This window comes from Planktotalea sp., from assembly GCF_050633725.1.
Taxonomy (GTDB): Bacteria; Pseudomonadota; Alphaproteobacteria; order Rhodobacterales; family Rhodobacteraceae; genus Planktotalea.
In genome coordinates this window covers 1-115,343 of the sequence record NZ_JBOEHB010000003.1, presented here as the reverse complement: position 1 = coordinate 115,343, position 115,343 = coordinate 1, and the positions used below count along the sequence as shown (strand labels likewise).

The following is a 115,343-nucleotide window of genomic DNA, read 5'->3' as shown; positions in this document are numbered from 1 at the left end:
GATAAACCGAAAACCCGAGCATGCCCCCCCTCTGTGTTAAGGCGCGCAAGACCTCATCAGATTTGTTGCGCAGCGCAGGGTGCCACCAATGTGGATTGGCATGGGTGATAGCAATTGGCCTCGAAGAGTGGTCAATCGCTTCCAAGGTTGAACGATCCGCAGAATGGGACATATCCACGACCAATCCCACGCGGTTCATTTCCGCCACGACTTGCTTGCCCATCCGGGTTAGGCCAGTGTCATCTTCTTCATAGCACCCCGTCGCGAGAAGGGACTGGTTGTTATACGTAAGCTGCATGAAACGAATGCCCAGTTGATGACAAATTTCAACAAGGCCAATATCATCCTCGATCGGACTCGGGTTTTGGAACCCAAAAAAGATTGCTGTGCGTCCTGTTTCTTGGGCTAAGCGCACATCTGCGGCGGTTGTGCCTTTGAAAATCAATTCAGGGAAACGTTCAAACCATCGGTTGAAAGCCTCCAGGTTCAAAACCATTTCACGAAAGCTTTCATGATAAGCAATGGTCACATGAACAGCGTCAACGCCCCCCTCTCGCATCTGGCGAAAGATGGCTTCGGACCAATTGGCGTACTGCAGGTTGTCTATCAATGGTGTTCTCATGCGCGTCACGCTGACCTGAAATCAAAACGCAGGCAAGATAGTAAATTCTTCTGCGAAGAATTTGCCGAGGAGATTTTTCGCAGAAAAATCTTCATCCCCACGCGCGCTTGAAAGACCGTAGGTATTTGGCAGCAGAGCGATAATGAGAGGGGCCCGCAGCTTCGGCCCATCGACCCGTTGTCCATTTGTTGTTCGCGCCTCTCATCGGCCCGCCATAAAGCGCTTCGTCGGAGTGAACATCGATGAAGCTCAGGAGTGCGTTATGGGCTTTCGCAATCATCTCGCATGCCTCTTGCCAATCCACGTCCTTTTGTTCAGCGCGCAGCGCCGCATTGTAAGATGGTAGATCATTCCATTTATACCCTTTGGCCGGAAAATAGACCTGCTTGCCAGCTTGCCCGTCCCTATGCCAGCCAAGAAATAAGCCTACCCAATGGGCGCGGTGTGCGATGACATCTTTGATCGAAATGTCTTCTTCTTTGTGCATCGCTAATTCGGGTGAAACAGAGTCCATTAATGCTTCAAGCTTTGCAAATTCCTTTTGCGTGACCTTAAGAAGATCAGCTTTGTTGGTTGCTGCCGGCATATGCTTTCCTCCTGCTGTAGCTTACCTAACACCCAGAAGAGCCGCTTTGAGCGGGATCAAATCTTCGCAGAAGATTTGACTAGGCTCGTTTTTCTTCGAAAAACGACGTTAACAGCGCTGCTGCTTCTTGCGCACCAATTCCATCGTAGACTTCGGGGGCATGATGGCTTTGAGTGCGTTCAAACACCCGAGCACCCACACTAACCCCGCCAGATTTCGCATCCCTTGCCCCGTAATACAGCCGTGCAATCCGCGCATGGGCAATAGCGCCTGCGCACATCGCACAGGGTTCTAGCGTTACATACAAATCGCAACCGACAAGCCGATCTACGCCAAGCGCCGCGCAGGCGTCTCGGATCGCTAAGATTTCCGCATGCGCAGAAGGATCACACCCTGCCCGCGTCCCATTGCGCCCGCGCCCAATGATCTGCCCATCTTTGACCACGACCGCCCCCACAGGCACTTCGCCTGCATCTGCCGCCAGCCGAGCCTCGGCCAAAGCGTCCTCCATAAAGGATATGAATTGCATAAACCCTGACCATCCGCCTTTCGCTGCGCGCCTCTATAGCCTAAAGCATCCATATGAACACAGAAACACCCAAAGGCGATCGTATCGCAAAAGTCTTGGCCCGTGCTGGCGTTGCCTCGCGCCGCGAAGCCGAACGTATGATCGAAGCCGGGCGCATCACTGTTGATGGCGTCAAGATCGACAGCCCCGCGCTGAATGTCGGACCGCGCGCGCGCATAACTGTGGACGGCAAGCCGATGACCCCACCAGAGCCGCCGCGCGTGTGGCTTTATCACAAGCCGCTTGGCCTTGTTACGACAGACAGTGATGAGAAGGGCCGCAAGACCATCTATGATGATCTGCCCGAAAACATGCCGCGCGTGATGAGCGTGGGTCGCCTCGATTTGAATTCGGAAGGCTTGATCCTGCTCACCAATGACGGCGCGCTCAAACGCAAACTGGAATTACCTGCGACTGGCTGGATGCGCAAATATCGTGTTCGCGTGAATGGTCGCCCACAAGAAGAAACCTTTGAGCCTTTGCGCCGCGGCCTCAACCTGCAAGGCGAATTGTTCCAACCGATGCTGATCACCATTGATCGCCAGCAAGGTGCAAATGCGTGGCTGACCGTCGGAATTCGCGAAGGGAAGAACCGTGAGATTCGCCGCGCAATGGAGGCAATTGGTTTAAGCGTTAACCGCTTGATCCGCACAAGTTACGGCCCCTTCCAACTTGGTAATCTTAAAGTCGGCGCAGTAGAAGAACTCAGGCGCCGCGCGCTCAAAGATCAGTTGGGACTAAGCGACGAAGAGCTTGAAGCCCCCGGCGCTCCAGCCAAGCGTAAAACAGACACTCGCGGCAAAACCTCTGTTACACGGGGCAAGCGCCCGCCCTTGCCAAAAGGCGCGCTGCGCAAAACGGAAGATGACTGGGCAACCGGGCGACGCGAGCCTAAACCGCGCGGCAAAACCCTTGCCAGCAAAAGCAACAAAGCGCCCTTAAAACCCCGCGGCAAACCTGCCCCCAAGCGCTAGTCAGGCGTTAAAGGTCAGGAATTCCCCCTTTCCCATTTTCCGCCCTCTTCGATATAGGGGGCGGAAATAGATCAACTCGGGGGAAACAAACGTGGCTGACCTACTTACACTGGAAAATCTAGGAAACCTGCTGATGCTCTGCTTTTTGCAGGCTGTGCTTGGTTTCGACAACCTTCTCTATATCTCAATCGAAAGCCAACGCGCGCCTGTCGCGCAGCAAAAATCGGTGCGCTATTGGGGCATTATCATTGCCGTTGCGCTGCGCGTTGTATTGCTGTTCGCGATGATCCGATTGATAGACGCGATGGCTGCGCCCTTCTTTATTCTCGACTGGGAAGGTGTGATCACGGGCGGCGTGAACTTTGCCACGCTTGTCTTCATCTTAGGCGGTGTCTTCATCATGTACACAGCGGTGAAAGAAATCGGCCACATGCTGTCGATCGAACATCTTGATACCGACCTTCAGGGCAAAAAGGGCAAATCAGCGGTGCAGGTCATTGCGATGATCGTCACGATGAACCTGATCTTCTCGTTCGATTCCGTACTCTCGGCCCTCGCGATCACAGATGTCTTCCCGATCCTTGCCTTTGCGATCATCCTGTCGGGCCTTGCCATGCTCTTTCTAGCCGATGGTGTGACGCGTTTCCTGGAAGCCAACCGCATGTACGAAGTGCTTGGCCTTTTCATCTTGCTGATCGTTGGCGTTGTGCTCTTGGGCGAAGCGGGTCAGGCGGCCGCGCACGCAATGCATGACGAGTCTTTGGCACTAAAAGTCTTTGGCTACGAAGTGATCCCAATGTCCAAAACAACCTTCTACTTCTCGGTTCTCGTTCTGGTCGCAGTTGAGATCATTCAATCCGGCTATAGCCGCAAATTGAATGCCGAGCGCCGCACAGCTTCGCGTCACTAAAGCGGAAAATCGCGAAAAGGGGGAAATGCGGTTGTATTTCCCCCGCTTCACACTGGTTTTTCTGCGCAAGCGAGCACATAGTTAACTAAAGACAAGCCGCATCGGGGGATGCCATGACCGGAACAGGTCTTCAAAAATTCGCGTATATCGCTTTGATCGTGCTGCTCTTCGGGGTCAGCTCTGGCTGGCTTGGGGGGCTTTAAGCATGGCTCAGAAGTTTGGTGGCAAATATAGCCCGGATGGCACCGTTGACACATCTCATGACGCACCGGCGCGCAATTCCTTTGATGGCGCAAATCCCGATGCGGCAGGCGCGCGGTCCAACGTTTTGTTCACGCCTGCAATTGTGTTGGTTGCGACAACCTTTTCCGATGGCGCGATCCCGCTTGCTTTGGGGCTTGTAGGCGCTGGCGCAATGCTGCTTGCGGCTTGGCTTTTGCGCGCGGGACTGCGCGCCGAAGCCGAATATAACGCACGCAAAGTTGCCCGCCGACCCGCACTGCCGCGCAAAACAATCTCGTCCGTGCTCACCGGAATAGGCGCGGCCCTCGCCGTCATCGCGCATGCAGACAGCTTTCAAATCTTGTCCCCAGTGATTTTCGGCCTTGCAGGCGCGGGCCTGCATCTGGCGGCCTTTGGGATCGACCCGCTCAAAAACAAAGGTATGGAAGGCATCGACACGTTCCAACAGGATCGCGTCAGCCGCGTTGTGGATGAAGGCGAAAACCACCTCACCGCGATGTCCGATGCGATTATGCGTGCAGGTGATCGCGGTATGGAAAAGCGGGTAGAGCAGTTCCAACGCACCGCCCGCGAGCTTTTCCGCACAGTCGAAGAAGATCCCCGCGATCTGACCGCTGCGCGCAAATACATGGGCGTTTATCTGCGCGGCGCTAAGGATGCGACTGTGAAGTTTGCAGATATTTACGCCCGTACAGGCGATGCGCAAGCGCGCAACGACTACGCCGCGCTGCTGGATGATCTGGAGCAAGGCTTTTCCGCCCGTACTCGCAAAATGCTGCTGGATGATCGCAGCGATCTAAATGTTGAAATTGAAGTGCTGCGCGATCGTTTGCAGCGCGAGGGCGTCAAGCTGTCTTGACCTGCCCGTTCTAACCTCGGAGTTAACGAATATGTCCTCTACAATCCAAGCCAAAGCGCAAGAAACGCTCTCCCTTGTGGAAGAAGTCAACGCAGTTGTTCTTGCAGAACCGACCGACGCAAACGCGGTTGTGCCACTGGCCGAAGCCGATGCCCCCGTCAGCGCGGAAATCACCAAGCGCATGGGCGAAATCAACATGGATGATACCAATTCCATCGTTTCTTTCGGCTCAGGCGCGCAAGCCGAGTTGCAGGTGATTAGCCAAGCAATGCTGGCAGATGTGCGCAACAAAGACGTCGGCCCTGCTGGCGATTCCCTGCGCAATATCGTCACCACAATTCGCGGCTTTTCTGTTTCCGAGCTTGATGTGCGCCGCAAGCGCAGCTGGTGGGAAAAGCTGATCGGTCGCGCAGCGCCTTTCGCAAAGTTCACCGCCAAGTTCGAAACCGTCCAAGGCCAGATCGACAAGGTGACAGAAGACCTGCTTGGCCACGAGCATACGCTTTTGAAAGATATCAAATCGCTCGATATTCTCTACGACAAAACTTTGGCGTTCTATGATGAACTTGCCCTCTACATCGCGGCGGGTGAAGAGAAAATCCGCTTGCTGGACGCAGAGGATATTCCCGCGAAAGAAGCCGAAGTGCAAGCCGCGCCTGAGGGTGATCAAGTGATGAAAGCGCAAGAATTGCGCGATCTTCGCGCCGCGCGCGATGATCTTGAGCGCCGCGTTCATGATCTCAAACTCACACGCCAAGTAACGATGCAATCGCTCCCATCAATCCGTCTCGTCCAGGAGAACGACAAATCGCTGGTTACAAAGATCAACTCGACCTTGGTCAACACCGTGCCGCTTTGGGAAACCCAGCTGGCCCAAGCCGTCACTATTCAGCGCTCCGCCGAAGCGGCGGTTGCTGTGCGCGCTGCGAATGATCTAACGAACGAGTTGCTGACTTCCAACGCAGCCAACCTACGCGAGAGCAACAAAATGATCCGCACCGAAATGGAGCGCGGCGTGTTTGATATCGAAGCCGTCAAACAGGCGAATGCGGATCTGATCGGCACAATCGAGGAAAGCCTCGCTATCGCAGACGAAGGCAAAGCCATGCGCGCCGCAGCTGAAGAAGAGCTGAAAAAGATGGAAAGCGATCTGCGTGATACCCTGTCTGCGGCAAAAGCCAAGGCAACCGGCACAGGCGACAACATCGCAACGGCAGCTGGTTAAGTGAGAGCATTGCGGCGCATAAATCACATCTCGGCTTTGCTCGGCGCTGTCGCGCTCGCAGGCTGTGTGAGTGCGCCGCCCCCCCCGAGTGGGCCTGTGGCTTCGCCGCGTCCGATAGCCAAACCGGTGATGCAAGCTGCGCCAGCGAAACCTCAGTCCGAGGCCAGCTTAGCACTCGCAACCTATTATCGCCGCGTGCAGGCTGATCTTCTGGTCCAAGGTTTGCTGCGCACCGATGGTGGCGGCCCCGACACGCCCTACACGGACACGATGCTTGCTCGCAACTTCGAGCGGATTGCCTTTTTCGACGAATACTCTGGCAGCGATCTGAGCGCCGGAAATGGACGCGCTGGACGGCTCAAACGCTGGAACGGGCCTGTGCGGTTTAATGTCGAATTCGGCTCCAACATCAGCAGCGCGCAACAACAACGACTGCGCGCCAATGTGGCAAGCTATGCAGCGCGCTTGTCTCGCTCAACCGCTCATCCGATCGGTGTTAGCCCATCGAGCGCAAATTTCCACGTTCTGTTCATGGGCGAAGATGATCGCGACTTGGTGCAGAGCCGCGTTCGCGCACTGGTGCCACGTATTGATCCCTCTGCGCTGCGCATTTTTGCAAACTTACCGCGCTCGATACATTGTCTTGTCGTCGCGTTTTCTGGCGGCAGCAACGCTTATGGCTACTCCCAAGCTGTTGCGCTTATCCGTTCAGAACATCCTGATCTGATGATGCGATCATGCATCCACGAAGAACTCGCGCAGGGCCTTGGCCTTGCCAATGATAGCCCCGCCGCGCGCCCGTCGATCTTTAATGATGACGATGAATTCGCGCTGCTCACCACGCACGACGCGCATTTGCTCGGCATGCTCTACGATCCACGCTTGCAGACAGGCATGTCCCTCGAAGCGGCCCGCCCGATCATCCGCCAGATCGCGGCAGAGCGCTTGGGCGCGGGCTCATGAACACCACACGACACACATATCTAATGAAGGACTAATCCCATGGGTATTTTCGATTTTCTAACCGGCGAATTTATCGACGTCATTCATTGGACGGACGATACACGCGATACGATGGTTTGGCGGTTCGAGCGCGAAGATCACGAGATCAAGTATGGTGCCAAGCTTACCGTGCGCGAAGGTCAAGCGGCTGTTTTCATTCACGAAGGTCAGCTCGCGGATGTCTTCACCCCCGGTCTTTACATGCTTGAGACCAACAATATGCCCATCATGACGACCCTGAACCACTGGGATCACGGGTTTCAAAGCCCGTTCAAATCCGAGATTTATTTCGTCAACACCACGCGCTTTAGCGATCTAAAATGGGGCACCAAAAACCCGATCATCGCGCGCGATCCTGAATTTGGCCCTGTTCGCCTGCGCGCCTTTGGCACGTACAGCGTCAAAGTCTCTGACCCTGCGCGGTTCTTGACCGAGATTGTCGGCACAGATGGCGAATTCACCATGGATGAAATCAGCTATCAAATCCGTAATATCATCGTGCAGGAGTTTTCGCGCACGGTATCGCGCTCTGGCATTCCTGTGCTTGATATGGCGGCGAACACACGCGACCTCGGACAACTCGTTGCGAAAGAGATCGAAGCGCAGCTTGCTGAATATGGTCTTTCACTGCCTGAGCTATACATCGAGAACATCTCGCTGCCAGCTGCGGTTGAAAAGGTATTGGATAAACGCTCCAGCATGGGCGTGATTGGCGATCTCAACGAATACATGCAATTCCAAGCCGCCGAAGCCTTGGGGCGCGATGGTGGCGGCGCGGCCGCAATCCAGGCGGGTATGGGCGCAGGTTTGGGCATGCAAATCGCGCAAGGCATGGCCGCTCAAGCAGGTCCTTGGGGCGCGCGCCCTGCTGCCGTATCGCCAGCGCCCGTGGCGGCAACGCCTCCCCCACCTCCTGTCGAGCACGTTTGGCACATTGCCAAGAACGGCGAAACCACTGGTCCGTTTTCTAAGGCAAAGATGGGCCGAATGGCGCGCTCAGGCGATTTGACCCGCGACAGTCTTGTCTGGACCGCAGGGCAAGATGGCTGGAAACCTGCCAATGAGGTTATGGAACTGGCGCAGCTCTTCACAATCTTGCCCCCGCCCCCGCCACCTGCGGGCTAACCGCCTCCTTCCTCTCTCCTAAAATATCCCCGCCGGAGGCTCCTACACATGCCAGAAGCGCACGTGGCTGAATTTCAAGAACATCGCTTTCCTTGCGATCAATGCGGCGCGGACTATCGCTTTGATCCTTTGCAAACTCAGCTAGTCTGCGATCATTGTGGGCACTCTGCGGCGATTGAAGGCGCGGGTCGTCGCGCGCAATCGATCCGTGAACTGGATTTTGAGAAAGCCCTCAATGCACAACTGCCGGAAGCAGAGATCGAAGAAACACGGGTTCTGTCTTGCCCAAACTGCGCCGCTCAGATCGAAATGGGTAGCGCAGATCACGCAGCAGAATGCCCCTTCTGCGCTACGCCCGTGGTCACTGGAACAGGAACCCACCGCCATATCAAACCCAAAGCGGTTCTGCCGTTCGCGCTAGATGAACGCACCGCGCGCCGCGCTATGGGGGACTGGCTCGGACGGCTGTGGTTTGCGCCCTCTGGTTTGCAGGACTACGCCCGCAAAGGGCGCAAGATGCAGGGCATCTATGTTCCTTATTGGACCTTCGATGCAGATACGAAATCGCGATATTCGGGTGAGCGCGGGACAATCTATCACGAAACGCGAACTGTCATGCGTGATGGCAAACGTCAGAAAATCACGGTCTCCAAAGTTCGCTGGCGCGCGGCTTCAGGCCGTGTTGCGCGCTTCTTTGACGATGTATTGGTGCTTGCCTCGACGTCGCTGCCCAAGCGTTACACTGACGCGCTTGAACCATGGGATTTGTCAGGGCTCGAACCCTACAGCCCGGAATTTCTCGCAGGGATGAGAGCGGAAGGTTACACAATTGAGCTACAGGGCGGTTTTGCCGAAGCGCGCCACTATATGGATCGCGTCATTGAACGGGACGTCAAATTTGACATTGGCGGGGATCGCCAGCGGGTTCACCAAGTCGCAACAGATATCAATGATGTGACGTTCAAACACATCCTTTTGCCCGTATGGCTCGCGGCCTATAAATATCGCGGCAAAAGCTATCGGTTCGTTGTTAACGGCTCAACAGGGCGCGTTCAGGGCGAGCGGCCCTACTCTGCATGGAAAATCACCTTGGCTATCATATGCGGCCTGCTTCTTGCGGCGGCCGTAGGATACAGCGTGGCGATGTCCCAATGACGCAGTTTGAAACACTTAACTCACTTCTGAAAAACCGCCATTCATGCCGTGCCTTTCACGACGCGCCCGTGCCGCGTGAACAGATCGAGCAAATCATCTCAACTGCTGGCCGCGTTCCGTCGTGGTGCAATGCACAGCCTTGGCAGGTCGTTGTCACCGATAAAGCCCAAACCAAGGTATTTCATGAGGCTCTCGCCCTGCATATGCAGACCGAAAGTCCCGCCCCGGACATACCCTTTCCAAGCAGCTACTCGGGCGCGCATCAAGCGCGACGCCGCGAATGCGGTTTTCAGCTTTATGACGCTGTGGGGATTGAAAAGGGCGATCGCGTGGCCTCTGGCAAGCAAATGATGGAGAATTTCAACTTCTTCGGTGCGCCTCATGTTGCGCTTGTTACCTCGGGCGCGGAACTTGGCCCTTATGGAGCGATGGATTGCGGCGGCTTCATAACGGCATTCACCCTTGCCGCAGAGGCGCTCGGCATTGCCAGTATCCCGCAGGCTGCGATTGCGTCCTACGCGCCTTTGGTGCGCAGTCATTTTGGCATTGGCGAGGATCGCATTCTTCTTTGCGCTTTATCGTTTGGCTATGCAAATACAGACCATCCCGCAAACAGCTTTCGCACAAACCGTGCAGAGCTAAGTGAAATCTTCGAGTGGCGAGGCGAGCAATGAAGGCGGTCGTGCAAAGGGTCTCACATGCGCGTGTAACGGTAGATTCTGAAATCATTGGTCAGATCGATCAAGGCGTCCTGATCCTCGTCTGCGCCATGGATGGAGATAGCGAAGCGCAAGCTGACCAGCTTGCCAGCAAAATTTCCAAACTTCGCATCTTCAAGGATGCGGATGGCAAGATGAACCATTCTTTAAAGGACACTTCGGGTTCTGCTCTGGTGGTTAGCCAATTCACCCTTGCGGGTGATACCTCTCGGGGCAACAGACCCGGCTTTTCCCGCGCCGCGGCTCCGGATCAAGGAGAGGCGCTTTATAAGCATTTTGTTAACGCGTTAAAAGCGCTCGACGTTCCTGTCCAAACCGGGCGATTTGGCGCGGATATGGCTGTAGAGTTGCTCAACGACGGGCCTGTCACGATCCTCTACGATATCTAAAGGGGGCTTTCTTGCGAGGCTCTGCCTCGCGCTCCGAGATATTTAGAGACCAAAGAAGAAATCGCTTAGCTTTTCTTAACGAACTCGGTCAGGATCACAATGCGTTGACCCTCGACCCGCCCTTCAATTTGGCCTGCGTTGTCATGGACCAAGGAAATGTTGGGCGATTGTATATTTGACAAACCCAACTGAGTTTCGTATATTCTTCTCATAGAGTTAGAGGAAGCGAAATGTCCGTTCTGTCCAAAGCACATATGTACGATGAAGCCGCAGCGTTTAAGCACGTTGAAGGTATGCTTTGGGCAGACGGTCCAGTTTGCCCACACTGTGGCAACTGCGATAAAATCTATGAACTCAAAGGCGTTCGCTCCAAGCCTTCTAAGAAGAACCCCGAAGGCGTTGAGCGTCACGGCCTCAAGAAGTGTGCGGAATGCCGCAAGCAATTCACTGTTCGCATCGGCACAATCTTTGAGGAAAGCCACATTCCGCTGCACAAGTGGCTTCAAGCCATTCACCTGATGGTGTCCAGCAAGAAAGGCGTAAGCAGCCACCAGCTACACCGCGTTCTGGAAATCACCTATAAAAGCGCATGGTTCATGTCTCACCGTATTCGTGAGGCGATGCGTTCGGATGGTGGCCCTATGTTCGGTTCTGGTGGCGGAGTTGTCGAAGTTGACGAAACATTCATCGGTAACAAGCACAAGAAAGCAGAAGGCGCGCGTGGATACGCTCACAAGAACGCCATGCTGTCCCTTGTGGATCGCACGACAGGTCAATCCAAGTCTTTCGTGGTCAAGGACGTGACAAAAGCAACTCTGGTGCCGATCCTAAAGGCGAACATTGCGAAAGAAGCGACTGTCTACACAGACGAAGCCAAGCAATACACGGGCATCGGCAAGCACTTCGCAGATCACGATTTTACGACACACAGCAAGGGCGAATATGGCCGTGGCGTTGTACACACAAACACGATTGAGGGCTACTTCAGTATCTTCAAGCGCGGCATGAAGGGCGTTTATCAGCATTGCGGTAAACAACATCTTCATCGTTATGCGGCAGAGTTTGAATTTCGTTACAACAACCGCATCGCCAACGGCGTGGACGATTTAGGCCGTGCAAATGTCGCATTGATGGGCATTGTAGGTAAACGGATACTGTACAGGGACTCATTGGAAGCCTAGAATCTGGAGCGGAGGCACAAGATTTGGCAAAGCCGATCAAAATTGTTGTGAAGGGAACTGAAACTGCTGGAGATGACTCTCCAACGGTAGAAGACCTTTTGTCTCAAGTTCAAGACCAAGTTGACATCTTGAAGGAGGTTGAGGGTGCCATAGCTGGCGATACAGGATCTGAATTGGTCTGGCGTGTCACCAACGTCACAAAGAACTCTCCTATCAGCTTTGAAATTACGCCCTTCCCTAAGACGCATGGCATGAATATTGACAATCGGGCAGTAGAGGTTGTTGCGGCTACCGCAGGAGGCCTTGCAAGTATTGCTAGTGGTGGTGGCCGTCCGCTGCACTTCACAGATAAGGTATTGAAAAAAATAAATGGCTTTAGCAAGCGCGTTACAAACGGTTTGAGTGGAACAGAAATTGACTTTTCTGGCTATGACGATGCAAGGAATTTTGAAATAACCCCGCGCACTGCGAGCCAAACCATTGCCGAAATTGAAAAGATCGTAAGGCCTGCTACTAAGCCGTATCGCGAAATCGGCAGCATCGAGGGTTATGTTAAAGCCGTTGGTCGTGACGGTTTCGGCAGGCCTGTTGTTACGATAACAACACGGCTTGATAGGCAAGATGTTAAGTGCATCTCTAGTGATGCAGGATTAGACAAGATTGGCCACCTAGAGGTTGGTAAGGTTATCAAAGGCTTGAGGATAAAATTGCATGGGCTATTGCTTTACAAGGCTCCTTCGGTCCTCGACCATATAGAAGTTGAAAGAACTGAAATATTCCCAGACGAAGATAAGCTACCGAGCATTTTGGATTTAATTGATCCTGAATTTACAGGTGGAAAACTCTCTGTTGATTACATCCGTGAGGGCAGAGATTATGGCTAAACGGATTAGAATATATTGGGATGCTTGCACTTGGCTGGCAATCGTAAACGAAGAGCGCGCGGTTCCTCAAGGCGGGGGCAAGCCGCCAGAAAATCGTTTTTCAATGTGTCAAAACATCATCGAAAGAGCGGAAAATGATGAGTTTGAAATTGTCGTATCCGCGTTTACACTCGCGGAAGTTTGCAAAAGTAAAACTGCGACAACAGAAAACCCCTCTAAACTTCCAGCATTCTTAGACCATGACTACATTCTGGTCGTTCCCGTTGACAAGGATGTAGCCCTGAAGGCTCAAACCCTTCAGACCTCTGGCCTGTTTGGCCTCAAGCCCGCCGACGCAGTGCACATAGCGTCAGCGCAAAGAGCAAACGTGACCGAAATTCATAGCTTCGATGGTGACTTTTTGAGCTTGGACGGTCAAATTGCAGCCAACAATGGCAATGCAATAAAGATTTGTAAGCCCGGTGAAGGCACTCAGCTTGGGGGGCTTTTTGAAAGTGGTGATAATGACTGACAAAACCCAACGCGAACGCTTTGAAGAAGCCGCGCGCGAACTTGAGTGCGACGACGACGACACGCGCTTTGACGCTGCACTCAAGAAGATCGCAAAGGCTGGCAAGAAGCCCGACGACGACAAAAAAGACGACTGATCGGGCTATGCTCGGAGGTCAGATAAACCAGTTGTCATTGCTGGGTTTGTCAAATATACAATCGCCAAATGTTGCGCACCGCAGTGCCGCGCTTGGCGGTAAAGCCAGCGCCTTTGACCGGCAAATCCTTTATGAGAACAACCGTATCCCCAGCGGCTAAGACAGCGCCGTTGCTATCGAGATGGACAAGGTCTGGCTCTGGGACGTTACGAGCAGCACTGAGAAGATCAGGCTCCAGATAAGCAATATCCATCAGATCACGCGCCCAAGGCGCATGGTTAAGATGTGCAAGCACTCGGTAAGCCGCTACCTGCGTTGCGCCGTCTGGGCTCCAGATCGCCTCATGCAGACATTGCCAATGGGGCGCATCCTCTACAGGTGGGAGCAAGCCAGCCTCGCAGGTGTCGCATAAAGGCGCTAAGAGCGATGCACCTTCCAAGGCAACTTCGCTCACCTTGGACGGGGTTGAGCACAGCGCGCAATTCATCGCTCGCGCAGTGCTTCTTTTGATTTGTAGAGCGGCTTGAGCAAATACTGGAGCACTGTCTTCTGACCTGTATGCAGCTCGACGCTGGCTTGCATGCCAGGGCGAATTTCGATGTCTACCTGACGATCCGTTAGGCTATTCATATCCACCTTTAGCGACACCTTATAGTGCGGATCCCCATCCGCAGCGCGGGCGCGTTCGTCTTTGAAAGTGTCAGCGGAAATGAAATCCACGCGCGCTTTGAGCGTGCCATAGATCGTATAGTCATAGGCGCTCAGCTTGATCGTCGCTTCTTGGCCGCGGCGAATATTGGCGATGTTTTCCGGCTTCACACGCGCTTCAACAAAGAGTTCTTCATCAAGCGGGATGATCTGCAAAATCTCTTCACCGGGGCGCACAACACCGCCAATCGTTGTCACGGACAAATTGTTCACGACGCCGCGCATCGGGCTGACAAGGATCGTGCGCTGCAACTGGTCCGTGCTGGCTTTCATGTTTTGCTTCAGCGTCGCGAGTTCTTTGAGAACATCGGAAAACTCCTGCGCGCGCTCTAGCTCGGTATGGGTGACGACCTCATCGAACTTGATCTGCGCATCCGCTTGAGCTTTGCGCGCGCGTGTGACCTCAATCAACGAGACGATCTCGCGCTTGAGCATCTTTTCCATCAAGCCCAGCTCTTTGTTCGCTTGGTTTAACACGCGCTGCGCACCATCACGGCGCGACACAAAGTCAGACTGACGTGCGCGCAACAGCGCTTTTTCAGAGGCAACCATGCCCGGCGCGCGCGAGGCCAAATTTGCAGGAATGTTGAAATCAAACTGCCCGGCAAGTTCCGCTTCAAGGCGCAAGCGGCGCACTTCAAAACCTGTGATCTGCTCGGCCAGATCGTCTACAGACGATTGAAACTGAGTGCCATGAAGGCGTGCAAGCACATCGCCTTTCATCACTTCATCACCCTCTTTCACCTGCAATTCCGCGAGAATGCCACCTTCGAGGTTCTGAATGATTTGCGGACGCGAGGAAGAAATGAACGAGCCATCGGCGCGCACGATTTCATCAATCCAGGCAAAAGCAGCCCAAACGATAAACAGCCAAACGCTGCCAGCGCAGAGCCAAATCATCAGGCTCGGCCCCTTCATCCGCTCATTCATCTGGGCTGTTAGATTGGTCATATTTGCAGCGCTCATACCCTAGCCCCCATTCGTGCCGTTGGCGCGATTGCTGTCGCTTTTGCTGTTGAGATGCGCAAGCACCTGATCACGTGGACCATCAACCGCCATGCGGCCGTTTTGTAGGATCAAAGTGCGCTCGGTCAGTTTCAGGATCGGAACGCGGTGCGTTGCGATAACTGCGGTGCGCCCTTGCAGCCATGCTTCAAGGCGGCTGACCAAAGTGGTCTCCAGCGTTTGATCAAGCGCAGCAGTCGGTTCATCCAGCAGACAAATCGCAGGGTCTTGCAACCAAAGGCGCGCCCAACCAATAGATTGTCGCTGACCGATCGACAGACCAGCGCCGCCATCCATGATTTGAAGATCAAGCCCGCGCGGATGGGTTTTGATGAATTGCCCAAGACCCGCGAAATCAAGCGCTTGCATCAGACGGTCATCGTCGCGCTCAAGCATGTTGAGATTAAGATTGTCGCGCAGTGAGCCAGAAAATAGACGCACGTCTTGGCCCAGATACCCAATGAGACGACGCAAATCGCGCGGCTCGATCTGGTTCATATCCGTGCCATCAATCAGCACGCGGCCAGAGGTCGGCGCGTAAAGGCCAGAGAGGATTTTCAACAGCGTCGACTTGCCTGATCCATTCGCGCCAAGCACGGCAACTGATTGTCCTGCATTGAGCGCAATGCCAGACACATCCAAGGTCGGCGCGCCGTCTTCGTCATAGCGGAACATCACATCGCGCAGCTCAAAACGCCCCTCGAGGCGTTCACGGCGCAAATATGTCCGACCCTCTTCTGCGTCTTGCGGTGCATCGGCAATCCCATCAAGCCCATCAAGCGCGGTTTTGACGTTGCCCCAACGGGCCATAGTGCCTGCAAGCTGCGTTAGCGGCGCAAGCGTGCGGGAGGTCAAAATACCCGTGGCAATGATAGAGCCAACGGTGAATTCACCCGCGAACACGAGATAAGCACCAGCAACCACTGCGCTCACATAGGTCGCTTGCTGAACGCCTTGTGACCAGAACGTCAGATTGGATGACAAACGGCGCTGCTCAGATGATTTCATCGCTGAAAGTGTTGTGAGTTCCTGCCACATCCGGCGCACACGATCTTCGGCGCGCTGGGTTTTAACCGTGTCCAGTTCAAACAAGGCTTCCTGCAACAAACGCGAAGCTTTGGCAGAGGCACCTTGCGTTTCTTCGGTGATGCGCATCATCTTTTTTTGCAAAAAGTAGCTCGGCAGCACCATCAAGATACCGCCAATGACCAAAACCCAAACCACGTTCCCTGCGATAGAGGCGACAAGGAACAGGAACACAAAGATGAAGGGAATATCTGTAAGCGTACCAACGGTCGAGGCGGTGAAAAACTCCCGAACCGACCCGAATTCCCGCATGGATGAAAAGAGCTGGCTCGGTGAGCGCCCTTTCAGGTCAGAGCGCATACCAAGAATGCGGTCCATAAGCGTGGTCAGAACTTCTAGCTCAATCGCGCGCCCTGCCCCATCCAACAAACGCGCACGCGCGATTTTCAGGAAAGCTTCCATGATCAGCGCAATCGCCGCACCGCCCGCAAGCACCCAAAGCGTGGCTTCGGATTGATGTGGGATAACGCGGTCATAGACCTGTAAAGAAAACAGCGCGACAGCGACTGCCAAGAGGTTGGCCACAAAGGAGCCAAGGATCACCTCGCCAAAGTGACGCGAGAACTTGGGGAAATGGCTCCAGAACCAGTGTTCCTTCAGCTTGGCTGTTTTATGCGCGTCGCTGATTTGCTCAAGCGGCGCTTCGGCTTTGATAATCGTGCCAGAAAAATAGGGGCTGAATTCTTCGTAAGGCACCTGCGCGCGGCTATCGCTGCACGTGGGGTCATAAAGGATCAGATCGCCGCGGCTTTGGCTTAGGACGAGCAAATACTGACCGTTGGTCATCTGCGCGATCGCAGGCCACAGATCAGGCGTCATTTCAGTGACTCGACCTGTTTCAACCGTCAGACCAGTTGCGCCGAGCGCTTTCGCGTAGCCCTCTGCATCCAAAACATCGCCGCTGTTTGTGCAGGCGGCGACGGTTTCAAGCAGATCGGACGAGACCGCCTGCGTTCCCAAAAGGGACGCATAAAGCTTGATCAGATCCGCGCGCGATTTCGTCTTTTCGCTATACCGCGGCGGGTCTTTCTTTTGCGGTTCTGCCGCAACTCCAGAGATCGCACCGAGAACCGCCTTGCCACCTTGTATGATCGTTGGGATCGGTGAGCTTTTGGTCAAATCTCTGCTCCGCTGGCAAGAAGGCCCATCTCATTCGCGATCTCAAGCTTGATCCGCGCGGCTTTGAACCGAAGGTCCGCAGCGCTTTGCTGTTGACGCGCATAGGTCTCATAGACGCCGACCACATCCATAACCTGACGCGTTCCTGCTTTATATTGCGCTTGGAACAGATCGAGGTTTTTCTTGGACTGGCTGGTAAGGTTGCGTGCTTCGACCTTTTGACGCTCAGCGCCCTTTAGCTTGGCCTCAAGTGCGCGCAAACGGCGATTGCTGTCTTCGCGTGCCTGCGCCACGAGACGCTGCGCGCCCTCTTTTGTTGCTTCGATCGCTTTGAGCGACGCGCCCGTCCCGAGGTTCAACAGCGAGTCTGTGGTCACGTTCAAACCAAGCGAGTTTCCTGACGTGCCTGTCGAACCCGTTGCTTTTAGACCCGGAAGATGGCCCGCACGATCCATCGTTGCTTCAGCAACGGCGCGCTCTTTTTCCGCCTCTGCTAACAAAATTGGCAAAGGCTTGGAGCCAAGACCATTCACATTGAAATCCGGCAAGCCGCGCACATCTTGCAACGGACGCACGGACATCGCGTTCAGCTCTGCCATTGCGGCATTACGCGCTTCGTTGTTGCTGGCCATTTCACTTCGGATTTCCGCCAGCTTTTGGCGCAGCACCACAAGGTCAGAACGATCAGACACACCGCCGCGCACACGCTCGGACATGATGTATTCGAAATGGCTCATATCATTGAACGCTTTGGTGCTGAGATCAGATTTCTCCGCAGCCTTTTGTGCGTTTAGGTAAAGATCGAGCGCCGTGAACACGCGCTGGTTTGTATCAATCGACAGATTAACAGCCGCGACTTCGACATCCGCCTTTGCGTAGGCGCGCTCGGCTTTTTTGCGACCATTGTCAAAGAGCACCTGCTCAACAATCAGGTTTGCCACCAGATCACCAAGAGAGGACAGCGAGATTGATGGACCGATAGAAGGAAGCCAGTTTTTGGAAGCCGCTACGGCGCGCAAACGCGCTGCACGCAGCTCTGATTCTGCGGCGCGCGAATTGGCGGCAAGCACGCTGTCGGCGACTTGATCATATGCGCTGCTGTTTGGCAGGATTGAGCGGCGAGATTGCAGCCCAGAGATAATGACGCTTTCGGCACTTTCTTTCGTGCGAGCCTCATATTCCTTTTGCGCGGCGCGTTCTTCCTTGCTCAGCGCAGCATCGGCCGTTTTAGGTTTGAACAACGCTGCAAACTTTGCACCGCCCGCGTTTTGCGTTGTGCTCTCGTCAGCGTCCGCGTCTTTGTTTTTGAACAAGCCCTTAAAAGGATTGCTTGCGGTCTGCTCTTCGCCTGCGACTTCGCTATCGGCGGTATTTGCCTTCTTAAACAGCGAAAATCCCTGCCCCTCCTCTTTGGGTTGGGCAAGGTTGGCTTCATCACTTTTGAAGCGCGAAACAAACGGTATGTCTTCTTCAATCGAACTCATGCAGCCGGAGAGCGCAAAAGAAAGCCCCGCGATCAACAGTCCCGATTGTATGTTAGTGCCCTTCATCAACCCCAAACCTCACCTGCAAACATTTCACCTTTTTTGCTGAGAGCGCGGCCACGAAAGGCCGCGCTCTCAGATCGTCACGTTAGGTATGTGACCTTGGTGATTTCGTCTTCGATGTGGATCGTTGCATCGCCTAGCTCGTAAACATTGTAGTCTACACCACCCTCGGTGATCGTGCCGGTCTTTGACGCACCGGTGATATCAACCACATCGTCACCACCACCGCGAATAGCAACAGTATTCGTGTTGCCCGACAGCGCCATGATGTCGGCCTCTGTCAGCGTTAGCTCGGTGTTGTCCATGATGCTAAGCTCGATGGTTTCGATGTTGTAGTCACCCAAGTTGTCATTGCTCACGTCGCGCTCAGGTGAGCCATCGTTCAGAACAATATAGGTGCCAGCGCTGTTTCCTGCATCATCCGTTTCGGTGATGATCAGGCTTTGGCCATCAGACAATTCGTTGTCGACCTGATAGACAGTCTCAGTTGGGTCAAACGGATTGACCGCCGAGTCAAAACCAGCGCCTTCAGTCAAATCTACGACAGAGCCGTCTGCATTAACTTGCGTGAGACCAACAGTTTCAGGAGATGTTTCCATCTCGAAGCGGCTATAGCTCTGAGTTCCAGAACCATCCACGCTCGCAGAATACCCTGTAATGTCAGAAGTCTCAGGTACACGCGTGTCAATGTCGATGCTACGCTGGATAGATTGCTCGTTACCAACCGAGTCCGTCCCCGTCACCGTGTAGATGAGTGAATCGTCATAGTCGGTCGGGATACCGCTTTCTGGAATATACGCACTCCAGTCGCCTGTTGCCGGGTCGACCGTCGCGAAGTAGTTCCGACCGTTGAAGTTGACCACAACTTCGGGTGTCCCATTAACATCCGACCAGTCACTCTCCATTGTGCCTGTTAGCGTCACACCACCGTCTGCATCATCAAGACCCAGATGTTGGTCTACACCTAGCGCAGGACGGTTAGACACAGTCAGATCAGTCACTTCGGTATCGACACGCACATCCATAAATGCGCGATCTTCATTGCCCGCTGCGTCTTTGGAAACCGCAGATACGTTATAGGTGTGAGTGCCCATTTCGTATGTGTTTGGTTCGAAAGAAACCGACCAATCGCCAGTCTGCGGATCAACCGTAGCGTAGCGAGTGAAGTTGTTCATGGTAACGGCAACTTCAGTCGTACCTGGCTCGGAGGTTCCAGTCAGTACAAGATCGTTGGTGCCGCCCTGTGCTTCAATGCCGCTCAGGACATGATCGTTGCCGACGGAAATTTCTTCGCCTGAAACAACCCCGTTTATGTCGACTTCGGCAAGGGTATCGACTTCGATCGTGTCATGGACAACAACCGAAGGGTTTCCGAAATCGTCGATCGACGTAAAGGTCACGGGTACAGAATATCCATCAACCCCGCTTAGACCACCGATTTCCGCTTGGGTGAATTGAACCGCCCAAAGACCGTCCGCGCCGATGATACCTTCACGGAACGCGCCATTTCCAAGCTCGACCCGATAGCTTGCGCCAGCCTCACCCCTTCCGCTTACATCAACCATCCCATCGGACGTCATGTCTGCGTTGTTGACAACATAGCCAACCGAACCAGTGCCTACAGTCGGCGTAATCTCTGGGGCGATTGTGTCGATCGCCATAATCTCGTTACGCGTATAGCTATTGCCGAAACCATCGGTCGTGACAATTTCAACATCCGCATTGCGATCGCCTGCGATGATTTCGGTACTTTCAAAATTAACCGACCAATTTCCGTTTTCATCCACAACAGTCGAATGAGTAGTCCCGTCGATTGTCACATCAATGAACGCGCCTGCTTCGCCTGTGCCCGCGACTTCGATCGTACCCGTCGCATAAAGTGCAGCGTTAACTGAATCGCCCGCAGACAAGGTGCCCTCGTTCGCGTCGACATCAGGGGGTGTCGTGTCGATAACAACGGTTTGACCAACAAGGTTCGTCGTTGTGCCATCTTCTTCAACGACAGTCACCATGGTATCGTAAGAGCCATCGACCGGGAAATCATCCCCGTCAAATGTTCCACTCCACGTTCCATCCTCGCCAGCAATTACGGTCACGACCTCTTCACCGATGGTGATGGTCACTTCGGACCCCGGCTCCGCGGTTCCTGTCACAGTGATGGACTTGTCGTCTTCTTCCAGATCGTCGCCGCCATAGCTGTCGCTGCGGCCTGTGCCGTCGACGGTAGGTGGATTGCGCGGATCAACTGGGTCGACAGGATCAGTCGGATCTTCTGGATCGGTTGGAGGTTCTGGATCGCTTGGCTCTTCCGGATCGGTTGGCTCAACAGGATCCGGCGTTGGCGTTTCCGCCTCCTCTGACCCTTCCGCGCCGCCACCAGACGCCAATAGAGCAGCTGCACCTGCACCAGCCGCAAGAGCACCCGCTCCGATACCGCCGCCGCCAAGCAGGCCAGCGCCGCCCAACAAGCCGGCACCAAGCATGGATACGTCTTGATCGCCATCAACGCCATTTGCCGCGATGAGGTTCGGATCGTCCACAAAGATCAGATCGTCGTCAGGGCTCCACTTGCCCCACTCGGCCGTGGTTCCGTATTGAGCAAACAGTGCGCCATCTGCGCCCTCGATAAAGCTCACTTCGTTCAGCGTGCCGCCAGAGCTTATAAACAGCCGGTTCGGATTTTGCCCGCTTACAAAGTATCCATCAAGAACGATGACCCGCCCATCGGCGAGTACGATCTCTAGGTTATTTCCTTGTCTGCTATAAGACTGCATATCGCCAGGCTGAAGGTTCAAAGAGAACTCTACACCTGATCCCATGTTGACAACTGTTTCAGCGGCATCCGCTGCTACGGTTCCACGTTCAACAGTACCCATACCTCGACGGGCAACGAAATCTATCGCTTTCATGACCTTTACCGCTCTTTACCTCGGGCCACCTCTTCTGGGTGTGCCTTTTTTCAATATGCCCAATTGCTAACAATATTCCGCCTCATTTCATAGGGGAAATCTGAGTTGATTCGCTCAAGAGCCAAGTGAGTCAAGCATTTGTTGCTACTTTCGCACTGGATTTAGGCCTAATAATCAAGCAAATCCGCTAAGTTGGCGCATCAGAGCCACTAGATATGGTGGCGTGGCGGAATTACATCAAATTGTGAGTTTCAAACCCCAAAAGCCGCCAAACGCACAAAATCGAATGCCAAGCGAGCCTCGAAGCAATCCCCAAGTCGGTGCATATTGCCACCCCCAGAGCCACCGGCAGCGCGCACGCAAACCACCTCATTGCAACTTATAAATGCAACAAGCCCTTGAAATTGATGCCATAGACAGGAAACGCACAAGCGACGCCATAGTAATAATCCGTGCCGTACAGGTGTTCTGAAATCCCGAAGCCAATGAGAGCACACAACAGCAAGAGTGAGCCTCACATCAACGCGGGGCCAGCGCTGCGTTCGGACACGCAGGCAGTAAAACAGCCGAAACCGAGAAGAGCTTTAACTTGCCATCCACTCCAACTCCGAACCGTTGCCCACAGCCCCAGCCTTGCCCCTTCTCAACGCTGACTACCTTTCATGCCAAGGGGCGATTTATGTAAAGCAACAGCCACCCCAATAAGGCACCGACAACTCGATGCGTCGCTTCGCTACTTATGGTGAAAGCCAACCCCATCCGATCGATGCTTAAAATACTGACTATCGGAATAAGTAGGTTTACCGCGCCCTTACTTCCATCAACCCCACGTACTTGATCGAAACAATCACTCGAGCAATACAAAAGTTAAATTCAACTTGAAAATCAAAATATTACCAACGCATCTTAAAGTTATACATTAACTTTAATCGCATATCCAAGCTGCGTCTTTTGGTTCGAGTCCTATCAAGAAACAACGCTAAGTCAAAGCGACGCAGAGCAAACGCGCCACAGAGAAATGCACCCCTCAAAGTCACATGAACATTAAGCAGTAATCTATTGCTACGACTATACTATTTAACTCAACCGCTGCATGACATGATCCAAGAAAGCACGATTGCCAGAAAAACATGCCTTCACGCTCAAAAGGTAAATTAGTCCTACATGATAGGTTAAAGCGACCCTGCGCCTCTTCGGTCCACGCACAAGAACAGAGGTGGAAACACGGCACCTCGCATTGGTTTTCATCAGTCGCTTTCACATCACACCCAACAGCGATCTCTCGCCCAAATTGACGAACGCTGCGCAGAATGAAGTGGACGAATCGCCCGCCATCATTGCATGGCTTCTCGAGCAATAAAAATGATCTAACTTGTTTAAGGAACAGACTCTCTTGATCGTATCGTCGAGCCCTTTGACGCAATCAGAACTGCGCCCCGCCTATGAACTTGGGCGCAGGGCCATTCTGTCACGCGCAACTGCGACGCCCCTCAAACAAAATAGAATTGCGTTTTCATATGAGTGATAGTTTTGAACCCAACGAGAGCAACCAGCGCGCGCTTCGCGATGCGTTAGGGCAGTTTGGAACGGGGATCACCGTCATTACCTGTGATAGCGCATTTGGCCCTTTGGGGATCACTGCGAATAGCTTTGCGTCTGTCTCGCTCGATCCCGCTTTGGTGCTTTGGTCGCCTGCAAAGGTGTCGCGCCGTTATGAAGCCTTTGCTCAGGCACAGAATTTTGCGGTTCATATCCTGTCGCAAAAACAGAGTGATATTTGCCAAGGCTTCTCAAAAGATGCCGAAGCGTTTGAGGGCTTTGACTGGCGCGCAAACGAACATCGCGTGCCGTTGATTTCGGGGTCTCTAGCGTGTTTCGAATGCACGCAAGAAGCCGTTCACGACGCTGGAGATCATTCAATCGTCATTGGGCGCGTAGCGCGCGTGACAACTCAAGCCGGAAAACCACTAATGTTCCATTCTGGAAAGTACGGGCGCTTTGTGGCCGATTGATCGGCAATTTTTGACCGAAAAATACAAGCGCCACATCAAGAGATTTCAGAAATAGGTACGTCAGGCAGCGCCACTTTTGAACGTGGACTAGCTATTTGAGCGCGCAGGCCGCTTAGCGAAGGCGCATCTCGCTGAGTGCATCAAAGACATATGCGCGCGTATGCGCAAAGCTCACGCCAACCACGTCCCCAGCACGTGATCGCTCATCGCCGCGCTCTTCGACGACCAAACGCTCGCCAGTGTGTGCTTGCAAATAGGCGTAGGACACGCCGCCGAGGCTTTCTGTCATATCGACCTTGAAGGACGTGCCGTTGGGATCAATTGTTAGATGCTCAGGCCGGATACCAAAACTCACCTTGGTTCCCGCGTTGCCGCCCACACCTGTTGATATATCTTCTTGGAGTGCCGGCACATTGACTGAGCCCCCTTCCCCCAAGGTGCCCTCCAAAAAGTTCATGGCAGGCGATCCGATGAAACCGGCAACAAATTTGTTATCAGGATCGCGATATAGCTCCATGGGGCTACCCACTTGCTCGATCTTGCCCAAGCGCAGCACGACGATCTTGTCCGCAAGCGTCATCGCTTCGACCTGATCATGCGTTACATAGATCATCGTCGCGCCGATTTCCTTGTGAAGGCGGGCGATCTCGACGCGCATCTCAACGCGCAGTTCAGCATCTAGGTTCGACAGGGGTTCGTCGAACAAGAACACCTCTGGCCCGCGCACAATCGCGCGGCCAATGGAAACACGTTGACGCTGCCCCCCGGACAAAGCGGCGGGTTTGCGGTCCAAATACTCTTCCAACTTCAGAATGCGCGTTGCTTCAGCGACCTTTTCTTTGATCTCGGCCTTGGGATGGCCGTTCATCTTGAGGCCAAATCCCATGTTATCGCGCACTGTCATATGTGGATAAAGCGCGTAGGTCTGAAACACCATTGCCACGCCGCGCTGGGATGGATCTTCGCGCGTCACATCGCGCGCACCGATGTTGATCTGGCCTTCCGTCGTTTCCTCAAGACCTGCAACCATGCGCAACAAGGTAGATTTGCCACAGCCAGAAGGGCCAACGAAAACGCAAAATTCACCATCCTTGATCTCCAGATCAATCCCATGGATGACCTGTACCTCACCATATTTCTTGATGACCTTGTTCAGCGTCACTTCAGACATAAGTCCTACCCCTTTGGCGTCTCGTCAGGTTGCATGTTTAGTTGATCTGGAAAATGCCAACTCTGCGCGTCGTGGGCGATGGCACGTGCCGCTTGTTGGATACCAGGCACCAGTGCCTCAAGCGCATCCAAGTTGGTTCGCTGCGTCGAGCTGGTCACGGAAAGAGCCCCGAGCACCCGCCCTCGTGCAGACAAGATCGGCAGCGCAACGCAAATAATGCTTGGCTCATGTTCTTCGCGATCAAAGCCGTATCCTTTTGCTCGGATGTCGCTCAATTCCGCGCGCAGGTCTTCTTCGTTCGCAAGGGTATGTTCCGTGAACACATGGAAGCTTTGCTGCGCGATGACGCCCGCAAGGTGATCTTCCTCCAGATAGGCCATCATCGCCTTTCCGACACCTGTGCAATAGGCGGGCCCCACTTTGCCCGACCGGGAAAACATCTCAATCGGTTTATCGGGGACAATTTTGTCGACATAGAGGACTTGCGCATGATCGAGCTGCGCAAGGTGGACGGTTTCCCCCACATTGCGTGCCAAGGCATCAATATGCGGGCGCGCGATTGGAGCCAAAGAAGACTGCTGCCAAGCGGAATGAGCAAGGCGCACCAATCGTATGCCAGGTGCATAGGTTTGGCGATCAGGGTCGTAACTCAGCATCCCTTGCGACGTGAGCGTTTGCACAAAACGGTAAACTGTTGCTTTGGGAAACTCTGCCCGCTCTAGCACATCGGAAAAACGAACGGGCCGTCCAAAAGACGCGACAAGATCAAGAATATCCAGCGCCTTACCAACCGTTCCATCGCTTTTCCCACGATCCAGAGCCATTGCATCAAACCTCCCAGAAAATGCAATTTTGCGCGCTTTCTTCGCTGCGCCGCCGCATGTCTTGCGTATTGACAAGCCTAACTGAGTCGCGATTTAGTATCAATATCCAAAACCAAGTTTCAAATAATGGAACTTACATCTGGAACTACGAAGAATGGGGCAGCACGGAAACCTGCGCCCTGTTTGACATAGGAAAGCATCTAGGGAGGAAACCATGCGTTCCATTATTAAGGCGTCCGTTGCGACGCTTGCTGCCTCAACTGCATTGGCGGGCACTGCATTCGCAGCTGATCTGACCGGCGAGTTGAACATCACATCTGACATGTCCAACCCTGCGCCGCGCGCGGTGATGGAAGGTCTGGCTGCAAAATTCGACGAAATGCACCCGAACCTGACGGTGAACCTCACGGTTGTTGACCGCGAAGCGTGGAAAACACAGATCCGCAACTCGCTCAGCGCCAATGCGCCTGACGTTGTGAACTGGTATGCGGCAAACCGCATGGGCCCATATGTCTCTGCTGGCCTGTTCGAAGATGTCTCTGACGTTTGGGCCGATCCTGCGCTTGCAAGCCTCGCCTCCACCAAAGGCGCGATGACCATCGACGGCAAACAGTGGGGCGTTCCATACACGTATTACCAGTGGGGCATCTACTACCGCGAAGACATCTTCAAAGAGCTGGGCCTTTCAGAGCCAGCGACGTTCGATGAAGAAATGGCGAACTGCGCGAAGATCATCGACTCTGGTCGCAAGTGCTACACAATCGGTTCCAAGTATCTTTGGACCGCTGGCGGCTGGTTCGACTACATGAACATGCGCACCAACGGCTTTGACTTTCACATGGAGCTGGCGCAAGGCAACGTTGCTTGGACAGATGACCGCGTTCGCGAGACATTCGCAAACTGGCGCAAGCTGATCGACATGGGCGCGTTTGTGGACGATCACCAGACGTATTCATGGCAGGAAGCTCTGCCCTTCATGGCCAAAGGCGAAGCAACGGCGTACCTGATGGGTAACTTTGCAGTTGCGCCTCTGCGTGAAGCGGGCCTGACAGACGATCAACTGGGCTTCTATCAGTTCCCACTGATCGCGGACGTACCACAGGGTGAGGACGCGCCAACAGACACGTTCCACATCCCATCCGGCGCGAGCAACAAAGAAGCCGCGCGCGAATTCCTGAAATTCGTGACATCTGCGGACGTTCAGTCTGAGATCAACGGCGGCGACAAGCTTGGCCAGCTTCCTGTGAACTCCGGTTCAACAGTGGCGGACGACAAGTTCATCGGCAAAGGCTTCAACATGCTGTCCAACAACGCAAAGGGCGGCGTCGCGCAGTTCTTTGACCGTGATTTCCCTGCGGAAATGGCGTCGGCTGGCATGGAAGGTCTGCAAGAATTCATGGTGTTCCCAGACAATCTGGACGACATCCTTGCACGTCTCGAAGATGTACGCGCACGCGTTTATAAATAAGCCCTAGCGCTTATCTTTGGCCCTTCGCTTTCATGGGGAGGGCCATCCCCAACCGCCTATCCGCAAGCCCTTGACCCAAGCGCTTTCGAATACGCGCCCCGCAGGAGATGCCTGATATGTCTGCCCCCGCTTCGTCCAATCGCAGTTGGTACAAACGTAATGAGATCAGTGTGACCCCGTGGCTTTTTCTGATCCCCGGCATCCTGTTCTTTGCGGTCTATGTGATCATCCCGATTTTCCAGAGTTTCTGGATCAGCTTCCATGAATGGGATGGTCTAGGCGAAAAGACTTATGTGGGCACAGCGCATTACGAACGCCTGCTCGGGCTTGGCGATCAGAAGATGGATCGCAAGTTTGAAGTCTCTTTCTGGAACAACCTCAAATGGCTCGCGCTTTACTTGCTGGCCATCCCTATGGGGTTATTCATCGCGCTGTTCCTCAATCAAACCGTGCGCGGCATTCGCATCTATAAGTCCTTGTTCTTCTTCCCTTTCGTGATCTCACAAGTGGTCGTCGGTCTTGTTTTCTCTTGGTTCTACCTGCCCCGCGAAGGGCTGCTGAATGCCGTTTTAGGCTTCTTCAATCTTGGCACGGTGAACATCCTTGGCGATCCTGACCTTGCCACCTATGGCATCATCGCTGCGGGTCTTTGGCCGCAAACGGCCTATTGCATGATCCTTTATCTGACGGGGCTCAACGCGGTTGACCCTGAACAGGTCGAAGCCGCGCGTCTTGATGGGGCGAAGGGTTGGAAAATGCTCTGGTACGTGATCCTGCCGCAACTCAAGCCTGCGACCTTCATCGCCTTTGTTGTGACAATCATCGGTGCGCTGCGCTCCTTCGATCTGATTTCGATCATGACCAACGGTGGACCCTTCGGCTCAACCCGCGTTCTTAGCTTTTACATGTTCGAAGAAAGCCTCTCTGAATTTGGCTTCCGCATGGGCTATGGCTCGGCGATTGCAACGGTGCTCTTCTTCATCATGCTCGGCTTTATCGTTTACTTCCTCTACTCCATGTGGCGCGACGAGAAGGAGGCACGCTGATGTTTCCCACACCTATTGAAAAACAATCGCGCTCTTGGCAGCTGACCTATCAAGGCTTGCTTCCTGTTGCGCTGGTCATGTGGCTCTTGCCACTTATCGCGGTCGCGGTCTTCTCGATCCGGCCCGATTCAGACTTCACCAATGGCAACTATTGGGGCGTGCCGAGTTCGTTCGATTTCTTCGAAAACTACGGCAAAGTCTTCTTTGAGAGCGACATGCCACGCTATCTGCTGAACTCGGTTATGATCACGATCCCGACCGTGCTTGGCACCATCGCGCTCTCTGCGATGACGGGTTTCGCCCTGGGCATTTACAAATTCAAAGGCAATCTGCTGATCTTCTTCATGTTCATTGCAGGTAACTTTGTGCCATTCCAAATCCTCATGGTTCCCGTGCGTGACCTGACGGTAAACATGAACCTTTATGACACAAAAACCGGTCTGATCCTGTTCCACATCGCTTTTCAAACAGGCTTCTGCACCCTCTTCATGCGCAACTTCATCCGCGCGCTGCCTTTCCCGCTGATCGAAGCGGCCCGCGTTGAAGGCGTGCGCGAATGGCAGATTTTCCTCTATGTGGTCCTGCCGCTGATGAAGCCTGCCCTTGCAGCGCTCGCGGTGCTGATCTTCACCTTTATCTGGAACGATTATTTCTGGGCGGTTGTCTTGACCCAAGGCCCTGATGCGCAGCCTGTGACCGCTGGCATCACTGCCTTTAACTCTCAATATCGCGCGGCGTATCATTTGATGAGCGCTGGCTCTATCGTCGCGGCTCTTCCCCCTGTTTTGATGTTCTTCTTGATGCAGAAGCACTTCATCGCGGGCCTAACCTTGGGCGCTGTTAAGTAAGATGCAACATTGGAGATTAGATTGCAGCCGCCAGACTTTGGTTCTGGCAGCGACGGGCGCGCGACTGCCGCAAGTGGTCTATTGGCGCGCGCCTTTGCCGCTGGGCGAGGATCTGGAAACGATCCGCGCCGCCCATGCGATTGATGTGACGGGCGGCATGCTGGACGAGAACCCCGATCTTAGCATCTGCCCCGAAGCTTCGCGCACCTTCCCGGGCCAGCCAGGCATGATCATCCGCTCTGAAAATGGCACTCCCTTGCTGCCGAAGTTCTGCTTTGAGAGCGATCACGCCAGCAAGGGCGCACTAACCCTTGTTTACCGCGACGCCGCGCATGGGCTGAGCTATACGGCAACCTTCCAGATCGAGCCGCTCACCCATATCATCACCGCGAAAGCCAGCCTTGATGCGGACGCGCCGATCCATCTGCATTGGCTCTCTGCGCCTGTCTTCCCCGCCTCCCAACAAAGCGCGGAGATGATCGATTTCGCAGGCCGCTGGTGCGGGGAGTTCCAACCCAACAGAACCGCTTGGTCCGCTGGCATACGCATGCGTGAGAACCGCACGGGGCGAACGGGGCACGAACATTTCCCTGCATTGATCGTGCCTGAAGCTGGCGCAACCAATACGCAAGGGGCAGCGCACGCGTTCCACTACGGTTGGTCAGGCGGGCACAAAATGATCGCCGAAGAGCTGCCCGATGGACGCCGTCAAATCCAGTTCGGCCATGCGCCGCGCGTGGAAGCAAACGCAGGCACGCATTTCTCTTCCGCCCCGCTCTATGCTGTCTATTCATCGGATGGTTTAAACGGCTGCGGCGTCTCCTATCAGCGACATTTACGCGATCACATCGTGACTTTCCCCCAGCCCGATCGCGCCCGCCCCGTGCATTATAATTGCTGGGAAGCGGTCTATTTCGATCACAAACTGGATGTCCTGAAAGACATCGCAGACCGCGCCGCCAACCTTGGCGCAGAGCGGTTTGTTCTTGACGATGGCTGGTTCGGCCAGCGCGATGACGACACCACTTCGCTGAGCGATTGGAAAGTCGATCCGCGCAAATACCCTGACGGTCTCGGCCCGCTGATTGATCACATTCACAGTCGCGAGATGTCCTTTGGCATCTGGTTCGAGCCTGAGATGATCAACCCCGACAGCGATCTGCACCGCGCCCATCCTGATTGGGCTTTAGGCGGTGAGGATCAAACGCTAGGGCGTCAACAAAAAGCGCTCAACATGGCGCTGCCAGAAGTGCGTGATTTCATTTACAACCGTATGGCCGCGATCCTGTCGAAATATCCAATCGACTACATCAAGTGGGACCATAACCGCGTGCTGCCTGCCCCCGATGCGGCGCAAACTCGTGGTTCCTATGCGCTCATCGACCGTTTGCGCGCAGATTTCCCGATGGTTGAAATAGAAAGCTGCGCCTCTGGCGGCGGGCGTATCGATTTTGGCATTCTCTCGCGCACCCAGCGCGTTTGGCTTTCCGATAGCAACGACGCGCTAGAGCGCCTGCGCATGCAGCACGATGCGGCGCTCTTTCTGCCTATGGTCGTCACTGGATCACACGTCGGGCCGCGCCATTGCCATACCTCGGGGCGTACGCTTGATATCAGCTTGCGCGCATGGGTCGCCGCCCAGCGCCATATGGGGTTCGAAATGGATCCGCGCGAGCTGACGGAGCACGAAGTCACAGTTCTCAAAGACGTCACGAGCTGGTGGAAAGCCAACCGCAACTGGCTGGAGCGCGCCGATATCCTGCGTCTCGACAGCCCCGATCCAGCGGTAATCGCGGAACAGCAATTAGCCGAGGATGACACGCGATTTGTGATCTTCGCGGGTAAAGCTGCCACCTCAGCGCAAATCGCCCCGCGCCCGCTGCGCGCAACGCGGCTTGATCCCGATGCAAACTATGACATCTGTTTGCTGAACAAAGCCACCGCCCCTGCGCTGTCACGAGGTACCCCGATCCTAAGGGAACAGGCGATCACCGTTTCTGGCAGCTACCTCATGCATCACGGCATAACCCTTCCTTGGAATTTCCCAGACACACTCTGGGTGATAGAAGGACGCAAGTTGTGACCCTCTCCCTCGCCAACACACTCGACCCAACAAAGGAGCGCAAGATATGAGCGCGACATTCCCAGAGCTCAAAGACGCATCGGTGTTTATCACCGGAGGTGGCAACGGAATCGGCGCGGCTTTGAGCGAAGGATTGCTTGCTCAAGGTGCGCGCGTGGCCTTTGTTGGACGCTCTGATGCGCGCGCGTTTTGTGATGACATGGAGGCAAAACACGGCAATCGCCCTCACTTCATACAATGTGATATCACGGATATAGCCCGTCTGAAGAACGCAATGAACGAGGCCAGCGAGCGTCACGGCCCTATTACAATACTCATCAACAACGCCGCCAATGATAAGCGCCATGACTTGGCTGAAATAGACGAAGACTTCTATACTTGGATGATGGACATCAACCTTAAAGCCTATGTCTTTGCCTGCCAGCATGTCGCGCCAATGATGGCGGCTGCGGGCGGAGGCTCGATCATCAACTTCACCTCGATTTCCTATATGATGGGGAATGCCGGTTATCCGCTATACACAGCCGCAAATTCGGGGATCAACGGTTTGACTCGCTCTTTGGCACGTGATCTTGGCAGCGAAAACATTCGTGTGAACGCTCTGGCTCCGGGCTGGGTTCTCACGCAAAAACAGAAAGATCTGTGGGTGACAGAAGACGGACTAGCGGCGCATTTAGAACGCCAATGCCTGAAAGATCCGCTCGCGCCAGCCGACATTGTTGGCGGCGTGCTATTTCTCGCATCTAACCTGAGCCGTGCTATGACGGGGCAATCTCTCGTCATTGATGGCGGCGTCGTGGTGACAGGATGAGCCAGAACACATCAATCAAACCCGCTTGGATCGGCGTCGATTGGGGCACTACCAATCTGCGCGCTTATGCTATGACTGAACAGGGCGAGCTGCTGGACGAATGCTGCTCTGAACAGGGCATGTCGTCTTTGGAGCCATGCGCGTATGAAGCTGCTCTGCGCAGCCTTATTGCCCATTGGGACTTGCCAAATCCTTGCACAATTGTCGCCTGCGGTATGGTCGGCTCGCGGCAAGGATGGCAAGAAGCCCCCTACCGCGCAGTTCCTTGCACCGCCGGAACCGATAGCCCTGTCCGCGTCAATCACAGTGGAAATGACCTGAATGTCTGGCTGATACCGGGCGTAAAGCAAAACGATCCAGCGGACGTTATGCGGGGGGAAGAAACGCAGATCGCAGGATTTCTAGCGCTCAATGATGATTGGGATGGCGTGATTTGCTTGCCCGGAACCCACTCGAAATGGGTCCATGTCAGCGCTGGTGAGATCGTTAGTTTCCGAACCTTTATGACGGGAGAAGTGTTCCAAGCGATCAGTACGCAAACTGTGCTCAAGCATTCACTTAGCGGCGAGGACTGGGACCACGCTGCTTTTGAAACAGCATTGTCTGACACGCTGTCACGACCTGAAAACCTCGGTAGCACGCTCTTTTCCTTGCGGGCCTCAGACCTGCTGCATGGGCAATCCTCTGGCACGGCGCGCGCGCGTCTATCAGGATGTTTGATAGGTGCGGAATTGGCCGCAGCCAAACCTTACTGGCTCGGTCAACGGATTGCGATTATTGGAAATGATCGGCTCTGCGATCTTTACAGTTTTTCACTTTCGCAGCAGGGTATACAAGCAGAGCGATCTGAGGCAGGCGCAATTACACGCGCAGGCTTAGTCGCTGCTTATCTTTCTCTCTGAAGGAAACACATTTATGAGCCGACCATTGATCGCCATTTTGCGTGGCGTAACTCCTATTGAAGTCAAAGACATTGCCAGCGCGATTATAGACGCAGGTATACGGCGTATCGAAGTTCCAATGAACTCGCCAAATGCACTTAAATCCATTGAAATATTGGCTAAAACCTTTGGTTCTGTCGCCCAGATTGGCGCTGGTACTGTGTTGCAGGTCGAAACTGTGATTGCCGTGGCAAAAGCAGGCGGGCAATTGATCGTATCGCCCAATGCAGACACCCAAGTAATCGCCGCCACCAAGCTTGCAGGACTGGATAGCTACCCTGGCGTTATGACACCAACAGAGTGCTTTGCCGCGCTAGGCGCTGGTGCAGATGGGCTGAAAATATTCCCAGCTTCACTGTTGGGTGTCAGTGGCCTCAAAGCCATTCGTGCGGTCTTGCCTGTTGGGACGCAAGTTTACGCCGTTGGCGGCGCGGATCATACGAATTTTGCTGAATGGATGGCCGCCAGCGCAGACGGGTTTGGCATTGGTTCTGCGCTTTATAAACCGGGTTTTACCGCTGGCGAAGTTGGCGAGCGCGCGCGCATGATGGTTGCCGCCTTTGACGAGGCCAGCGCATGATTTTTGATGATAGAGCCTGTAGGCTCGGTGAAGGACCGCTATGGCATCCTTTGCGCAAAGAATTGTTCTGGTTCGACATAAACGCATGCAAAATCCATACCAAGGCAAAGAGTTGGTCATTCAAACTTAGCGTCTCTGCAGCGGGCTGGATCAATCGCTCAACGCTGTTGGTCGCGTCCGAAGTTGGCTTGCACCTGTTCGAAATCGGCACTGGCTCGCTGAGCGATCCCATAACGCTGATCGAAGCGGATCAGCCTGAAACACGTTCCAACGACGGGCGCGCGGATCCATGGGGCGGGTTCTGGATCGGCACAATGGGAAAAGGGGCAGAGTTTGGCGCTGGCGCTATCTATCGCCATTTCAAAGGCGAGACGCGTAAACTTGTTGCCGACGTGAGCATTTCCAACGCGATATGTTTCACACCTGATCATCAGTATGCTCATTATACTGACACCCTCACAAAGCAGGTGATGCGCGTGCCTCTTGATCCTCTGAATGGCTGGCCACAAGGCGCAGCCGAAGTCTGGCTAGATCTTAACGACGTTGGCCTTAATCCAGATGGTGCGGTTGTCGACGCCTCAGGCACCTTCTGGGTCGCGCTTTGGGGGGCCTCTTGTGTGAATGGATATGCGCCTGACGGCTCACTTGTCGCAAGCCATCCGATCGACGCACGCCATGTAAGCTGCCCTGCGTTTGGCGGCGATGATCTAAGCGATCTTTACGTGACATCGGCAACGCAGGACATACGGGGCGAACTCGCAAACAACGGCAAAACCTTTTGCTTGCCTCAGATCGCAAAAGGTCAGCAGGAACATCAGGTTATGCTATGAAGCGCACATTAGGGGTTTGCTATTATCCAGAGCATTGGTCCGAGGAACGTTGGGCAATCGACGCAGCACAAATGATCGAAGCGGGTCTCACTTGGGTGCGCGTTGGTGAGTTTGCATGGTCACGACTAGAGCCAACATCGGGCGATCTACAACTCGATTGGCTCGCGCGCGCGATAGATACCTTGGGTGCAGCAGGCTTGCAGCTCATCCTTGGCACACCGACCGCCACGCCGCCGCGCTGGATGCTCGACAAACACCCCGATATGCTTGCGGTTGACGCAGAGGGGCGCGCGCGAGGATTTGGCTCTCGCAGGCACTACTGCTTTTCCCATGTTGGTTATTTGGAGGAATGCCGCCGCATCACGCGCATCCTTGCAAAGCGCTTTGGTGACAATCCATATGTAACCGCTTGGCAGACTGACAATGAATATGGCTGCCATGACACAACCGTCAGCTACTCCCAATCCGCCACCCTCGCGTTTCAAGCGTGGTGTGCGAAGCGCTATCAAACCCCTGAGGCTTTGAACGCTGCATGGGGCAATATATTCTGGTCAATGGAATATGATCGCTTTGATCAGATCGGTCTGCCGAACCTCACCGTAACCGAAGCCAACCCCGCACATGTGTTGGCATTCAGGCGGTTTTCATCGGATCAGGTCGTTGCCTTCAACCGGGCGCAAACCGAAATCCTGCGCGGATTTACCAAAGCTCCTTTGATCCACAATTATATGGGGCGCGTCACTGACTTTGATCATTACGCAGTCGGGGATGATCTCGATATTGCCTCTTGGGACAGCTATCCGATTGGCTTTTTGTCCGATCGCTTAGAAGGGACACTGGAACATAAAGCGCGCTTTATGCGTCAAGGTGACCCTGACATGCAGGCGTTTCACCATGACCTTTATCGCACCGTTGGCAAAGGCCGCCTTTGGGTGATGGAGCAGCAACCCGGTCCAGTGAACTGGGCCCCCTATAACCCTGCCCCGCTTGCTGGAATGGCGCGACTGTGGGCGTGGGAAGCCTTTGCACATGGCGCAGAGTCCGTGCTCTATTTCCGCTGGCGACAAGCGCCCTTTGCCCAAGAACAAATGCACGCAGGGCTGTTGCGTCCAGACGGCGAACCTGCTCCTGCCCTGAGCGAAGCCAAACACGTGGCAGAAGAGCTGGCTGAGCTGCCAAACGTTGACACTGCAAAAGCCAAGGTCGCTTTGATCTTCGATTACCCGTCTTGCTGGGCTTGGGAGACCCAACCCCAAGGCGCGGATTTCGATATGTTCCGCCTTGCATTCGAAACCTATCGCGCCGCACGCGCGCTGGGATTGTCGCTCGATATCATTGCGGCCGATGCCGACTTAGAGGGCTACGATCTGGTTCTCGCGCCCGGCTTGCTAGAATTGCCAGAGACCCTGAATACCTATCAAGGCATCGCTTTAATCGGGCCTCGCACAGGTTCAAAAACTGGTGAAATGAGTATCCCAACGCCGATGGGCCCAAACATTACCAGCATTGATTGCGTCACCGCGCGCGTCGAAAGCATCCCGCCACACGCGCGTATTCTTTTGCAAGAGCGCGGCGCATTCAAACATTGGTTCGAGCACCTAAATGGCAGCGCCGCCGTTAAGACCCGCACTCTGGATGGCGCTCCTGCAATAATGTTTGCAGGCGGGCTGCATTACATAGCCGGCTGGCCCGATGCCGAGACTTATATCGATATTATCGAAGATCTGGCGACACAGGCAAATATCGAAACCCAGCGGCTACCTGACGGTTTGCGCTGCCGCGACGCAAATGATCAGCGGTTTTGGTTTAACTACTCCCCTGACGACATCACTTATATGGGTACAACAATCAAAGCCGCTGATCTGCATATCGAACCACTCACCAGCCTATCGCCGCACGCCTAGCCTTCCTCTCTCGAAAAATATCCTCGGGGGTCTGGGGGTGAAACCCCCAGCGGATCGGATCGCGCAAGCGATCGGAAACCGACAAAAAGAAAAGGCCAGCACGATGTGTACTGGCCCAATCAATCTCATGTAATCAACAGGTTACGCCAGATCAAAGCGATCTGCATTCATCACCTTGCTCCAGGCCGCTACGAAATCAGCGACGAATTTCTCGCCTGCATCGGCACTTGCATAAACCTCGGCCACAGCGCGCAGTTCAGAGTTAGAGCCAAACACAAGATCAACCCGCGTCCCAGTCCAGCGCTTAGCGCCCGTTTTGCGATCCTTGCCCTCGAACAAGTCTTCATCACTGGAAAGCGGTGACCAGACCGTGTCCATGCTCAACAGGTTCACAAAGAAGTCGTTGCTCAGCGTGCCAGCACGATCCGTAAGCACACCGTGATCAGAGCCGTCAAAGTTCGCGCCAAGCGCGCGCATTCCGCCAACAAGAACCGTCATCTCGGGCGCGGTCAGCCCCAAAAGCTGTGCTTTATCAACCAGCAACGCCTCGGCCGACACGGTGTAGCGCGCCTTAGAGTAGTTGCGGAAACCGTCGGCTTGTGGCTCAAGCACCGCGATACTTTCAACGTCCGTCTGCTCGGCGCTAGCGTCCATGCGGCCCGCAGTGAACGGCACTTCAACCGAGTTTCCCGCAGCTTTCTCAATCGCCGCGCTGCCCGCAAGGACGATCAGGTCCGCCATTGACACTTTCGTGTCACCCTTTGCGTTAAACGCCGCTTGGATACCCTCAAGCGCCGCCAAAACCTTGCTTAGTTGCGCAGGGTTATTTGCCTCCCAGCCAATTTGCGGCTCAAGACGAACGCGCGCGCCATTGGCACCGCCGCGCTTGTCGGACCCACGGAAGGTAGACGCAGAAGACCAAGCTGCAAGAACCAGTTCTTGAACAGAAAGGCCTGTCGCGAGAATGTCAGCTTTCAGCGCCGCAATATCTGCCGCATTCACCAGCGGGTGATCCACTGCTGGAATCGGGTCTTGCCAGACAAGGTCTTCGTCAGGCACCAACGCGCCAAGATACAGCGACTTCGGCCCCATATCACGGTGTGTCAACTTGAACCAAGCACGTGCAAAGGCATCTGCGAAATCGTCGGGGTTTGCATGGAAGCGGCGCGAAATCACCTCATAAGCAGGGTCCATGCGCATTGCCATATCGGCTGTGGTCATCATGATCGGAACGCGTTTGCCCGAACCATCAACTTCAGGTGCGTGATTTTCTTCTTTTAAATCAATTGCATGCCAAATTTGTGCACCTGCTGGCGACTTGGTCAATTCCCACTCGTACCCGAAGAGTACGTCGAAAAAGCCCATGTCCCACTGAATCGGGTTCGGTGTCCACGCGCCTTCAACACCAGAAGATGTCGTATGAACGCCAACGCCGCTTTCAAAGCTATTGGCCCAGCCTAGACCCTGCGCATGGATCGGTGCCGCTTCCGGCTCTGGTCCAACCAGATCAGGATTACCAGCGCCATGTGCTTTGCCAAATGTGTGACCCCCTGCGACCAAGGCCACGGTTTCTTCATCGTTCATACCCATGCGGCCAAAGGTGTCACGAATGTCAAAGCCAGAGGCAACGGGATCGGGGTTTCCGTCTGGTCCTTCTGGATTCACATAAATCAGACCCATTTGAACAGCGGCAAGCGGGTCTTCTAACTCGCGCTCACCAGAGTATCGGCTATTTTCGCCGCCACTGGTTTGAAGCCATTCCGCCTCTTCACCCCAATATATATCTTGCTCAGGCTCCCACGTATCGGCGCGGCCACCGGCAAACCCGAAGGTTTCAAGGCCCATTGATTCAATGGCCGCATTACCCGCAAGGATCATCAAGTCAGCCCAAGACAGTTTGCGCCCATATTTGGCTTTCACAGGCCAGAGCAAGCGACGGGCTTTATCGAGCGAGACGTTGTCTGGCCAGCTATTCAGTGGCGCAAAACGTTGTGAGCCGGATGTCGCGCCGCCGCGGCCGTCGCCCGTGCGATAGGTGCCCGCGCTGTGCCATGCCATGCGAATGAAGAAAGGGCCGTAATGGCCATAATCCGCAGGCCACCACTCTTGGCTATCGGTCATCAGCGCATAAAGGTCTGCGCGCACAGCTTCGAGATCAAGGGATTTGAACTCTTCCGCATAGTCGAAATCGTCGCCCATCGGATCAGACAGGTTGGATTTTTGGCTTAGGATGCGTAGGTTTAGCTGTTCAGGCCACCAATCACGGTTACTGCGTGTGCTCGCTGTCGCCGCATGTAAAACGGGGCATTTGCCTGCTTGAGATACGTTGTTGCCGTCCATGTCTGTTCTCCCGATAGAGTTATTTCTGTAAAACCGAATTGGACGTCACTGGCGGCAAGACCGACGCGTCCAACGATTCTTAGTCAGGCTAACAGAGCCAATCCATAGTTTACATTTGCATATTTTCATCCATCTGATAATTTTTCATTATGAGTGAACTTACCCTAAAACAGCTCCGCTATTTCGAAGCCGTTGCGCGTCATGGCCACTTTGGGCGCGCGGCCTCTGTATGTGCAATTTCGCAGCCAGCCATTTCGGTGCAAATAAAAGAGATGGAGCAAACCTTGGGCGCGCCGCTGTTCGAACGCGGCGCGCGGCAGGTTCGGCTAACCCGAGTTGGCGAAGACCTCATAACGCGCGCACGCGCGATACTGGGCGAAGTGGATCAACTTATCGACATTGCGCGCGCCTCCAACGGGCAATCCCTGGCGCGTCTACGGCTGGGCATTATTCCGACAATTGCGCCCTATTTGCTCCCGTCCTTGATTGGCGCGCTGAAACAGCAAAGCCCCGCGCTCGACCTTCATGTGCGCGAAACGCTGACCCCTAAGTTGCTGCATGAATTGGCCGACGGAAAGATCGACGCGGCAATCCTTGCCCTGCCCGTTTCCGAGCCGAGCCTATTCGAAGCCCCCCTTTTCAGCGAAGATTTCGTACTGGTGCGCCCGGCCCAGCAAGCGAACGAGCCGGTGCCCGACGGCGAGGCTCTGCTGAAAATGCGTCTTTTGTTGCTTGAGGAAGGACATTGCTTTCGCGATCAGGCTTTGGCCTTTTGCAATGTAAACACCGCGCTTCCACGCGACGGATTGGATGGCAGCTCGCTCACCACTTTGGTGCAAATGGTGAGCGCTGGCATCGGCGTGACCCTTATTCCCGAAATGGCAATCCCTGTTGAAACCCCTGCCGCAGAGGTTTGCGTGTCTGCCTTTCCAACCCCTGCCCCGACACGGCAGATCGGCATGGTCTGGCGCAAAAGCAATCCACTTGCCGCGCATTTCACCCAAATCGCTGACATCGTTCGCGAGCTTCAGATTAAGCGCAGGGTAACGCCGACACAGTCCTGAACTGAGCGCGGCGCGAGGTAAGGGACGTTTCAACAGGGCGATTCTAACCCTGTTCTTACGCTCGCGCTCGCCCCAGAATTGAAAGCGGCTGAATACGCATGAACGTTGTCCTCTCATCACCAACTTTGCTTTTTTCGTTTGAATCGGCAGGTTTATGGATTTTGCATGACTTTGCGCCTCGCAATCGGAAGACGAATGGCCAATCGGGGAAGTCAGTCAATATTTTCCCATAAAACACAACCACTTAACCCCTACCCTTAGAAGCGTAATGTGTAACAAGTAAGGAACCATCATGACAAAGTTTGCGTTTGCGATCGCCGGCTTGGCGCTATGCGCTGCCACAGTTTCATCCCCCGCCTTTGCAGGCGGCGAGGCGCGGGTGTTACGCATCGTTCCAGGACTTTGCGAGGACTTTAAAGGCACGCTGAAAACCTGGGCCAGCGGGATCAAGGGCCATGGTGCCTATGCGCTTCCGATTGCGCCGCGCTCGATGAACCTAAGTTGCGATAACCCTGGCCCGATTGTGCCTGTTGGCCAGTCCTACGGTTTTGACAACATGTTTGAAGCAGAGCAGGCCGCGCTCAATTATTGCGAAGAACACAAGCCAACTGGATTTTCTGACTGCCTCATTGTCGCGCGCTCATTGCCGACCAAATAAGCGGTAACGCCTGCAAAAGAGAACGCGCAGCAGCGCGTTTTCGCCCCGCGACCCAGCCCGAATTGGCACGCGCGGATAAAAGCGACTTGAACCAAACCCGCTTTCCCATCACATTCGTAAAAACGAATATTGGGAGGTTGGATCATGATTACACGTCGTTCACTACTTGCGCAGGGCGCAGCAAGCGCGGCGTTGCTCGCAGCCCCCAAATTGGCCCTTGCGGAAATTTCCCTTGGCAGCGCGACACTGACGACCGTTAGCGATGGCTCGCTGTCTTTGCCGGGCAGTTTTGTGACCGGCAACCTGCCTGACTCTGCCACTGACATCATCAAAAGCTATGGCCTGAGTACCGAAACATATACGCCAGAGTGCAACGTAACCCTTTACCGCGACGGCACGAACACCGTTTTGTTTGACGTCGGCTCTGGCCCTGACTTCATGCCAAACGCGGGCGATCTATTTGATAGCCTTGATGCGGCAGGGGTCGCGCTGGAAGACATCACCCATGTCGTCTTTACCCACGCGCACCCAGATCATATCGGCGGTTTGCTTGATGATTTTGACGACTTGATGCTGCCCGATGCCTCCTATCATATGGGACGCGCGGAATGGGATTACTGGTGGGATCCAGAAACCGTAAACACGATTGGCGAGGCGCGTGCCAGCTTTGCGGTTGGCGCCAAGCGTCGTTTGGAAATGCTTGAAGATCAGATAAACTTCTTTGATGCGGGGGATGAAATCCTGCCTGGTATCGCCGCGATCGCAACATACGGACATACACCTGGCCATATGGGCTTTGAGGTTCGCCAAGGATCACAAAGCGCAATGGTTGTGGGCGATGCGATTGGCAACCATCACGTAGCGTTTCACCACCCCGAATGGGCGAGCGGCTCGGATCAGGATGCAGAAACGGGTATAAACACGCGCAAGATGCTGATGGACCGTATGGCCAATGAGCAGATGACGATCGCAGGTTTTCATTTGCCAAACGGCGGAATTGGCCGGGTCGAAGCAAAGGATGGCGCGTATCGTTTCGTCTCTGAAAGCTAAGCGCATTCGCTTTAAGCATGCGAATCTCTAAACAGCTGTGGCAAACGAGGCCTGCTTTTGCGCTTGCCTCATTTGCTCAGAACTAGCCGAATTTTGTTTCCAAGACCGCGACAATAAAATGTGCGGTCTCGGGTGGCGTTTGGGCGCCCCATCGCCGCATCGCGCCAGAAACGGGGTGAAGGGTTCACCCCCCAAGCAGAAACAACTCTATGACTTTATGTGGTTTTTGGAAAAATCACGCCCCTGACCGACCTTTTGAACAGACGATACAGAATACGCGCCACCAGCTCTCTCGCTCGCTATTATCGACGAATGCTCGGAAACAATTACCTTGTTTTTCTTGCCGCTCGCACAAAGCTTAACGCATCCTATCCTTATTAACGATTTATTAAGGAAGAATTGATGCACAAACCTCTCACAATTGCCCTCACACTATCACTTTGCGCCCTAGGGCTTGCGACAACTGCATCTGCAGGCGGCGCCAAAGCCAAACGGGGGATGTCTATTCACAACACCATTTGCCCAGCATCGGCACCCTCGTTGCGCGCATGGGCGCGCTCTACGTCGGGATACGGTTCATTCGCAGCACCTTATGTAGCAGGCAACAAAGGCGGATCTTGTGATAGCTACATCGGGTACTTTCCGACGAGCCAATCCTATGGTCACAAAGACAGCTGGGTTGCGGATCAGGCAGCCCTTAGCCACTGCGAAGCGCGCAAACCTGCTGGCTTTACGGGATGCACGATCGTCGCCCGTAGTTATCCAATCAAGTAACGAATAAAAAGGGGAGGCCAAAAGGCCTCCCAGTGTTCGCAAACTCAAGCTCATCGTTATCACCGCTCGGAATATTTTTTGCCTGCGGCCTGGAATGCGTCAGAGGCCCCCTCAAGGGCCTCGTGACCGAATTTTTTTAGCTACAACCGGATGTCCCGCCGCAGGTGTTGCACTTCATGCAGGTGCCGTTGCGCACGAGCGTGTAGTTGCCACACTCCCCGCAAGCTTCGCCTTCATAGCCCTGCATTTTCGCCTTGGTACGGGCATCCATAGTGACGTTGCCGCTCGCCATGGCCGTTGTCGTCGTTGAGGTCGCAACCGCTGCGGTGCTGACTTCTGGCACCAGCGTTTGCAGCGCTGCAACTGGATCGGCAGAGCCACTCAGCGCAACCGCCCCCGCTTGACCGCCCTGGAGAACGACTAGTTCCTGCGGGAGGCGCTTGCGTAGGTACCCTGTGGAGCTGATCTGCTTCAGCACTTCCAAGGAATTATTCGCCGCTGTTTCGCTCAGCTCGGAGACGTTGCTCACGCCTTCTTCCGCGCCGCGACCGAGGTCATCGAAAGATGCGCCTTCGGGTTTGACGTGGGCCAAATCCGTGCGGTCCAGATAGGACACGGCGAGTTCGCGGAAGATATAGTCAAGGATCGACGTTGCATTCTTGATGCTGTCGTTGCCCTGAACCATGCCCGCTGGCTCAAACTTGGTGAAGGTGAAGGCGTCCACGAACTCCTCCAGCGGCACGCCATACTGGAGGCCAACAGACACCGCGATGGCGAAGTTGTTCATCATCGCGCGGAAGCCTGCGCCCTCTTTGTGCATGTCGATGAAAATCTCGCCAAGCTGGCCGTCTTCATATTCGCCCGTGCGCAAGTAAACCTTGTGACCACCCACAACCGCCTTTTGCGTATAGCCTTTGCGGCGCTCTGGCATTTTTTCGCGGTGCGATTTGACGATCTCTTTGACGATGACCTTTTCGACGATCTTCTCTGCGAGAACCGCTGCTTTTTCCTGAATGGAACCGCTTTCCAGCGTTTCCGCCGCTTCGTCGTCGTCCTCAACCAAGGCCGCTGCGAGAGGCTGGCTCAGTTTGGAGCCATCACGGTAAAGCGCGTTGGCTTTGATGCCGAGGGACCAAGACAGCTCATAGGCTTTCTGGCAGTCTTCAATGGTTGCATCATTCGGCATGTTGATCGTTTTGGAGATCGCGCCAGAGATGAACGACTGCGCCGCGGCCATCATGTGGATGTGGCTATCGACGGACAAGAAACGCTTGCCCTTCTTGCCGCATGGGTTGGCGCAATCAAAGATGCTCAGATGCTCTTCCTTGAGGAACGGAGCGCCTTCCAGAGTCATTGTTCCGCAAACGTGATCGTTCGCCGCGTCGATGTCCGCTTTGGAATAGCCAAGGTGCTTGAGCAAATCGAAGGTCGGATCGTTCAGCTTTTCGCTTGGGATGCCGAGGATGCCTGTGCAAAACTCTTCGCCCAGCGTCCACTGGTTGAAGACGAAACGGATATCAAAGGCAGATGCGAGCGCGGCGTCGATTTTCGCCAGCTCATTCGCGCCAAAGCCGTGACCGACAAGCGATGTGTGGTTGATGCCCGGCGCATTGCCGATGGAGGCGTGACCAACCGCGTAAGAGACGATCTCTTCGATCTGGGCAGAGCCGTAACCAAGGTTCTCAAGCGCCGCAGGAACAGATTGGTTGATGATTTTGAAGTAACCACCGCCTGCGAGTTTCTTGAATTTCACCAGCGCGAAGTCTGGCTCGATCCCTGTGGTGTCGCAATCCATCACGAGGCCGATGGTGCCTGTCGGTGCGATCACAGAAACCTGCGCGTTGCGGTAGCCGTGCTTTTCACCCAAGGCCAGCGCTTCGTCCCATGAGGACATCGCGAGTTTGGTGAGATCCGCGTCAGGTGAGTTCACCAGATCGAGCGGCACGGGCTTGATTTCAAGACCTTCATAGCCCTCTGTCGCGCCGTAAGCCGCGTTGCGGTGGTTGCGCATGACACGCAGCATGTGGTCTGCGTTTTTCGCGTGGCCCGGGAAGGCACCCAGCTCGCCCGCCATTTCAGCGGAGGTCGCATAGGAGACACCCGTCATAACAGCCGTCAGCGCGCCGCAAAGCGCGCGACCCTCGTCGCTGTCATAAGAGTGGCCCATGTTCATCAAGAGGCCACCGATGTTGGCATAGCCAAGACCCAGCGTGCGGAAATCATAAGAACGCTGCGCGATTTCCTTAGACGGGAACTGCGCCATCATCACGGAGATTTCCAGCGTCACTGTCCAAAGACGTGTTGCGTGCACATACTCTTCCGCTTGGAATTTGTTGTCCTTGTAGAACTTGAGCAAGTTCATCGAGGCCAAGTTACAGGCCGTGTCGTCAAGGAACATATACTCGGAGCACGGGTTGGAACCGCGAATTTCGCCGTCCTCAGGGCATGTGTGCCATGCGTTGACCGTGTCGTGATACTGAATGCCCGGATCAGCGCAGGCCCATGCGGCGTGGCCGATGTCTTCCCACAGATCGCGTGCCTTGATGGTTTTGGCGACGCTGCCATCGGTGCGGCGGATCAGTTCCCAATCGCCGTCCGCTTCGACCGCTTTCAGGAAGCTATCCGTGACGCGCACAGAGTTGTTGGAGTTCTGGCCAGAGACAGACGCATAGGCCTCTGAATCCCAATCCGTGTCATATGTCGGGAATTCGATGGATGCATAGCCCTGCTTTGCGTAATCCAGAACACGCTTCACATATGTCTCGGGGATCGCCGTTTTCTTGGCACCGCGAATAGCGCTTTTCAGCTGCTCGTTCTTCTTAGGATCGACCGCATCCTCGGAGGAGCCATCCCAAGCGCGGATCGCTTTGAAGATCTCGTTCAGGTGCTCTTCGTGCATCTTGGAGCCAGCGACGATAGAGGCAACTTTCTGCTCTTCCTTCACCTTCCAATTGATGAACTCTTGAATATCAGGGTGGTCCGCATCGCAGATCACCATTTTCGCGGCGCGGCGCGTTGTGCCGCCGGATTTGATCGCGCCCGCTGCGCGGTCACCAATCTTGAGGAAACCCATCAGGCCGGAGGACTTGCCTCCGCCTGAGAGCTGCTCACCGTCGGCACGCAGGGAGGAGAAGTTCGTGCCGGTTCCGGAGCCGTACTTGAAGAGACGGGCTTCGCGGACCCAAAGGTCCATGATGCCGCCGTCCCCTACAAGGTCGTCAGAGACAGATTGGATAAAGCAGGCGTGTGGCTGTGGGTGCTCATAGCTGGACGCGGATTTGGTCAGCTCTTTGGTCTGGTAGTCCACATAGTAGTGACCCTGCGCAGGTCCGTCGATGCCGTAAGCCCAGTGCAGACCTGTGTTGAACCACTGCGGGGAGTTCGGTGCGGCGCGCTGCGTGGCCAGCATAAAGCGCATTTCGTCGTAGTATGTCTTTGCGTCTGCCTCGGTGGTGAAATAGCCACCCTTCCAGCCCCAATAGGCCCATGCGCCTGCGAGACGGTCGAACACTTGCTTGGAGGAGGTTTCACCAGAAAAGCCGTCGTTGTCTTTGGCTGGCTCAGAGCGCCACAAGAACTCGGGTACGTTCTTTTCTTTGACCTTAGCGAGTTTGTTAGGAACGCCCGCTTTACGGAAATACTTTTGCGCGATCACATCAGAGGCGACCTGCGACCAGCTGTTCGGGACTTCTACGTTATCAAGCTTGAAAACGATTGAGCCATCCGGATTACGGATTTCCGAGCTCGTCGTTACAAAATCAAGCGAATTATAAGCGTCTTGACCTGCCTTGGTAAAATGTCTGCTGATCTTCATGTTCGTAGCCTTCCCCGTCGCCGTGAGCGAATTCATTGCCTGCGCCTGCGCGCCTCGTGCGAGTTATCGGACAAAACTTCCCTGATCAGGCCCTTTGCAACCAAAAGGCACGCTAACACACGCTGAAGTGAAGCCTGTGCAACTGTCAAATCTAAGAGAACTTTTTGCCACTATATGTTGTGGCTTTCCTGCCCCGCACCCCAAACTGGCGCAAAATCCTGTGTTGGGTCAACGGATTTATTTACGACGAAGTGATGTTTTTTGCGTTGACCCGCGCTTCATTTTTGAGGCGCGCGAAACGAGCACTGATTCAGATAAACCCCGAACATTGCGCCTCAAATACAGCTTAAAGTTAAAAACCTTTGTTTGCGGCAGGTTTAGCACGGCTCACTCATTCAGAACGCGAAGATTCATTACTTAAACGTTAATATGATTTTGACTGGCTGGTAAAAAATCTAAAATGCAAAATGTTGCATACATACCATATCCACCACACCCTGCCCCACCATTGCTTGTGGATATGTGCAGTGATTGTGTGGATAAACAGAGAAGCGTCTAGATGTAGTAGATCGCGGCACTGGAACACCAATGAACCCGAATTCAACTGATACTGAGATGTGGAAAATGGTCGGGACGGCAAGATTCGAACTTGCGACCTACGGTACCCAAAACCGTCGCGCTACCAGGCTGCGCTACGCCCCGACTGACGCGGTATCTAGCGATGTCTTTCGGGGATGAAAAGCCCGAAAATCACTCTTTGCACGGAATTAATGCAGGACCGCCCAAAAAGGCCGAATGCTGAAGCGCATCACCGACTTGAAACCCATATATTTCACTGAGTCCGCCGTTAATTTCGAGAACGGCGAAAATATCATCACCACCTGGAATCGGCGTTTCATCATGGGGAATCGCATTTGAGTGGATATGTTGGATGCGCCCTGTGCGATCGACAAAGATCATATCGAGGGGAATCAGCGTGTTCTTCATCCAGAACGCGACAGTGCCCGGCCGCTCAAAGACAAACAGCATGCCAGCGGATCGCGCCAAAACTTCGCGATTCATCAGCCCCTGCGCGCGCTCGCCAGCGTCATCCGCAAGTTCGATCATGAACTGGGCTTCGCCAAACCCGCCTTTAACTAAGACCTGGTCATCTTTGCATTGCGCAAATGCGGACGTTGCTCCAGCAAGAAAACCCACCAGAGCAACTCCAAGTTTAAGGGTCTTGCTTAGTTCAATGCTGCTTCCCACGCGTTCACCTCAACTGCCATGAGGCCACGTTTACCATCGATTACCCGAATGGCCAACGCTTCGCCCGGCGCAAGATCAGCAAGACCAGACCGACGCAAGACTTCGACGTGAATAAACACATCCGCATCTGAACCAAAGACATTGGCGAAACCAAAGCCTTTTCCTTTATCAAACCACTTCACGCGCGCTGCTTGCAATTCAATCGAGCTTAATTGCTCAGGATCAAAATCTTCAAGATCAGGCAAGAGTGGACGATCATCACTTATTGGCGGTTCAATTGAAAGAACTTCAATTGCCTGAACCCCGCGATCGGTCTTCTGCGTTAATATCTCAACAGCGGCACCATCTGCCACAGAGTTCTGGCCGAAATTGCGCAGAACGTTAGCGTGCAGCAAAACATCTGCACCACCGTCTTGCGCCACAACAAACCCAAACCCTTTGGCCGGATCAAACCATTTGACGACACCGCTCAAGGCGGTCGTCGTCTCTTCATCATTCATTCTACTGCCTCGTGTTTAGTGCCTCATCCCTAGCAATTATGTGATGCAATTCGCCCCCACTTGGCAAGGATTAAAAAACCATTAAAATCAGACAGATATCATTTCACGTCGCGTGAAATTCATGGATTTAGACGCGAAATATCCCAAGAACCACCCGCATCAGAACGACGCCACACGAAGCGATCATGCAGGCGAAACGCGCCGTCAGCCCAAAACTCGATCTCGCCTGGGGTAATACGATACCCACCCCAAAATGGTGGGCGCTTTGGATTTGGTCCATGCTTGGCGGTGACTTTTGCCACTTCAGCGACAAGGGCTGCGCGCCCGCTTAGAGGGCGTGATTGCTGACTTGCCCACGCGCCAAGACGACTTTTGAGAGAACGGGAATTATAATAGGAATCCGCTTGCGGCCCGTCTTCACGAGTCACAGTTCCACGCACTCGAATTTGGCGGCGCATTGATTTCCAGTGAATTACAAATGCGGCTTTTCCAGCCTGTTCAATTTCGCCAGCCTTTGCGCTTTCATAATTCGTATAAAAAACAAACGCGTCTTTCTCGATATCTTTTAATAGAACCATTCGCGCGTTTGGCAGACCATCTTTATCAACGGTGGATAAGGCCATCGCGTTGGGGTCATTGATCTCGCTCTCTTGCGCTTCGGCAAGCCATTCCTTCGCAATGACGAACGGATCTTCGCCCGCAAACTTTCCGCTTCTATCGCTCATATTGTTCCCCGATCTTGCTGCCGCCTGGACACACCCTCAGCGCTTAGGCCAAGTTTCCAAGGCAAACAAGGCTACGCAGCGGTCCAAAAGCTTGATGCCTATGTTCCATTGGCCTAAAGACAAACCAACGCATAAAACTGGAGCTTTTAATATGTCCAACTCACTAATGGCTGGAAAACGCGGCCTGATCATGGGCTTAGCCAATGACAAATCCATCGCTTGGGGCATTGCAAAAGCCTGTGCGGACGCAGGCGCAGAGCTCGCATTTTCCTACCAAGGAGATGCGTTGAAAAAACGCGTTGATCCGCTTGCGGCGCAGCTTGGCAGCGATTTCGTCGTGCCTTGTGATGTGAGCAGCGAAGAATCAATGGACCAATTGTTCGCAGAAATCGAAAAGCGCTGGGGTTCGATTGATTTTGTGGTTCACGCGATTGGCTTCTCCGACAAGAGCGAGCTGCGTGGGCGTTATGTGGACACCTCGCGCGACAACTTCACAATGACGATGGACATTTCGGTCTATTCCTTCACCGCGATCATGCAGCGCGCTGAGAAGTTGATGAACGAAGGCGGCAGCGCCATCACCCTGACCTACTATGGCGCTGAGCGGATCATGCCACACTATAACGTCATGGGCGTTGCTAAAGCGGCGCTGGAAGCTTCTGTGCGCTATCTTGCGGAAGACCTCGGCAAAGACGGTATTCGCGTCAACGCAATCAGCGCGGGCCCGATCAAAACGCTCGCGGCTTCTGGCATCGGCGATTTCCGCTACATTATGAAGTGGAACGAATACAACAGCCCGCTGCGCCGCAATGTAACGACTGAGGACGTGGGTAAATCCGCGCTCTATCTGCTGAGCGATCTTGGCTCTGGCGTCACAGGCGAAACGCATCACGTGGATGCGGGTTATCATGTCGTCGGCATGAAGGCGGTTGATGCGCCGGATATGTCCAAGGATTAAAGGACAATGGAGCTGGCCCATATCATCGCGTTTAACGCGACCTTGCTGGCGGCAATCGCCAGCCCCGGGCCAGCCATGCTCTATTTCATTCGCACGACACTGGCGAGCGGACGTGCGATTGGGCTCTATACTGTCTGGGGTCTTGGCACGATGGCCGCCACATGGACCGCGTTGGCCTTTATGGGGCTTGATGTTGTCTTTGCGCTCTTTCCTTGGGCCTTTGTGGTTCTCAAAACCGTTGGTGCGCTCTATCTGATCTGGATCGCCTTTCAGACGTGGAAGCACGCCAAATCCCCTTTGGGCGAAGCCCCCACGCCCCCTGCCCGCGCCTTTCTTGGCGGCATGTTGGTCAATATGAGCAACCCGAAGTCGGTGCTCTTTTCCGCAGCCGTCATCATGGTGATCTTTCCGCAAAGCATGGGCTTCGCCGACAAGGCGCTGGTTGTGGCCAACCATTTGCTGATCGAGTTCATCGTCGGCTCTGCGCTGGTGCTTGCCTTCTCGACAAAACACGTCAGCGCAGGTTATCTGCGCGCCAAACCAATCTTTGATCGCATTGCAGCCTCTGTCTTGGGCCTTTTGGGCCTGCGTTTGCTGCTAAGCCGCTAAACTATTTTCGGAGAATTTCCATGACCGACCGTCTGCCACACGAAAAAGGGTTTCACGTAAGCTGGGACCAATTGCACCGCGATTCACGCGCGCTGGCGTGGCGCCTTGATGGCAAGGGGCCGGACAATGGCGAATGGAAAGCGGTTGTCGCAATCACCCGCGGCGGCATGGCCCCTGCGATGATCGTTGCGCGCGAGCTGGACATTCGCACTGTCGATACGGTTTCGGTCAAGTCCTACCATTCAGGCGGCGGCAAAGCCGATCAGCGCCGCGAAGCGCAGATCCTCAAAGCGCCTGACGCAGAAATGATGGGCGATGGCACAGGTATTCTGGTTGTCGATGACCTCGTTGATAGCGGCAAAACGCTGGAATTGGTGCGCAAGCATTACCCTAAAGCGCATTTTGCCTGCGTTTACGCAAAGCCAGCAGGCGAGCCGCAGACGGATACGTTCATCACAGGCGTATCACAGGACACTTGGATCTTCTTTCCGTGGGATATGGCACTACAATATGTAGAGCCTTATCGCGGACAAGACTAAATGAGCAGCTCAGCGACGCAAAAGACATTCGCGCCCCCTGTGATGGAGGCGCGGCGCTGGTTAGACGGCGTCGATTTTCCACCTGAGCGCCCTTTGATTAACGTAAGCCAAGCAGCGCCTGTTGATCTGCCACCCGAACCGCTGCGCCGCGCTATGGCCGATATCGCTCTGAACGAGCCGCAAGCACATCTGTATGGCCCCGTGTTGGGCCTGCCAGAACTACGGCGCGAAATCGCGGAGAGCTGGAGCGCGGCCTACGGCGCAAGTATCGCGCCAAGCCAAGTGGCGATCACATCTGGTTGCAACCAAGCCTTTGCCGCGAGCATCAGCGCCATAGCCGAAGAAGGCGACAACGTTCTTTTGCCCGCGCCTTGGTATTTCAATCACAAAATGTGGCTGGATATGGCAGGTGTTACAGCCATTGCCCTGCCCACCAACGCCAAACTGTTGCCCGACGTGGACGCTGCGCGCGAAAAGATCACCGAACGCACGCGCGCAATTTCACTGGTTACGCCCAACAATCCTGCGGGGGTCGAATACCCCGCCGATCTGGTTCTCGCGTTTTTCGAACTAGCCCAAGAGCATGGGATCAAGCTCATCGTCGATGAAACTTATCGCGACTTTCACAGCCAAACGGGTGCGCCGCACGCGCTATTTCAACAAGACAACTGGCAAGGCACCCTGATCCACCTTTATTCTTTCTCCAAGGCCTATCGTCTGACGGGGCACCGTGTTGGAGCCATTGTTACCTCGGCGAATGTTTTGGGAGAGGTTGAGAAGTTCCTCGACACCGTGAACATCTGCCCGAACCAAATGGCGCAATTTTCCGCGCTTTGGGGAATGCAAAACCTTGGCGACTGGCTTCGCGGTGAGCGGCTAGAAATCTTGAACAGACGCGCGGCGATTGAAGCGAACATGCCGATGCTCGCGGAAAAAGGATGGACCCTCAAAGGCTGCGGTGCTTACTTTGCTTACCTTGAGCATCCCTTTGAAATACCCTCGGATCAATTGGCGAAAACCTTAGTCAAGGACGCCAGTATCCTAGCCCTGCCGGGCACGATGTTCATGCCAGACGATGACCCTTCCGCAGCGCGGCATTTGCGCATTGCATTTGCCAACATAGACGCGAATGGGATTGCAAAATTGTTCACTCGATTAGCCGCATTGCGCTTCTCGCTTGCTCCCTCGCAGAGAGGCAAGTAAACCTGCCCAAACGCCGGTCTTAGCGGTGACTTATTCAAGAGGGTTGGGTGCATCATGGCCAAGCGCGGAAACACAGTTTCAAAGACACTAATCTGGATTTTGCTGGCCTTGCTGATTGTCGGGCTTGCCGGCTTTGGCGCAACTGGTCTTGGCGGCAATATCCGCACGATTGGCGCGGTTGGTGAAAAACCTATTTCAGTCGATCTATATGCACGCACCCTGCAAGACGATTTACGTGCCGTTTCGGCGCAAGCTGGACAAAACGTCCCCTTCGCAACAGCGCAAGCGCTTGGCATAGATCGTCAATCACTCTCTAAGGTGGTCACAACACGCGCACTTGATCACGAAACAGCAGAGCTGGGATTGTCCGTTGGGGATGTCCAACTCCAAAAGCAAATCTTGAGCATGAGCGCGTTTCAAGGTCTCAACGGCCAGTTCGATCGCGACTCCTACCGTTTTGCGCTCGAAAACGCGGGGCTTGGCGAAGCTGAATTCGAAGAAAGCCTGCGCGAGGAAGCGGCGCGCACGTTGGTGCAAGGCGCAATCCTGTCGGGCAACATGATGCCTGACACCTACGAGAACACGCTTGTTGCGTATATCGGCGAGCGCCGTAATGCGACCGTTGCACGCCTAACGGCCACGGACCTTGCCGAGCAAGTGGGCGCTCCGACGCCAGAGCAGCTAAAAGCCTATTACGATGAAAACATCGACAACTACACACTGCCGCAAACCAAGAAGATCACCTATTCTTGGCTATCTCCCGATATGATCGCAGATACCGTTGAGGTCGATGAAACGGCTCTCAAGGACGCCTATGACGAACGCAACGAAGAATTCAACAAACCAGAGCGCCGTTTGATCGAGCGTTTGGTGTATGGCGAGCAAGAAGCAGCAAGCTCTGCAAAGGCACAACTTGAAGCGGGCGGAATGACCTTCGAGTTACTTGTAGAAGATCGCGGCCTTGCGCTTTCCGATATTGATCTTGGCGATCTGACACAAAGCGAACTGGGCGACGCCGGAAGCGCAATCTTTGCTGCAAACACAGGCGATGTCGTTGGTCCTTTGCCAAGTGACCTTGGCCCTGCCCTGTTCCGCATCAACGGCGTACTCGCCGCGCAGTCCACGTCCTTTGAGGACGCGCGTGCGCAGCTAAAGGACGAACTGGCTGCCGACCGCGCCCGCCGCGTTGTGGAAGCCCAGATCAGCGATATTGACGACATGCTTGCGGGTGGCGCGACGCTAGAAGACCTCGCAAACGAAACAGACATGGAGCTTGGTCAAATCGACTGGTCCTCCGAAGCCGAAGACGGGCTTGCGGCATACGAAGCTTTCCGTTCTGCCGCAGCAGAAGTCACGCTTGAAGATTACCCAGAAGTCGCAGTTCTTGAAGATGGCGGTATCTTTGCGATGCGTCTCGACGAAGTGCTTGAGCCGCGCCCTCAGCCGCTGGAGGAGATCACAGAGCGTGTCACAACGGGTTGGCAAACCAAAGCAACCCGTGACGCGCTGCGCGCGGAAGCCGAAGCTTTGTTGCCACAGATCACAGCAGAGAGCGATTTTGCTGAGGTTGATTTGGAAAGCGAAACGCTGACTGAACTCACCCGCACGGGCTTTGTCGAAGCAATGCCGCCTGCTGCAATCCTCGCGCTTTTTGACGCTGAGCAAGGCACAACAGTGGTTGTTGATGACGTCAGCGATGTTTTGATCATTCGCCTTGATGAAGTGTTGCCTGCCGATGAAGACAGCGATGATATCAAAGCTGTTCGCGTGCGCTTGAACAACCAAGCAGCAAGCGCTGTGAGCCAAGACCTCTTCGAGGCTTTCGCGCGCGACATTCAACAACGTGCGGGCATTCAGCTTGATCAAAACGCGATCAACGCGGTGCACGCCAACTTTAACTGATCCATATAAAGGGTAACGCCCATGGCGCTGGTCCCCTCGTTTGATGATTTTAGCAAGGCCTATGAGGCTGGACATAATCAAGTTGTGTACACGCGCTTAGCCGCGGATTTGGACACGCCCGTTTCGCTGATGCTCAAACTTACGGGGGCTCAAAAGGATGCCTTTGTGCTTGAATCGGTGACAGGCGGCGAAGTGCGCGGACGATATTCAATCGTTGGTATGAAGCCTGATCTGATCTGGCGCAGCGAGGGCAAAACTTCCTCGCTCAACCGCATGGCGCGCTACGACGCAGAGGCGTTCGAGCCTCAAGACATGCCGCCTCTTGATGCCCTGCGCGCGCTTATCGCCGAAAGCTACATTGAATTGCCCGATGATCTACCTCAGGCGGCGTCTGGCCTGTTTGGCTATCTCGGTTATGACATGATCCGCCACGTCGAGCATTTGCCAAATGTAAACCCAGATGCTTTGGGCGTCCCTGATGCGATCATGCTGCGCCCTTCCGTTGTCGCGGTTCTGGACGGTGTCAAAGGAGAAGTGACTGTCGTCTCTCCCGCTTGGGTCAGCGATGGACAATCCGCGCGCGCGGCCTACGCGCAAGCGGCGGAACGTGTGATGGACGCAGTGCGTGATCTGGAACGCCCGATGCCCGCCGCCACCCGCGATCTGGGCCAAGCAGAAGATGCGCCAGAGCCTGTCAGCAATTTTACCCGCGAGGGCTACAAATCCGCGGTCGAAAAGGCAAAAGAGTACATCAAAGCCGGTGACATCTTTCAGGTCGTGCCGTCGCAGCGCTGGTGCCAGGAGTTCAAACAGCCGCCCTTTGCGCTGTACCGTAGTCTGCGCCGCACCAACCCCTCGCCGTTCATGTTCTATTTCAACTTCGGCGGTTTTCAGGTTGTCGGCGCCTCCCCCGAAATTCTGGTGCGTGTGTTTGGCAAAGAGGTCACAATCCGCCCCATCGCGGGCACCCGCAAACGCGGCGCGACGCCTGAGGAAGACAATGCGTTGGAAGCCGATCTGCTCGCCGATCAAAAAGAATTGGCCGAACACCTTATGCTGCTCGATCTGGGCCGCAATGATGTGGGCAAGGTTTCCAAAATCGGCACGGTTCGACCGACAGAGGAATTTATCGTAGAGCGTTATTCACACGTGATGCACATCGTCTCCAACGTCGTGGGCGAGCTCGCGGATGATCAAGACGCGCTTTCTGCGTTCTTTGCGGGCATGCCCGCTGGCACGGTCTCTGGTGCCCCGAAAGTACGCGCAATGGAGATTATCGACGAACTCGAGCCAGAAAAACGTGGCATCTATGGCGGCGGGTGTGGATACTTCTCTGCGGGCGGTGACATGGATATGTGCATCGCTTTGCGCACTGCGGTCGTAAAGGATGAAAAGCTCTACATCCAAGCGGGCGGCGGCGTCGTCTATGACAGCGACCCCGAGGCCGAATATATGGAAACTGTGCACAAAAGCGGCGCGATCCGCAAAGCCGCAGAAGACGCGAGCCGATTTACAGGGAACGGCAATAGTTGAGGCGGGTTTGAAAAGACCTTCGGCCTCAACGCGCCAAGGCTTGAGCTGTGGAACCGTGTAGAGCGGGTTCAAGCTTTGGAAATTTGACGATGAGGCCACACAACTCGCTCTTCAATTTCTGAACTATCTCTGGATCACGGCGTCTTCCCACTCAGCAATAAAGCCGCGCCTTTTGAGAGTATCAAGAAACGTCATCAATGCAGGCTCTAGCGCAATTGTCGCGTGATCAGCACCGTTAGCCAGAATTTCTAAAGGCGGCAGTAGCACCGCATTTTCATCCTCCTTTGAGCGCTGCATTATCAGGTGTTTTACGAATGCCGCTGCACGTTTGGGGTGTGGTGCGTCCACCGAGACGAAGGCCGTGCGCATCATTGTTGTTGGAAAATCGGAAGGCAGGATAATCTCTATCTTTGACTGGCTCTCTATCCGCGCGCTTGCATAGCTACCAAGCACATTATACGCGATAGCTATTGTGCCATCTGCGAGATCATCGATCATTTCTCCGGAGCAGCAATAAAGCCTCAAATCCAAAGCCCCCATAACCTCCATCAATCGCCAATAGGTTTCTGACGCCCGCGCGTCTTGCGTTGCGAACAGATACCCCACGCCTGATTGGCGAACATCATATGTGCCAATGCGTCCTTGGAAGACCTCTGGTCGCGCACGAATGGCCTCAATCAAATCCTGACGCGTTTTGGGTAAAGCATGCCCCGAAAATGCATCGCGATTGACAACGATCGCTGCTGGCTCCGAAGTGAATGCAAACAGGCTTTGACGCCATTGGGCCCAAGAAGGATGAACAACATCGTTTAGTTGAAGTGCTAAACCATCATTTGCAGTTTTGAACTGTAGGTCCATCGCGCTGGAAACAACCAAGTCGAAAGCACTTGGGTCAGCTCTGAAAATCCGGTCAATGTCAGCGGTGCCTGCAACAAAATAGTCCACTTCGAGTTCTGGGTTTTTAGCCAGAAAGTTCTCTATGATTGGAGCAAACAGAGACGTGTCGGTGCTGGAGATGATCCGCAAGGTTTGCTGTGGCGTAGCACCTTCGAACAAGCGCCGATCTTCCCAGTCTTGGCTGAGCAAAATCTGAGGCAGTAGCCATAGACCTAAAGCAATAAAGAAGCGCATGCACCGCCCTCCTCGCGGTTAGACAGATGAAGCGTCCCGCCATGTGCGACTGCCACATCCTTTGCAATGGTTAGACCAAGGCCCGAGCCAATGGTTCCTTGTGCATTCGTGCCTCGCTTAAATCGCGTCGCCAACTCATCTAGGTCTTCTTTTGGAAAGCCCTTTCCGCCATCACAAACACAAATTTGAACACGCGGCTTGGCTGTGACGTTGATGTCAACGACGCCCTCACTAGGTGAATATTTCAGCGCATTATCGAGCAGGTTTCGAACGGCGTTTTGCAGCAGTATCGGATCTCCTGAATAGGGTACATGATCGTCACCGAGGAGCCGCAATTCGAGGTCTTTCATTTGTGCGATCGCGCGCAAGCGCTCCACCAAGTCATCAACGAGAGCGACAAGGTCAATGTCATCCCGCTTTAAGTGATCCGCGCGAAAGGTGATCATTGCATGATCCAACAGTTGGCCAGCTGCGCGCGAACTTTCATCAATCGCACGCACCATAGAGCGCATAGCCTGCCTGTTTTCTTCTTTATCCACACGCTGCAACGTGGCTTCCGCGTATGAACGTACCGTTGCCAACGGGGTGCGAACCCTATGCGCAGCTTCCGCGATAAAATCTTCTGATTGTTTTAGTGAATGATCCAGCCGCCCCATCAAAGAGTTTAGCGACGTCACAAGCGGCTGCATTTCGACGGGAACAGGTTTTTCGAAGGGGCTAAGGTCTTGCGGGCCACGGCGCGTCACGGATGTTGTCAGACGCTTCAATTGTCCGATTGTCGAAGAGGTCGCCCAAAACGATAGCAGGGTTGTCAAAGCGAAAAAGCCGGCGCCCAAAACAGCCGCGTTGAGCGAAATTAGTTTCAAAGTTCCTGAGAGCGCGTCTTGCGTTTGCGCCAGAGAAACCCTGACTTGCGTGCGCTTGTCTTTCCCGATCAAAGTGCGAGAATCCGAAACGACGCGCACTTGGGTCCCTTTATATTTTGCCGTTTGGAAAATTTTTTCTCGCCCCGAAACCGAAGCAATCACAAGATCTTCATAACCAGATAAGAAGACGTCATCTTGGTAGATTGCGTAGAAAACCCGGTCATCAGATGCAGTGCTTAGCATTGAGAACGACGCATACGGGATGTCGAGCTCAACCGCGCCGTCGCGAAGTGTTGCTGCGTCCAAGATAGAAGAAACTGATGCCGAGAGAATGTTGTCCTGCCCCTGTTGCGCCACTTGCGTTGCATAGTTTCGGATCGCAAAAAACAAGACGAGTGCGAGGATCGCAGCGCCGCCGATCAGTGTTAGAACCAATCGGTTTCTGAGTGATCCTGAAGCGGCGATGTTAACTGTCATGATCAAGCCGATACCCAATCCCGCGCAACGTGGTGATCTTCAAACTTGACGGCTCAAGATGCTTACGTAACCGCGCAATATAGACTTCGATCGCATTCTCAGAAACATCCTCGTCATAAGAGAACAGCCGATCCGCGAGTTTTTGTTTAGAAAATATTTGCTCAGGCGAGTTAAGCAGAAGTTCGAGCAAACGAAGTTCACGGTTGCGCAGGTTCAGGCTTTTGCCGTGTACAGACAAAAGCCCAGCAACGGGATCAAAAACAACGCCTCCCATCTCTAAGACGGTTTTTGATTTCCCCGCTTTGCGGCGCAAAACCGCGCGGCACCTTGCTTCTAATTCGGCGTGATCGAATGGCTTTGTGACGTAATCATCCGCCCCTAAATCAAGCGATCCGATTCGATCAGAAACCTGACTTCGCGCGGTCAAAACGATCACTGGCGTGTCTCGATTACGTGCACGATGCGCTTTTAGGAAGGTCCGACCATCGCCATCGGGCAACATGATGTCGAGCAGAATGAGATCGTACTCATCGGTCTCAACAAAGGCGTTTGCATCACCCAAATTACTAGCATGTTCAACGACATGCCCATCCAACCGCATACGGGAGGACACGGCATCTGCAAGGGCTTGATTGTCTTCAACCAGAAGGAATTTCATGGGCGAGAGGAGCCAATTTGTTAGGGTGTCAGGTCAGTGTCAGGTTCTTGTGCTCTTATCAACTTAACTGAGCCGCAGTGCGGGCAGTTGTCAAATGGGAGGAATATCATGACGACTTTGAAAATGGGCCGTAGGGCCCTGATCGCGGCAGCTATTGCTGCTCTTGGATTTACATCTAGCGCGCAGGCTGATGGCCACCAAGTGGTAGACAGCATTCATTTCTTGATCCCGGGTGGCCCTGGCGGCGGCTGGGACGGCACCGCGCGCGGCACAGGCGAGGCGCTGACAAATGCGGGCCTTGTTGGCAGCGCATCCTACGAGAACATGTCTGGTGGCGGCGGCGGAAAAGCCATCGGTTTCTTGATTGAAAACGCAGCCAGCAATGAAGGCACTTTGATGGTCAACTCAACGCCCATCGTCATTCGCTCGCTCACAGGTGTTTTCCCACAGAGCTTTCGCGATCTGACGCTGGTTGCTGGCACCATTGGCGATTACGCAGCAATCGTTGTGAACAAAGACAGCTCGGTCAATTCAATGGCAGATTTGATCGCGGCCTATGACGCTGATCCATCTGCAACCGCCATCGGTGGTGGCTCTGTCCCGGGCGGCATGGATCACCTCGTTGCCGCAATGGCGATGGAAGCCGCGGGCAAAGATGCGCTGGGTGTAAAATACATCCCATATGATGCGGGCGGCAAGGCAATGGCCGCGTTGCTTTCAGGTGAGATTGCAGCGCTTTCAACTGGTTTCTCCGAAGCGGTCGATCTTGCGAACGCGGGTGAAGTCAAAATTATCGGCGTGACATCTGACGAGCGCGTCGCAGCAGCGGAAAATGCGATGACCATGAAAGAGCAAGGCATCGACATGAGCTTTGTGAACTGGCGTGGCTTCTTCGGTGCACCGGGTCTATCTGCGGAAAAGACCGCTGCTTACCAAATCGCGCTTGAGAAAATGTACGACACACCAGAGTGGGAAGCCGTGCGCGCCCGCAATGGTTGGGTGAACATCCACAATTCCGGTGATGATTTCAAAGCGTTCCTCGAGAACCAGGAAAAGGTCATTGGTGATCTCATGAAAAAGCTGGGCTTCCTTTAATAGCAACAGCGCTGGCAGAGCGGTGCCCCGCTCTGCCTTTTTTGGAATTTGGGGGGACGCGACAATGGCTTTGGATCGCTGGATCGCATTGATCTTTTTGGGCATTTGCATGATGTATGGCTACACCGCGTGGTTCACGATGGACGCAGGGCTCGCCCCTTTTATGAAGCGTAATCCGATTTGGCCCAGCACGTTCCCAAAGGTGCTTTCGGTCCTCTCGATTTCTGCCTGCCTCGTGATCCTGTCTGGTCTTGAAAAGTCAGTGCCAAAAGAGGCCGAAATCGACTACCGCCGTTTGCACGAATACAAACTCGGACAAGCGATTATACTACTTTGCCTTATGGTGGCCTATGCGATCTGCTTGCGCCCCGTTGGCTTCATCATCTCGACCAGTGCTTTCTTGTTCTTTGGATCGTTCGTCTTGGGTGAGCGCAAATGGATATTGATGATCTCAATATCAGTGATCACGACGATGATCGTTTGGTATCTCGTGCAAGAGGTGCTCGGGATTTACATGCGCCCCCTGCCGGGCATTTTCAGCGCGAATTGAGGGATTTGACATGCTAGAAGGACTACTCATTGGCCTGCAAACGGCCATGTCATTCCAAAACCTCGCGATGGTTATTGCAGGGTGTTTGATCGGAACGTTTATTGGCATGCTTCCGGGCCTTGGTCCTATGTCGATCATCGCCATAATGATCCCCGTCGCGATTTCGATGGGTGATCCATCTGCCGCGCTAATCCTATTGGCCGGCGTCTACTACGGGGCTATTTTTGGCGGCTCTACCTCTTCTATACTTTTGAACGCTCCCGGCGTTGCAGGCACGGTCGCGTCAAGTTTCGACGGTTACCCGATGGCGAAACAAGGCAAAGCGGGCAAAGCTCTGACCGTCGCTGCGATTTCAAGTTTTGCGGGCGGCACGATTGGCGCAATCTTGTTGATGATTTTCGCGCCAATGCTGTCCTCTGTCGCGCTTCTATTCCATTCCGCCGAGTACTTTGCTTTGATGGTCGTAGGGCTTTCCGCCATTGCCGCATTCGCGGGTACTGGCCAAGTTGCCAAAGCGATACTTATGACCGTTTTCGGCTTGATCATGGCCACCGTGGGCGAAGGCACACTATTCAGTTTGCCGCGCTTCACAGGTGGTATCATGGACCTACAAACGGGCTTTGGTTTTATCACGCTCGCAATGGCGATGTTTGCACTCCCCGAGGCTTTGTTCTTAGTTCTTAAGCCCAAAGAAGCAGGAAGTAGCGACACCGAAATCAAAGACCTACGTGTCACAGGCGCTGAGGCCCGCTCGATCGCGCCGGTTATTGGACGTCAGTCCATGCAAGGGTTTTTCATTGGTGTTTTGCCCGGCGCAGGCGCAACGATCGCAAGTTTTCTGGGCTATGCGGTAGAGCGCAATTTGGCGAGCAAAGAAGAACAAGCCGAGTTCGGAAATGGTTCTATCAAGGGGCTCGCTGCGCCAGAAACAGCCAACAACGCTGCCTGCACAGGTTCATTCGTTCCGTTGCTCACACTGGGCATTCCCGGTTCAGGCACGACGGCAATTCTGCTTGGTGCGCTCATTGCGCTGAACGTTTCACCGGGTCCACGCTTGATGATTGATGAGCCGCAGATTTTTTGGGCCGTTATTATGTCAATGTTCATTGGCAACTTGGTTTTGTTGATTTTGAACCTGCCACTGATCCCCTACATCGCAAAAATCCTGTCGATACCGCGAAACTTTTTGATCCCGTTCATTTTGTTCTTCACCTTGATGGGCGCTTACATCGGGCAAAACAACGCAACAGAACTCTTGATCCTTGTAGGGTTTGGCGTTTGTGCAACCGCTTTAAAATTCGCCGACTATCCTTTAGCGCCATTACTGATCGGTTTCATTTTGGGCGGCATGTTAGAAGACAATTTTGCCCGCTCCATGCAATTGTTTGATGGCATTTCCTTTATCTGGGAGCGGCCAATGACACTCGGATTGTTGATCATTGCCGTCATTTTGATCTTGCTGCCGAGCTTCAGGGCGCGCCGCGCAAAATGGCGCGCTCGCGGTGTCGCTGATGGCGATTAGTCCTTCGCAAAGGGTTTGAACTGCTCGATAGATCAGGGTGCCAAAATCTACGCTGGCGGTATTCTTAGAGCAGACAACGCCGACAGATGATCAAGCAATTGACCGCTAAAGATCGCCCATAACTCGCGATGGAATAGATTTGCCTATCGACGCCTTTGCCTTAGATTTTGAACGCATAGCTTTTCCTTTGCATATCGAATTTCGGCGTTAAACTGTCCTCATTTTCCACAGAGGGTTTTACAATGCGTTTCGTTTCGATAGCTTTGCTTGCGGCTTTGAGCCTCCCCCTGCCCTCCTTTGCTGGCCCTACGGACGCAGAACTCGCAGCCGCGCGATTGGAATATATCGACGGCGATTATGAAGCTGCACTTGTTGTGATCCGAGAGGCCGCGGAAGACGGCAGCGCGCTGGCGCTCAACATCATGGGGGCAGCCTATGATGACGGGCGCGGCGTCGAGCAAGACGCAGCCATCGCAGTCACTTATTTCGAGCGCGCGGCCAAAGCGGGCGAGGTGCGCGCCCGTTATAATTTGGGGTCTCTCTTTGCCTACGGATCTGGCAATGTTCCTGCCGATCCCAAGCGCGCCAAACGCGAGTTTCGCCTTGCAGCGTCGGCAGGCTATGCGCCCGCAATGACCGCTCTGGGTCAATTGAGGGCAAGCGCCACGCCCGCTGATCACGAAGCCGCTGCGGATTGGTATGAGAAGGCGCATCTAAAGGGTGATGTTGTCGCGACCGCAAACCTTGCGCATGCTTTTGCTGTTGGACAGGGGCGCAATGAAAATTGGACGCGCGCGCGCGTGCTTTATACCGAAGCGGCCGCACGTGGCTTTCCGCGCGCATTTAATGATCTGGGGGTGATGCATGAGCAAGGACGCGGCGTGCACCCTGATGCCCTAACTGCGTTTAGCTTCTTTTTGCAGGGGGTGCAGCTTGGATACCCCAAAGCGGGTATCAACTTGGCTGAGTTGATCGTCAAAGCGCAATTTTCCTTTGCCACCAAAGAGGCCGCGCTGGGATATTGTTATTGGGGCATGGACAGAGCCAGCGATTCAGAGCGTGCCTCGTTCCAAGAGGATTGCGATGAGCTGGAACGTATCCTGCAACCAGATGAAACCGCGCGCGCTAAGGCGCGCAGTTTCGCTGATGGTATTCGCTAGAACCGAAGCGCGTAGCTGATGCTCACGCCGTAATCGCGCAGACCGTTTGACAACTCTCCACGATCAATCGAAAGCGCAAGACTGCCATAGCGGCCGTCCGAATTGATGCCAAGCGCGACGCGCGGCGCTCTATTACTGCTCCGAGTGCCAAGACCATTGTCAAAGTTTGTTTGCTCGGCAGCGAGCGTAATAAAGGGCGTCACAGATTGACCGCGCATTTTCATTTCATAGGCAAATGTTCCACCGACAGACGCGGTGATTGATGTCACTTCCCGCGCAGCAATGGGAACGATCCCGACAGTGCGGCCCGGCTCTTCATCACGATACCCGCGCACCGAGGCGAAAGGCGTAGCCGTCCAGCCATGAAGTTGGTAGCTATAGCGCGCGTTCAATGCCCCTAGCATACGATCACTGTCAAAGTTGCCGAGCCCGCCTTTGACTTCGGTTTTGCCTCGCGCGATGTAGCCGTCTAGCGTAACAGGCCCCAGGTTCGCCGCAAAGTACGGGCCTCCTGCGAAGCTGCGCATATCGCTCGACAAGGCTCCCTGTTTCAGCGTCAGATCATCGCCCGTCACCATAAGGCCCAACAGGAAACGATCCGAGAACCGTCGATCGACGCCAAAGGTCAGCGCCGTGCTCTTGGCCGAAAGCGTCGGCCCGTCAAAACGGCGATGCCCAAGAGCAACCCACCCGTTCCAATCCGCATCAGGGCGTCCTAGCGCACCTGCTGTAGAGACAAAGAATCCTTGCGTGGACACGCTCACACCGCTCGATCCGCCAAGCCGTGATCCGATCGCGCCCGAGACAGCACCGCTGGCAGCGTTGCTTTGTCCTCCCGCGGAAATTTGCGAGCTTTGCGTAACATTGTTTTGCGCCGTTGCGATTTGTTGTGCGGTTGGGCCAGCCTTTACCGCAGCCGCAGTTGCGCCGCCGCCTTCGCCGCAGGTTAGCGTCCATTTGACAAAGGACGTCTCATTGTGGCTTGGCTCTACCTGGAATTCGCCCCCATCACCCGGCGAAAAGGTCCAAGTCTCGCAATCAGATTGGCCTTTGGTATAGGGAACTTCGAACATGCCGCCCGGCGAATTCTGGCAAGCCAGCGCCGTTCCCATTTGATTTCCTGCCGCGTCAAACGTACGTCCATCAATGCGCATGGTAAACGTCGGAGCATCAGCTTGCATCAAGGTGACGCTACCGCCTGGCGCGAGTATAACGGTGCCACCGGCAGAAGAGCCACCGTTATGGGTGCCTGTTCCACCGGTGCAATCTAAGGTAAATGAAAGCGCTGGCGAGGCAACAAAACATGCCAATAGCACGCCAGATCGCTTCGCAGCGGTTACAATCGAGGTAATTTTCATTGTGCAATCCCGCTAATCAATACATTTGAATAAGCAAATTCTTGCTCACCCGCAGGTAGAAATCAAGCAAAACTAGGCTCGCACATGGAGCCCGATTAGTTTTCTTTGGTCAAAACGCCCGATACAGGAACCAGCGCAACGCGGCTGGCGCGATCCGCAAGCCCCCAAATCAACAGCGCCGATATTGTCTCTGCGCGCAATCGGCCAAGCATGATGACACCGCCCTCTTGCCCAGCTTTAAACGCCGCCTGATCAAGGAAGCGGCGGATCACACCTGCCTTTTGATCTTTGCCATCAAAATCGCGAAAGACCGTCGCCGACGGAATGCCTTCACGGCGCGCTAGTTTCTGCGCGGTGTTCAACCCATTTGCTTGAAGAACCAACCCATGTCCGCTTTCGAGAACGATTTTGGTGATTTGATCCGTCACTTCGCGGCTGTTTTGTAAGCTCACATCTGGCGTTTCCAGAATTGCGACGGCTTCGGGAACCGCGCTTAGGTAAGCCGCCAAGGCGATCTCTGTATCGCTCGCTGTTGCGCCTGCTGGCAATCCAGCCAACGCCATGACCTCAAAGCCTTTGGAGCGATAGATTTGCATCCGCTCACCCGCATTCGGCAGGCTTGCATCGACGGCGAATGTCAGCGGGTACGGAAACGCCGCAAGCGCATCCACGCCAAGGTCGGTGTCTCCTTCGTCGATCAGGACAATCGCCATTAAAGGTTTGCCGTCTTCTGCTGTGTATTCGGCGGCGAAGCGTTCAATTGGTGGTGGCGCGACGGCGCTTGGCGCGCCTTCTTCGACAGCAGGTTCCTCGCTTAATGACGGCAGGCGGTTGGTTGTCACCTCTGGCGCGAGGTTGCCAATTGTCCCATCCGACTTAGGAAGGGCGGCAATAATTTCGTCGGTGATCCGCGCTTCAGGTTCTTGCGCAGGAGCGTCTTCAACAGGAGCTTCTTCCTCGACATCGTCAGCTTGGGGGTCAGCTTCCGCGACGACTTCAGGCTCGGCAGCACCTTCTTCGCTCACATCGACCTCATCAGATCGAGGCACCGTGACCTCGGTTTCGTCTTCGCTCACTTGCGGCGTTTCGACCTCTGGCTCAACAACAGCAGCTTCGGCGACCTCTGGCTCTTCCGCTTGCGTTGCCTCGGTGACAGCTGCATCGTCTTCAACGTCCATCACTTCTGGCGTGGCTTGGGCCATCTCGGCCGTGTCGCCTTCCGGCTCGGCCGCAGGCATATCTTCCGCCACTGGCGTGTCTTCGGCAGCGTCGCTTGAGACCTCGGGCGTTTCGACTTCGGGTGTCTCGGATTCTGTGGTTTCAGCGACGCTCGCCTCGGTAGGCATAACCTCTGCAACGTCTTTTGGCGAAGCCGCGCTTGGTTTGAAATCCGGATAGGCGAGTGACAAGCCACCTGCGCCAACGGCAGAAACGACTGCGCCCCAAATCAGTCCTGAAAACACACCTCTAGCCACGCTCGATCCGCCTTAAACCGCTTCAAATTGTTATTCTAAGTTTGACCCTTTGCGCGCGGCAAGACAAGGGGGCTCTTGACCCTCGCGCGTGCACCTGAGCATGTAGGGGCCAACTCAGCCTCGCATCTATGCACGGCTATTGCTAAATTGAGACACTTGATGCTGCTATTGATCGATAATTACGACAGTTTCACCTATAATCTGGTGCATTATCTTGGCGAACTTGGCGCGCAGATCAAAGTGATCCGCAACGACGCCATGAGCGCTGCCGAGGCTATGGCGCTCAATCCTGCAGGAGTATTGCTCTCGCCGGGGCCGTGTGATCCTGATCAGGCGGGCATTTGCCTTGATATGGTGGAGATCGCTGCTGCGACGAAAACACCGCTGATGGGTGTGTGTTTGGGACATCAGTCCATCGGGCAAGCCTTTGGCGGCAAAGTCGTGCGGTGCCATGAAATTGTGCACGGAAAGATGGGCCAAATCTCGCATTGCGACAGCGGATTGTTTGCAGGTCTGCCAAGCCCGTTTGCGGCGACGCGCTATCACTCTTTGGTGGTAGAACGCGAAAGCCTGCCTGACGCACTGAAAATTACCGCCGAATTGGACGACGGAACGATCATGGGGTTAGAACACAATGAACTGCCTATACACGGCGTTCAGTTTCATCCTGAATCGATCCGCTCCGAGCATGGACATGCCATGCTGCAAAATTTCCTCAACACAATGAAGGTTCCCGCATGAGCGACGCGCTAAAGCCCCTAATTGATGCAGCCGCTGACCGTGCGTTGACGCGCAGCGAAGCCGAGACGGCCTTTGAAATTCTGTTTACCGGCGAAGCGACCCCAAGCCAGATTGGCGGTTTATTGATGGCGCTAAGAACACGTGGTGAGACAGTGGATGAATACGCCGCTGCGGCCTATGTGATGCGCGAGAAGTGCAATGCTGTGAAAGCCCCCGAAGGGGCGATGGACATCGTGGGCACCGGCGGCGATGGCAAAGGCACATTGAACATCTCAACCGCGACAGCCTTTGTCGTTGCAGGCGCTGGCGTCACTGTCGCCAAGCACGGCAATCGCAATCTTAGTTCAAAATCCGGTGCCGCCGATGCGCTTGGACAAATGGGCATCGATGTGATGGTTGGCGCGGATGTGGTGGAGGCAGCGCTCGCCTCGTGTGGTATCGCCTTTATGATGGCGCCGATGCACCATCCCGCGACGCGCCACGTGATGCCAACCCGCGCCGAACTTGGCACGCGCACGATCTTCAATATTCTCGGCCCGCTGACAAATCCTGCGGGTGTAAAACGCCAGCTTACAGGCGCATACAGGCGCGATCTGATCCGACCAATGGCGGAAACTCTTGGGCAGCTTGGCTCTGACGCAGCGTGGCTCGTGCATGGCAGCGATGGCACCGATGAGTTGAGCATCGCTGGTGTCTCTTGGGTCGCAGCATTGGAAAACGGCACCGTACGCGAATTCGAAGTAAACCCCGAGGATGCCGGCCTGCCAGTGCATCCATTTGAGGCGATCCTTGGCGGCACGCCCGAAGAAAACGCCGTTGCGTTCCGCGCGCTTTTGGATGGTGAACAAAGCGCCTATCGCGATGCGGTTTTGCTGAACGGCGCGGCTGGCTTAGTGGTCGCAGGAAAAGCCAATGATCTAAAAACAGGGGCCGAAATGGCGCGCGAAAGTATCGACAGCGGCGCGGCCAAAGCCAAAGTCGAAGCGCTTGCTAAAGCCACGCAGAAGTAAAGAGAAACACTATGTCCCAGACTGCGCTAGATCGCATCAAAGCCTATAAACTTGACGAAATTGAAGCGGACAAAGCCGCCAAGCCACTTGACGCGGTCGAGGCCGAAGCACGCGCAGCCAGCGCGCCGCGCGGCTTTGCTGAGGCATTGATGCGCGCTTCCCGTGAAGGGTATGGATTGATCGCTGAGGTCAAAAAGGCGTCCCCGTCCAAAGGGTTGATCCGCGAAGATTTCGATCCAGCCGCCTTGGCCGCCGCTTACGAGCGCGGTGGAGCGACCTGCCTGTCGGTTCTCACGGACACGCCCAGTTTCCAAGGCGCAAAGCAGTTTTTGTGCGACGCACGCGATGCAGTAAGCTTACCTGCTCTGCGCAAAGATTTCATGTATGACACTTATCAAGTCGCAGAAGCGCGCGCGCTCGGGGCTGATTGCATTTTGATTATTCTCGCATCGGTTTCCGACGCTCAGGCGCAAGAACTGGAAGACGCCGCATTTGGTTGGGGCATGGATGTTTTGCTCGAAGTACACGACGCTGCCGAGTTGGAACGCGCATCACAACTGAAATCGCCATTGATGGGCATAAACAACCGCAACCTTAAGACCTTTGAGACCTCCCTTGATACCACGCGCGAGCTTAGTCGCATGGTTCCGGAAGATCGCCTCATAGTTTCAGAAAGCGGGCTTTTCAGCCCTGCGGATCTTGCTGACATGTCCCAATATGGCGCGCGCACTTTTTTGATTGGAGAAAGCCTTATGCGCCAAGAAGATGTCGAAAGTGCAACCCGTGAATTGTTGCGCAATCCAGCTGGCAGCGCGGGTATGGGCGCATGAGCGGGCTTACGCATTTCAACGCCAAAGGCGAGGCCCATATGGTTGATGTGTCCGCCAAAGAAGTCACATCTCGGATTGCGACAGCGGCGGGTTGGGTTCGTATGAGCGCTGAAGCTTTTGACATTATCTCGGGAGGCACTGCCAAAAAGGGCGATGTTTTGAGCGTAGCGCAATTGGCGGGCATCATGGGTGCAAAAAAGACCCCTGAGCTTATTCCTTTGTGTCACCCGCTTCCGATCACCAAGGTCTCGGTTGATCTGAAACTGGATGCCAGCTTGCCCGGCGTGCGCATTCTAGGGACTGTAAAAACAACAGGCCAAACTGGCGTTGAAATGGAAGCGCTCACAGCTGTCAGCACCGCTGCATTGACAGTCTACGACATGATCAAAGCGGTTGATAAAACAATGGAAATTGGCGGCATCCACGTTACCCTAAAAGACGGCGGCAAATCTGGCCGATATGTTGTCGAATGATCACCGTTGAAGAGGCACTCGCCCAGCTGTTTGCTCGCGTAGAAAAGCTTGGCGTTGAAACAGTTCCGTTGGCAAACGCGGCGGGGCGGGTTCTTGCTGAAACTGTGTCGGCCAAACGCGATCAACCTCCCTTTGCGGCATCCGCGATGGATGGGTATGCGATTTGCAGCGCGGACTACCAAGTGGGCGCAACCCTTGAAGTTTTAGGAGAATCCGCGGCCGGCGCACGTTTTGATGGCATAGTCAAAAAAGGGCAAGCCGTTCGCATTTTCACAGGCGCACCAGTGCCCAAAGGCGCTGATTGGGTTGTCATTCAAGAAGATGTGGATGCCAACAAAAACCAAATCACCATTCGCGAAGTCACGGAAACAAAACCTTATATCCGACCAGCGGGAACAGATTTCACAACGGGGCAATCGATTGACGCGCCGCAAATTCTCACGCCGCAATTGATTGCATTGCTTGCATCCATGAACATAGCGCAAGTCCCTGTAACAAAGCGCCCTGACGTCGCGTTGATCTCGACAGGGACCGAATTGGTCATGCCGGGAGAGATGCCTGGTCCCGATCAAATCATCGCATCAAACACGTTTGGCCTAAAGGCGATGTTGGAGCAAATGGGCGCGATTGTTCGCTTGCTTCCGATTGCGCATGATACTTTGCCTGCCTTGCGCACCGCGTTTGATCTAGCCTCGGGCGCCGATTTGATTGTTACAATTGGCGGCGCATCCGTTGGAGATCACGATCTTGTCGCGGGTGTTGCCGAAGAATTGGGCGTCGAGCGCGCGTTTTACAAAGTTGCGATGCGCCCCGGCAAGCCGCTGATGGCAGGTCGATTAGGGGATGCGATGATGATTGGCCTTCCCGGCAATCCTGTATCGGCAATGGTATGCGGCACGATTTTTGTTCAGCCTGTTTTGCGCGCGATGCTTGGACTTGGAAAAACCGCCGCCGCGCATCACGTTGCAACGCTCTCCAAAGACATGCCCGAAAACGGACCACGCGCGCATTATATGCGAGCGATCCTTGAAAATGGCGAGATCACCCCCTTGGATCGACAGGACAGCGCGCTTTTGACGGTGCTTTCACAAGCAAACGCCCTGTTGCTGCGCCCGATCCATGATCCTGCGCGCAAAGCAGGCGAAAAGGTCGCTTTTGTTCCGCTATAGCGGCGCAGAACAATTCGTTGACACAAAACAGGAACATGGGTAGAACAAAGCAAAACTGCGACGCAGGAGGATGCAGGAATGCTGACCAAAAAACAGCTGGATTTGCTAGAATTCATCAACAAACGTGTGCAAAAGGACGGTGTTCCCCCTTCGTTTGACGAAATGAAAGAAGCGCTGGATTTGCGGTCCAAATCAGGCATTCATCGACTTATTACCGCGCTGGAAGAACGTGGATTTATTCGCCGCCTTGCCCATCGTGCACGCGCGATTGAAATCGTAAAGCTGCCTGATAGCATGGGGATGTCCCCCGCTGGTTTCGTTCCACGTGTTGTCGAGGGTGGAAAGCCATCTGCCCCTGCCCCGCAAGACGCGCGCCCAGTAGAACCGATCCATGCTGCCGAGTTGCCCGTCATGGGACAAATCGCAGCTGGTGTTCCGATTGAAGCAATCAGCCACGCTTCGCACAACGTTGCGGTTCCCAGCCAGATGCTATCCGGCCCCGGTGAGCACTACGCGCTTGAAGTTAAAGGCGATTCGATGATTGATGCGGGCATAAACAATGGCGATATCGTTGTTATTCGCGAGACCAACACGGCCGATAATGGTGACATTGTCGTCGCGCTGGTCGAAGATCAGGAAGCAACTCTGAAGCGGTTTCACCGCAATGGGACAACGATCGCTCTAGAAGCGGCAAACCCTGCGTACGAGACCAGATTTTTCTCTCACGAGCAGGTAAAGGTTCAGGGGCGTTTGGTCGGACTTATCCGCAGCTACTGATGCTTTAGACGTTTCTTTCTAAGCTGCGGGTCATTCCAGTAGCGTCGGCCCGCAACCTCGCGGGCCGTTATTGTTTCGAGGTCGCCAGTTTCGGTTAGAAACAACGCAACACTGCCCGTTTTCCGCAAGCGCCTTTTGTCGAAAACTTCGCACGGAACGATTGCCTCGAAATCTTCCGAGAAAACGGCGATGTCGTTGGGATCGCAGCCCTCAAATGCGTGCAATCCTCGCTTCCCAGTGGCGGCATGAATCGCCCTCTTCCCAATCGTCATCGACTTGGCGGCGCCCCCCCAGCGTGCACCAGCAACCGACTGAGGCGCGCTATCACCATCGTTCTCTAACCAAACCCCAGCGACAAACCCCGCGCCTTTGGTTTTGTTCAAGGCCCGCCCCTGCTCTGTCAGGACACCAATCAAACCCCCGGTGTCTGAGATCAAAACATCTGGACGCTTTAAGGCGCTCCATCCAAGCAGCGCCACAGCGACACCTATCAAACCGGCAAAGCGAAGTTTGGATGCCATGAGCGCAAGACAGAGCAAACCGATGCTCAGACTAAAAACAGCCCAATTTGGCGGTGTCGGCACCTTGCTAATGGCTCCCGGCCAATGGGAGACCGTTTCCGCGACGCTCAATATCCAGTCGAGACCAATCCCCAACAGATGAAGCGGCAAAGCGTCAAGCTGAAGCGGCATTAAGCATACTGCGACCACCGCAAGCGGTATTATTAGGAGGCCCATTAAAGGCACAGAGACCAAATTGGCGATAAGGCCAAAGTGGGAAATCGTATTGAAATGCGCGGCCGCAAACGGAAGCGTTGCAAGCCCTGCGACCGCAGATGAAATGACCGTTCCACTTATGAGCCGCCTTATTGGTTTGCTCGGCGGTTTGCCCGCGTTACGCGCACTAATCGCATTGAACACGACGACAAGAGCGGTTGTCGCGGCGAATGACATTTGAAATCCGGGGCCAAGTATCGCCTCTGGACGCCTCGAAAGAATAATAAGCGCGGCGACTGCAACAGCGCGCAGGCTAATTGCGCGCCGCTCTAAAAAGACTGCGCCAAGGGCGACTGCGGCCATAACAAACGCGCGCTCTGTGGCAACAGATCCGCCAGATAAACCAAGATAACCTGCCGCTGCGATTAATCCGCCCAATGCCGCGACTTTCTTAACGCCACTATAGATCGCAAGGACAGGTATAGCCGCCATCAAGATGCGCAAAGACGCGAAGACAAAACCCACCAATAGCCCCATGTGCAGCCCCGAGATTGCGAGCAAATGCGCAAGGTTGCTGTGCCTTAGGTTGGTCAGTGTATCTTGAGACAGCCCGCTTCTATCGCCCGTCATTAAAGCGGCGGCGAAGGCTCCTGTTTGCCCGCTTAGGTGAGACTGGATACGTTTTGACAACGAAAGGCGCAGCGCGAAGAAGCTGAACCCGTCTGAGGGCTCTGCGGCAAGCAATACAGGCACTCGAGTATACCCAACGCCGCCTATCTGGGTGAACCATGCATGGCGCTGAAAATCAAATCCATACGGCTCCGCTGGACCTGAGGGCGGCGAGAGATGCGCGGTTGTCATGACGCGCGATCCTGCACGTGGCACGCCTTCACTGTCAGAGCCATAAAGGGAAATGCGTATCTTTCGCGGCGTTTGTTGAACGTCGCGCAATCCTAGCCTCACCTCATCTAATGTCACCCTCAAGGCACCTGATGCCGAGCGATCTACCCCGATGACACGCCCCTCTACTGGTCCATAAGTGCGCCACTCTAGAACAGGTGCTGCGAGCGAATAACTGCGCAGGCCTGCGACTGAAAATCCAAGTGTGACAAGCGCGGCAATCCAGATGACCGGGCGAAGCGCATAACTTGCTCTTTTAACCAACAGGCAAGTAAAAAGGGCGATCATGACACAAAGGCCAATGTGCACGGCGCTTGGTTCTTCGGACATCCCGAAAAAGGCGAGAATACCCAAACTGTAAAAGGCAGGAGCAAAGACAAAGCCTTGCGCAATTTCAGCGTTAAGGTTGTCACGCCAAGCGATGCTGAATCCCATGCTTGTCCTTGTCCTTGCGCACCGCGGTAGCTATCAGGGCCTCAACTTATCCAATTCATGCTTACCGAAAGGTTAATCGCGCTATGTCCGCTGATGTTGTCACACGTTTTGCTCCGTCTCCTACGGGTTATCTCCACATTGGCGGCGCGCGCACCGCTTTGTTCAATTGGCTCTATGCGCGTGGGCGTGGTGGCAAGTTTCTCCTCCGTATCGAAGACACAGACCGCGCGCGTTCAACACCAGAAGCCGCAGCGGCAATTCTTCAAGGCATGGCGTGGCTTGGCCTTGATCACGACGGCGACGTCATCAGCCAGTTCGAGCGCGCAGATCGTCATGTTGAGGTCGCCCACGAATTGCTGGCCGCAGGCAAAGCGTTCAAGTGTTTCGCAACGCAGGAGGAAATCGAAGACTTCCGCGAAGCTGCACGGGCCGAAGGGAAATCGACGCTCTACCGCAGTCCTTGGCGCGACGCAGATGCCTCAACGCATCCTGATGCACCTTACGTGATCCGTATCAAAGCGCCCCAAGGCGGTACAATTGTGATCAAAGACGAAGTGCAGGGCGATGTGCGTATCGCACATGAGCAGCTTGACGACATGATCCTTCTGCGCTCGGACGGATCACCCGTCTACATGCTGGCTGTGGTTGTTGACGATCATGACATGGGTGTGACCCATGTTATCCGCGGTGACGATCACCTGAGCAACGCTGCCCGCCAAATGATGATCTATGAGGCAATGGGATGGGACGTCCCCGTTCTGGCGCATATTCCACTTATTCATGGCGCGGATGGTAAGAAATTGTCCAAGCGCCACGGCGCCCTTGGCGCGCAAGAGTACCAGTTGCTTGGCTATCCTGCGGCAGGCATGCGAAACTATCTCGCCCGCCTAGGCTGGAGCCACGGCGATGACGAATTTTTCACGGACGCCCAAGCCAAGGAATGGTTTGATCTTGGTGGCATCGGCAAGTCACCTGCCCGTTTTGACACGAAAAAGCTTGAACACTTGTGTGGTCAGCACATTGCAAGCTCTGACAATGCTGCTTTGCAGCGGGAATTGTTGGCATTTTTGGAGGCACGTGGAGACGCAGCCTTACCAGACGCCAAAATTGCGCTTTTATCTGAGGCTTTAGATGCCCTCAAAGAACGTGCTAAGACTTTCCCGGAACTCCTTGATAAAGCGTCTTTTATTTTCTCTGACAGACCCATCACACCGGACGAAAAAGCCACCAAACATCTCGATTCAGTATCCCGTGGTATACTGAATGCGTTGACGCCGCATTTGCAAAATGTTAGCTGGACGCGAGACGCTTTAGAAGCGGTCATGGCAGAATTTGCAGAGGCCAATGGCACCAAATTCGGCAAGATGGCTGGTCCGTTGCGCGCGGCCCTTGCGGGACGCGCAGTGACACCAAGCGTATTCGATATGTTGCTGGTTTTGGGCCAAGAAGAATCGATTGGCCGGATTTCTGACGCAGCAAATTTTGAAGGGTAAAACTTCGGTAAGACCCATCAGTTAAACGAGCCTGAACGCGATCCGCGCGTTGGGTAGCTTTGAAAGGGATAAATATGTCTGATACCGCCAAACGCAGCGCAACGCTGACCATTGATGATCAACAGATCGATCTGCCGATCCATTCACCGACAGCAGGACCTGATGTTCTCGACATCCGTAAGCTCTATGCGCAAGCAGGCGTGTTCACATACGACCCAGGCTTTACTTCAACCGCAAGCTGCGACAGCACGATCACCTTCATTGACGGTGGCAAAGGTGAATTGTTGCACCGTGGTTACCCCATTGATCAGCTCGCAGAAAAATCCCACTTCCTAGAAGTGTGCTATCTGCTTCTATACGGAGAGCTGCCCTCTTCCGCAGAGCTTGAGAAATTCGAGAGCACGATCACACGTCATACGATGCTGCACGAGCAAATGACCGGCTTCTTCCGTGGCTTCCGCCGCGACGCGCACCCGATGGCGATTATGACAGGTGTTGTCGGCGCGATGTCTGCTTTCTATCACGACAGCACAGATATCTCCGATCCACATCAGCGCGAGATCGCGTCGCACCGTTTGATCGCCAAGATGCCAACGATTGCGGCATGGGCGTATAAATATTCTATCGGACAGCCTTTCGTATACCCACGCAACGATCTGGATTATGCATCCAACTTCTTGCGCATGTGTTTCGCTGTTCCTGCGGAAGACTATGAAGTGAACCCGATCCTTGCCCGCGCAATGGACCGTATCTTTACGCTTCACGCAGATCACGAGCAAAACGCATCGACATCCACCGTGCGCCTCGCTTCTTCCTCTGGTGCCAACCCGTTCGCATGTATTGCGGCAGGTATCGCTTGCCTTTGGGGCCCTGCACATGGCGGCGCAAACCAAGCTTGTCTTGAAATGCTGCGCGAAATTGGCACTGTGGATCGCATCCCTGAGTTCATCGCACGCGCGAAGGACAAAGATGATCCCTTCCGCCTGATGGGTTTCGGTCACCGCGTTTACAAGAACTTTGACCCACGCGCGACTGTGATGAAGAAATCCGCGGATGAAGTTCTGGAATTACTTGGCGTTGAAAACAACCCGACTTTGCAAGTTGCAAAAGAGCTGGAACGCGCGGCGCTTTCCGACCCTTACTTCACCGACAAGAAGCTTTTCCCGAATGTTGACTTCTATTCAGGCATCATTCTCGAAGCGATGGGTTTCCCGACGTCCATGTTCACACCAATCTTCGCGCTTTCACGTACCGTTGGTTGGGTAAGCCAGTGGAAAGAGATGATTGGCGATCCGCAGAACAAGATCGGCCGTCCTCGTCAGCTATATCTTGGTGAAACCGAGCGCGACTATACTGACATCGAAACGCGCTAAGCGCTTTTTGGTTAAATGATTTTGAAACGCCCGGCCCTTAGCGGCCGGGCGTTTTGCATTTCGACCCTTTGAATGGCCGTTGGCCTGTTGTTGCAATGCGCTCAGGTCGAAATCACGATCTCCGCACTTAATCCGCCTAAGGATTTGCTTTTGCTAAAACGTAAGGTGCCGCCATGCGCCCGAGCTATGTCGTTCGTAATAGCCAATCCAAGACCAACGCCCGTTCCGCTATTTTGATTGCGCGAGGGATCGAGCCGCACAAATGGTTTCACCGCAGCGCCATACTGTTCTTCAGCCAAGCCCGGACCATCATCCTCAACCTGAAAGATGACCGTTCGCTCGGTGCGCCGCAAAGACACTTGGGCGTTATTGCCATATCGCACCGCATTGCCGATCAAGTTCTCCAAGGCGCGCCGGATTGAAAGAGCGTTTAACATAACCGGATCACCTGCTTGACCGAGCACCATCTTGACCTGAGTGCCCGAACGCACAGCGTCGTTGACCACGGCCTCGGTCAGGATCACAGGATCACAGGGTTTTTGTTCGCCTTCCCAGTTTCCACTGGCGAAATTCAGAAACTCATCCAGCAATTGCCGCATGTCTTCTACGTCCCGCTCAAGCGGCTCGCGGTCCTCGTCATCCAACATAGACAAGCCAAGCTTGAGGCGCGTGAGCGGTGTTCGCAAATCGTGGCTAACGCCAGAAAGCATCATAGTGCGCTGCTCGATCTGGCGCTCAATACGCGCGCGCATCGCCAAAAAGGCGTTTCCAGCGGCGCGCACTTCCACTGCGCCAGAGGCCGAATACGGCAAGGTTTGCCCACGCCCAAAAGCCTCCGCCACGCGCCCAAGACGCGTGATCGGGCGAAGCTGGTTTCGCAAATAGATATACGCGATGACAGTCATAAGAATGCCAAAAACCAACATATTCACCAGCAACTGGTGCGGATTGGATGCAGAGACTCGTCGGCGATCAAATCCGACACGCACAGGTCCATTCGCCGTATCGACATAGGTGAAAATCCGGCGATCATCAGGCATTGCAACCACCCGCAATTCGCTCAGACGTTCATGCAGTTCGCGCTCTACGACGATGCCAGAGAAATCAAACCACCGCCTTTGTGTGGTTTTTGGCACCATGTCCTCACTCACGTGTGACACTTCAAATCGCAGGTTCTGCGCAATATCACGCACAGCAGAGAGCGCTTGCGCTTGGGTTGGGCGCCCTTGCATTTCGCCGAAAAGATACCCTAACTCTAACGCAACGCTGCGGCTCATTTGCTCGGTCACGCCTTCGAAGTGACGTTGAATAAACACAACGGAAACGACCAATTGCAAAGTGACAACTGGAAGTATCAAAATCAGCGCCGCACGCCCATAGAGCGAGCGCGGCATATAGCGTTTGAGCCAAGCAAAAGACATGCCATAACCTAAGCACACAGCGCGCCGGAGGAAAGAGCATATGGCCCCAGATGATTTCAACCCGAGCATTGGCGTCGCGGATACCCTCGCTCCTGCGCTACGCCGTATCGTTGCGCCGAATCCTTCGCCGATGACCTATCGAGGAACCAACACGTATTTGCTTGGCACCGATCAGATTGCCGTGATCGATCCGGGCCCCGAAAGTTCTGCCCACTTAGAGGCGATTCTCGCCGCATGCACGCCTGAGCAACAAATCACCCATATCTTCGTTACGCACTCGCATCTTGATCACTCTCCGCTCGCCAAACCGCTCGCCGAGGCAACAGGTGCGCCAATCTACGCGTTTGGCGACAGTGAGTCAGGGCGTAGCGCGGCAATGCAACACTGTCTCGCGGCTGGAATGAAAGAGGGCGGCGAAGGAATTGACCGCAACTTCAAGGAAGATGTCCATCTCAGCGACGGCGAGCAGGTTCAAGTGGGCGATCAGGTGCTGACTGCTTGGCATACCCCGGGCCATATGGGCAATCATATGTGTTTCGCATGGCAGGATACTGTGTTTTGCGGAGATTTGGTTATGGGCTGGGCCAGTTCGCTGGTTTCGCCGCCAGATGGTGATCTAACAGACTTCATGGCTTCTTGCCGAAAGCTGCGCTCGCTTGCCCCTTCTGTCATGCATTCGGGTCACGGCGCGCCTATTGTTGACCCAACCGCGCGCATTGATTGGTTAATCAACCATCGCACTGAGCGCGAAAAACAGATTCTCAAGCAGCTTCGCAACGGACCAAGCCACGCGCGCGAACTCGCAGAGCAGATTTATACGGATACCCCCGCTGCTTTGATACCCGCCGCCACACGCAACGTTTTTGCCCACCTCATTGATCTGGAAGGGAAAAACCTCGTTTTCCGCCGACATGAGCCAAACGAAGCCGCTGTTTTTGAACTGATTTAGCCTGCCTTGAAATAAATTTCGAATTCCATGCAAATCCCTCTGGACGCGGCATATTCCCATTGCTATATCGCCCGAAGTGATCCGGCGTAGCTCAGCGGTAGAGCAGTTGACTGTTAATCAATTTGTCGTAGGTTCGATCCCTACCGCCGGAGCCAATTCCCTCTGATTGGCAAACACTTCAACCCCGCATTTTGAATGACGACAAACGTTCTGATCGGGATGATCGCCCACAATCCGCTCAAAATCGCAACGTTGAACTTAAAGGCTCGCAGCGCTTTGACGCTTAGCACAAACCTTTAAGCCTTCTTCTAGGCGCTCGACATGTAGGTCCCATTTGCACCCCAACAATATCGAGGAAATTCATCTCAAGGGATTAGAATATTCTCCCGCTGCAATGTAACCGATTGCACCGTGAGATTGTCCAAAAGCAAATCGAGGCGAACTGATTTTACGCTGCCAAGTTCGTAACGCTTGTAGGTCATCAAAGGATCATTATCGATCATCGCGTTGGGCTGTTTGAATTTCATGTGGCAATCGGGCATTTCCAGATCACGCAAAGGTTCCTCATTAATCGAATATTTGGCCCCCTTAAGGCCGCACCGCCAGCTTAGAACATGGGTGAAATAGACAAGATCTTGTCCGTCATATTCGCGCACTGCGGCCCAGTTATCTTTGGTCATCTCTAAGATAGAGCCCACTTCCGCAGCGGTTGTAAACTTGCCTGTTGGCGTTTGATCATCTGGCGTTAACCCAGTGAGATCAAAGCTATCTGCCCCGATGACACCCTCACCGCTGCTGACCTCATTTGATCCAAACCCGCTTTGCGCCTGAGCGCTACTCGCTATCAGTGCCAAGCTCAAAACAAAGGCATTCAATTTCATAGTCTGTCTCCCAAAATCTAATCTAAACAATTCTTTTCGCCCACTTTACGCCACCTGCTGGAAATCTTGAACAGGGAAGCGTAGGGTAACCTAAACCCGCGAGCAGATGGGCCCAGCATGGCAAAAAAGAGTACTAAGAATCCATCCTTAAATGTGATGATCATCGTTCAGAAAGGGCGTTTAGCATACGAAGCTGCATTATTTGCGGCCTCATTGCGCCAGTCCTGCCCCGATTTTGATGGGCGCTTGCTGATGGCAGAGCCCCTCCCCGGTCCGCTCTGGCCGGAAGACCCACGCTTGCCGGATGGCGAATTGCGGGACTTGTTGATAGAGCTAGGCGGCGAATTCATCCAGTTTGAAAGCAAAGCGTTTGGCGCGTCTTACCCATACGGCAACAAGATCGAAGCTCTTGCCGCTATGCCCAAGGGCGAGCCTTTCATCTTTTTTGACACGGACACGTTGATCACTGGTGATCTTCAGCAAATCCCATTTGATTTCTCGCGCCCTTCCGCATCTTTGCGCCGCGAAAACACCTGGCCAGAGTTACAACTCTATGGCCCCGGCTACGCTGGCACTTGGAAATCGCTTTACGACAAATTTGAACTCGATTTCGAAAGCGCATTGGATACCCGTCATCCAGACGAATACTGGCGCCGCTATCCTTACTATAATGCAGGTTACTTCTTCTATGAGTGCCCGCAGAAATTTGGCGCGCGGTTCTTGGAATATGCCACAGCGATCCGCGACGATGCACCTGACGAATTGGTCTGCCAGTCACTTGATCCTTGGTTGGATCAAGTGGCACTGCCGCTTGTCATCCATAGCTTTGGGGGCGGCAAAGACACAATTCCGCGCGGCCTGTTGGATGGCGACATCAGTTGCCATTACCGCTTGCTGCCACTGCTTTATGCACGCGAAGCCGATCATGTGGTTGAGGTTCTCGAAACCGTTACCGCACCAAACAAGATCAAGAAAGTGCTGAAGAACTCGGATGTGATCAAGAAAATGATCTATCACGGGCGTGGGCAAAAGGTGCGCGATATGTTTGATCGGGAAAACTTGCCACGCAAGGAACAAGCGCTGCGCAATAAGATCAAGAAAGCAGGCTTTTGGATGCGCTAGGCCTGAACAGCCTAGCCCTCGCAGCGATCATCAGGCAAAACAAGCGTTCCAAATTCTGTCATGTTTCTAAAACTTCGTTCTCATCCCTGAGAGCGTTGTTGTGAGACATGGCGCGTTGACCTATTGCTACTCCCGACACTTTTTATTGGGAGGAAAATTTATGACCGACAGCCCTAGCTATGGCTTTGACACCTTGCAAGTTCACGCGGGTGCCCGCCCAGATCCAGCGACTGGTGCACGCAACACGCCGATTTATCAAACGACAGCATATGTGTTTCGCGACGCCGAGCACGCAGCTGCCCTCTTTAATCTTCAAGAAGTGGGATACATCTATTCCCGCCTGACCAATCCAACGGTCGCCGTTTTGCAAGAACGCATTGCGACGCTTGAGGGTGGCGCTGGCGCTGTTTGCTGCTCATCTGGACATGCTGCGCAGATCATGGCCCTTTTTCCGCTGATGCGTCCGGGTATGAATGTTGTCGCATCCACGCGCGCCTATGGCGGCACGATCACACAGTTCAGCCAGACGATCAAACGATTTGGCTGGGAAGCAAAATTCGTTGATTTCGACGATCTGGACGCTGTGGAAGCGGCTATCGACGAAAACACCCGCGCTGTATTTTGTGAATCTATTGCAAACCCTGGTGGCTACATCACCGACCTTGACGCGATTTCCGCCATTTCCGATGCCGCAGGAATTCCGCTGATCGTTGATAACACATCAGCCACGCCTTATCTGTGCCGCCCATTCGAACACGGCGCGACGCTCGTGGTTCATTCGACCACAAAATACCTGACAGGCAACGGCACCGTAACTGGCGGCTGCGTCGTCGATAGCGGCAAGTTTGACTGGATGGCGTCAGACAAATTCCCGTCGCTCAGCCAGCCCGAACCAGCCTATCATGGCCTGACCTTTGCGGAAACATTCGGCCCGCTGGCCTACACGTTCCACGGCATTGCTATTGGTCTTCGCGATCTTGGCATGACGATGAACCCACAGGCCGCGCACTACACGCTTATGGGGATTGAAACCTTGTCATTGCGCATGGAGCGCCATGTCGAGAATGCCAAAACCGTCGCAAGCTGGCTCGAAGCCAACGAACACGTTGATTATGTCACTTATGCGGGGCTGCCGTCTTCGCCATACAACGATCGCGTGGCAAAGATCTGCCCCAAAGGTGCAGGTGGTCTTTTCACCTTCGCGTTGAAGGCGGGATATGAAGGTTGCGTTAAGCTCGTGAACAACTTGGAGATTTTCTCGCATGTGGCCAACTTGGGCGATTCGCGCTCTTTGGTTATCCACTCTGCCTCAACAACGCACCGCCAACTGTCGCCTGAGCAACAAGAAGCGGCAGGTGCAGGGCCCAATGTCGTGCGTATTTCCATCGGTATCGAAAACGCGGAAGACCTGATCGCTGATCTGGATCAAGCGATCAAAGCGGCCTCCGCTTAAGGTCTTCTTACCGAAATTTAGAGGCCCGGCACTGGTGCCGGGCCTTTTCTATTTCTCGACTATTTCAAAGATTAATTTCACTTGAGCGCTTTCGCTCACTTCGCCCTGAGCGATGGGCACGCCGCCGCTGCGAGCAGACGCCATTTCGCGCATCATCATTGGTTGGCCTACGCTAGAATTCAGGATTTCGGTGATCAAGAAAACTCCGCCTAGCTCTACGCCGGCAGCTTTTGCATAAAGCGCGGCTTTGCGCCTTGCGTCTGCAACAGCAGCTTCGCGCGCTTGATCCAACACAGGTTCGGGATCAATCAAGCCAAATCGAAAGCCCGAAAAGGAATTTGCGCCAACCTGCGTAACCTGATCCAAAACCACCCCCAATTGATCAAGGTCGCGCAAAGTGACCTGCACCGAGCTCGACGCTTCGAACCCAATTGGCGGAACTATTTCGCCATCATCGTAACGGGATGAGTTGCCCCAGACGGGATTCAAATTCAAAGAAGATGTCTGCACATCGGACTTTTCCACGCCCAAATCTGTCATTCTCGATAGAATCGCTGCGACCGCTTGATTGGTTTGCGCAAGCGCATCTGCCGCACTTTTGGCCGTATGACGCGCCCCGAGCGTTATAACCGCTTTGTCGGGCGCGGCGGAAACGCGCGCGTCTCCAATGACTTCGATGGTTCTAGCCGTGCGTAACTGCTCGGCGTGCAAGGGAGCGCCAAAAACAGGAGCAAGTGCGAGGGAAAACAGAAAAAGCCAGTATTTTAAGGGCATTGTAACACCTTTCGTAGATTTTCAACCCAGTCAGACGGGTCGCTTCCGTCAAACTCATACTCTTAAGACGCATCGCAAATGGGAATTCTTGGTGAGAAAACGCTGCAATAAGACGGATAAACTTCCCCGCGCTGATTGGGCAAGACTTCTTTCTCTAGGCAAGAACCTGCTATACTTTGGCAATAGTGCCGCACCACTTTCGCTGCGCACTTGGGGAGACTAAATTACCAGTATGAGACCTAATTTTGCATTGTCGCTTTCGTTCAGCGGGATCCAGTTGTTGCAACGCCAAGCAACAGGTTGGGGGCGCGTGGGTGACGTTGACGTAACAAGTGCCGACCTGAACACCGATCTAGCGGCTTTGCTCGACAAAGCGCGCGCGCTTGGCGGCGGACCTGTTGAAACCAAGCTCATTATTCCTGACGATCAGATCAAATACCTGACGGTAGATGCAAGCGGGCTGGGCAAAGCAGAATTGCAAAGCACTGTTCTAGCGTCCCTAGATGGTGCGACGCCTTATGCCGTCGAAGAATTGGAATTCGATTTCGCGAACCAAGATGGAAATGTGTTCATCGCCGCGGTCGCAAAAGAAACGCTGCAAGAAGCCGAGGCCTTCGCAAATGAATATGGCTTCGCACCCATGGGATATGTCGCCGCGCCAAGCGCAGACAAATTCCCAAATGAGCCGAATTTCGGTGTCAGTGATCTCGCCAAGTCGAAGGGAATTTCAAAGCTCGAGACTGACACAAAGCCTGCCATTGCCACGGGAAATGCGATTGCGGTTCCAGCGCCCAAGCCAGCGGCACCAGTCGTTGCCGCAACACCAACGCCCGTGCCAGAACCAAAGCCCGAAGCAATCACTGCTCCGACACAAGACGTGGCCCCGACGCCGGGCTTCTCTTCTCGCAGAGCCACGCCTAAAGAAACCACCCCGCCCAGCACGCCCCCGCGATTAGAAGGCGCACAGAGAAATGTTGACCCTGTGGCCGTTCCCGCCGCTGGGTTAAACGGGGCAAGCGCAACGCCGCCTGCCCCAGCGCCGTCGCCAGAAATAACTGGCAAATCTGACGCGACCCTAAATGAGACCGAGGTCAACGCGTCGATCGGTGCGTTGCGCCCCGGCGTCGCTGCTGAAGACAACGCAATCGACGATATTCCCGATATGCCAGCGCGGTTTATCAATCCTCCTCAGGCCGCGTCCTTGCATGGCGCAGCAGATGGGGCACCTCATGCTGACCTTCGCGCACCTACCGCGCCAGAGCCGCAGGACCCCACACCGGACGATGCATCGCGGGGTGCAAAGCTTGCTGCAATCGCAGGAACGGCTGGAGCTTCGGCTATGGCTGGCATGCGTGGCCTACTCGCAAAGCGCAAAAAACCAGTTGAGGCACCCGCGACCCCCGAACCCGAGCAAAGCGTTCAGGTGCAAGAGGACCCGCGCGAGGATGAAAAACGTCGCCTTACCGTTTTTGGCGCGCGCAAGCCCAAAGCCAAGAAAGAGCCCATCCCCGTTGGCGGTAAGCCACGCTTTTTGGGGCTAATCCTGACGGCAATTTTGTTGCTCTTCCTTGTATCTGTTGCGGCTTGGGCATCGGTGTTTCTAGACGAAGGACTTGCACGGTTCTTTGGCGGTGCTAATCGGGATCGGGTCATTGCTGAATTGCCCGATCCAAACGCACAACTTGACGCCCAAGAGACCATCGAGGTTGCATCCCTAGAGAGCGGCATTGACGATATTGCGATTGATGATCTGCCAGCAAGCGATGCAGCACTAACCCCGCATGTGCCACCGCCGCCTTTGATCTCTCCCGAAGAAGCGGCTGCAAAATATGCAGCTACGGGAATTTGGTTGGCAACGCCGCGACAACCTCACTCGCCACCGCAGATCAGCTTGGATGATGTTTATCCCGCATCAATCGACAAACGGATCACGGGGCAAGATGCTTTTGCCTTGGCTCCGCTTAGCCAACCCCGCGATGATTTGCCGGGTGGGTTAGTCTCTCCGCCCCCTGCTGGTTCAAATTTTGCATTTGACGAAAACGGCCTCGTCATCGCAACGCCAGAGGGCGTGGTTACACCAGACGGCGCTTTGGTATTTCTGGGGCGCCCTGCGCGTGTTCCCCCAGCAATTCCCGAGCGCCTTCGCCAAGCAGCCCTAACTCCCGACGTAAGCCCCGAAGCAAGCGATGCTGAGACTGTCGAACCAGTGATCGCAGGATTACGCCCGCGTGTGCGCCCAAAAGGTTTGGTTGAGAATACCGAGCGGACCCAACTTGGCGGAATCACGCGGGCAGAGTTGGCAAAGCTGCGGCCCAAAATGCGTCCAAAGCTCGAAAAAGAAGTGGAAGAGGTCGAAACGGCAGAGGCCCCTGCCACGCGCCTCGCGGTCGCAGCTTCGCGCAAGCCTTCCCCGCGCCCCCGCAACTTTGCTCGCATTGTCAAACGTGCGCAAAAGCAAGCTGAACAGGCACCAGCCGCGCAAGCGACACAGGTTGCGGCCGTTGCACCGCGCACGGTCAAACCACGCATTCCGTCAAACGCATCTGTTGCCAAAACAGCCACGGTCAAAAATGCAATCAACCTCAGCCGCGTAAATCTTATCGGCGTTTACGGCAAACCATCTAGCCGACGCGCCTTGGTTCGCTTGTCCAGCGGGCGGTACAAAAAGGTAAAAGTCGGCGATCGCGTTGATGGTGGCCGCGTATCTGCGATAGGGGCGGCTCAATTGATTTACACAAAGAGCGGTCGAAACGTAACGCTGCGCATGCCTAAAGGATAAGGCGCGCGCGTAAGGGCTTTGCTCAAGCCTTTGAAGATGGGCTCTAAACGCCCCCCTTACGGCGCGCACTGTCATAAAGCCTTCGCATAGATCGCCTATATTTGTCGAAAAATGGAACTTCACGCATGCTCGATCAAAACGACAAAAAGCTACTTGCTGCAGTTCAGAAAAATGCCCACCTGACCGCGCAGGAACTCAGCGAGCGGTTAAACATGTCAGCGAGCCAAGTCGGCAGGCGACGCCAAAAGCTCGAAGCAGAAGGTTACATCAGCGCCTATCGCGCGCACCTTGATGCCAGTAAACTCGGCCTTTCTGTTCAGGCCTTTATCCAAGTGCAGCTCGATTCCCACGGCCCAGAGCAAGCAAAAAGCTTTGCCCGCCTCGTTGAGCTACAGCCCGAAGTCACCAGCGCGTGGACGCTCACCGGCGATGCAGACTATTTGTTGCGAATCTATTGCAATGATCTCGCATCGCTCAACAAAATCATCCACGATATCATCCTTCCCCATCCTGCCGTTGGCCGCGTGCATAGCCAGATCGTTATGGATCAAATGAAAAAAGACGCGCCTTTGCCAACGTGACCCAATGAAAGTACCTGCACAATGGAAGGTTTCCTTTTTTCAGCTTCAATCTATCTTGGTGCCGCGGTTCTTGCTGTTCCTCTCGCGGCGCGGTTAGGCCTTGGCTCGGTTCTCGGATACTTGGCCGCTGGTATTCTAATTGGGCCAGTTTTTGGTCTCGTCGGGTCAGAAACCAAAGACCTTCAGCATTTTGCAGAATTTGGTGTCGTTATGATGCTATTCCTGATTGGTCTAGAGCTGGAACCGCGCGCACTTTGGGATATGCGCCACCGACTGATCGGCCTTGGCGGATTACAAATTGCGCTAAGCACAGCTGCCTTTATGGCAGGCTCCATGCTCCTAGGCTTAACGTGGTCGGTCTCGCTCGCGGTTGGTTTGACCTTTGCGTTGTCCTCTACCGCGATCGTTTTGCAAACCCTCAGCGAAAAGGGGTTAATGCGAACCGCCGGCGGGCGATCAACCTTCTCGGTTTTGCTTACTCAAGATATCGCAGTCATTCCAATGCTTGCATTCTTGCCCCTCTTGGCTTTGCCAAAGGTCACGACCCTTAACGCTGATGGATCAATCGAAAGGCATCTAAACGAGCCGCATAAGGGTTCTCATGCGTCCATCAGCTTGGTCGCTGACTTGCCCGGTTGGGGTGTAACGCTTGTCACTTTAGCGGTGATTGCCGCCATCATCCTTGCGGGCGTTTATCTAACCCGCCCTGTGTTTCGCTTCATTCACGCAAGCCACTTACGAGAAATGTTCACCGCTCTTGCCTTGCTGATCGTCGTCGGAATTTCGTTCCTGATGTTGCTCGTTGGCCTTTCACCAGCGCTGGGTGCCTTTCTTGCAGGCGTCGTGCTGGCAAACTCCGAATTCCGCCACGAGCTAGAAACCGACATTGAACCCTTTAAAGGGCTTTTGCTTGGCCTGTTTTTCATCACCGTGGGCGCTGGCATAAACTTCGCCGTCTTAATGCGCGATCCGACCAGCATTATCAGCCTGACGCTCGCAGTCATTTTGATAAAGGGTTTGGTGCTCTTTTTCCTGTCACGCGCGTTCAAAATGCATGGGCGAGACCGCTGGCTTTTCACCTTGGGTTTGGCGCAAGCGGGTGAGTTTGGCTTTGTTTTAACCGCCTTTTCCGTTGCGCAGAACGTTATCCCAACAGCCCTGTCAGAACGAATTTATCTCATCATTGCGCTGTCGATGCTGGTCACTCCACTTCTTTTCATTCTGATGGACATTGTAAGCAAACTCAGCCGATCAAACGCACAAGATATCATTCACGACGAGATTGACGAAGATGGGCCAGTTATCATTGCTGGCGTTGGTCGATTTGGCCAAATCGTCAACAGACTGGTCGGATCAGCTGGGTTCAAAACTGTTGTTATTGATAATGACATCAAAACGATTGATTTGATGCGCCGCTTTGGCTTCAAAGGCTTCTTCGGTGATCCAACCCGCCCTGACATGCTTCGAGCGGCAGGGCTTGCTGATGCGCGGGTTTTGGTTGTTGCGCTCGATGATCCTGCGGCGACCTTGAAACTTGTTGGCTACGCTCGAAAAGAACGCCCCGACCTTCACATTATCGCGCGCGCGCAAGATCGAAGCGACGTGTTTCGCCTTTTCCGCGCGGGCGCAGACGACATTGTGCGTGAAATGTTCGACAGCTCCCTTCGCGCAGGTCGGTATGTTCTTGAAAACATCGGCCTGTCTGAATTTGAAGCTGCTGAGGCTGAAAAAACATTCTACGCGCATGACCGCCATGCCATTCGCGAGCTGGCGCAGGTTTGGGATCCAGACAAAACCTCTGGCGAGAACCAAGCCTATATTGCGCGCGCCAAAGAGCTAGAGCGAGACCTAGAGGCCTCGCTCTTGAACTTGCTCGAACCGCGTCGTGACAGAAATTAACCTGCGGCAACGCCTGCTTCTGCGAAGGTCGCCATTCCAGAATGGCATTCAACAGCAGCGACAAGAACATTGATCGCAAGTGTCGCGCCAGAGCCTTCGCCTAAGCGCATATTAAGCGCGAGCAGCGGATTTTTATTAAGCGCGGCAAGCAGTTTTCCGTGTGCGCCCTCTTGGCTAAGATGCCCGGCAACCACGTGATCCAGAGCGCCATCTTGCGCCTGAGCAAGACACGCCGCGGCGGCAGAACAGATGAAACCATCCAAGATAACGGGAATGCGTTTGGCGCGCGCAGAGGCTATCGCGCCAGCCATCGCGGCCAATTCGCGCCCACCAAGGCAGCGCAAAACCTCAAGCGCATCTTCGCTCGCATGACGCGCAACGCCTTCGGCAACAACGCGGGTCTTTACGCTAAGGCCCGCATCATCAATACCAGTGCCGCGGCCAGTCCAATCGCTTGCCTCACCGCCGAACAGAGCATTTGCGATCGCCGCAGCAGAGGTTGTGTTGCCAATGCCCATTTCGCCAACCACCAAGACTTCTGAATCAGCATCAACCGCATTCCAGCCTGTTGTCAGCGCAGCAACCACTTCAGCTTCGCTCATTGCTGCGTTTTGGGTGAAATCGGCTGTCGGTGTGTCCAGATCAAGCGCGTGAACTGACATTTCAGCGCCAGCAACGCGGCTCAACTGGTTCACAGCCGCGCCGCCATGCTGAAAATTCGCAACCATTTGAACGGTAACTTCTGGCGGGAAAGCCGACACGCCCTGCGCCGTTACGCCGTGATTGCCAGCAAAAACGATCACTTGGCGCTTGCCCACACGTGGCTGATCGCTCCCGCGCCAACCTGCGTACCAAATTGCGAGATCTTCGAGGCGGCCCAATGCACCAGGTGGTTTCGTCAATTGACCATTGCGCGCCTCAGCGCCTTCAAGCGCTTGGCTATCAGGAGCAGGCATTTGTGCGAGCAATGCGCGAAACTCTGACAAGGAAGAAAATGCGGCCATGTTGAGGACTTTCATTGTAAGAAAAGTTGCATCCGTGTTTAACGAAACCCTAAGGCGCGACAAGGTAGGAATGACCCCTTTGACACCTCAAAACGACCTCTTTCGCGATCCAGCGCTTGCGCTGTCGCTTTTAACGCGATTGCCGATCAAGCTTGGCGAGGCTGACTATGATCGCGCGGCGCAGGCCGCTTGGGCCTATTCTGTAGTTGGCATAGTCACTGGCGCCTTGTCTTGCTTCGCCGTTGGCGTTGCCTTTTGGTTAGGATTGCCGATCTGGGTCGCCGCAGTTTTCGCTATAGCGGCGGGCCTTATTGCAACGGGCGCGATGCACGAAGACGGGCTTGCTGATTGCGCCGATGGGTTCTGGGGGGGATGGGACCCCGCCATGCGTCTGAAGATCATGCAAGACAGCCAAATCGGCACCTACGGCGTGCTCGCTCTTTTGGTGTTTCAGGCTTTGCGGTTCGGCGCGGTCGTTGAGATTTTGCGTTTTGACAATTGGATATTGCCTCTTATCGCTGTGCATGTTGCCTCGCGCGCCCTAATGCCAGCCATCATGAATGCTCTGCCTCATGCGCGCGAAACGGGGCTGTCACGATCTGTGGGAAAAGTGTCAAAGCAGGCCGCGCTCAAAGCCGCTGCAATCGGCCTGATCGCACTTCTACTTGCCTTTGGTGTCAGTGGGTTGGCTTTCGCCGCAATGGCCGCCCTTGCCAGCTTTGGCTGTGCTAGATTGGCGCTTTCGAAGATTGGTGGACAAACAGGTGATGTTTGCGGAGCGAGCCAACAAGTTACTGAAGTTACACTTCTTTTATGCTTTATGGCGGGATAATTCAGACATAGAAAAACCGCGCCTCCTCCCAAAAGCGCGGTTTTTCGTTCTCCCAGACGCAGCTACGCTTATGCAGCAGCAGGTGCGCGGGATGTTAGAACGTCAGAAATCTGGCGCGCTGCGCCATCTTCATCGCCAGCTTGAACCGCTCCGACTTCTCGTGTCAGACGCTCAAGCGCGGCTTCATAAAGCTGACGCTCTGAATAGCTTTGCTCGCGCTGATCATCAGTGCGATGCAAATCTCGGACAACTTCGGCAATCGCGATAAGATCACCAGAGTTAATCTTTTGCTCGTATTCTTGCGCGCGGCGTGACCACATCGCGCGTTTGACTTTCGCTTTGCCTTTCAGCGTTTTCATCGCGTGAGCGACTTCATCAGGCGAGCTAAGCGAGCGCATACCAATTTCGATGGCCTTATGCGTTGGAACGCGCAACGTCATTTTGTCTTTCTCAAAGGCAATCACGTATAGCTCAAGTTTGACGTCTGCGATCTCTTGCTCTTCGACGGAAACAACTTTTCCAACGCCATGCGCCGGATACACAACAAATTCATTGGTGCGAAAATCAAGGTTCTTTGACTTACTCATTCAGGTGTTCCTCACCAGTCATTGGATTGCATGGCACAACAAATAATCGCGCAGGCAAAAGGCCAGCGCGATACGCTTCGTTCGAATAGGTCTATTTCGCAGATGTGCAGAAACAGATTTGTGTCAGGCAATCATTCATCATCTACCGCACTCAATAGCACAAAAAACCTAACTTCGCTAGTAGGCGCCACAAAATTGCTTCGAATTCTCTCTCGGCTCGAAAAAGGAGAAGGATCAAAAGCAAAAAAGGTGCCTCAAATGGCACCTTCTTCAAAATTACAATAATTGATTCGGCGGCTTATCCGCCCTCGCCCGGCTTTTCTGAGAAGTATTTCTCTAGCTTGCCTTCTTCACCGTCGCGCTCTTCCGCGTCAGGGAGCTGGTCTTTCTTGGTGATAATAACCGGCCACATTTCGGAATATTTGCGATTGAATTCGACCCATTTCTCCATGTCCGGCTCGGTATCTGGGCGGATCGCGTCAGCGGGGCATTCAGGTTCACAAACACCGCAATCGATGCACTCATCAGGGTGAATTACCAACATATTCTCACCCTCGTAGAAGCAATCTACAGGGCAAACTTCAACGCAGTCAGTGTATTTGCAGGCGATGCATGCATCGTTGACAATATAGGTCATGGAACGTGCCTCAAGTGGAGTTGCCGATTAGCTAGTGCAAGCGGAGAGATCATTCAAGCGCCACGACGTTCATAAGATCAAAGTCGCGACGTTTGGGCATAGATAGGTGGAGTTTTCCACAGCTTTGGTGATTTTTAGAACATTGATCGCTGCTTTATGCCGTGACCTAAAAATTGTTTGTACACAACTGAAATGAGCTTCGTTGCGACCTTTCAGAACGGCGCGCCGTTACTCGATCTCGCCGCGCTTGATTTGTTGACCGATCCGCCGCTCTGCTTTGCTGGGTCGACCGCCTCGCTCCGCTAAGGGCTTGCCCAAATCGCGCGGCTCGGGCGGGCTTAGGTCGGTATAGAGCGTTTGTGCTTCCGAAGCGGGGCCACGGCGCGTTCCAATGCCATCGATTTGGATAACTCGAATGTGGTTGCCTTGGGGGAATGTCAGCACATCCCCAACTTTTACCGTGGTGGATGCTTTAAAGACTTTGTCGCTGTTCACTCGTAGATGGCTGCCAGTGATAAGCTTGGCTGACAGGCTACGGGTCTTAAAGAACCGCGCCTGCCAGAGCCATTTGTCTGCGCGCAGCTTTGCAGCTGCTTCGCTCACTTCTTTGCAAGACCCGCGAGCGCTGCCGCGAACGGGTTATCAGGGTCGATTTTTTTCTCGGCCTTTGGTGGGCGGGCAGAGTAGTTCTGCGCTTTGTTGCCCCCCTGCGGCTTGCCGCGTGGCTTGCCTTTGCCTTTGGGTGCGCCGCCTTGCTTGCGTGGACGACTGTCCGCATGTTTCTGCTGACGCGCACGACCCCAAGTGAAGGTATAGAACACCTCCATTTCAGCAGGTTCTTCTGCTTTCGGTTCTTCGGTAGCAGTCGCTTCTTCAACCTTTGGTTCTTCAGTTGGTGCTTCCGCGTCTGGCGTTTCGGCCTTTGGCTCTGCAACAGGAACCGCTTTGACCTTTTCACGTTCGCCCTTTTCGGCTTTATAACCAAGGCCTTGCATAAGATCGGCGAATTGCTCTAGCGTCATACCCGTGATGGAGAGCATGTCGGCTTTGGCTTCGAAACCGCCGCGGCTATCCTCAGAGCGGAGCATATCCGCAAGGCGCTCAAGCATGTCGATGCGGATCGCGCGGCTGCCTGCGGCGCGATAACCCGACATGAGGTGATACCCGTTCGGCGCATGCTCAACGCTTGGCACAGTGACCAAACCGGGGGGCGGCGCTTCGGGAAACTCTTGATGATCAGCTGCCAAGGACCAAAGCACGAGACGCAAACGCGTTGGCGCAGGCTTTAGTAGCAAAGGCATAAAGATGGTGAACTGACCAAAACGAATGCCATGTTTGCGCAACGCGCCGCGTGCATCCTGATCGAGCGCTTTGACGTCTTCGGCAACGTCCGAGCGCGCGATAAGGCCAAGCCCTTCGATCAGGCGGAAGCCAAAGCCACGCGCCATGCCAGTCAGCGTTTCGTCCTTTTGCAGGTTCAGCAAAGGCTCCATATGCAGCGCGACCTTGCGATCAATGAAATGCTGCAAACGGCGCGTGACCTTTTCAATCACATCTGTGCCTGCTTCTTCGTCAACAAAGGCTTGGACCTGAGGTTTCAGAGCATCAGCGCCTGCAATCAATTTACCAACCGCGTATTCGCCCCACATGAGGCCGCCTTGCTCTGTGAAATCAATCTCAGTGTCAGGGGCGTTATAAAACCGGTCTGCGCGCAAATGGAAATGCGGCGTCAGAGCGGCGACAGATGCGGCGCGCAATGTCTTTTCTTCGTTCCCGCTCGCGGATTTATCCTGCGAGAAACGGAAACCTTCCAAACGACCCACGAATTCACCTTCGACGGTCACTTCACCTTTATCGTTTACTTCGGCCAAAAGGGCCTCCTTCTGTTTGAGCCGGCGCAAAAGCACGGATGTGCGCCGGTCCACAAATCTTTGGGTCAAACGCTCGTGCAGCGCATCTGACAAGCGGTCTTCTACAGCGCGAGTCTGTGAACGCCAATCATTTTCGTCATTTGTCCAACCGGAACGCTGCGCGACATATGTCCACGTGCGGATAAAAGCCAAACGTTTCGATAATGTGTCAATATCCCCGTCTGTGCGATCAATGCGTTTGATCTGACGCGCGAGCCAATCATCTGGGATACGGCCCGATTGGTGTAAAAAGTTGAAAATGACCTCAAGAAGGTTGGCATGTTCGGAATGGCTGATGCCGCGAAAATCTGGGATGCAGCATACATCCCAGAGCAATTGAACCGAGGCCGCATCGCTCGCGCGGGCGGCGACTTCGGCTTCTGCAGCAAGTGTTTTCAGCACGCGGAGATCATCAGCTTCGCGGGATTTCACCAGACGGTCGTCGTGGCTTGGCTGTTCAAGCGAGGCAATGAGCGCATCCAGCCGCGCCATTTGCAGTTTGGGATTACGCCATTGCAATTTGCCAACGGGCTGGAAGCGATGTTCGGTAATCGCGCGGGCAAGGTCATCGTGCAGCGGCGGGGCTTCGCCCGTCACGCCAAACGTGCCCGGCTTCATGCCGCGCCCAGCGCGCCCTGCGATCTGCGCGAGTTCATGCGCCATGAGCGGGCGCATGCGTTGGCCGTCAAATTTCGAGAGCGATGAAAAGGCGATGTGGTCAATATCAAGGTTAAGCCCCATGCCAATCGCATCTGTGGCGACGAGAAAATCCACGTCGCCATTTTGATACATTTCCACCTGCGCGTTGCGCGTGCGCGGTGACAAGGCCCCCATGACAACCGCAGCCCCGCCCTTTTGGCGGCGGATCAGCTCGGCGATCGCATAAACGTTTTCTACCGAGAACCCGACAATTGCGCTGCGCGGCCGCATGCGCGAGACCTTTTTGGCACCCGCGTAGGCAAGCTGGCTCATACGTTCACGCGAAACGAACTGAACATCCGGGATCAGGGATGCAATCGGCCCCCGCATCGTGTCCGACCCCATAAAGAGTGTCTCGTGCAAGCCGCGCGCGCTTAGCAGTCTTTGGGTAAATACGTGCCCGCGCTCGGGATCTTCACACAATTGAATTTCATCGACCGCGAGAAAATCCGCCCCCATGCCTTGCGGCATCGCTTCAACAGTACAAACCCAATATTGCGTGCGCGGCGGCACGATCCGCTCTTCACCCGTCACCAGCGCCACAACTGATGGGCCGCGTATCGCAACGATACGATCATAGACTTCGCGGGCAAGAAGGCGCAAAGGCAGGCCGATAACGCCCGTGCGATGCCCCAACATGCGCTCAATCGCGTAAGTGGTTTTGCCTGTATTGGTCGGCCCAAGAACCGCAATGATGCGTGACTGCGCGCTCATATTTTGCCCTTTAACACCAAGCCCGTTACAGCGCTGGACCTTTTACCTTTGGCTCAAGGCGCTTCATCGCTTCGAGTACGTCCGCATGATGCGGATGTATAGCGATAACTTGCTCATAGACTTCGTAAGCGCGGGTTTGATCACCCAATTGTTCAAAAATGGCACCCAAACCTTGAATTGCCTCAAAATGATTCGGGTTAAGCGCCAACACACGTGCGAGATCTTCTAACGCAGGGCCGTATAGCTTTTCTTGATAGTAGGCACTTGCGCGCATGTGCCAACCTTCCGCAAACTCGGGCGCGTGATCCGTTAGCGCAGTTAGGTGCTCGATCGCGACTTTCGGCTTTTTCGCCTTGAGCGCATCGCGCCCCCGTTTAAGCAATAAATCAGCAGATGCAGACCCAGAACGCGACCAAGCGCGGCTCAGATCGCGGGCAATTTTTGAAGCCTCAGACGCTTCTGCATCGCGCAATTGTTCAAGTAAAAGGGCCGCGTCGATCTCTGCTTCGTTGCGGGTTGGACTCTCTTGCGCTTCGCTTTTTGAAGCGAAAGGTATGGAATACACCACTAGTGCACAAAGTAGCGCAGCGATAAGCTTACGTAACTCTGCCGCAAGGTCAAGTTTGCGAGTCGGGAAAAACGCTCTCATATATTGGAGTGTAGCGCAGTTTTGGCGAGATGCCAGATGCGACAAGATAACAAAGCGGAGAGTGAAATGAGCGACATTATCAATACAGCGGTTACGGCCCTGAACGAAAAGCTTGCTGGCGCAGATTTTGACGGCAGTGCAAAGTTTGAAATCGAAGGCGAAGGTGCTGTTCGCATTGATGCCGATGGCGCATCAGCTTCAGACGACGATGCCGATGTAACCCTCACAGCGGATGCGGAAACCTTTCAGGCCATCTTGGAAGGTGAACTAAATTCTACCGCGGCTTTCATGTCAGGCAAACTTGCAGTTGACGGCGACATGGGTACGGCTATGAAATTGGGCGCAGTGCTTAGTTAACCTAGTGGACAGTAACGAATGACAGACGCGCCATATCATGCAGAAATTTGCAATGACCCTTCGAGTGGCTATGCGCTTTGGCGCACAGCTTCGGATGGGGTGCGTCTGCGTATCGGTCTTTGGCCCTTAGAGGGGGCGACAAAAACTGTGTTGATCTTTACCGGCCGCACAGAGTTCATCGAAAAATACGCACATATTGCGCTGGAACTCCAAGCTGCTGGCTATGCCGTTGCCAGTCTTGATTGGCGCGGCCAAGGTCTGTCTGACCGTTTGATCGACAACCGCTATCGCGGGCATGTCGGCAGCTTTTCTGACTATCAAAACGATGTTCAGGTGCTGCTGGACACTTTGAGGCAAGAAGGCTTGCCTGCGCCTCACGCGATGATCGGGCACTCGATGGGGGGCTGCATCGGCCTGCGCGCTCTTCTCAATGGGCTGCCTGTGAAAGGCGCTGTTTTCTCGGCCCCAATGTGGGGCATCGAAATGTCACCTGCCTTGCGACCTGCTGCTTGGGCCTTGTCGCGACTGGCGGCTTTGATCGGCAAAGGGACAGTGCTCGCGCCTGGAACAAACGAGCGTAGCTTTCTGTTAACCGATCCGTTTGAAGACAACACATTGACGCGCGATGCCGAAATGTGGGCGATGATGGGAACGCAAGTCAAAGCCGTGCCAGAGCTTGAACTAGGTGGCCCAAGTTTGGATTGGGCCCGCGAGGCCATGAAAGAATGCGCTGATCTGATGCGCACAAACGCTCCAGATGTCCCCGCGCTGACCTTCCTTGGTGACAACGAGCGCATTGTTCGACCCGCCTCAATCTATCAAAAAATGACCGCTTGGCCTAATGGAAACCTAGTGGTCCTGCCCGATGGTGAACATGAGGGCTTTATGGAAGGTCCGGAAAAACGCGCACTCATGATGACGCAAACGATAGAGTATCTTAACGCGCTCTAGCGGCGCGAGCAGGCCCGGTCGATCACCGACGCAAAGAAAGCCTTTTAAGCTCTTCAAGCACGTAGGCGCGAGTACCTGTGCCAGCGCCTTCATTTCTCTACGCTTTACGGGTTTCAACTCAGCAGTAGGGTGCATAGGTTAGCACCCAAAGAGATATGAGGTTTTTCGATGCTCCACCTGCCCTTCCCAACCCTTAAGCCTTTGCGAGATGCGAACCCTAGCAACGGCACAGACAATCTAGGCGATCTGCCAGAGTGGGATTTAAGCGACCTATATACAGGCGAAGATGCACCCGAATTGAAACGTGATTTGGATTGGCTGGAAGAAGCATGCGCAAGTTTTGCGCGCGACTTTGAAGGTAAATTGGCCGAATTGGACGCCGCTGGGCTTTTGGATTGTGTGCTGCGCAACGAGCGGATCAACAGCATCGCAGGTCGCATCATGTCCTTTGCTGGTCTTCGGTATTATCAACTCACCACTGACGCTGAACGTGCAAAGTTCATGTCGGACATGCAGGAAAGCATTACGAATTTCACGACCCCGCTGGTGTTTTTCACACTTGAATTGAACCGCTTGGAAGACGCCAACCTAGAAGAGCTGTTTGCCCAGAATTCTGATCTGGCACGCTACAAGCCTGTGTTCGATCGCATTCGCGCTATGAAGCCCTATCAACTTAGCGATGAGCTTGAGAAGTTCTTGCATGACCTCGGGGTCGTTGGGGATGCTTGGGAACGCTTGTTTGACGAAACGATTGCCGGTCTTAGTTTTGAGGTCGATGGTCAAACATTGAATATCGAAGGCACGTTGAACCTATTGACCGAGCAGGATCGCTCCAAACGCGAAGCGGCCAGCCGCGAAGTCGCAAAGGTTCTTGGCGAAAACATCAAAACCTTCGCGCGGGTCCACAACACGCAAGCCAAGGAAAAAGAGATCATTGATCGCTGGCGCGGCATGGAAACGCCCCAGATCGGGCGTCATTTGTCTAACCACGTCGAACCTGAAGTCGTCGAGGCACTGCGCACCGCTGTTGTCGAAGCCTACCCAAAGCTAAGCCATCGTTATTATGAAATGAAGCGTAATTGGCTTGGACTTGATCGCATGCAGGTCTGGGATCGAAACGCCCCTCTCCCAATGGAAGACACTAAGGTCGTCGCATGGGATGACGCGGAAAAAACCGTGATGGACGCCTATAACGCGTTTGATCCACGTATGGGCGAGATCGCCAAACCATTCTTCAAAGACGGCTGGATTGATGCAGGTGTGAAGCCGGGCAAAGCGCCGGGTGCTTTTGCGCATCCGACAGTTACAGATGTTCATCCCTATGTGATGCTCAACTACCTCGGAAAACCGCGCGATGTGATGACATTGGCACACGAATTAGGTCACGGCGTGCATCAGGTTCTGGCAGCAGGGCAAGGCGAAATGCTGTCCTCAACGCCGCTGACCTTGGCCGAAACGGCCAGTGTCTTTGGTGAAATGCTCACGTTCCAAAAAATGTTGGAAAAGGCCGAAACCCAAGCAGAGCGCAAAATCCTGCTCGCGGGTAAGGTCGAGGACATGATTAACACGGTTGTGCGCCAGATCGCTTTTTATGATTTTGAATGCAAACTTCACGAAGCCCGCCGTAGCGGCGAGCTTACCCCCGAAGACATCAACGCCCTTTGGATGAGTGTTCAAGCAGAAAGCCTCGGTCCCTGCTTTGACTTCATGGAAGGCTATGAGACCTTCTGGGCCTATATCCCACACTTCGTCCACTCCCCGTTTTACGTTTATGCCTATGCGTTTGGCGATGGCCTCGTGAACGCGCTTTATGCGGTCTACCGAGAAGGTGGAGAGGGTTTTGAAGAGAAGTATTTCGACATGCTCAAAGCTGGCGGGTCCAAGCACCACAAAGAACTGCTTGCCCCATTTGGCCTTGATGCGTCTGACCCCAAGTTCTGGGATAAAGGTTTGTCAATGATTTCTGATATGATCGACGAACTCGAGGCGATGGATTAAACTCGACCTAAATCGTTGATCAAACTATAAAAGTCGCGCTGATTGAACGCAGCGCGGCTTTTTTCTTGAGCAATTCAGCCGAATTTTCGCTCAACACATCATTGCAGCACGTAGGGCTGCGCCAGCCATTCGTAAATCGCTTCTGTCGTTGCGCCCGGGTTCTCCAAAGTTGGCAGGTGCCCAGCATTCGAGATCACGCGCAATTCAGCGTAGGGGATCAACTCAGCCATAAAACTGTGCCGTTTGACAGGGCAAAGCGTGTCATGTTCGCCGCATAAGACCAGCGCGGGCACTTTGCAGCGTCGCAACGTAGATTGCTGATCGCGCCGCCGTTGCAAGGCGCGGGACTGGCGCACAAACACCTCTGGCCCCAACGCCATTGCCATATCCATCACAAGGTTCAACACATCAACGCGCTGCGGACCCGGAGCAAGGTAATTTGGCTTCATCTCATCACGCATGACATCTTCCAGACGTCCTGAACGCGCACCAATAATCTGAGACTCGCGCGACGCTGCAACCTGAGGAACTTCGTGCAGCGGATTTGTGTCCATCAGCGCAATTCGAGTAATTCGCTCTGGCGCGCGGCGCAGGATTTCCATAGCGACAATCCCGCCCATAGAAAGACCAGCCAGTGCAAATTTCGCAGGCAAAATATCAAGAAGTTCTGATGCGATTTCTTCAATGCGCTCGCCTTGCGAAATCGGGGCGCAGGTCACTGCGCGAAAGGCTGAAAGCTCGGCAATCTGAGGGCCAAACAGCCGCGCATCACACATCATGCCCGGAAGAAAAACAACAGGTTCGTTCATCAAAAAGACCTCAGTTAAGCGCGAACAAGACGGCGCGCTTTTCCAAATCTGCATTCCCAGCTTCGGCCCGAAACTGCGCCTCAATCAGGTTTGCAGATTAAGCGCTTAAGAGATTGAAGTTGCAAGCCTATTTTGAAGGGCAACAGACTATCATATGCAGCTCACGGCACTATGCTGCCTAACATGGCTAGAGCAAAGCGTTTGTAACCGTACTACGAGATCTTCAAGCCGCGATAGATTGGAAAATCTTTGTAGCGATCTTGGCGTTTCTCAAGGCTTTCCTGCGGTTCGCCATGGGCCTTCACCAAGGTACCCTTGGGCGCGATATAGCTATCGATTCGACGCGGGCCATCCGATCGCCATGACAAGTTAAATGCGCATAGCTTTGGGAAAAACCAAGCCTCTGCGAACGGAAGGAAATCGTAAATCCAATACGCCAAATCTCGCCAATCGCGACCATTTTCATACTGATCTGCGAACCATGGAATGACGATCGAAGCCCCAGCGACCTCCACATCGGGCAAGTCCCAGATGTGACACTCTAAGGGATAACTATTGCGCGCGCAGTTCAGCCCGTTTTCATTGCCAAAGGCATTTAAATCTGGCGCGCGATATCCAGAGCGAACCGCCACACGGCCAAATGTTTCCTCCAAAGGATCCAGCAAGTTTGTGCAAAAGGCAGTTCCGCGCTCAATCGCCAAATCGGGATTTTCGGGGATGTTCGGAATTTGGTGAAAGTTGCCAATCTCGGAGTATAGAAATTCACGCATATAAAAGTATTTCGAGAGGCGAACGCGGCCTAGCGTTTCAAGAGACCACATCGAAGCAGGTTTGCGCATTTTCGCACTCCTTCCTAGGGAAATTGAATGATCGTCTTTGCGTTTTAGAAGCTGACTACTCGCTCCCCAAGACGCCATTCGCCCAGTCAATCATAGCTTGCGAGGCTATCCGCGTTTGACCCGGCGACAGAATATCACCCGCAATCACATGACGATACGGATCATCGTCGTCATTTAACTCCAAGACCATCAACTCTGCTGCACCGCCCCACTCTTCCGCAACAGCGCGGTTTTTCTCTGGGCTCACGACTTTGTCTTGATCCGAAATCATAAAGAGCGCGGGCACTTTTATCTGAGTGAAATCCAGTGCATCGACGGCCTTTACCAAAGCGGCCATAGGCATAAGTGCGACTGTGGGATACGTGCTGGTCCAGTATTTGTTGTGATCGTCATTCACTGACGCGAAGCTACGCTCACCGCCTGCCACAATCGGCCCCCACCACCTTACGGCAGGCCATGTCAAAACAGCCGAGGCAGGAGAGTTGATAGCGAAGTTTGGCGAAACGAAGATTACGCCAGCAACATCCCGCATCGCGTCATCGCGGAACGCGGCCGCAGCAACCAAGGTGCCACCTGTCGAGGTAGAAACGAGCAAAACCTTATCACCAATCGCGCGGCCGATGGCGATGGCCTCTAACGTATCACGCATCCAGTCGCCAGCAGTTGGACCCGCCATGGCCTCGCTGCTTCGGCCATGCCCGGCCAAACGCGTGAACACAAGGTTTGCGCCCAGCGCCTGAGCAAGATTGTCTGGAACTGGCCTGATTTCTTCAGAAGTGGCCGAGAATCCGTGGATGTAAACCACTGAAACCGCAGCACGTGCGCCTTTTTCAGCGGCCCAAATAATCCGTTTTTCGGCACCTTTCACGATGTCCTCAAAAGGAGCCTCAGCCCGAGTGAAATACGCATCCACATCGTCGCCGATAGTGGTCTCATCGAACGAAACGTTCAGATTGACGTGTTCGCGCGGCCCGACAAAAGCAACGACAGCAATAATGAGCGTCAAAACGGCGAGGCTTCGAAATACCCATTTCATCAGGCGGTTCATTCTAACTCTCCCCCGCGCGCAACACCTCTTCGACGGATTGCTCGATCAAGGCGAGGCAGTCGTTATCGGAAAAGCGGTGATCCGCGCCATCGACCAACGTTAAACGCAGATCCGAACCATTAGCATGTTCAAGCAAACGCAGCGCCACGGACATATCGACATCCTCATCTGCTGTGCCTTGCAAGAAGCGTGTCGGGAATGGCAACTCAAGGGGCGTGCGCAGGACCAATTGTTCGCGGCCATCCTCAATCATGCGTTTGGTGATGATGTAGGGCTCGCCATATTCAGACGGCAACGCGACTTGTCCTTCAGCGTCGAGTTGCGCGCGCTGCGCTTCATCAAAACTTGCCCACATGCTGTCCTCGGTAAAGTCTGGCGCGGCCGCAATCGTTACCAACCCCATGATCCTCTCGGGCATGCGCTTAGCGGCCAAAAGCGACTGCCATCCGCCCATGGACGAGCCTACCAACAATAATGAGCCCTCGATCACTTCGGCCAAAATCGCTGCGGTGTCCTCGGCCCAATCGCCAATGCAGCCGTCAGTAAACTCGCCAGAACTGCTGCCGTGCCCTGAATAATCAAAGCGCAGAAAGGAGCGGCCGTTAGCGATTGCCCAGTCTTCAAGGTGAATAGCTTTGGTGCCCTCCATGTCGGACTTTAATCCGCCAAGAAAAACAACGCATGGGCCTATCCCTTCGGTCTTGTGATATGCGATTTTTCGCCCTTTCGGCGTCTTAATGAAATCTGGTCCGCTCATAGGGGTCTCCGCAATTGTCTGGCCACATTGATGCACAAGCACGGCACTAAGGCAAAGGGCGAAAATGCACAGCTTGACAGTGCGATGTTGCAACGCCATTTACCCCAGTAACCATAACCCGCAACCGGGCGCTTTTGTAGGTGCCAAACTGACGAGGAGTGCCGACATGGCAAACGTCTCTTTAACTTTCCCCGATGGCAACAAACGCGAATACGCTGCAGGTATCACTGCCGGCGAAGTCGCGTCCGACATTTCAAAATCTCTTGGCAAAAAAGCGATCTCTGCGACGTTGAACGGCGCGCATTGGGATTTGCAGTGGCCTATCGAATCCGACGCCGCCATAGCAATCAACACGATGAAAGACGAAGAGCCGGCGTTAGAACTGGTACGGCACGATCTTGCACACATCATGGCGCGCGCGGTGCAGGAAATCTGGCCCGACGTCAAAGTCACCATCGGCCCGGTTATCAAAGACGGTTGGTACTATGACTTTGATCGAAAGGAGCCATTTACACCCGAAGATCTTGGCGCGATCGAGAAGAAAATGAAAGCGATCATCAATTCCCGTGACGCAGTGCGCACCGAGGTTTGGGATCGCGCGCGTGCGGTGAAGCATTATGAAGACAACGGCGAGCCTTATAAAGTCGAGCTGATCGACGCCATCCCTGGCGACGAACCTTTGCGCATGTATTGGCATGGCGAGTGGCAAGATTTGTGCCGTGGTCCGCATTTGCAGCACACAGGTCAGGTTCCGGGCGACAGCTTTAAACTCATGAGCGTTGCAGGCGCATATTGGCGTGGCGATTCAGATCGCGAAATGCTTCAACGGATTTATGGCTGTGCTTTCCTCAACAAAGAGCAGCTGAAAAAGCATATGATTATGCTTGAGGAAGCCGCCAAGCGGGATCACCGCAAGCTGGGCCGCGAAATGGATTTGTTCCATATGCAAGAAGAAGCGCCCGGTCAGATCTTCTGGCACCCGAACGGCTGGCGTATTTACACAGAGTTGCAAGACTACATGCGCCGCAAGCAATATGCAGGCGGATATGTCGAGGTGAACACGCCACAAGTTGTGGATCGCAAACTTTGGGAGGCCTCTGGTCACTGGGAAAAATATCAGGAGAACATGTTCATCGTCGAAGTTGACGAGGATCATGCCCGCGAAAAAGCGGTGAACGCTCTCAAGCCGATGAACTGCCCGTGCCACGTTCAAATCTTTAATCAGGGTTTGAAGTCCTATCGCGACCTGCCGTTGCGCATGGCCGAATTCGGGTCCTGTAATCGCTATGAGCCTTCGGGCGCGCTACATGGCATCATGCGTGTGCGTGGTTTTACGCAAGATGATGGGCATATCTTCTGCCGCGAAGATCAGATCGAAAGCGAAACCGCTGTTTATATCGACTTTCTGTCGTCAGTTTATAAAGATCTCGGGTTTGAAGAATTCCGTGTGAAGTTTTCAGATCGCCCCGAAAAGCGTGCAGGTTCGGACGAAGTTTGGGACAAAGCTGAAGACGCTTTGCTGAAAGCAACGCGCGCTGCGGGTATCGAGCCTGAACTAAATCCCGGTGAAGGCGCGTTTTATGGGCCGAAGCTTGAATTTGTTCTGACGGATGCGATTGGTCGCGATTGGCAATGTGGAACCCATCAGGTGGACTTCGTTCTGCCTGAGCGTCTTGATGCGAGCTATATCGGCGCGGACGGTGACAAGCACCGTCCTGTTATGCTGCACCGCGCGACACTTGGCTCCTTTGAGCGCTTTATCGGCATTCTTATCGAAAGCCATGCTGGTAAGCTTCCGTTCTGGCTTGCTCCGCGCCAAGTGGTTGTCGCGTCGATTATCTCTGACGCGGACGATTACGTTTATGAAGTTGTCGAAGCGCTGAACGCGGCTGGTGTGCGCGCCGAGGCCGATATTCGCAACGAAAAGATCAACTACAAGGTTCGCGAGCATTCCGTTGGCAAAGTACCTGTGATTCTGGCTGTTGGCGCACGTGAAGTCGAAGAACGTACCGTGACGATCCGTCGACTTGGTGAGAAACAAACCAAGGTAGAAGCGCTGGATTCTGTAATATCCGCACTTGGTCTTGAGGCAACACCGCCAGATAAACTGTAACACTTCGCGCAAAATGCGTGAACGGATTGCAACAAGGCCCGCCCGAAATGGCGGGCCTTTCCTGTTTTGTAACGGTTTTCCGTGACCGCAAGCCTCACGCATCTCTCGCAACAGTTAACGCATCCGTGACACACGGATGCGTGAATGGATAAATCCGAACGCCAGAGCGTAATCTGTCTTCAGTCGCCAGTGACGGCGCACTACCCAAGACCTAACCGAAGACAAACAAAGGAAAATATCATGTCCAACGCTCTTAAAACTCTTGCCGTTGTTGGTGCAGTTGCCGCTTCTTTCACAGCGCACTCCGTGACCGAAGCATCCGCAGCAGGTAAAGAAAAATGCTACGGCGTATCCCTCGCAGGCAAAAACGACTGTGCAGCAGGCGCAGGCACGACATGCGCAGGCACATCAACAGTTGACTACCAAGGCAACGCTTGGACACTGGTTGACGAAGGCACTTGCGCATCCATGGAACTGCCAGACGGACGTATGGGTTCTTTGGAAGCGCTTGAGCGCGACCTGCCAGCATAAGCGAAATCAACGTGAGGTGCGTGGTTTCACGCACCTCATTTTTCTAAAGGATAAGTCTGATGTTAGATGCTACGCCTCACGCTCATTTGCCCAACGCAGCTGGTGTTGGCTACAAGCCTCAGCACTTCTCTGACATCATCGAAAACCCTGTCCCTGTTGAATGGCTCGAAATTCACGCCGAAAACTATATGGGCCAAGGCGGTCGCCCGCTTGCGCAGCTCAAACATTTGGCGGAACGGTTTCCGATTTCTGTGCATGGTGTCGGCCTCAGCATCGGTGGCGAAGGCCCATTAGATAGCGATCATCTCGCACGTCTGAAAACACTTTGCGATTGGCTCAATCCTGCAAGTTTTTCAGAGCATCTTGCGTGGTCCAGCCATGAAAGCGCATTTCTGAACGACTTGCTCCCGCTGCCCTACACTCCAAAAACGCTCAACACCGTTGCCGATCATATTGATCAGCTCCAAGACGTCTTGGGCCGCAAAATGCTGTTGGAAAACCCTTCAAGCTATCTCGCGTTCGCCGAAAGCACCCTATCTGAGACAGAGTTTTTGCGCGAAGTCGCGCAGCGCACAGGTTGCGGCCTGCTTTTGGACGTTAACAACGTGTTTGTTTCTGCCACCAACCTAAAGATGGATGCTCGCGCCTATATTGACGACTTTGCTCTTGATCTGGTTGGTGAAATTCACATGGGCGGACATGACGAAGATACCGATGATCATGGTGCCCCCTTGCTTATAGATAGTCACGGCAAAGAAGTCGCAGAGCCGGTTTGGGCATTGCTTGATTATACGTTGCAACGCTCCGGCCCGCGTCCTTTGTTGATCGAGTGGGACACAGATGTGCCCGAATGGCCAGAGTTGGCGACCGAGGCCAAACGCGGTGCACAAGCGCTCAACGCGTCAGTGGCGATAAGCGCATGATGACCAGTCAAAGTGATTTTCGCGCGGCCCTCTTCGATCCGCAGATTGTAGTGCCAATCAGCCTTACGGATGGGCAGAGCCAACCTGCGGGCAAACGATTTGACGTGTATCGCAACAACGTCATCATGAGCCTCAAAGAAGCGATGTCAGAGAGTTTCCCAGTTATCGAAAAGCTCATTGGTACGCAGAATTTCGCGTCTCTTGCCGGACTGTTTGTGCGCAAGCACCCACCAAAAGACCCGCGCATGATGCTCTACGGCATCGAGTTCCCGTCTTTCCTCGAAACATTCGAACCATTGTCGCATCTTGGCTATTTACCTGATGTAGCGCGGTTAGAACTTGCGAGGCGTCACTCTTACCATGCGGCCGATGCACGCCCAATTGATCCGTCAGTTTTTGGAACGTTACCTCCAGAGGTCTTGGCAAGTGCGACGCTTAGCTTTGCCCCTGCCCTAAGGGTTGTCCGCTCCGATTGGCCGATCCTTGATATCTGGCATTTCAATATGACCGACGGCGCGGCCAAACCGACAGCGGGCGCTCAAGATGTTCTATTGACGCGCGCCGAGTTTGATCCCGAGATGCATCTGCTGCCAGCGGGTAGCGCGGACCTTATCGAAGCTTTGGCGAAAGAAACCAAACTCGGTGACGCACTGGACACGTTAGAGAACACACACCCCGGGTTTGATTTTTCAGCCCTTTTGGGCCTTTTGATACAAACCAACGCGCTTACAGCGTTGAGCGCAACCCCCTGAACAGCACAAGAGAATAAGGAATACACAAATGCGCAGTTTAATCGCCCTTCAAGACCGCCTCTTTGCGCCCATAGGAAGTGGCGATGCGATGCTTGCGTTTTTCGCGCGCTTCGCTTTTGCTGCGTCCCTTGCGCTCTACTTCTTCAATTCGGGCCTCACAAAGCTAGGCGATGGAGTTTTGGGAATATTTCAACCGTCGCTCGGCGCGTATGCACAGATTTTCCCCCGCGCGATGGAAGCCGCGGGCTATGACACAAGCCAACTTGGCCTCTTTCATTGGGCGGTGGTCACAGGTGGAACAGTCGCGGAATTTATCCTTCCCGCATTGATCATTATCGGCCTGTTCACCCGCATCGCGGCCCTTGGCATGATCGGCTTTGTCGTAGTGCAAAGCCTTACGGATCTTATCGGCCACGGCGCATGGGATGATCCTGCGGTTCTTGGAGCATGGTTCGATCGCATCCCTGATGGCGTAATTCTAGATCAACGAATGTTCTGGGTACTCGCGCTGACTGTATTGGTCTTCAAAGGTGCAGGCTGGCTATCGCTGGATCGCTTTCTGAGCAAGTCAGAGAGCTAAAGCCGCCTGAACGTCTTTGCTCCACCCCAGATGAAGCGTCCCCCCATCGTCGATAAGCGGGCGCTTCATCAAGGTTGGATGCTCTTGCAACAAAGCAAGCGGATCGCCCTTGCGCGCGTCTTCGTCTAAATTGCGCCACGTCGTCGAGCGCGTGTTCAACAATGCAGCGCCAAATTTTTCCTGCGCACTTTGCAAAACATCAAGCGGCACACCGTCGCCGCGGACATCAACGAATTCTACATTATCAAGTGCCTTCATTGCCTTACGGCACGTATCACAGTTCTTTAGGCCGTATAGTTTCACAGCAAATCCCCTCATTTCCCCGCAAAATCGCGTGAACCTAGCGAAAAAGTCAACGCAAAGAGCAACACTTTCTCTTGATATTTCTTCAAATATGCTGACCTGTTTTAAACACGACGATCAATTAAGGAGTGCGCAGCGATGCCAAACGGCACTGTGAAGTGGTTTAACACAACCAAAGGCTTTGGCTTTATTGAACCTGAAGGCGGCGGCAAGGACGTATTTGTTCACATCTCAGCCGTCGAACGCTCAGGCCTGACAGGGCTGGCGGATAATCAAAAAGTTTCGTTCGAGCTAGAAGCAGGTCGCGACGGCCGTGACATGGCGGCAAACCTAACGCTTCTGTAGCCAAACATGCGAAAAGCCCAGTCGTGTGACCGGGCTTTTCTCAATACGGGATAAGCCCTTGGCTTAGTGCGAATGACGCGTTGTATGTGTGTGACGCTTCATGTGCGTATGCGTTTTGCGATGCGTATGCGAACGTGCCGCTTTGCGTGGCATTGGATGGGCCATCATTTGTTGATAGCTCATGCTGCCATTTGGTGTGCCACAGCAAATAACCCCATTCAGCACAACTGGCTGCAAACCAGCTGGGCAGTGGTTTGGGCCACCATATGCTAGAATTTGAGCCTGCCCGGACGACGTGCTCTTACCCATATACATATCTCCCCAAGCCAAAGCCTGAGAAGTGGAAGCGATTGTCGCTGCGACGGCGAATGCGAAAACTTTGGTTAACATGGGGCTGCCCTTTTTAAAACTGCGCAAGATCGTATTTTTATTATGGCATAAACCTAACATGGGGCGGAATTAAGTCAATTTGAGCAAGTTTTTTCGAAGGGTTTAGGGGGCAAAGCGATCCTAACTGTGATTCATTTGCACGAAACGGCACCTGGTTTGCGCTGATTTAGCGTCTTAGGTACTCAACCGCGCGGCATTTGGGTTCGCTTTCACGCAACGAAGTTTCACCAAGAACGCGCCAGTTGCGCGCGTCAAAGGTCGGAAAAAACGTATCCGCTCCATCAACTTCCAAATCCACTTCGGTAATCAACATACGTTCTGCAAACGCGATCATTTCCCGATATATCCCCGCCCCGCCGATACCATAGACCCGTCGGTAGCCATGTTCATAGGCAAGCTCAATCGCCTCGGACACCGAGCTGGTCGTAAATTCCGCATCGCACCCTTGCGACGTGACGACAATATTCATCCTGTTCTTAAGCGGCTTAAATGGCAGGCTGTCCCAAGTCTTACGCCCCATGACAATTGCACCGCCAAGCGTTTCGCGCTTGAAGAATTGCATATCTTCTGGGGCGTGCCATGGAATATCATTTCCCTTGCCAATAGCTCCATTCCTGTCGCGGCCAACGATCAAAGAAATCATTGTTACACCGCCACTGGCGCGCGAATGCCGGGATCGGGGTCATAGCCAATGATCTCGAAGTCATCGTAGGTAAAGTCAAAGATCGAGCTAACCTGCCGTTTGATCCGAAGTTGGGGCAGCGCCTTTGGCGTTCTCGCAAGCTGGGTTTCGACCTGTTCCATATGGTTGGAATAAATATGCGCATCACCGATCGCGTGGATGAAATCGCCTGCTTCGTAGCCAGTCACATGCGCAAGCATATGTAACAAAAGCGCATAAGACGCGATGTTAAAAGGAACGCCCAAAAACATATCCGCAGAGCGTTGATATAGCTGCAAATGAAGCTTGCCGTCATTAATCCGCACCTGCCAAAGCGTATGGCATGGCGGAAGCGCCATGTCGGGAACCTCTGCAGGGTTCCACGCCGAAACGATCAAGCGGCGGCTATCTGGGGTGTTCTTAATCGCGTCAACGAGATCAACAATTTGATCAACGCTGCCCGCTTTGAACAGCGGTTCCCCATCTTTCATCTCATCGGTTTTCTCCAGCTTGGGAAACCGTCGCCATTGCTGCCCATAGACCGGCCCTAAATCACCGTTCTCATCCGCCCATTCATCCCAGATCGAAACACCGTTGTCTTTCAGGTATTTGATGTTGGTATCGCCTGCGAGGAACCAAAGCAGCTCGTGTATGATCGACTTTAAGTGCAGTTTTTTGGTGGTCACCAATGGAAAGCCATCAGCCATGTGATAGCGGCATTGCAAACCAAAGTGCGAGATTGTTCCCGTCCCTGTGCGATCCGTCGCATGCGCGCCGTATTTTAACACGTCTTTCAAGGCTTGATGATATTGGTGCACCGCGATCTCCCCAAGGTTTTTCGCTCTTTAGCAATTTCGCATCAGATTAAACAGCAAGAGTTGCGTCAACCGCGCGTTTCCAGCGCGCATACCGCGCGTCGCGCTCGCTCGCCTCCATTTTCGTCTCAAATCTGCGTTCTAAAGCCCACGTACCGGCGAACTCCGCCATCGTTGGGTAAAGGCCAGCGCGTTGCCCCGCGAGCCAAGCCGCGCCAAGCGCAGTGGTTTCCAGCACCTCTGGCCTATCAACAGGAGCCCCTAAGATGTCAGACAAAAATTGCATCGCCCAATCAGACGCTGACATTCCCCCGTCCACACGCAAAGCCGTCTCTTGGGCATCTGGCCAATCTGCATGCATAGCTTCAAGCAAATCACGCGTCTGAAAGCCAACACTTTCAAGCGCTGCTTTTGCCAGCTCTTCGGGGCCAGAGCTGCGCGTTAGCCCATAGATCGCCCCCCTGCAGTCCGCATTCCAATATGGCGCGCCGAGACCTGTAAATGCAGGCACCAACACAACATCCTGGCCAGCATCGGCATTATCCGCGAGCGGCTGGGTCTCTTTCGCGTCCCGAATAATTTTTAACCCATCGCGTAGCCACTGCACCACTGCGCCTGCTACAAAAATCGACCCCTCCAAGGCATAGGTTCGCTTCCCATCAAGTTGGTAAGCGATTGTTGTCAAAAGCCTCTTCTTCGAATTCACAGGCGTTTCACCGGTGTTGAGCAAGGCAAAACATCCGGTGCCGTATGTCGATTTCAACATACCCGGTTTAAAACACGCCTGCCCCACTGTCGCCGCTTGCTGATCCCCTGCGACGCCAAGGATAGGAATTTCGCGACCAAACAAATCAGCACGGCTTAGGCCAAAGTCAGCAGCGCAGTCTTTGACTTCGGGAAGCAAGCTCATCGGGATATCGAGCATATCGCACATGGTCTTTGACCAGCGCCCCTCGCGAATATCATAGAGCATTGTGCGCGCAGCATTTGTAGCATCAGTAACATGCTCTTTGCCGGCCGTGAGGTTCCAAATCAGCCAACTATCGACTGTTCCAAATGCAAGTTCCCCAGCTTCGGCGCGCCCGCGTGCTCCCTCCACATTATCCAAAAGCCACTTAAGCTTGGTCGCGCTGAAATAAGGATCAAGCAGAAGGCCCGTTTTTCGAGTGACCGTTTCCTCGTGCCCAGCACGTTTCAACGACTGGCATAGCTCGGATGTACGACGGTCCTGCCAAACAATTGCGTTGTGCAGCGCCTTGCCCGTCTTGCGATCCCAGAGAACAGTGGTCTCCCTCTGATTGGTTATGCCAATGGCGGCGATTTGATCGGCTTGCAATCTGGCTTTTTCAATTGCCCCGCGACAGGTCGATGCGGTCGTCGCCCACAAATCGTCGGCATTATGCTCCACCCAACCACTCTTCGGAAAGATCTGCTCAAACTCTTCCTGCGCAGACGCGACAGGCGTCATTTCAGCATCAAATAGAATTGCGCGGGTTGATGTCGTGCCTTGGTCAATCGCAAGAATGTAACTCATTGGGTCGTCCACATTTTTCTGGAAAGTAAGGTGCGTGGTATCACGCACCTATGCAAGCGATGGCAGCCAAAGCACAATGCCGGGGAATGCCACCAGCAACGCAATTGTCACGCCATCGGCGATGAAAAACGGGGTCACGCCTTTGAAAACGTCCTGAACCGTCAAATCATCGCGCACGCCTGCAACGACAAAACAGTTGAGCCCGATTGGCGGTGTGATCAAACAGAACTCTGCCATTTTCACCACAAGAATGCCGAACCAAATAGCGCACATCGGCCCCGACATGCCAAACGCGCTATCTGCCGCGCTTACCATTTCCCCGCCATTCAAAGCCATGACCGCAGGGTAAACGACGGGTAACGTCAAAAGCAGCATGCCAATCGCATCCATGAACATGCCCAAAACCGCATAGGCCAAAAGGATACAGATCAAGATGGTTAACGGAGCCATATCCAGGCTGGTGATCCAGTCTGAAAACGCATCAGGCAGTTTCGCAAAGCCCAAGAAACGCACGTAGATCAAAACACCCCAGATGATGGTGAAAATCATCACGGTGAGTTTGGCCGTTTCCAGCAGCGCCTCTTTTAGCTTTGGCCAGCGCATGCCGCGATACAGTGCCATGCAGAAAATGATAAATGCACCGATCGCACCACCTTCTGTCGCCGTACCCCACGCATCGCCGAAGGGGTTGTAAACAAAGAAGATGATGATCACGACAACCGCAACGATGGGCAAAGCGGGCGGGAGCGATTCAAATCTTTCGCGCCACGTAAAGCCCCCCACGGGAGGGCCAATGTTTTTAAACCCTACCGCAAGCCCAATGATCAAAAGCGCATAGATTATTGCCGAAAACGCACCGGGTATAAACCCAGCGAGGAGTAGTTTTCCAACGTCCTGTTCAACAATAATCGCATAGATCACAAGGATTGCAGACGGCGGAATAAGGGAAGCAAGCGTGCCACCCGCAGCGACAACACCTGCCGCAAAGGCCTTGTTGTAGCCGACTTTTAGCATTTCCGGAATCGCAATACGCGCAAACACAGCGGCCGTAGCCACTGATGCACCGGACACCGCCGCGAACCCTGCAGTTGCGAAAACCGTAGCAACCGCAAGTCCGCCCGGAACCCAAGCGATCCAGCGTTTGGCCGCTTCAAAGAGAGCGACAGTGAGCTTGGCATGATAGGCGAGATAGCCAATCAAAATGAAAACAGGGATCAGGCTGAGAACCTGTGCGCTTACTTTCGAATGCGGGGTTAAGCCTGCAATTTTAACGCTGATTTCAACAGCCTTCCAAAAGCGATCAGGATCGTAGTCAAAACCGTTCCAACGCAGCCAAACCAACCCGACAAATCCTGCAAGACCCGCAGCGAAGGCAACGCGCATTCCCAGCAAAACAAAGACCAGCATACCACCGCTGACCCACAAACCGATTGTAATAGGTTCCATTAGTCAGCCCCTTCCAAAGCGCTCGCCTCGATTGCCGCTTGCTCGGCGACGCTAAGCGTCAATGGCACCGCAACGGGGTTTTCCAAGCCATAAACAAGGGCGCGGCCATATCCGATCGCCTGCAAGATCAGTCGCGCGGCCAAAACGGAAAAAGCAATCGGCACAACGAGCTTTGAGGGCCAAATCGGTATGCCCACATCGATTGAGCTATCACGGCTGCACAGGGGCCGCGCGCAATCAAACGAGCGGTCAAAATGCTCCCAAGCCCCCCACGTCAAAGCAACGATAAGCAGCAAGATCATCAGCACAGAGATCAACTCGAATAGCCAAAGAACGCGCCCATTCAGCTTGGAAACCAGCATGTCCATACGGATATGAGTGCCATCGCGCTGAACATATGACACACCCATGATCGCAATTATCGGCATCGCGGCTTCGATGTAATCAACGTAGCCCATCATGGGGGATGCGAAAAATCGGCGCCCTGTGACGGAATAGACAGCGAGAAACATTAGCGAGAAAATAGCAAGACCGCTTAACAACGCGCAAAATCTCTCCAACGGGAGCAACATTCTATCTAATCTGCTCAGTAAGCTGGAGTCTTCGAGTACCGCTGCAGAACCGGCCATGGGCAATCCCCGTGTGCTGTCACAAGAAGAGCGCGCGCAAAGCACGCACCCGACTTGCGCGTTTCAAATGTAGGGTGCGTCGTTTCCGACGCACCTTTGGTTTGGATTACATCTTCGCGTCTGCGAGTGTCTTCACAACAAGATCATATAGCTCTTGGCCCGGCAGGCCTTGCGCTTCCATGTCTTTGATCCAAGCATCGCGGATCGGATCAGCCGCCTTTGCCCGAAACTCAGCAATGACATCGTCAGAAATCTCGACCTTTGCGACGTTTTTCTCTTCTAGGACAGAATCCCAGCGCTCTAGCAGCGCGCCATAGTTCGCGAGGTAATGATCAAGCGATTCCTGAACCGAGCTATCGAGCGCTGCTCGATGATCATCGCTTAGGCTTTCATAGGCATCGATATTTACAACCACTGGGCAATTCACCGTGCCCGGGTTGAGGTTCGCAGTCCACCATTCAGCTTGGTTAATCGTGCCAAAGCTAAGATGAGCGTGCTGCGCGAATGCGACCGTGTCAACAACGCCGCCTTCCATTGCCTGATAGGCTTCCGTCGCCGTCACAGAAGTCGGAACCGCGCCAACAGCTTCAAACGCCTTGCCCAAACCGCCAGTCGCGCGAACGCGCATACCTTCAAAGTCGGCCAGCGTTTTACGAGCGTCCCCTGTGCCTACAAGATTGTACTGCGGCATAGGTGATGTCATCAGCAGCTTTGCATTCCACTGCGCCATTTCTTCAGTCGCGGCAGGGTGGGCATATACAGCCTTAGAAACCGCCACTTCTTGCTCAAGGTTTTCAACGCCAAGGAATGGCAACTCCAATACCGTAATCACACGGTTTTTGTCACGGTGATACCCAGCGCAAAACTGCGCCATTTCGAATGCGCCAATGGAAATACCGTCAAGATTTTCCCGGTTCTTGCTCAGACCACCGTAAGAGACGTTCAGAGTAAATTCGCCACCCGTTTTGGCCGAGACCAGTTCTGCAAGTTTTTCAACATGTTCAGTAAAGGCGCGACGCTTACCCCAAACAGAGACGTTCCACTCCGTCGCGGATGCTTCCGCTGCGAGGCTGGCGATGAATGCGGCTCCGACGAGCTTTGCACTTAAATGTTTCATTATGTTCTCCCTTTTTATCGTGTGAACCTTACTCACACATCTGACGTACGCAATGGGTTTTTCCCCATTTCAAACGCAACAGCAAAGAGTTTAGGTGCGAAAAACACGCCCAATGCCGACTCATTGTTTGCTCGCGCAAAACAGTATGCAACGGTATGCCGCACCAATTTGCCGCACACCCAACAAAACGAAATTTGCCCCTGTTAACGGAAACATTGACGGAAATAAAATTTACCAATTTCCCCACTTCCGCCAATCCTTTCTGTTTTTAAGGTGAAAATCGCGCACAGATGGAACCATTTACAAAAATCACCAGCAAAACAAAATTCATTTACAACATTACCATTTGACCTCCCGACCATATTTGAGAGTTTTCGCAGCACATCTATAAAGCGTGTTGAGGAGACCAACGTACAATCTAGTGCCGCAACTGCCGCTCGATTTGGATTGTGCGTTTCAAGATTGATCTAGGGAGAAGAACATGACCGACAATTCCACGACATCAAACGCGAAAACCTACCCCCCCTCATCTGCGTTATCCGGTTCAGCGCATGTTGATTTGGCGAAGTATGATGCGATGTATGCCGCGTCGGTATCTGATCCTGACGCGTTTTGGGCGGAGCAAGGTAAGCGGGTTGATTGGATCAAACCGTTCACATCGGTGAAGGACGTCGATTACACGCATGGCCAAGTTGACATCAACTGGTTCGCCGATGGCACGCTGAATGTTGCCGCCAACTGTATTGACCGCCACCTCGAGACGCGCGGCGACAAGACGGCGATTATTTTTGAGCCTGACAACCCCGATGAAGGCGCAAAGCACATCAGCTACAAAGAGCTGTCCCTCGCCGTAAATCGCATGGCCAACATTCTCGAAGAGATGGGCGTGCGCAAAGGCGACCGCGTTGTTCTTTATCTCCCGATGATCCCTGAAGCGGCCTATGCGATGCTCGCTTGTGCGCGTATCGGCGCGATTCACTCTATTGTTTTTGCTGGCTTCTCTCCTGATGCCCTCGCAGCGCGGATCAATGGCTCGGAAGCCAAGGTTGTGATCACTGCTGACGAAGCTCCACGCGGCGGACGTAACACCCCGCTCAAGAGCAATGCCGATGCGGCGCTCCTGCACTGCAGTGACAAGGTCAAATGCCTCGTGGTCAAGCGCACAGGTGGTCAGACCACTTGGATCGACGGACGTGACTATGACTATAATGAGATGGCTCTAGAAGCATCAGACGTCTGCGCGCCTGCGGAAATGTCTGCTGAGGATCCCCTTTTCATTCTCTACACATCAGGCTCGACCGGTCAGCCCAAGGGTGTTGTGCACACAACTGGTGGATATTTGGTTTACGCCTCCATGACCCACGAGATTGTTTTTGATTACAAAGAGAATGATATTTTCTGGTGCACCGCCGATGTAGGCTGGGTCACAGGGCATTCTTATATTGTTTACGGGCCTTTAGCGAACGGCGCGACGACAATTATGTTCGAAGGCGTGCCGACATATCCGGACGCCTCCCGCTTCTGGCAGGTCTGCGAGAAACATTCTGTTAACCAGTTCTACACTGCGCCGACAGCAATCCGCGCTTTGATGGCTCAGGGTAACGATTACGTAACCAAATGCGATCTATCTTCCTTGCGAATCCTTGGAACAGTTGGGGAGCCGATCAACCCGGAAGCATGGAATTGGTATAACGACGTCATTGGTCAGGGCCGATGCCCAATCGTCGATACATGGTGGCAGACAGAAACAGGTGGGCATTTGATGACCCCCCTCCCCGGTGCGCATGCGCTGAAACCGGGTTCTGCGATGAAGCCATTCTTTGGTGTGGAACCTGTGATCCTTGACCCGCAGTCGGGCGAAGAGATCAAAGGCAACCCTGCCGAGGGCGTGCTGTGCATGAAAGACAGCTGGCCCGGTCAGATGCGCACGATCTGGGGCGATCATGAGCGCTTCCAGCAGACGTATTTCTCTGACTACAAGGGCTATTACTTCACCGGCGACGGTGCCAAGCGCGACGAGGACGGCGATTACTGGATCACCGGCCGCGTTGATGATGTGATCAACGTCTCTGGTCACCGCATGGGCACGGCCGAAGTTGAATCTGCGCTGGTCGCCCACGCCAAAGTGGCCGAGGCCGCCGTGGTTGGCTATCCGCACGACATCAAGGGTCAGGGCATCTATTGCTACGTGACGCTGATGAACGGCGAAGAGCCCAGCGAAGAGCTGCACAAAGAGCTGCGCACTTGGGTCCGTACAGAGATCGGCCCAATCGCATCCCCTGATGTGATCCAATGGGCCCCCGGCCTGCCCAAGACCCGTTCAGGCAAAATCATGCGCCGCATCCTGCGCAAAATCGCCGAAAACGACACAGGCTCACTCGGCGACACATCAACCCTCGCTGACCCTTCGGTCGTTGATGACCTCATCAAAAACAGAGCGGGTGCTT

104 protein-coding genes, 2 tRNA genes and 1 pseudogene (1 of these 107 running past the window's edge) are annotated in these 115,343 nt (G+C 54.1%); 63 read left to right on the top strand and 44 right to left on the bottom strand.

The annotated features are described in order from the left end of the window. The 3 genes from ACRBCU_RS04155 to ACRBCU_RS04145 form a co-directional block, all read right to left on the bottom strand. Positions 1-622, bottom strand: partial view of a membrane dipeptidase gene (locus ACRBCU_RS04155; protein WP_431364106.1) — the 5' portion only. It extends 362 nt beyond the left edge of the window; the window shows 622 of its 984 coding nt (coding positions 1-622); its start codon is at positions 620-622; its stop codon lies beyond the left edge, outside the window. Positions 623-713: 91 nt separating this feature from the next. After that, positions 714-1,208: a ClbS/DfsB family four-helix bundle protein gene (locus tag ACRBCU_RS04150; RefSeq protein WP_431364105.1), complete on the bottom strand. Its 495-nt coding sequence runs from the start codon at positions 1,206-1,208 to the stop codon at positions 714-716. A gap of 79 nt (positions 1,209-1,287) precedes the next feature. Then, positions 1,288-1,737 (bottom strand): nucleoside deaminase, encoded by a 450-nt coding sequence (locus ACRBCU_RS04145; RefSeq protein ID WP_431364104.1) that lies wholly within the window; start codon positions 1,735-1,737, stop codon positions 1,288-1,290. A gap of 53 nt (positions 1,738-1,790) precedes the next feature. Between ACRBCU_RS04145 and ACRBCU_RS04140 the strand changes: the two genes are divergently transcribed. From ACRBCU_RS04140 to dtd, 9 genes are all read left to right on the top strand, one after another. Continuing rightward, the gene (locus ACRBCU_RS04140) at positions 1,791-2,750 is read left to right on the top strand and encodes a pseudouridine synthase (protein WP_431364103.1); all 960 of its coding nucleotides are present in this window, start codon (positions 1,791-1,793) and stop codon (positions 2,748-2,750) included. A gap of 91 nt (positions 2,751-2,841) precedes the next feature. After that, positions 2,842-3,660, top strand: a complete 819-nt coding sequence (locus ACRBCU_RS04135) for a TerC family protein (RefSeq protein ID WP_431364102.1) — start codon at positions 2,842-2,844, stop codon at positions 3,658-3,660. Positions 3,661-3,865: 205 nt separating this feature from the next. Next, entirely contained in the window at positions 3,866-4,762 is an 897-nt protein-coding gene (locus ACRBCU_RS04130) for a 5-bromo-4-chloroindolyl phosphate hydrolysis family protein (RefSeq protein WP_431364101.1), read from the top strand. A gap of 31 nt (positions 4,763-4,793) precedes the next feature. Then, on the top strand, positions 4,794-5,987 hold the full coding sequence (locus ACRBCU_RS04125; protein WP_431364100.1) for a toxic anion resistance protein: 1,194 nt from the start codon (positions 4,794-4,796) through the stop codon (positions 5,985-5,987). Next, positions 5,988-6,950, top strand: coding sequence for a DUF2927 domain-containing protein (locus tag ACRBCU_RS04120; RefSeq protein ID WP_431364099.1), 963 nt, complete (start codon positions 5,988-5,990; stop codon positions 6,948-6,950). A gap of 39 nt (positions 6,951-6,989) precedes the next feature. After that, entirely contained in the window at positions 6,990-8,114 is a 1,125-nt protein-coding gene (locus tag ACRBCU_RS04115; protein WP_431364098.1) for an SPFH domain-containing protein, read from the top strand. A gap of 48 nt (positions 8,115-8,162) precedes the next feature. Continuing rightward, complete coding sequence (locus tag ACRBCU_RS04110; RefSeq protein WP_431364097.1) at positions 8,163-9,269, top strand: primosomal protein N' (replication factor Y) - superfamily II helicase; 1,107 nt, start codon at positions 8,163-8,165, stop codon at positions 9,267-9,269. Continuing rightward, positions 9,266-9,943 carry a nitroreductase gene (locus tag ACRBCU_RS04105; RefSeq protein ID WP_431364096.1) on the top strand — a complete coding sequence of 226 codons (678 nt, stop codon included), beginning with the start codon at positions 9,266-9,268 and terminating at the stop codon, positions 9,941-9,943. Before ACRBCU_RS04110 ends, ACRBCU_RS04105 begins: the two co-directional genes overlap by 4 nt. Further along, complete coding sequence (gene dtd, locus ACRBCU_RS04100) at positions 9,940-10,377, top strand: D-aminoacyl-tRNA deacylase (protein WP_431364095.1); 438 nt, start codon at positions 9,940-9,942, stop codon at positions 10,375-10,377. Before ACRBCU_RS04105 ends, dtd begins: the two co-directional genes overlap by 4 nt. Before the next feature lie 65 nt (positions 10,378-10,442). Here dtd and ACRBCU_RS04095 read toward each other — a convergent pair. After that, positions 10,443-10,538 (bottom strand): annotated as a pseudogene (locus ACRBCU_RS04095) (PhnA domain-containing protein); the annotation flags it as partial. Between the two features lie 69 nt (positions 10,539-10,607). On the opposite strand from ACRBCU_RS04095, the gene ACRBCU_RS04090 reads away from it, so the two are divergent. From ACRBCU_RS04090 to ACRBCU_RS04075, 4 genes are read left to right on the top strand one after another with little or no spacing between them, the layout of a single operon-like run. Then, a complete protein-coding gene (locus ACRBCU_RS04090) occupies positions 10,608-11,558 on the top strand; it encodes an IS1595 family transposase (protein WP_431364094.1) in 951 nt (316 codons plus the stop codon). 23 nt (positions 11,559-11,581) lie between these two features. Next, positions 11,582-12,442, top strand: coding sequence for a hypothetical protein (locus tag ACRBCU_RS04085; protein WP_431364093.1), 861 nt, complete (start codon positions 11,582-11,584; stop codon positions 12,440-12,442). Beyond that, positions 12,435-12,953, top strand: coding sequence for a type II toxin-antitoxin system VapC family toxin (locus tag ACRBCU_RS04080; protein ID WP_431364092.1), 519 nt, complete (start codon positions 12,435-12,437; stop codon positions 12,951-12,953). The genes ACRBCU_RS04085 and ACRBCU_RS04080 overlap by 8 nt, the downstream gene beginning before the upstream one ends. Further along, complete coding sequence (locus ACRBCU_RS04075) at positions 12,946-13,089, top strand: hypothetical protein (protein ID WP_431364091.1); 144 nt, start codon at positions 12,946-12,948, stop codon at positions 13,087-13,089. Before ACRBCU_RS04080 ends, ACRBCU_RS04075 begins: the two co-directional genes overlap by 8 nt. 49 nt (positions 13,090-13,138) lie before the next feature. Here the strand turns inward: ACRBCU_RS04075 and ACRBCU_RS04070 are convergent, their stop codons facing one another. The 5 genes from ACRBCU_RS04070 to ACRBCU_RS04050 form a co-directional block, all read right to left on the bottom strand. Then, positions 13,139-13,576, bottom strand: a complete 438-nt coding sequence (locus ACRBCU_RS04070; protein WP_431364090.1) for a PhnA domain-containing protein — start codon at positions 13,574-13,576, stop codon at positions 13,139-13,141. Further along, positions 13,573-14,763, bottom strand: a complete 1,191-nt coding sequence (locus ACRBCU_RS04065) for an HlyD family efflux transporter periplasmic adaptor subunit (protein WP_431364089.1) — start codon at positions 14,761-14,763, stop codon at positions 13,573-13,575. The genes ACRBCU_RS04070 and ACRBCU_RS04065 overlap by 4 nt, the downstream gene beginning before the upstream one ends. A gap of 3 nt (positions 14,764-14,766) precedes the next feature. Further along, complete coding sequence (locus ACRBCU_RS04060) at positions 14,767-16,947, bottom strand: ATP-binding cassette domain-containing protein (RefSeq protein WP_431364209.1); 2,181 nt, start codon at positions 16,945-16,947, stop codon at positions 14,767-14,769. A gap of 56 nt (positions 16,948-17,003) precedes the next feature. Next, the gene (locus ACRBCU_RS04055) at positions 17,004-18,557 is read right to left on the bottom strand and encodes a TolC family protein (RefSeq protein ID WP_431364088.1); all 1,554 of its coding nucleotides are present in this window, start codon (positions 18,555-18,557) and stop codon (positions 17,004-17,006) included. Between the two features lie 77 nt (positions 18,558-18,634). Then, the gene (locus ACRBCU_RS04050) at positions 18,635-21,463 is read right to left on the bottom strand and encodes a hypothetical protein (RefSeq protein ID WP_431364087.1); all 2,829 of its coding nucleotides are present in this window, start codon (positions 21,461-21,463) and stop codon (positions 18,635-18,637) included. Positions 21,464-22,980: 1,517 nt separating this feature from the next. Between ACRBCU_RS04050 and ACRBCU_RS04045 the strand changes: the two genes are divergently transcribed. Further along, positions 22,981-23,475 carry a flavin reductase family protein gene (locus ACRBCU_RS04045; RefSeq protein WP_431364086.1) on the top strand — a complete coding sequence of 165 codons (495 nt, stop codon included), beginning with the start codon at positions 22,981-22,983 and terminating at the stop codon, positions 23,473-23,475. Between the two features lie 112 nt (positions 23,476-23,587). On the opposite strand, the gene ACRBCU_RS04040 is transcribed toward ACRBCU_RS04045, so the two are convergent. Together ACRBCU_RS04040 and ACRBCU_RS04035 are read right to left on the bottom strand one after the other, a co-directional pair. Beyond that, positions 23,588-24,646: an ABC transporter ATP-binding protein gene (locus ACRBCU_RS04040; protein WP_431364085.1), complete on the bottom strand. Its 1,059-nt coding sequence runs from the start codon at positions 24,644-24,646 to the stop codon at positions 23,588-23,590. 5 nt (positions 24,647-24,651) lie between these two features. Then, on the bottom strand, positions 24,652-25,470 hold the full coding sequence (locus ACRBCU_RS04035; RefSeq protein ID WP_431364084.1) for an IclR family transcriptional regulator: 819 nt from the start codon (positions 25,468-25,470) through the stop codon (positions 24,652-24,654). Between the two features lie 214 nt (positions 25,471-25,684). Here ACRBCU_RS04035 and ACRBCU_RS04030 point away from each other — a divergent pair, with 214 nt between their 5' ends. The 9 genes from ACRBCU_RS04030 (at position 25,685) to ACRBCU_RS03990 (ending at position 35,981) form a co-directional block, all read left to right on the top strand. Next, a complete protein-coding gene (locus ACRBCU_RS04030; protein WP_431364083.1) occupies positions 25,685-26,938 on the top strand; it encodes an ABC transporter substrate-binding protein in 1,254 nt (417 codons plus the stop codon). A 116-nt stretch (positions 26,939-27,054) separates the two neighbouring features. Continuing rightward, positions 27,055-27,984, top strand: coding sequence for a carbohydrate ABC transporter permease (locus tag ACRBCU_RS04025; protein ID WP_431364082.1), 930 nt, complete (start codon positions 27,055-27,057; stop codon positions 27,982-27,984). Further along, complete coding sequence (locus tag ACRBCU_RS04020; protein WP_431364081.1) at positions 27,984-28,832, top strand: carbohydrate ABC transporter permease; 849 nt, start codon at positions 27,984-27,986, stop codon at positions 28,830-28,832. Before ACRBCU_RS04025 ends, ACRBCU_RS04020 begins: the two co-directional genes overlap by 1 nt. A 1-nt stretch (position 28,833) precedes the next feature. Further along, positions 28,834-30,915, top strand: coding sequence for an alpha-galactosidase (locus ACRBCU_RS04015; protein ID WP_431364080.1), 2,082 nt, complete (start codon positions 28,834-28,836; stop codon positions 30,913-30,915). Positions 30,916-30,961: 46 nt separating this feature from the next. Next, positions 30,962-31,726: an SDR family NAD(P)-dependent oxidoreductase gene (locus tag ACRBCU_RS04010; RefSeq protein ID WP_431364079.1), complete on the top strand. Its 765-nt coding sequence runs from the start codon at positions 30,962-30,964 to the stop codon at positions 31,724-31,726. Continuing rightward, positions 31,723-32,628 carry a 2-dehydro-3-deoxygalactonokinase gene (locus tag ACRBCU_RS04005; protein WP_431364078.1) on the top strand — a complete coding sequence of 302 codons (906 nt, stop codon included), beginning with the start codon at positions 31,723-31,725 and terminating at the stop codon, positions 32,626-32,628. Before ACRBCU_RS04010 ends, ACRBCU_RS04005 begins: the two co-directional genes overlap by 4 nt. Positions 32,629-32,641: 13 nt before the next feature. After that, positions 32,642-33,247 carry a 2-dehydro-3-deoxy-6-phosphogalactonate aldolase gene (locus ACRBCU_RS04000; RefSeq protein ID WP_431364077.1) on the top strand — a complete coding sequence of 202 codons (606 nt, stop codon included), beginning with the start codon at positions 32,642-32,644 and terminating at the stop codon, positions 33,245-33,247. Next, positions 33,244-34,077, top strand: coding sequence for an SMP-30/gluconolactonase/LRE family protein (locus ACRBCU_RS03995; RefSeq protein ID WP_431364076.1), 834 nt, complete (start codon positions 33,244-33,246; stop codon positions 34,075-34,077). The genes ACRBCU_RS04000 and ACRBCU_RS03995 overlap by 4 nt, the downstream gene beginning before the upstream one ends. Next, entirely contained in the window at positions 34,074-35,981 is a 1,908-nt protein-coding gene (locus ACRBCU_RS03990) for a beta-galactosidase (RefSeq protein WP_431364075.1), read from the top strand. The genes ACRBCU_RS03995 and ACRBCU_RS03990 overlap by 4 nt, the downstream gene beginning before the upstream one ends. A 141-nt stretch (positions 35,982-36,122) precedes the next feature. Here ACRBCU_RS03990 and katG read toward each other — a convergent pair whose 3' ends face one another. Beyond that, positions 36,123-38,321 (bottom strand): catalase/peroxidase HPI, encoded by a 2,199-nt coding sequence (katG, locus tag ACRBCU_RS03985; protein ID WP_431364074.1) that lies wholly within the window; start codon positions 38,319-38,321, stop codon positions 36,123-36,125. A 149-nt stretch (positions 38,322-38,470) separates the two neighbouring features. On the opposite strand from katG, the gene ACRBCU_RS03980 reads away from it, so the two are divergent. From ACRBCU_RS03980 to ACRBCU_RS03965, 4 genes are all read left to right on the top strand, one after another. Further along, the gene (locus ACRBCU_RS03980; RefSeq protein WP_431364073.1) at positions 38,471-39,385 is read left to right on the top strand and encodes a LysR substrate-binding domain-containing protein; all 915 of its coding nucleotides are present in this window, start codon (positions 38,471-38,473) and stop codon (positions 39,383-39,385) included. Positions 39,386-39,677: 292 nt separating this feature from the next. Further along, entirely contained in the window at positions 39,678-40,043 is a 366-nt protein-coding gene (locus tag ACRBCU_RS03975; protein ID WP_431364072.1) for a hypothetical protein, read from the top strand. A gap of 144 nt (positions 40,044-40,187) precedes the next feature. Beyond that, a complete protein-coding gene (locus tag ACRBCU_RS03970) occupies positions 40,188-41,093 on the top strand; it encodes an MBL fold metallo-hydrolase (RefSeq protein WP_431364071.1) in 906 nt (301 codons plus the stop codon). A gap of 402 nt (positions 41,094-41,495) precedes the next feature. Next, on the top strand, positions 41,496-41,867 hold the full coding sequence (locus tag ACRBCU_RS03965; RefSeq protein WP_431364070.1) for a hypothetical protein: 372 nt from the start codon (positions 41,496-41,498) through the stop codon (positions 41,865-41,867). A 136-nt stretch (positions 41,868-42,003) separates the two neighbouring features. Here ACRBCU_RS03965 and ACRBCU_RS03960 read toward each other — a convergent pair whose 3' ends face one another. The 5 genes from ACRBCU_RS03960 to pdxH all read right to left on the bottom strand — a co-directional run bounded on the left by ACRBCU_RS03960 (position 42,004) and on the right by pdxH (position 48,154). Beyond that, the gene (locus ACRBCU_RS03960; protein ID WP_431364069.1) at positions 42,004-45,681 is read right to left on the bottom strand and encodes a vitamin B12-dependent ribonucleotide reductase; all 3,678 of its coding nucleotides are present in this window, start codon (positions 45,679-45,681) and stop codon (positions 42,004-42,006) included. A gap of 625 nt (positions 45,682-46,306) precedes the next feature. Then, positions 46,307-46,383: transfer RNA gene (locus ACRBCU_RS03955), tRNA-Pro, on the bottom strand. A 48-nt stretch (positions 46,384-46,431) separates the two neighbouring features. Beyond that, positions 46,432-46,878, bottom strand: a complete 447-nt coding sequence (locus ACRBCU_RS03950) for a DUF192 domain-containing protein (protein ID WP_431364068.1) — start codon at positions 46,876-46,878, stop codon at positions 46,432-46,434. Positions 46,879-46,907: 29 nt separating this feature from the next. Further along, positions 46,908-47,429, bottom strand: coding sequence for a cold-shock protein (locus ACRBCU_RS03945; protein ID WP_431364067.1), 522 nt, complete (start codon positions 47,427-47,429; stop codon positions 46,908-46,910). 119 nt (positions 47,430-47,548) lie between these two features. After that, a complete protein-coding gene (gene pdxH / locus ACRBCU_RS03940) occupies positions 47,549-48,154 on the bottom strand; it encodes a pyridoxamine 5'-phosphate oxidase (protein ID WP_431364066.1) in 606 nt (201 codons plus the stop codon). A gap of 151 nt (positions 48,155-48,305) precedes the next feature. On the opposite strand from pdxH, the gene fabI reads away from it, so the two are divergent. From fabI to trpE, 6 genes are read left to right on the top strand one after another with little or no spacing between them, the layout of a single operon-like run. Beyond that, positions 48,306-49,112, top strand: a complete 807-nt coding sequence (gene fabI / locus ACRBCU_RS03935) for an enoyl-ACP reductase FabI (protein ID WP_431364065.1) — start codon at positions 48,306-48,308, stop codon at positions 49,110-49,112. 6 nt (positions 49,113-49,118) lie between these two features. Beyond that, positions 49,119-49,721: a LysE family translocator gene (locus ACRBCU_RS03930; RefSeq protein ID WP_431364064.1), complete on the top strand. Its 603-nt coding sequence runs from the start codon at positions 49,119-49,121 to the stop codon at positions 49,719-49,721. A gap of 20 nt (positions 49,722-49,741) precedes the next feature. Continuing rightward, positions 49,742-50,260, top strand: coding sequence for a xanthine phosphoribosyltransferase (gpt, locus tag ACRBCU_RS03925; protein ID WP_431364063.1), 519 nt, complete (start codon positions 49,742-49,744; stop codon positions 50,258-50,260). Further along, entirely contained in the window at positions 50,261-51,463 is a 1,203-nt protein-coding gene (locus tag ACRBCU_RS03920; RefSeq protein ID WP_431364062.1) for an aminotransferase, read from the top strand. A gap of 54 nt (positions 51,464-51,517) precedes the next feature. Continuing rightward, positions 51,518-53,365: a peptidyl-prolyl cis-trans isomerase gene (locus ACRBCU_RS03915; protein WP_431364061.1), complete on the top strand. Its 1,848-nt coding sequence runs from the start codon at positions 51,518-51,520 to the stop codon at positions 53,363-53,365. Between the two features lie 21 nt (positions 53,366-53,386). Beyond that, on the top strand, positions 53,387-54,898 hold the full coding sequence (gene trpE / locus ACRBCU_RS03910) for an anthranilate synthase component I (protein ID WP_431364060.1): 1,512 nt from the start codon (positions 53,387-53,389) through the stop codon (positions 54,896-54,898). Between the two features lie 123 nt (positions 54,899-55,021). Here trpE and ACRBCU_RS03905 read toward each other — a convergent pair whose 3' ends face one another. The 3 genes from ACRBCU_RS03905 to ACRBCU_RS03895 are packed head-to-tail and all read right to left on the bottom strand — an operon-like array spanning position 55,022 to position 58,030. Further along, on the bottom strand, positions 55,022-56,029 hold the full coding sequence (locus ACRBCU_RS03905; protein ID WP_431364059.1) for an ABC transporter substrate-binding protein: 1,008 nt from the start codon (positions 56,027-56,029) through the stop codon (positions 55,022-55,024). After that, positions 56,008-57,372: a sensor histidine kinase N-terminal domain-containing protein gene (locus ACRBCU_RS03900; RefSeq protein WP_431364058.1), complete on the bottom strand. Its 1,365-nt coding sequence runs from the start codon at positions 57,370-57,372 to the stop codon at positions 56,008-56,010. Before ACRBCU_RS03900 ends, ACRBCU_RS03905 begins: the two co-directional genes overlap by 22 nt. Continuing rightward, on the bottom strand, positions 57,362-58,030 hold the full coding sequence (locus ACRBCU_RS03895; RefSeq protein WP_431364057.1) for a response regulator transcription factor: 669 nt from the start codon (positions 58,028-58,030) through the stop codon (positions 57,362-57,364). Before ACRBCU_RS03895 ends, ACRBCU_RS03900 begins: the two co-directional genes overlap by 11 nt. Before the next feature lie 108 nt (positions 58,031-58,138). Between ACRBCU_RS03895 and ACRBCU_RS03890 the strand changes: the two genes are divergently transcribed. The 4 genes from ACRBCU_RS03890 (at position 58,139) to ACRBCU_RS03875 (ending at position 62,357) form a co-directional block, all read left to right on the top strand. Then, entirely contained in the window at positions 58,139-59,125 is a 987-nt protein-coding gene (locus ACRBCU_RS03890) for a tripartite tricarboxylate transporter substrate binding protein (RefSeq protein WP_431364056.1), read from the top strand. 64 nt (positions 59,126-59,189) lie between these two features. Next, positions 59,190-59,675, top strand: a complete 486-nt coding sequence (locus ACRBCU_RS03885) for a tripartite tricarboxylate transporter TctB family protein (protein ID WP_431364055.1) — start codon at positions 59,190-59,192, stop codon at positions 59,673-59,675. 10 nt (positions 59,676-59,685) lie between these two features. Next, positions 59,686-61,197 carry a tripartite tricarboxylate transporter permease gene (locus ACRBCU_RS03880; RefSeq protein ID WP_431364054.1) on the top strand — a complete coding sequence of 504 codons (1,512 nt, stop codon included), beginning with the start codon at positions 59,686-59,688 and terminating at the stop codon, positions 61,195-61,197. A gap of 242 nt (positions 61,198-61,439) precedes the next feature. Continuing rightward, positions 61,440-62,357 carry a tetratricopeptide repeat protein gene (locus ACRBCU_RS03875; RefSeq protein WP_431364053.1) on the top strand — a complete coding sequence of 306 codons (918 nt, stop codon included), beginning with the start codon at positions 61,440-61,442 and terminating at the stop codon, positions 62,355-62,357. Here the strand turns inward: ACRBCU_RS03875 and ACRBCU_RS03870 are convergent. Continuing rightward, positions 62,354-63,715: an autotransporter outer membrane beta-barrel domain-containing protein gene (locus tag ACRBCU_RS03870; protein ID WP_431364052.1), complete on the bottom strand. Its 1,362-nt coding sequence runs from the start codon at positions 63,713-63,715 to the stop codon at positions 62,354-62,356. The two genes, ACRBCU_RS03875 and ACRBCU_RS03870, sit on opposite strands and share 4 nt — an antisense overlap. Before the next feature lie 95 nt (positions 63,716-63,810). Next, positions 63,811-65,190 carry a divergent polysaccharide deacetylase family protein gene (locus tag ACRBCU_RS03865; RefSeq protein ID WP_431364051.1) on the bottom strand — a complete coding sequence of 460 codons (1,380 nt, stop codon included), beginning with the start codon at positions 65,188-65,190 and terminating at the stop codon, positions 63,811-63,813. 159 nt (positions 65,191-65,349) lie between these two features. Between ACRBCU_RS03865 and ACRBCU_RS03860 the strand changes: the two genes are divergently transcribed. The 6 genes from ACRBCU_RS03860 to lexA all read left to right on the top strand — a co-directional run bounded on the left by ACRBCU_RS03860 (position 65,350) and on the right by lexA (position 70,190). After that, entirely contained in the window at positions 65,350-65,931 is a 582-nt protein-coding gene (locus ACRBCU_RS03860; RefSeq protein WP_431364050.1) for an anthranilate synthase component II, read from the top strand. Further along, complete coding sequence (gene trpD, locus ACRBCU_RS03855; protein WP_431364049.1) at positions 65,928-66,941, top strand: anthranilate phosphoribosyltransferase; 1,014 nt, start codon at positions 65,928-65,930, stop codon at positions 66,939-66,941. The genes ACRBCU_RS03860 and trpD overlap by 4 nt, the downstream gene beginning before the upstream one ends. A gap of 11 nt (positions 66,942-66,952) precedes the next feature. Continuing rightward, complete coding sequence (gene trpC / locus ACRBCU_RS03850) at positions 66,953-67,771, top strand: indole-3-glycerol phosphate synthase TrpC (protein ID WP_431364048.1); 819 nt, start codon at positions 66,953-66,955, stop codon at positions 67,769-67,771. After that, positions 67,768-68,244 (top strand): cyclic pyranopterin monophosphate synthase MoaC, encoded by a 477-nt coding sequence (moaC, locus tag ACRBCU_RS03845; RefSeq protein WP_431364047.1) that lies wholly within the window; start codon positions 67,768-67,770, stop codon positions 68,242-68,244. Before trpC ends, moaC begins: the two co-directional genes overlap by 4 nt. Further along, positions 68,241-69,413 (top strand): molybdopterin molybdotransferase MoeA, encoded by a 1,173-nt coding sequence (locus ACRBCU_RS03840; RefSeq protein WP_431364046.1) that lies wholly within the window; start codon positions 68,241-68,243, stop codon positions 69,411-69,413. The genes moaC and ACRBCU_RS03840 overlap by 4 nt, the downstream gene beginning before the upstream one ends. Before the next feature lie 78 nt (positions 69,414-69,491). Beyond that, positions 69,492-70,190 (top strand): transcriptional repressor LexA, encoded by a 699-nt coding sequence (gene lexA, locus ACRBCU_RS03835; protein WP_431364045.1) that lies wholly within the window; start codon positions 69,492-69,494, stop codon positions 70,188-70,190. Here lexA and ACRBCU_RS03830 read toward each other — a convergent pair. After that, positions 70,184-72,241 (bottom strand): ComEC/Rec2 family competence protein, encoded by a 2,058-nt coding sequence (locus ACRBCU_RS03830; RefSeq protein ID WP_431364044.1) that lies wholly within the window; start codon positions 72,239-72,241, stop codon positions 70,184-70,186. The two genes, lexA and ACRBCU_RS03830, sit on opposite strands and share 7 nt — an antisense overlap. Positions 72,242-72,324: 83 nt before the next feature. On the opposite strand from ACRBCU_RS03830, the gene gltX reads away from it, so the two are divergent. Then, positions 72,325-73,734: a glutamate--tRNA ligase gene (gene gltX, locus ACRBCU_RS03825; protein ID WP_431364043.1), complete on the top strand. Its 1,410-nt coding sequence runs from the start codon at positions 72,325-72,327 to the stop codon at positions 73,732-73,734. 74 nt (positions 73,735-73,808) lie between these two features. Further along, on the top strand, positions 73,809-75,107 hold the full coding sequence (gene gltA / locus ACRBCU_RS03820) for a citrate synthase (RefSeq protein WP_431364042.1): 1,299 nt from the start codon (positions 73,809-73,811) through the stop codon (positions 75,105-75,107). A gap of 101 nt (positions 75,108-75,208) precedes the next feature. Here the strand turns inward: gltA and ACRBCU_RS03815 are convergent, their stop codons facing one another. After that, complete coding sequence (locus ACRBCU_RS03815; protein WP_431364041.1) at positions 75,209-76,528, bottom strand: ATP-binding protein; 1,320 nt, start codon at positions 76,526-76,528, stop codon at positions 75,209-75,211. Positions 76,529-76,568: 40 nt separating this feature from the next. On the opposite strand from ACRBCU_RS03815, the gene ACRBCU_RS03810 reads away from it, so the two are divergent. Together ACRBCU_RS03810 and ACRBCU_RS03805 are read left to right on the top strand one after the other, a co-directional pair. Beyond that, positions 76,569-77,477 carry an MBL fold metallo-hydrolase gene (locus ACRBCU_RS03810; RefSeq protein ID WP_431364040.1) on the top strand — a complete coding sequence of 303 codons (909 nt, stop codon included), beginning with the start codon at positions 76,569-76,571 and terminating at the stop codon, positions 77,475-77,477. Positions 77,478-77,557: 80 nt separating this feature from the next. Then, a tRNA-Asn gene (locus ACRBCU_RS03805) sits at positions 77,558-77,632 on the top strand. 210 nt (positions 77,633-77,842) lie between these two features. Here ACRBCU_RS03805 and ACRBCU_RS03800 read toward each other — a convergent pair. Further along, positions 77,843-78,358: a hypothetical protein gene (locus ACRBCU_RS03800; protein WP_431364039.1), complete on the bottom strand. Its 516-nt coding sequence runs from the start codon at positions 78,356-78,358 to the stop codon at positions 77,843-77,845. Between the two features lie 117 nt (positions 78,359-78,475). On the opposite strand from ACRBCU_RS03800, the gene ACRBCU_RS03795 reads away from it, so the two are divergent. Continuing rightward, positions 78,476-79,480 carry a hypothetical protein gene (locus tag ACRBCU_RS03795; RefSeq protein WP_431364038.1) on the top strand — a complete coding sequence of 335 codons (1,005 nt, stop codon included), beginning with the start codon at positions 78,476-78,478 and terminating at the stop codon, positions 79,478-79,480. Positions 79,481-79,640: 160 nt separating this feature from the next. Beyond that, positions 79,641-80,933 (top strand): O-acetylhomoserine aminocarboxypropyltransferase/cysteine synthase family protein, encoded by a 1,293-nt coding sequence (locus tag ACRBCU_RS03790; protein ID WP_431364037.1) that lies wholly within the window; start codon positions 79,641-79,643, stop codon positions 80,931-80,933. Positions 80,934-80,981: 48 nt separating this feature from the next. Here the strand turns inward: ACRBCU_RS03790 and ACRBCU_RS03785 are convergent, their stop codons facing one another. Continuing rightward, entirely contained in the window at positions 80,982-81,707 is a 726-nt protein-coding gene (locus tag ACRBCU_RS03785; RefSeq protein ID WP_431364036.1) for an SIMPL domain-containing protein, read from the bottom strand. A gap of 232 nt (positions 81,708-81,939) precedes the next feature. Here ACRBCU_RS03785 and ACRBCU_RS03780 point away from each other — a divergent pair, with 232 nt between their 5' ends. From ACRBCU_RS03780 to ACRBCU_RS03770, 3 genes are all read left to right on the top strand, one after another. After that, on the top strand, positions 81,940-84,486 hold the full coding sequence (locus ACRBCU_RS03780) for a hypothetical protein (protein WP_431364035.1): 2,547 nt from the start codon (positions 81,940-81,942) through the stop codon (positions 84,484-84,486). Positions 84,487-84,611: 125 nt separating this feature from the next. Then, on the top strand, positions 84,612-85,067 hold the full coding sequence (locus tag ACRBCU_RS03775) for an Lrp/AsnC family transcriptional regulator (protein WP_431364034.1): 456 nt from the start codon (positions 84,612-84,614) through the stop codon (positions 85,065-85,067). 21 nt (positions 85,068-85,088) lie between these two features. Further along, positions 85,089-86,966 (top strand): monovalent cation:proton antiporter-2 (CPA2) family protein, encoded by a 1,878-nt coding sequence (locus ACRBCU_RS03770; RefSeq protein WP_431364033.1) that lies wholly within the window; start codon positions 85,089-85,091, stop codon positions 86,964-86,966. On the opposite strand, the gene cobT is transcribed toward ACRBCU_RS03770, so the two are convergent. After that, complete coding sequence (cobT, locus tag ACRBCU_RS03765) at positions 86,963-87,970, bottom strand: nicotinate-nucleotide--dimethylbenzimidazole phosphoribosyltransferase (protein WP_431364032.1); 1,008 nt, start codon at positions 87,968-87,970, stop codon at positions 86,963-86,965. The two genes, ACRBCU_RS03770 and cobT, sit on opposite strands and share 4 nt — an antisense overlap. A gap of 79 nt (positions 87,971-88,049) precedes the next feature. Here cobT and cobS point away from each other — a divergent pair, with 79 nt between their 5' ends. Next, a complete protein-coding gene (gene cobS, locus ACRBCU_RS03760; protein WP_431364031.1) occupies positions 88,050-88,802 on the top strand; it encodes an adenosylcobinamide-GDP ribazoletransferase in 753 nt (250 codons plus the stop codon). Between the two features lie 68 nt (positions 88,803-88,870). Here cobS and ACRBCU_RS03755 read toward each other — a convergent pair whose 3' ends face one another. The 5 genes from ACRBCU_RS03755 to ACRBCU_RS03735 form a co-directional block, all read right to left on the bottom strand. Next, complete coding sequence (locus tag ACRBCU_RS03755; RefSeq protein ID WP_431364030.1) at positions 88,871-89,389, bottom strand: CarD family transcriptional regulator; 519 nt, start codon at positions 89,387-89,389, stop codon at positions 88,871-88,873. Positions 89,390-89,687: 298 nt separating this feature from the next. Continuing rightward, a complete protein-coding gene (gene fdxA, locus ACRBCU_RS03750; protein WP_431364029.1) occupies positions 89,688-90,026 on the bottom strand; it encodes a ferredoxin FdxA in 339 nt (112 codons plus the stop codon). Between the two features lie 228 nt (positions 90,027-90,254). Then, positions 90,255-90,629, bottom strand: a complete 375-nt coding sequence (locus ACRBCU_RS03745) for an RNA-binding S4 domain-containing protein (protein WP_431364028.1) — start codon at positions 90,627-90,629, stop codon at positions 90,255-90,257. Continuing rightward, a complete protein-coding gene (locus tag ACRBCU_RS03740; protein WP_431364027.1) occupies positions 90,626-93,349 on the bottom strand; it encodes a helicase-related protein in 2,724 nt (907 codons plus the stop codon). The genes ACRBCU_RS03745 and ACRBCU_RS03740 overlap by 4 nt, the downstream gene beginning before the upstream one ends. A gap of 25 nt (positions 93,350-93,374) precedes the next feature. Next, positions 93,375-93,917, bottom strand: coding sequence for a tetratricopeptide repeat protein (locus ACRBCU_RS03735; protein WP_431364026.1), 543 nt, complete (start codon positions 93,915-93,917; stop codon positions 93,375-93,377). Positions 93,918-94,064: 147 nt separating this feature from the next. Here ACRBCU_RS03735 and ACRBCU_RS03730 point away from each other — a divergent pair, with 147 nt between their 5' ends. From ACRBCU_RS03730 to ACRBCU_RS03720, 3 genes are all read left to right on the top strand, one after another. After that, positions 94,065-94,355: an SCP2 sterol-binding domain-containing protein gene (locus ACRBCU_RS03730; RefSeq protein WP_431364025.1), complete on the top strand. Its 291-nt coding sequence runs from the start codon at positions 94,065-94,067 to the stop codon at positions 94,353-94,355. 18 nt (positions 94,356-94,373) lie between these two features. Further along, positions 94,374-95,306 carry an alpha/beta fold hydrolase gene (locus tag ACRBCU_RS03725; RefSeq protein WP_431364024.1) on the top strand — a complete coding sequence of 311 codons (933 nt, stop codon included), beginning with the start codon at positions 94,374-94,376 and terminating at the stop codon, positions 95,304-95,306. Positions 95,307-95,474: 168 nt separating this feature from the next. After that, complete coding sequence (locus ACRBCU_RS03720) at positions 95,475-97,304, top strand: M3 family oligoendopeptidase (RefSeq protein ID WP_431364023.1); 1,830 nt, start codon at positions 95,475-95,477, stop codon at positions 97,302-97,304. Between the two features lie 98 nt (positions 97,305-97,402). Here the strand turns inward: ACRBCU_RS03720 and ACRBCU_RS03715 are convergent, their stop codons facing one another. The 4 genes from ACRBCU_RS03715 to ACRBCU_RS03700 form a co-directional block, all read right to left on the bottom strand. Next, positions 97,403-98,113 carry an alpha/beta fold hydrolase gene (locus tag ACRBCU_RS03715; protein ID WP_431364022.1) on the bottom strand — a complete coding sequence of 237 codons (711 nt, stop codon included), beginning with the start codon at positions 98,111-98,113 and terminating at the stop codon, positions 97,403-97,405. Between the two features lie 212 nt (positions 98,114-98,325). Then, the gene (locus ACRBCU_RS03710) at positions 98,326-98,934 is read right to left on the bottom strand and encodes a hypothetical protein (protein ID WP_431364208.1); all 609 of its coding nucleotides are present in this window, start codon (positions 98,932-98,934) and stop codon (positions 98,326-98,328) included. A gap of 73 nt (positions 98,935-99,007) precedes the next feature. After that, complete coding sequence (locus tag ACRBCU_RS03705; protein WP_431364021.1) at positions 99,008-100,000, bottom strand: alpha/beta hydrolase; 993 nt, start codon at positions 99,998-100,000, stop codon at positions 99,008-99,010. 1 nt (position 100,001) lies between these two features. Beyond that, positions 100,002-100,757 (bottom strand): alpha/beta fold hydrolase, encoded by a 756-nt coding sequence (locus tag ACRBCU_RS03700; RefSeq protein WP_431364020.1) that lies wholly within the window; start codon positions 100,755-100,757, stop codon positions 100,002-100,004. A 166-nt stretch (positions 100,758-100,923) separates the two neighbouring features. Between ACRBCU_RS03700 and thrS the strand changes: the two genes are divergently transcribed. From thrS to ACRBCU_RS03675, 5 genes are all read left to right on the top strand, one after another. Beyond that, positions 100,924-102,870, top strand: a complete 1,947-nt coding sequence (gene thrS / locus ACRBCU_RS03695) for a threonine--tRNA ligase (protein ID WP_431364019.1) — start codon at positions 100,924-100,926, stop codon at positions 102,868-102,870. A 240-nt stretch (positions 102,871-103,110) separates the two neighbouring features. Next, positions 103,111-103,401: a BufA1 family periplasmic bufferin-type metallophore gene (locus ACRBCU_RS03690; protein WP_431364018.1), complete on the top strand. Its 291-nt coding sequence runs from the start codon at positions 103,111-103,113 to the stop codon at positions 103,399-103,401. 59 nt (positions 103,402-103,460) lie between these two features. After that, positions 103,461-104,324, top strand: a complete 864-nt coding sequence (gene bufB / locus ACRBCU_RS03685; RefSeq protein ID WP_431364017.1) for an MNIO family bufferin maturase — start codon at positions 103,461-103,463, stop codon at positions 104,322-104,324. Then, a complete protein-coding gene (locus ACRBCU_RS03680) occupies positions 104,321-105,076 on the top strand; it encodes an HvfC/BufC family peptide modification chaperone (RefSeq protein WP_431364016.1) in 756 nt (251 codons plus the stop codon). The genes bufB and ACRBCU_RS03680 overlap by 4 nt, the downstream gene beginning before the upstream one ends. A 28-nt stretch (positions 105,077-105,104) precedes the next feature. Beyond that, on the top strand, positions 105,105-105,656 hold the full coding sequence (locus ACRBCU_RS03675) for a DoxX family protein (RefSeq protein ID WP_431364015.1): 552 nt from the start codon (positions 105,105-105,107) through the stop codon (positions 105,654-105,656). Here ACRBCU_RS03675 and ACRBCU_RS03670 read toward each other — a convergent pair. Further along, the gene (locus ACRBCU_RS03670; protein WP_431364014.1) at positions 105,645-105,959 is read right to left on the bottom strand and encodes an ArsC/Spx/MgsR family protein; all 315 of its coding nucleotides are present in this window, start codon (positions 105,957-105,959) and stop codon (positions 105,645-105,647) included. The genes ACRBCU_RS03675 and ACRBCU_RS03670 overlap by 12 nt on opposite strands. Positions 105,960-106,097: 138 nt before the next feature. Here ACRBCU_RS03670 and ACRBCU_RS03665 point away from each other — a divergent pair, with 138 nt between their 5' ends. Then, positions 106,098-106,304 carry a cold-shock protein gene (locus tag ACRBCU_RS03665; protein ID WP_431364013.1) on the top strand — a complete coding sequence of 69 codons (207 nt, stop codon included), beginning with the start codon at positions 106,098-106,100 and terminating at the stop codon, positions 106,302-106,304. Positions 106,305-106,367: 63 nt separating this feature from the next. On the opposite strand, the gene ACRBCU_RS03660 is transcribed toward ACRBCU_RS03665, so the two are convergent. The 7 genes from ACRBCU_RS03660 to ACRBCU_RS03630 all read right to left on the bottom strand — a co-directional run bounded on the left by ACRBCU_RS03660 (position 106,368) and on the right by ACRBCU_RS03630 (position 112,896). After that, on the bottom strand, positions 106,368-106,694 hold the full coding sequence (locus tag ACRBCU_RS03660) for a hypothetical protein (RefSeq protein ID WP_431364012.1): 327 nt from the start codon (positions 106,692-106,694) through the stop codon (positions 106,368-106,370). Between the two features lie 166 nt (positions 106,695-106,860). Beyond that, the gene (locus tag ACRBCU_RS03655; RefSeq protein WP_431364011.1) at positions 106,861-107,337 is read right to left on the bottom strand and encodes a dihydrofolate reductase; all 477 of its coding nucleotides are present in this window, start codon (positions 107,335-107,337) and stop codon (positions 106,861-106,863) included. Between the two features lie 2 nt (positions 107,338-107,339). Further along, positions 107,340-108,173, bottom strand: a complete 834-nt coding sequence (locus ACRBCU_RS03650; RefSeq protein ID WP_431364010.1) for a thymidylate synthase — start codon at positions 108,171-108,173, stop codon at positions 107,340-107,342. A 46-nt stretch (positions 108,174-108,219) separates the two neighbouring features. Beyond that, positions 108,220-109,704, bottom strand: a complete 1,485-nt coding sequence (glpK, locus tag ACRBCU_RS03645) for a glycerol kinase GlpK (RefSeq protein ID WP_431364009.1) — start codon at positions 109,702-109,704, stop codon at positions 108,220-108,222. 48 nt (positions 109,705-109,752) lie between these two features. Beyond that, a complete protein-coding gene (locus ACRBCU_RS03640) occupies positions 109,753-111,150 on the bottom strand; it encodes a TRAP transporter large permease (protein ID WP_431364008.1) in 1,398 nt (465 codons plus the stop codon). Beyond that, on the bottom strand, positions 111,150-111,779 hold the full coding sequence (locus ACRBCU_RS03635; RefSeq protein WP_431364007.1) for a TRAP transporter small permease subunit: 630 nt from the start codon (positions 111,777-111,779) through the stop codon (positions 111,150-111,152). Before ACRBCU_RS03635 ends, ACRBCU_RS03640 begins: the two co-directional genes overlap by 1 nt. A gap of 106 nt (positions 111,780-111,885) precedes the next feature. After that, a complete protein-coding gene (locus ACRBCU_RS03630) occupies positions 111,886-112,896 on the bottom strand; it encodes a C4-dicarboxylate TRAP transporter substrate-binding protein (RefSeq protein WP_431364006.1) in 1,011 nt (336 codons plus the stop codon). Positions 112,897-113,377: 481 nt separating this feature from the next. Here ACRBCU_RS03630 and acs point away from each other — a divergent pair. Further along, positions 113,378-115,343, top strand: a 1,966-nt coding sequence (gene acs, locus ACRBCU_RS03625; RefSeq protein ID WP_431364005.1) for an acetate--CoA ligase, incomplete at its 3' end; no start/stop codon positions are given.

Excerpts from the sequence above, each read along its gene's own strand:
- ACRBCU_RS04150 (WP_431364105.1), bottom strand. The coding sequence starts at position 1,208 with ATGCCGGCAGCAACCAACAAAGCTGATCTTCTTAAGGTCACGCAAAAG.
- ACRBCU_RS04145 (WP_431364104.1), bottom strand. The coding sequence starts at position 1,737 with ATGCAATTCATATCCTTTATGGAGGACGCTTTGGCCGAGGCTCGGCTG.
- ACRBCU_RS04140 (WP_431364103.1), top strand. The coding sequence starts at position 1,791 with ATGAACACAGAAACACCCAAAGGCGATCGTATCGCAAAAGTCTTGGCC.
- ACRBCU_RS04130 (WP_431364101.1), top strand. The coding sequence starts at position 3,866 with ATGGCTCAGAAGTTTGGTGGCAAATATAGCCCGGATGGCACCGTTGAC.
- ACRBCU_RS04125 (WP_431364100.1), top strand. The coding sequence starts at position 4,794 with ATGTCCTCTACAATCCAAGCCAAAGCGCAAGAAACGCTCTCCCTTGTG.
- ACRBCU_RS04115 (WP_431364098.1), top strand. The coding sequence starts at position 6,990 with ATGGGTATTTTCGATTTTCTAACCGGCGAATTTATCGACGTCATTCAT.
- ACRBCU_RS04110 (WP_431364097.1), top strand. The coding sequence starts at position 8,163 with ATGCCAGAAGCGCACGTGGCTGAATTTCAAGAACATCGCTTTCCTTGC.
- ACRBCU_RS04105 (WP_431364096.1), top strand. The coding sequence starts at position 9,266 with ATGACGCAGTTTGAAACACTTAACTCACTTCTGAAAAACCGCCATTCA.
- dtd (WP_431364095.1), top strand. The coding sequence starts at position 9,940 with ATGAAGGCGGTCGTGCAAAGGGTCTCACATGCGCGTGTAACGGTAGAT.
- ACRBCU_RS04090 (WP_431364094.1), top strand. The coding sequence starts at position 10,608 with ATGTCCGTTCTGTCCAAAGCACATATGTACGATGAAGCCGCAGCGTTT.
- ACRBCU_RS04080 (WP_431364092.1), top strand. The coding sequence starts at position 12,435 with ATGGCTAAACGGATTAGAATATATTGGGATGCTTGCACTTGGCTGGCA.
- ACRBCU_RS04075 (WP_431364091.1), top strand. The coding sequence starts at position 12,946 with ATGACTGACAAAACCCAACGCGAACGCTTTGAAGAAGCCGCGCGCGAA.
- ACRBCU_RS04070 (WP_431364090.1), bottom strand. The coding sequence starts at position 13,576 with ATGAATTGCGCGCTGTGCTCAACCCCGTCCAAGGTGAGCGAAGTTGCC.
- ACRBCU_RS04065 (WP_431364089.1), bottom strand. The coding sequence starts at position 14,763 with ATGAGCGCTGCAAATATGACCAATCTAACAGCCCAGATGAATGAGCGG.
- ACRBCU_RS04055 (WP_431364088.1), bottom strand. The coding sequence starts at position 18,557 with ATGAAGGGCACTAACATACAATCGGGACTGTTGATCGCGGGGCTTTCT.
- ACRBCU_RS04050 (WP_431364087.1), bottom strand. The coding sequence starts at position 21,463 with ATGAAAGCGATAGATTTCGTTGCCCGTCGAGGTATGGGTACTGTTGAA.
- ACRBCU_RS04045 (WP_431364086.1), top strand. The coding sequence starts at position 22,981 with ATGAGTGATAGTTTTGAACCCAACGAGAGCAACCAGCGCGCGCTTCGC.
- ACRBCU_RS04040 (WP_431364085.1), bottom strand. The coding sequence starts at position 24,646 with ATGTCTGAAGTGACGCTGAACAAGGTCATCAAGAAATATGGTGAGGTA.
- ACRBCU_RS04035 (WP_431364084.1), bottom strand. The coding sequence starts at position 25,470 with ATGGCTCTGGATCGTGGGAAAAGCGATGGAACGGTTGGTAAGGCGCTG.
- ACRBCU_RS04030 (WP_431364083.1), top strand. The coding sequence starts at position 25,685 with ATGCGTTCCATTATTAAGGCGTCCGTTGCGACGCTTGCTGCCTCAACT.
- ACRBCU_RS04025 (WP_431364082.1), top strand. The coding sequence starts at position 27,055 with ATGTCTGCCCCCGCTTCGTCCAATCGCAGTTGGTACAAACGTAATGAG.
- ACRBCU_RS04020 (WP_431364081.1), top strand. The coding sequence starts at position 27,984 with ATGTTTCCCACACCTATTGAAAAACAATCGCGCTCTTGGCAGCTGACC.
- ACRBCU_RS04015 (WP_431364080.1), top strand. The coding sequence starts at position 28,834 with ATGCAACATTGGAGATTAGATTGCAGCCGCCAGACTTTGGTTCTGGCA.
- ACRBCU_RS04010 (WP_431364079.1), top strand. The coding sequence starts at position 30,962 with ATGAGCGCGACATTCCCAGAGCTCAAAGACGCATCGGTGTTTATCACC.
- ACRBCU_RS04005 (WP_431364078.1), top strand. The coding sequence starts at position 31,723 with ATGAGCCAGAACACATCAATCAAACCCGCTTGGATCGGCGTCGATTGG.
- ACRBCU_RS04000 (WP_431364077.1), top strand. The coding sequence starts at position 32,642 with ATGAGCCGACCATTGATCGCCATTTTGCGTGGCGTAACTCCTATTGAA.
- ACRBCU_RS03995 (WP_431364076.1), top strand. The coding sequence starts at position 33,244 with ATGATTTTTGATGATAGAGCCTGTAGGCTCGGTGAAGGACCGCTATGG.
- ACRBCU_RS03990 (WP_431364075.1), top strand. The coding sequence starts at position 34,074 with ATGAAGCGCACATTAGGGGTTTGCTATTATCCAGAGCATTGGTCCGAG.
- katG (WP_431364074.1), bottom strand. The coding sequence starts at position 38,321 with ATGGACGGCAACAACGTATCTCAAGCAGGCAAATGCCCCGTTTTACAT.
- ACRBCU_RS03980 (WP_431364073.1), top strand. The coding sequence starts at position 38,471 with ATGAGTGAACTTACCCTAAAACAGCTCCGCTATTTCGAAGCCGTTGCG.
- ACRBCU_RS03975 (WP_431364072.1), top strand. The coding sequence starts at position 39,678 with ATGACAAAGTTTGCGTTTGCGATCGCCGGCTTGGCGCTATGCGCTGCC.
- ACRBCU_RS03970 (WP_431364071.1), top strand. The coding sequence starts at position 40,188 with ATGATTACACGTCGTTCACTACTTGCGCAGGGCGCAGCAAGCGCGGCG.
- ACRBCU_RS03965 (WP_431364070.1), top strand. The coding sequence starts at position 41,496 with ATGCACAAACCTCTCACAATTGCCCTCACACTATCACTTTGCGCCCTA.
- ACRBCU_RS03960 (WP_431364069.1), bottom strand. The coding sequence starts at position 45,681 with ATGAAGATCAGCAGACATTTTACCAAGGCAGGTCAAGACGCTTATAAT.
- ACRBCU_RS03945 (WP_431364067.1), bottom strand. The coding sequence starts at position 47,429 with ATGAATGATGAAGAGACGACGACCGCCTTGAGCGGTGTCGTCAAATGG.
- pdxH (WP_431364066.1), bottom strand. The coding sequence starts at position 48,154 with ATGAGCGATAGAAGCGGAAAGTTTGCGGGCGAAGATCCGTTCGTCATT.
- fabI (WP_431364065.1), top strand. The coding sequence starts at position 48,306 with ATGTCCAACTCACTAATGGCTGGAAAACGCGGCCTGATCATGGGCTTA.
- ACRBCU_RS03930 (WP_431364064.1), top strand. The coding sequence starts at position 49,119 with ATGGAGCTGGCCCATATCATCGCGTTTAACGCGACCTTGCTGGCGGCA.
- gpt (WP_431364063.1), top strand. The coding sequence starts at position 49,742 with ATGACCGACCGTCTGCCACACGAAAAAGGGTTTCACGTAAGCTGGGAC.
- ACRBCU_RS03920 (WP_431364062.1), top strand. The coding sequence starts at position 50,261 with ATGAGCAGCTCAGCGACGCAAAAGACATTCGCGCCCCCTGTGATGGAG.
- ACRBCU_RS03915 (WP_431364061.1), top strand. The coding sequence starts at position 51,518 with ATGGCCAAGCGCGGAAACACAGTTTCAAAGACACTAATCTGGATTTTG.
- trpE (WP_431364060.1), top strand. The coding sequence starts at position 53,387 with ATGGCGCTGGTCCCCTCGTTTGATGATTTTAGCAAGGCCTATGAGGCT.
- ACRBCU_RS03905 (WP_431364059.1), bottom strand. The coding sequence starts at position 56,029 with ATGCGCTTCTTTATTGCTTTAGGTCTATGGCTACTGCCTCAGATTTTG.
- ACRBCU_RS03900 (WP_431364058.1), bottom strand. The coding sequence starts at position 57,372 with ATGACAGTTAACATCGCCGCTTCAGGATCACTCAGAAACCGATTGGTT.
- ACRBCU_RS03895 (WP_431364057.1), bottom strand. The coding sequence starts at position 58,030 with ATGAAATTCCTTCTGGTTGAAGACAATCAAGCCCTTGCAGATGCCGTG.
- ACRBCU_RS03890 (WP_431364056.1), top strand. The coding sequence starts at position 58,139 with ATGACGACTTTGAAAATGGGCCGTAGGGCCCTGATCGCGGCAGCTATT.
- ACRBCU_RS03885 (WP_431364055.1), top strand. The coding sequence starts at position 59,190 with ATGGCTTTGGATCGCTGGATCGCATTGATCTTTTTGGGCATTTGCATG.
- ACRBCU_RS03880 (WP_431364054.1), top strand. The coding sequence starts at position 59,686 with ATGCTAGAAGGACTACTCATTGGCCTGCAAACGGCCATGTCATTCCAA.
- ACRBCU_RS03875 (WP_431364053.1), top strand. The coding sequence starts at position 61,440 with ATGCGTTTCGTTTCGATAGCTTTGCTTGCGGCTTTGAGCCTCCCCCTG.
- ACRBCU_RS03870 (WP_431364052.1), bottom strand. The coding sequence starts at position 63,715 with ATGAAAATTACCTCGATTGTAACCGCTGCGAAGCGATCTGGCGTGCTA.
- ACRBCU_RS03860 (WP_431364050.1), top strand. The coding sequence starts at position 65,350 with ATGCTGCTATTGATCGATAATTACGACAGTTTCACCTATAATCTGGTG.
- trpD (WP_431364049.1), top strand. The coding sequence starts at position 65,928 with ATGAGCGACGCGCTAAAGCCCCTAATTGATGCAGCCGCTGACCGTGCG.
- trpC (WP_431364048.1), top strand. The coding sequence starts at position 66,953 with ATGTCCCAGACTGCGCTAGATCGCATCAAAGCCTATAAACTTGACGAA.
- moaC (WP_431364047.1), top strand. The coding sequence starts at position 67,768 with ATGAGCGGGCTTACGCATTTCAACGCCAAAGGCGAGGCCCATATGGTT.
- ACRBCU_RS03840 (WP_431364046.1), top strand. The coding sequence starts at position 68,241 with ATGATCACCGTTGAAGAGGCACTCGCCCAGCTGTTTGCTCGCGTAGAA.
- lexA (WP_431364045.1), top strand. The coding sequence starts at position 69,492 with ATGCTGACCAAAAAACAGCTGGATTTGCTAGAATTCATCAACAAACGT.
- ACRBCU_RS03830 (WP_431364044.1), bottom strand. The coding sequence starts at position 72,241 with ATGGGATTCAGCATCGCTTGGCGTGACAACCTTAACGCTGAAATTGCG.
- gltX (WP_431364043.1), top strand. The coding sequence starts at position 72,325 with ATGTCCGCTGATGTTGTCACACGTTTTGCTCCGTCTCCTACGGGTTAT.
- gltA (WP_431364042.1), top strand. The coding sequence starts at position 73,809 with ATGTCTGATACCGCCAAACGCAGCGCAACGCTGACCATTGATGATCAA.
- ACRBCU_RS03815 (WP_431364041.1), bottom strand. The coding sequence starts at position 76,528 with ATGTCTTTTGCTTGGCTCAAACGCTATATGCCGCGCTCGCTCTATGGG.
- ACRBCU_RS03810 (WP_431364040.1), top strand. The coding sequence starts at position 76,569 with ATGGCCCCAGATGATTTCAACCCGAGCATTGGCGTCGCGGATACCCTC.
- ACRBCU_RS03800 (WP_431364039.1), bottom strand. The coding sequence starts at position 78,358 with ATGAAATTGAATGCCTTTGTTTTGAGCTTGGCACTGATAGCGAGTAGC.
- ACRBCU_RS03795 (WP_431364038.1), top strand. The coding sequence starts at position 78,476 with ATGGCAAAAAAGAGTACTAAGAATCCATCCTTAAATGTGATGATCATC.
- ACRBCU_RS03790 (WP_431364037.1), top strand. The coding sequence starts at position 79,641 with ATGACCGACAGCCCTAGCTATGGCTTTGACACCTTGCAAGTTCACGCG.
- ACRBCU_RS03785 (WP_431364036.1), bottom strand. The coding sequence starts at position 81,707 with ATGCCCTTAAAATACTGGCTTTTTCTGTTTTCCCTCGCACTTGCTCCT.
- ACRBCU_RS03780 (WP_431364035.1), top strand. The coding sequence starts at position 81,940 with ATGAGACCTAATTTTGCATTGTCGCTTTCGTTCAGCGGGATCCAGTTG.
- ACRBCU_RS03775 (WP_431364034.1), top strand. The coding sequence starts at position 84,612 with ATGCTCGATCAAAACGACAAAAAGCTACTTGCTGCAGTTCAGAAAAAT.
- ACRBCU_RS03770 (WP_431364033.1), top strand. The coding sequence starts at position 85,089 with ATGGAAGGTTTCCTTTTTTCAGCTTCAATCTATCTTGGTGCCGCGGTT.
- cobT (WP_431364032.1), bottom strand. The coding sequence starts at position 87,970 with ATGGCCGCATTTTCTTCCTTGTCAGAGTTTCGCGCATTGCTCGCACAA.
- ACRBCU_RS03755 (WP_431364030.1), bottom strand. The coding sequence starts at position 89,389 with ATGAGTAAGTCAAAGAACCTTGATTTTCGCACCAATGAATTTGTTGTG.
- fdxA (WP_431364029.1), bottom strand. The coding sequence starts at position 90,026 with ATGACCTATATTGTCAACGATGCATGCATCGCCTGCAAATACACTGAC.
- ACRBCU_RS03740 (WP_431364027.1), bottom strand. The coding sequence starts at position 93,349 with ATGAGCGCGCAGTCACGCATCATTGCGGTTCTTGGGCCGACCAATACA.
- ACRBCU_RS03730 (WP_431364025.1), top strand. The coding sequence starts at position 94,065 with ATGAGCGACATTATCAATACAGCGGTTACGGCCCTGAACGAAAAGCTT.
- ACRBCU_RS03725 (WP_431364024.1), top strand. The coding sequence starts at position 94,374 with ATGACAGACGCGCCATATCATGCAGAAATTTGCAATGACCCTTCGAGT.
- ACRBCU_RS03720 (WP_431364023.1), top strand. The coding sequence starts at position 95,475 with ATGCTCCACCTGCCCTTCCCAACCCTTAAGCCTTTGCGAGATGCGAAC.
- ACRBCU_RS03715 (WP_431364022.1), bottom strand. The coding sequence starts at position 98,113 with ATGAACGAACCTGTTGTTTTTCTTCCGGGCATGATGTGTGATGCGCGG.
- ACRBCU_RS03710 (WP_431364208.1), bottom strand. The coding sequence starts at position 98,934 with ATGTGGTCTCTTGAAACGCTAGGCCGCGTTCGCCTCTCGAAATACTTT.
- ACRBCU_RS03705 (WP_431364021.1), bottom strand. The coding sequence starts at position 100,000 with ATGAACCGCCTGATGAAATGGGTATTTCGAAGCCTCGCCGTTTTGACG.
- ACRBCU_RS03700 (WP_431364020.1), bottom strand. The coding sequence starts at position 100,757 with ATGAGCGGACCAGATTTCATTAAGACGCCGAAAGGGCGAAAAATCGCA.
- thrS (WP_431364019.1), top strand. The coding sequence starts at position 100,924 with ATGGCAAACGTCTCTTTAACTTTCCCCGATGGCAACAAACGCGAATAC.
- ACRBCU_RS03690 (WP_431364018.1), top strand. The coding sequence starts at position 103,111 with ATGTCCAACGCTCTTAAAACTCTTGCCGTTGTTGGTGCAGTTGCCGCT.
- bufB (WP_431364017.1), top strand. The coding sequence starts at position 103,461 with ATGTTAGATGCTACGCCTCACGCTCATTTGCCCAACGCAGCTGGTGTT.
- ACRBCU_RS03680 (WP_431364016.1), top strand. The coding sequence starts at position 104,321 with ATGATGACCAGTCAAAGTGATTTTCGCGCGGCCCTCTTCGATCCGCAG.
- ACRBCU_RS03675 (WP_431364015.1), top strand. The coding sequence starts at position 105,105 with ATGCGCAGTTTAATCGCCCTTCAAGACCGCCTCTTTGCGCCCATAGGA.
- ACRBCU_RS03665 (WP_431364013.1), top strand. The coding sequence starts at position 106,098 with ATGCCAAACGGCACTGTGAAGTGGTTTAACACAACCAAAGGCTTTGGC.
- ACRBCU_RS03660 (WP_431364012.1), bottom strand. The coding sequence starts at position 106,694 with ATGTTAACCAAAGTTTTCGCATTCGCCGTCGCAGCGACAATCGCTTCC.
- ACRBCU_RS03655 (WP_431364011.1), bottom strand. The coding sequence starts at position 107,337 with ATGATTTCTTTGATCGTTGGCCGCGACAGGAATGGAGCTATTGGCAAG.
- glpK (WP_431364009.1), bottom strand. The coding sequence starts at position 109,704 with ATGAGTTACATTCTTGCGATTGACCAAGGCACGACATCAACCCGCGCA.
- ACRBCU_RS03640 (WP_431364008.1), bottom strand. The coding sequence starts at position 111,150 with ATGGAACCTATTACAATCGGTTTGTGGGTCAGCGGTGGTATGCTGGTC.
- ACRBCU_RS03635 (WP_431364007.1), bottom strand. The coding sequence starts at position 111,779 with ATGGCCGGTTCTGCAGCGGTACTCGAAGACTCCAGCTTACTGAGCAGA.
- ACRBCU_RS03630 (WP_431364006.1), bottom strand. The coding sequence starts at position 112,896 with ATGAAACATTTAAGTGCAAAGCTCGTCGGAGCCGCATTCATCGCCAGC.